Here is a 115,343-nt window from a genome sequence, read left to right on the forward strand (position 1 = left end):
GGGGTCGTGATCCTTGTCAACAAGTGGGATTTGATAGAAGACAAGGAAACCAATACCATGAAGGAATATGAAAAGAATATTCGTCGTGAAATGGAACCTTTTGTAGATGTACCAATCATTTTTATGTCGGTACTTACCAAACAACGCATCTTTAAAGCGATTGAAACTGCGGTAGATGTTTACAAGAACCGAAGCAAAAAGATCAAGACCAGTGAGTTGAATGATATCATGCTTCCTATTATTGAAGCGTATCCGCCGCCGGCCTATAAAGGAAAATATGTTAAGATTAAGTTTTGTATGCAGTTACCAACTCCGCAGCCGCAGTTTGCGTTTTTCTGTAACTTGCCACAATACGTAAAAGAGCCTTATCAACGTTTTCTTGAGAACAAACTGAGGAAAGAATTTGATTTTACAGGGGTTCCTGTTTCAGTTTATTTCAGAAAAAAATAACTTTCGGTTAAACTTAATTTAAAAGGAAGAGTCTAAACTATAGAATAGAACCAACTATTTTTATAGTTTTACCCAGCTCTCTAACTTAAGTTTAAATGAAATTTTACATTTTCCTCTATCTGTCATTTCTGACCTTTTCAGCAACTGCACAAAAATTTGAAATTACCGGTAAAATAGTGGATCAGGAGGAAGGTTTTCCTCTTGAATCTGCCACTGTTTTTGTGGAGCGGCTTTCAGACAGTACGCTGGTTTCCTATACCATTTCAGATCGTGAAGGTAATTTTACCATAGCAGGATCAGACAGTAGCGACTCCCTTCGACTGGCGGGAAGTTATGCGGGTTATACCCCCCTGAATCAAATTGTAGTTTTAAATCCGCGCACAAAAAATATTGGAGCCATAGAAATGGCTGTTGCAACCAATGAGCTGGATGAAGTGACAGTGGTTTCCAACAGGTCGCCGGTAACGGTCAAAACAGATACGCTGGAATTCAATGCTGCGTCTTTCAACACCCGCCAGGATGCAAACCTGGAAGACGTGATGAAGAAACTTCCCGGAGTGGAAGTAGATGCCCAGGGAAATATTACCGTCAACGGAAAACCGGTTTCCAGGATCCTGGTGAACGGAAAAGAATTCTTCGGAAATGATCCTAAAATTGCCACTAAAAACCTTCCGAAGGAGATCATTGATAAGATCCAGGTGGTGGATACCAAGACAAAAACAGAGGAATTTACCGGAAAAGCCGGAAATCCCGATGATAAAACCATCAACATAACCATTCAGGAAGATAAGAACCGCGGATATTTTGCCCGGGCAACAGCAGGGGGTGGTACCGACGAGCGCTATGAACTCAGCGGAATCGGCAATTACTTTAAAGACGAGTTGCGGGTGAGTGCCCTTGCAAGTTCCAATAATATCAACAGCTCCGGATTCAGTTTTGATGAGGTGTATGATATGATGGGCCGGGGTGGCGTGAGGCGAATGTCCTTTAACAGCAATGGCGGCTTCAGCATTAACGGGAACAGCTTCGGAACCGGGGGCGGAATCACCAAAAGTGAAACGGCAGGATTCAATTTCACCAATGAATGGGATGAAAAATACGAACTCAATGCTGATTATTTCTTCGGAAGAAATGATACCGAAACCAGATCTGTTGTAGAAAGAGAAACTTTTCTTCCGGAAGGAACTTTCTTTACAAATTCTGTTTCTTCAGGAAATATGGTAAATGACAGCCATAGGGCGAACGCCAATTTTGAAGTTGAGTTAGATACGCTAACAAGAATCTCAATTCGTCCTTCCCTTCAAATCAATGATGGATTTTCCCGCAGGACGAGAGATTCGGAAAGAACAGATCCCACAAATGTGGTGAATACTTCTACCCTCGACAATGAAGAGCTGCATAGCACAGATTTCAGCAACCATATAGATTTCATTAAAAAGTTTGGGAGCTGGGGAGCTTACTTGCAGGTAGATTTCAGGAACAGGAATAGTGAGCAGGAAAATCAGAATAATTTCTTTTCAGAAAGGTTATTTTATGAAGATGATGTTCTGCAAAGTTCAGATATTCGTAATCAGTTCATCGATGAAGCTAACGAGACAAATGAGTACACGCTTGGACTTACCCAACGGTCGGTGCTTAGGGACAAGCTGTTCCTCGATCTGTCATACGAATATCGTGCAGAAAATTCCAGCAATGAGCGAAATGTATATGATTTTAATGAAGAAACAGGCTCCTACACCAGCTTTAATGAAACTTTAAGCAATGCCTTCGAAATAAACAGTGTAAAGCATATTCCTAATGTGGGACTTAACTATGAAGGAACAAAGTGGCGGACATCCTTTAATGTGGGGCTTCTGAACACTTCTCTGGATAGCGAAAACTTCATTGCAGAAAATAACCTGAAAAAGGATTTTAACAATCTTTACCTGAGTTCCAATATACGATATGAGATCAAAAGAGGTTCCAGTCTTTATTTGTATTATAATACAGATACTAATATTCCTTCCATTAGGCAATTACAGCCGGTAGAGAATATTACAGATCCTTTGAACATCATTACAGGAAACCCCGATCTTGATCCAACTTTTTCCCACAGGGTGAATCTCGGCTACCACAATTTTGATTTTGCCACCCGCAGCGGACTGAGCACTTATGGTTCCTTCACGATTACACAAGACCAGGTGGTGCCTTTTACCGTTACCGAAGGTCTTTTAAGCAGAACCACCTATACCAACGTTGATGGCGGCATTGATGCCAATCTGGGAAGTTTTTACAATAAAAGATATAAGAAAGAGCAAACAGAATTCAGTTACCGATTGGGTGGTAATTTCGGTTACGGCAGGCAGGTAGGTTTTACAAACCTTCAGAAATTTAATGCCGATCGTTATAGCTTTCGGCCCAGTGTGAGACTTGGGTATAACTACAATGAGCTTGTAGAGTTTAATCCGCGGTACGAGCTTAGCTACGTACTTACTAATTATGACATCAACATGGGGCGGGAAGAGGAGTTTACCAACCACACTATTGGAATCGAGGCAACTACTTACTGGCCCGAAAATGTGGTTTTCGGAAATGATTTTTCCTATAATTACTTCGGAAATGTTGCCCCGGGGTTTGACCCTACCGCAATCTTATGGAACATGAGCCTGGGGTACCAGTTTCTCAATGATGATGCTACCCTGAAGATCAAAGTATATGACCTACTGAATGAGAACGTAAGTACTTCCAGAACTACAGGTCAGGATTTTGTCGAAGACCGGCAGGAATTGATCCTTGAACAATATTTCATGCTAAGCTTTACCTATAAGCTGAGTAAATTCGGCGGAAAAGATCCGAACAAAGGACGAGGTGGGGTGATCAGGATGTGAAGTTGATTTTTAGAGCGAGTGATGTTGTGACGAAGTGATGTAGTAAAGCTGTAATGAAGAGTTATTTCTCGCTAAGGGCTCAAAGTTTGGCGCAGAGATCGCAAAGAAAAGACCCCTGAAAAAATTCGAAAATTCCAAAACTGTAGAGATGGTTACCCCATTTACTGGCATGGATCTTTAATCAATACTAGTTGTCTGTACGATAGCTCTTTGCGTGCTTTGCATTTTTCTTATTTTTCTTTGCGTGAAATTTCTAGAGTCTCAATTAGACACTGAAAGAGGAGCTGACCATTCCAAACCAACTTTATTTTACTGCTCATTGAGCGCCGATCACTTCTGAAGAAGTAAATTCTGCTTTTCAATTGGAAAACAGTATTTACAGAATACCATTATGAAATAAAATTTTCGTCAGCTTTCTTTCTGCTCACTGACCACTGATCAATTAACATTAGACTGAAAACTGCCTACTAAAACACTTCCAACTAAAAAGATTACCAACCGCCGCCGGCGCCACCGCCTCCAAAGCCGCCTCCACCGAAGCCACCTCCAAAACCGCCGCCTCCACCGAAGCCGCCACCTCCGCCACCGAAACCACCGCCTCCGCCAAAGCCACCACGGCCAAGGCTGCTGAGTACAATTACGTCCAGTAGGGAGCCACCTCTTCGCAAACCACCTTTTCCGCCCCCACGTTTATTCCGGTTACTTAGAATAACCAGAAATACTATGAAGATGAGTGCTAAAAATATAAATCGGGGAGAAGCACCTGTGTTGTTAACCGGTCTTCCCGAACCTTCATAAGTGCCGTTCAACACCTGAAAGATAGCGGTTGTACCTTTGTCGAGTCCGTTGTAGTAGCTTCCGCTTCTAAACTCCGGAAGGATGATGTTTTCGGTAATATCTTTAGAAAGAGCATCGGTAAGGTAAGATTCGATCCCGTAGCCGGTAGTGATCCAGATCTTCCGGTCTTCTTCAGAAAGAAGAATGAAAATACCATTGTCTTCCCCTTCCTGTCCAATTCCCCATTCATCGGCCCATTCCGCAGAATAAGTTCCGATGTATTCCCCCTGCAGGGATTCTATGGTTGCAATTACAATCTGTGTGGAGGTAGTATCTGCGTAATTTATAAGTTTCCTTTCGAGATTTTGCTCCTCCGACTGGCTTAAGACGTCTGCTTCGTCATAAACGCTGGTCTGGTCGCCTGGCTTGGGTGGGATATCCCTTTGAGCATTTACTGAAAAAGCAAACAGGAGGAATAATACGCTTAGAAAATGTTTCAAATATTGCATTCCTACCTGGAGATTTTATCAGAAAGTTCATTTTTAACATCTTCGGTCCATGGAAAATGTTCCTGAAGTTGCTGTCCTGCTTTTAAGATCCCATCAATGAGGCCTTGTTTGAAATTGCCTTTTTTAAATTGATCGACTATAGCATCTTTGGTGCTTTCCCAAAAATCGTTTGGCACGACTTCATTGATGCCTTTGTCTCCGTAAATAATGAAATTCCGGTCTTCCACGGCAACATAGATCAATACTCCGTTTGATGCTTTGGTGTTGTCCATTTTTAGAAGGTGAAATACCTCCATGGCACGTTCCCAGATGTCTCCGTTGCTGGATTTCTCCAGGTGCACCCTTATCTCTCCCGAAGTCTTTTTTTCGGCAGTCCGTATGGCTTCCACCACTTCTTCTTCATCTTTCTTGCTCAGGAATTCCTCTACTTTCGCCATGACTTTTAGTTTTTAATTAAAATCGAAATCCACGTCAGGGGCATTCTCAGCTCCGGGATCTGCAGTATACCTTGGCATATCATCAAAGCCATACATGCCTGTGATAATGTTGTTCGGGAACTGTTTAATATAAATGTTGTAATTGTTTACAGATTCATTATACCGGTTTCTTTCCACATTGATCCTGTTTTCTGTTCCTTCCAATTGGGACTGGAGTTGCTGGAAATTCTGGGTAGCCCTTAATTCCGGATATCGTTCTACGGTAACCAGTAATCTGGAAAGGGAAGAAGACACCTGTTGTTGCGCTTCCTGAAATTGTTCCATTTGCGCTTCATTCAGGTTATCGGCATCTACATTGACAGAAGTAGCACGGGATCGTGCTTCAATTACATCAGAAAGGGTTTCTCGCTCAAAATCGGCAGCACCTCTTACCGTACTAACTAAATTAGGAATAAGGTCGTTTCTTCGCTGATATGCATTTTCCACCTGAGACCAGGCTGTTTTTGCATCTTCTTCTTTTTGTACAGCCGTATTATAAACTCCCGCGAACATCCAGTACGCTATGAGTACAATCGCACCAATTATTAATACAGGGATAAGCCACTTTTTCATAGTTATAGTTGATTTTTTAATTTGATCAATGTTGATTTTATTGTTTCCAGTTTCCTTATGATTTCAAAATTTGTGAGGGTTTTGTGTCCTTCTTCCTTCAGGTGGGTTTTAGCACCTTCTAAAGTGAAGCCTCTTTCCTTTACCAAATGATAAATGAGTTCAAGGTTTTTAATATCTTCAGGAGTGAATTTACGATTTCCCTTGGCATTTTTCTTTGGTTTAATAACGTCAAATTCCTTCTCCCAAAACCTGATAAGAGAAGTTTTGACGCCAAATGCATCGGCTACTTCTCCTATTCCGTAATATAATTTTTGGGGCAGATCTACGTGCATTAATCCAGAGATTGGTTTTCTTGTTGTGCCTGTTCAAGAATTTCATCAAACTCTGCAGGCGATAATTGTCCGTAATAGAAATTAAGAGGGTTGATTTTTTCTCCGTCTTTAAAAATTTCATAGTGTACGTGCGGTGCCTGCGATCTTCCGGTGCTCCCCACAAAACCAATCAGGTCCCCACGCCGTACTTTCTGACCTACTTTTACATTGTATTTGTAAAGATGACCATATAAACTGACATAGCCATAGCCATGATCAAGCCTTATGTGTTTTCCATATCCGCTGGATCGGTTATCAGCACGTTCCACTACTGCGTCTCCGGTAGCATATACCGGGGTTCCCTGGGGTGCAGTGAAATCCATTCCGTAGTGAAATTTTCTCACCTTGGTAAAGGGATCTGTTCTCCATCCATATCCCGAAGCCATTCTTTTTAAGTCTTCATTTTTTACCGGCATAATAGCGGGAATTGAAGCCAGGAGGTTTTCTTTATCTTCGGCAAGACTTGCTATTTCGTCTAGAGAGCGTGACTGCACTACGATCCTTTTTGTAAGGACGTCCAGTTTTTTATGACTGTCAATAATTAGTTTGGAATTTTCAAAGCCTTCCAGGTTTCTGTAGCGGTTAATCCCGCCAAAACCGGCCATTCGCTGTTCTTCCGGAATAGGGTTAGCTTCAAAATACAACCTGTAGATGTTGTTGTCGCGGTCTTCAACGTTGGCCAATACCTGTTGCGCCTGTTCCATTTTTCGGTTGAGCAGCCCGTACTGGAGTTTCATGTTCTCCAGTTCTCTTTTCAAGGCTTTTTCCTTGGGAGTTTCAATTTGTGGAATATTAAGGTAAACCACAAGAAGTAAGAACGCAGCAAGAAAAATCCCGAGGATAGTAACCAGGGCAAAACCTATTCGGCGGCCCTTTTTCCGCTCAATCTTTTTATAAGAAAGCGTCTCGCTATCGTAATAATATTTAACCTTCGACATAAGTTAAATTATGCTATTTTTGCTTATAATTTAATGTTGCAAAAATGGTGCAACAGTTAGATTGAGAAACGAACAAATATAAAAATTGTTTTCTCACCGTCATAATAATAATCTCAGACCTTTAATAAATACAGTGCATGAAGTCCAAGGATGTCAGAAATAATTTCCTCGAATTTTTTAAAAATAAATCCCATACCATAGTTTCATCTGCTCCTATGGTGATCAAGGATGATCCTACTCTTATGTTTACCAATGCGGGAATGAACCAGTTCAAGGAGTATTTTCTTGGGAACGGAACTCCTAAAAGTCCGCGTATTACAGATACCCAAAAATGCCTTAGAGTGAGCGGAAAACACAACGATCTTGAGGAAGTGGGTAAGGATACCTACCACCACACCATGTTCGAAATGCTGGGAAACTGGAGTTTTGGTGATTATTTTAAAAAGGAAGCCATTGCCTGGGCCTGGGAACTTTTGACAGAAGTTTACAAGATCGACAAGGATATTTTATACGTGACGGTTTTTGAAGGAAATGAAGCTGAAGGGATTCCTGTAGATCAGGAAGCATTGAACCTCTGGAAAGAAATAATTCCTGAAGACCGTATCATCTTCGGAAATAAAAAAGACAATTTCTGGGAAATGGGAGACCAGGGGCCTTGTGGTCCTTCTTCCGAAATTCATGTGGATATTCGTTCTGCTGAAGAAAAAGCAAAAGTATCGGGAAGAGAGCTGGTGAATCAGGATCATCCACTGGTAGTGGAAATCTGGAACCTGGTATTTATCCAGTTCAACCGTAAGGCTGATGGTTCGCTGGAAAAACTTCCGCAGCAGCACGTGGATACGGGAATGGGCTTTGAGCGACTGTGTATGGTATTACAGGATGTAAAATCCAATTATGATACAGATGTTTTTACTCCTCTTATCAAAGAGATTGAAAAAATTACCGGTACTACCTACGGAAATGACGAACAGGTAAATATTGCCGTTCGGGTAATTGCAGATCATATTAGAGCAGTGGCTTTTGCCATTGCCGACGGACAGCTGCCCGGAAATACGGGAGCGGGTTACGTAATAAGACGGATTCTTCGACGTGCCATTCGTTACGGGTTTACCTTCTTAAATCAGAAAGAGCCGTTTATCAGTAAACTGGTTGGATCCTTAACAGATCAAATGGGAGAAGCTTTCCCAGAATTGAAATCTCAGAGGAACCTTATTGAAAATGTAATAAGAGAAGAGGAAAACAGCTTTTTACGAACCCTGGATCAGGGATTGGTATTGCTGGACCAGATCGTAAAGGAAACCGAAGGGAAAACAGTTTCAGGAAAAAAAGCTTTTGAACTATATGACACCTATGGTTTTCCTATAGATCTTACAGCCCTTATTTTAGAGGAGCAGGGGTTGAACCTGGATGAAAAAGAATTCGAAAAAGAGCTTCAGAAGCAGAAAAATCGTTCCAGAAACGCTTCGAAAGTAACTTCAGGCGATTGGGAAATAGTTTCAGAAGTAGAAAACAAAGGCTTTATAGGCTATGATCATTTAGATGCTGAAGTAAAGATTACCCGTTACAGAAAGGTGGAATCCAAAAAAGAGGGAGAACTTTATCAGATCGTATTGGATCAGACGCCATTTTATCCTGAAGGCGGCGGGCAAATTGGTGACAAAGGCTTTTTACAAAGTCCCGACGGAGAAAAAGTCAGTGTTGTTGACACTCGAAAAGAAAATAACCTCATCATTCACCTGGTTAAAAAGCTGCCGAAAGATGTATCTGTGTTCTTTAAAGCGGTGGTGAATTCTACCGAAAGAACGAAAACAGCAGCCAATCACTCGGCCACACATTTGCTGCACCAGGGGTTGAGAAAGATTTTAGGGACACACGTAGAGCAAAAAGGTTCTATGGTGCAAACTGATTATTTGAGGTTTGATTTTTCCCATTTCAGCAAAGTTGCTTCCGAAGAGTTGAAGGAGGTGGAAGATTTTGTCAATGCACGTATTTCTGAAAATATTCCTTTGGTGGACAGGCGTGCAATTCCGTACCAGGAAGCGATCGAAAGCGGAGCCATTGCTTTGTTCGGGGAGAAATATGGAGACACTGTAAGAGCGGTTAACTTTGGAGAATCAACCGAGTTGTGTGGAGGAACGCATGTGGCAAACACCGGCGACATCTGGTATTTCAAAATAATTTCTGAAGGAGCTGTAGCCGCAGGAATCCGAAGGATCGAAGCGATCACTTCAGATGCTGCCAAAGCATATTTCACTGAACAGGCAGAAGCTTACCAGGAAGTAAAAGCTGTTCTGAAAAATGCCAAAGATCCTGTAAAGGCGATATCAAACCTGCAGGAAGAAAATAATGAGCTTAAGAAGCAGATCGAAGTCCTGTTAAGAGAAAAAGCAAAAAACCTGAAAGGCGATCTGAAAAATGAAATTCAGGAGATCAACGGAATTAACTTCCTTGCCAAAAAGGTAGATCTTGATGCCGGCGGAATTAGAGATCTTTCCTTTCAACTTGGAGATGAATTTGATAATTTATTCCTGCTTTTCGGAACAGAACAAAACGGAAAAGCTTTACTTTCCTGCTTCATTTCAAAAGATTTGGCGAAGGAAAAGGATCTTCACGCAGGAAAAGTGGTCAAAGACCTGGGAAAATATATCCAGGGCGGCGGCGGCGGACAACCATTTTACGCCACTGCGGGAGGTAGAAACCCCGAAGGTTTAAATGAAGCACTACAGAAAGCGATAGAATTTGTGAAATAAATTAATGCGTTATCCTGAATTTATTTCAGGAGCTTCTAATCTATAAAAACTAACCTTCCCCTTTGGGAAGAGGATCGAAGAGAAGGGGAAATGGAATTCCGTACCAAAATACCAATCAAAACACAAGAACCGGCAATAGGATATGATTCTCAAGTCCTTTTGCTGGGTTCCTGTTTTGTTGAAAATATCGGAAAAAGGCTGGAGTACCATAAATTCAGGACGCTCCAAAATCCATTCGGAATTTTATTTCATCCAGCTGCCATCAGTAATTTTCTTGAAAAGGTAAGATCTCGCTATGTTTTTTCTGAAAATGACATTTTTTTTCATAATGAGCGCTGGCATTCGTTTGATGCACATTCTGCTTTGAGCAATCCCGATAAAGATAAGATGCTTCAGGATTTGAATGCTGCTGTTGAGGAAACTTACTCATTTTTAAAGAGTGTTTCGCATATAATTATCACTCCCGGCACCGCCTGGGGCTATAAATTTTTGGAAACAGGCAAAACTGTAGCCAACTGTCATAAACTTCCGCAAAAGAAATTCTTTAAAGAACTTACGGAGGTCGAATCTGGTCTTAAATCCTGCGTGGAAGTCATTAAGACAATTAATCCAAAAGCCACTGTCATCTTTACGGTTTCCCCTGTACGTCATCTTAGAGACGGCTTCATGGAGAACCAGCAAAGCAAAGCGAGATTGATTACGGCTATTCACGAGCTTTTAAAAATTCCCGCTCCAGGGATTAGGAGAAGTTATTTCCCGTCGTATGAGATCATGATGGACGAGCTCCGTGATTACAGGTTTTATGCAGAAGATATGATCCACCCGAATTCAGTTGCCGTTGATTACATCTGGCAGCGATTTGTAGAGACCTGGATGTCTCCCGAAACGCAGAAGACTTCAGAAGAAGTGGAAAAAATTCAGAAGGGATTGGCTCATAAACCTTTTAATGAAGATTCCGAAGCACATCAGCAATTCAGGAGCAAGCTTCAGCAGAAAATTCAGGAACTACAGGTAAAATTTCCATACATAGAGTTCTAACAACTTATACCTTCAAAAAGGGCCTGTTATTTGTATATTGTAGGGTAAAACTTTTCTATGAGAAATTTTCTTATTGGTGCTTTATTGGTTCTTCTTGTAGTATTTGGTGTGAGGTATTGTGAAAACAGGGATAACGAGCGGGACCGCCTGGAAGCGAATACCGCGCTTATACAGGAACAAATAAAAAATGTTGGAAAACTGGTGGTAACCGAAGGGACTTTCTCTCAGGTCTATACCTATAATGATTCAAAAAAGTTTTATCTGGATGTGCTTTCTGCTAGGAAAAAGGCACTTATCGTGGTGAATGCGACTGCTACTGTAGCGTACGATTTCAGCAAACTTGAGGTGGAATTGGATGAGGAAAATAAAACGGTGATCATCAAACATATTCCGGAAGAAGAGATCTCAATAAATCCAGATATTAAATATTATGATGTCACCCAGGATTACCTGAATCAGTTCGATGCATCCGACTTCAACAAGATCAAGCAGCGCATCAATAAATCCATGCGTGAGAAAGTGGAAAACTCTACTTTAAAATCGAATGCAAAAAATCGGCTGATAAGTGAACTTCAGAAAATTTATATTCTCACCAATACCTTAGGCTGGACACTTCAGTATAATAACGAAGAATTTACGAATCCAGATGCTATGGAGGATTTAAAGTTATAAGGGTTTTCCGATAAAAATCCCAATGAGGAAATTCCAAATTCCAAATGTCCACGTAATGTTTTCTGGCATAGGTCGTAAAATCAAAAATCACGATTTGCCTGACTTCGTATTTCAAACCTCGTACCTCTAATTTTCTAATAAACTATCATCCCCGAATTTACAGTACTAATGCCCCCATCAATTAAGTGGGCCGCTTCGGGCCTTCGGGATTTTACATCTTCCAGGTGTTTTAGTACCTGCTGAGAAATTTTTTCATCCTTATCATAAATCAACTCATAGATCTCCACAGAAAGAAGCCAGTCTTTGGGATGGTGTTTCTGGAGGATTTCAAAAGCGGCTTCCAAAGAAAATTTTGTGCTTTTTCCTTTCCTGATATTTCTAACCGATTCGTACAAGGATTCCAGTTCCTCCCGTTCGGGCGTTTTCTTGCTTTTAATGGTAGTAGACGATGTTTTATGGGTGATGAGGTTAAAGGATTTTGCATCTGCAGGACCTGCAAATGCTGAAATCACTTCTTTTCCGATTGCCATATCATAATTTCCCCATTCAGGTTTAAACAGCGTTTGATCCTGATAAGTAACCGTACAATTCCGAAGACTAATCAGGATGATCTTTCCCTGGAGGTTTCGGGTACCGGTAATGATCTCGCCCGAAACAACTACGCCTCCTTCAAATTCAAATCGGATATTTTCCCCTTCATAGATGTCATATGCCCGCAAATCCCGCGGACTCATATCTTCTATTGCCAGGTTTATTCCTTTTAGTTTCCCCGCGGGGGAGCCAAAACCTTTGGGATGGTTTACAGTACCATGCCCCACCAGTTCCTTTTCCCTGTATGCAAGGGCTGTTTCTCCTGTGGTTTGAAAGTAAACAGGTTTCCCCTCATGCTCTATCACTTTTGAAAATGCACCTGAAATCTGAATTCCGGTGCTGAGTTCTATTGTTCCGAGGTTTTTGGAATGGATCAGTTTTTTCAATCCTTCAAGACCACCCACCCGGATGGCCATTTTATTCGCAAATTGTTCCAGTACCAGACTTAAATGAGCGAAATCTGGGGTTACATATAATTGCGGCTGAGGCCGGGTTATATCAAAATCCTGATTTGCAGCCTCTATGTTGTACGGCAGCTTTTTGACCTTATCGGTCATGCATAAGGCGCTTTCCCCGATTGAAGAAAGAAGTCCGGCGCCATAGATCTTCGGATCTTCAGGCGTTCCTATGAGTCCGTATTCAACCGTCCACCAGTGCAAATTCCTAATCTGGGCCATTTCACTTTGCTCTCGAACATCATTTTGCAGCTCGTCCACTTTTCTCTCTGCAGCAGCAATTTCAGATTCCGGAGTATCTTCCGCTTCTTTGATGATGGAGAGGTGTCTTATAGCTTCATAGATCTCATGATCTTTGGCGCTCGAAATTGCCTTACAGCCAATTTCCCCAAACCTTCGCAAATATTCTGCATATTCCGGATTTGCGATAATTGGAGCATGACCGGCTCCTTCATGAATAATATCGGGAGCGGGAGTGTATTCAATATGTTCCAGCTGCCGAATGTCACTGGCGATCACCAGTACATTAAACGCCTGGAATTCCATAAAAGCGGTAGGAGGGATGAATCCATCAACAGCTACGGCAGCCCATCCAATCCCTTTAAGGATTCTGTTCATCCCATACATATTTGGAATATAATCTATGGAAATACCAGTTTTTTTGAGTCCGTCCAGATAAGAAGAATGGGCAACTTTGCTTAAGTATTCCACATTCTTTCGCATAACGTACCTCCACACAGCCTGGTTAATGGCTGTGTAATCTTTGTAGTTCTGCGGTTTAATGAATTGTTTTAGATGCGCCGGAAGGCGTTCTATTATTTCATTTGATTCAATTTCCTTTTCCATAGAATATATATCTGTGCCGGGCTCTAAAGATACAAAATTAAGGATTTACGAAAACGTTATCTTATGCGCCGTTAAAAAGAAGAAAGCCACTACTTCAGTATATCGAATTAGTGGCTTTCATCAATTAGGGGGGATATTTTTATCTTCTTTCGGTTTGTGGAGGATATTTTTCCATAATCTCTCTCACAATTTCATTGATCCTTTCCTGCTTTTTATCCACTTTTTTAGCAAGGGCTGCGGTTCCCATTCCCTGCCAAACAAGTTCTTTATCTTCAGCATCAATTAGATCAATATACAGCGTTCCATCGGTGGTTGAATTTATGGTGTTTGGACCGGCTCCCCAGTACCACGGATGCCATCCCCAACCGTAACCATATCCGAAGTTATTGTTGTAAATATTAATATTTTCTTTCGTTTTGGTAAATATGCTCACCAGCAGATCTGGATTTTCCGATTTAGTGAAGCCGTTGGACATCATTTCAGATTCTATGGCGCGTAAGATCCTCTTTTTGTCAAGATCAGAAATTTCTGCCTTGTCTATTCCAGGCTTAAAGAAGGCAAAGCTCTGGTACTGGTCAAAATTCACCTCTCTGTCATAGTCGGTCGCAACCCTCACACTGTTACAAGAGGCGAAAACCAGCACGAACATGAGTAGTACGGGAGTAATTTTTAGAAATCTCATAATTAAGTTTTTTAAGTTCTACAATGACTTTAGTAGACTTTCTTCTACCATATTTGGAAGCGTAACTTTCAGCTGAGGTTCAGTTTCCATTGCTCTTTTAATTGCGAAAAGTGCCCCTTCATTCCGGGCCCAGGATCTTCTCGCAATTCCGTTGTTTACATCCCAGAATAACATAGAGTTAAGTCGTCTTTCTGCTTCTTTACTTCCATCAAGAACCATACCGAATCCTCCATTAATCACCTCTCCCCAACCAACTCCGCCGCCGTTATGAATACTCACCCATGTAGCACCTCTAAAGCTGTCGCCAATTACATTTTGTATAGCCATATCGGCCGTGAACCGGGAGCCGTCATAGATGTTTGAGGTTTCCCTGTAAGGAGAGTCGGTGCCCGAAACATCATGGTGATCCCTTCCCAAAATCACCGTTCCTATTTCTTCTTTTGCGATCGCATCATTAAAAGCTTTGGCAATTTCCATACGTCCCTGTGCATCTGCATATAAAATTCTGGCTTGTGACCCTACCACCAGTTTGTTCTCCTGTGCACCCTGGATCCACTGAATATTATCCTGCATTTGCTGCTGAATTTCCTGCGGAACGTTTTCCTGAAGTCGCTGTAGAACCTGAGTGGCAATTGCATCTGTCTTTGCAAGATCTTCTTTTTTTCCTGAAGCGCAAACCCAGCGGAAAGGTCCGAATCCGAAGTCAAAGCACATGGGGCCCATGATATCCTGCACATAACTTGGATAAGCAAAATCGATCCCTTCTTCGGCTGAAGAGGCTTCGATCATATGCCCTTCGGGATCACGGTGAATTTTTGCTCCGGCTCTAGAAGCTTCCAGTAAGAAGGCATTCCCGTAGTCGAAGAAGTAGGTGCCTTTTTTAGTATGGCTGTTAATGGCATCCGTCTGGCGACGCAGGCTTTCCTGTACTTTTTCTTTAAAAATTTCAGGTTCTTCAGCCATTAAGAGATTGGATTCTTCAAAAGAAAGCCCTGCAGGATAGTATCCTCCTGCCCACGGATTGTGCAGGGAAGTCTGGTCGCTTCCCAAATCAATTTGAATGTCTTCTTTCGCAAAATGTTCCCAAACATCTACCACATTTCCCTGGTACGCGATGGAAACAGATTCTTTTTGCTCCTTAGCTTTTCTCACTCTTTGGGAGAGTTCCTCAAGATCTTTTATCACCTCGTCTACCCAGCCCTGGGAATGCCTTGTCATAACCGCTTTTGGATTTACTTCTGCACAAACTGTAACACAGCCGGCAATATTTCCGGCTTTTGGCTGTGCACCGCTCATGCCTCCAAGTCCGGAGGTAACAAAAAGAGCGCCTTCATTGGGTTTTTGAGAAATTTTTCGGAGTGCATTGAGGACAGTGATCGTGGTGCCGTGAACAATTCCCTGAGGGCCTATGTACATATAGCTTCCTGCAGTCATTTGTCCGTATTGGGTAACGCCAAGGGCATTGAACTTTTCCCAGTCATCTGGTTTTGAGTAATTTGGGATCATCATTCCGTTGGTGACCACGACCCGGGGAGCGTCGGCATGCGAAGGGAATAAACCCAATGGATGTCCCGAGTTCATCACCAGCGTCTGCTCGTTATTCATTTCGGCAAGATATTTCATCACCAGGCGATACTGCGCCCAGTTTTGAAAAACGGCTCCGTTTCCGCCGTAGGTGATCAGTTCGTGCGGATGTTGGGCCACTTCTGGATCCAGGTTATTCTGAATCATTAGCATGATGGCTTTCGCCTGCTCGCTTTTACCCGGATATTCTTGAATGGGCCTGGCGTACATTTTATAATTTGGACGCAGGCGGTACATGTAAATCCTTCCGAAGGAATTCAGCTCTTCCAAAAACTCCGGAAGTAATGTTTCATGGTGTTTCTTGTCGAAATAGCGTAAGGCATTTCTCAATGCCAATTTTTTCTCTTCAGAAGAGAGGATATCTTTACGTTTTGGCGCATGGTTTACTTCTTGGTCAATCGGTTTTGGCGCAGGTAAATGGTTCGGGATACCTTCTAATATCTCATCGTTGAAGCTCATATCTTACTTTTTCTTCTGTTGATCTGTTTTTGTATTGTATCCGTATGGGCAGTGGCGGCAACCGCTTTGACAGCAGTAACCTCTTTTTAAGTGATACTGTTCTGTAAAGCAACGGTAGCCCTCGGGGGTAAGGTAATAATCCCCTTCTTCCATCGGAATTTTTTTCTTCGGAAAACTCATATCGCAAAAATAGCATTTCTTATATTGTTGCCATGTTCGTGGTGGTAAATAAATACATCCTTGCCAAGGGTTTCGACGGAATCGTGCTCTGGCCATTTATAGTTGTAAAACGGAAAGAACTTAAAGACGATCCTGTTTTTATGAATCACGAACGCATACATGTGAAGCAACAACAGGAGCTGTTGATCATTTTCTTTTTCCTGTGGTATGTCTTGGAGTATTTTGTACGTCTTATTAAATACAGAGATGCTTATAAAGCGTACAGTAAAATATGCTTTGAGAGAGAAGCCTATTCTCATGAAGATGATCCTGAATATATGGAACGACGTAGTTTCTGGAATTTTCTGAAGTTTTTATAAGATTAAGATTAGCTCTGCATGGAAAAGTGAGTCGGTATATAGTTTTCTCAGTCGCCGAAATGGCCTTTTCGAAAAGGAATTTTAAATATTCATGGATTCGTGGTAAAAGTTCAGGGTTAAAATGTGTAGGTATCAATAGTAAACCTACAAGGTTAAAAGAAACACTGCAGGTTTGGAAGGTAAGCTTTCCGTCCTCTGCGAACAACTTTGCAACTTTGCGTGAAATCGCAGACGAGTATGAAAGGGTTACAAGAGATTTCTCAGTCGCCGAAAAGATTCGAAGTAACAACCCAAAATTATTTGAGCATTCGTGGTGAAACCTTTCGGGTATGAAAGTTTTTTTTGAACCTTTGCATTTTATCCTTCAAAAATGGCGCTGGTTCAGGAAAAAATAGTTCCCAATCAATTTATTACAGAAGAAAATGGCGTATCGGTATACCTGAAACGGGAAGACCTGCTTCATCCTGAAGTTTCAGGAAATAAATTCAGGAAACTAAAATACAATATCCGGGAAGCCATTTCTCAAAAGCAGCATACTATCCTAACCTTTGGAGGTGCCTATTCCAATCACATTGCAGCAACCGCTGCTGCCGGAAGGTTGTACGGACTCAAAACCATCGGAGTAATCCGTGGGGAAGAGTTGGGGAAGGATATTCAGAAAACCCTTCAGGAGAATCTAACCTTGAAGTTTGCTGCTTCCTGCGGAATGGAGTTCGATTTTGTTTCCAGATCGGAATACCGGGAGAAAGATTCCGAGGAAATGATACAATGGCTTCAGAAGAAATTCGGATCGTTTTACCTTGTACCCGAAGGTGGTACAAATGCCCTGGCGATCAAAGGCTGTGAAGAGATCCTAAAGGATGCAGATAAAAATTTTGATATAGTTTGCTGCGCTGTGGGTACCGGCGGAACCATTTCGGGCATTATAAAATCTTCTACTGAAAATCAGAAAATTCTCGGTTTTCCTGCTCTAAAAGGAGATTTCCTGACTTCAGAAGTAAATAAACGGACAGAGAAAAATAATTGGAAACTTACAATAGATTATCATTTTGGCGGTTATGCTAAGGTAAATTCGGAATTGATCAACTTTATTAATAAATTCAGGCTCCAATATGGCATTGCTTTAGATCCTGTGTACACCGGAAAGATGATGTACGGAATTTTCGATCTTATAGAGAAAGGTCATTTTCCTGAAAATACTCGTATTTTAGCCGTTCATACAGGCGGGTTGCAGGGAATTTCCGGAATGAACCAAATGTTGAAAAAGAAAGGTTTACCTCAAATTGATGTGTAGCATGAAATTTAATTACAAATTACTTATTCTTTTGTTATTGCTGGCAACAGCCTCCTGTAACACTACCAAAAAGATTTTTGGCGGTAAGGATAAACAGAATAAGGAAAGGACAGTTCAAAGAAGAACAGATTCTGGTAGGAATGCAAATGAATCTACTCCTGCAGAAAGAGAACACAACGTACGGGAAAATCTCCCCAAATCTGCCTACACCGATAAAGTTGCTTATTACATTGATACCTATGCGCCCATTGCGCAGGAGGAAATGCAAATTTATAAGATTCCCGCAAGTATTACACTTGCACAGGGAATCCTGGAATCGGGTGCCGGAGTAGGGGAGCTGACCAGAAAAGCAAACAACCACTTCGGGATTAAATGTCACGGCTGGAAAGGCGGTCAGGTTTTTCACGATGATGACCGGTCACAGGAATGTTTCAGAAAATATAATGATGCCAAATATTCTTTCAGGGATCACTCGCTGTTTCTTACCGAAAGAAAAAGATATGCTGCCCTTTTTGAGCTGAGGCCAGACGATTACAAAGGCTGGGCAAAAGGCCTTAAAGCGGCAGGTTATGCAACAGACAGGGCGTACCCGGCAAAATTGATCAGCCTGATTGAAAGATACCAGCTTCACCGGTATGATGCAGAGGTATTGGGAAATGAGTTTATTGTTTATGAGGAAAAGGGAAGAACTTCAGAAAGGCATGTGGTTCAAAAAGGGGATACCCTATATTCTATCGCCAGGAAATACAACACAAGTGTAGAACAACTACAAAAGAATAACAATTTAACGGGGTCGACCATTTCTATAGGACAGACACTTTATGTCACCCCAATGTAAAATGAGATTTGATATATGAATTATAAAAGAAGCAGTGACCTTTTTAAGGCAGCAAAAAATGTAATTCCCGGTGGGGTAAATTCTCCTGTACGTGCTTTTAGTGCGGTAGGAGGTGATCCTGTTTTTATTAAAGAAGCAAAGGGAGCTTACTTATTTGATGAAGACGGAAATAAATATATTGACTACATAAATTCCTGGGGTCCGCTCATTTTAGGGCATGCTTTTCAGCCGGTGGTGGACGCGGTGATCGAAAAAGCTAAAAAGGGAACCTCCTTTGGGACGCCTACAGAAATCGAAACTACCATTGCCGAACTTGCGGTTTCCATGGTTCCGAATATTGATAAAATCAGGTTTGTGAATTCCGGAACCGAAGCCTGTATGAGTGCGGTGCGTCTTGCCCGCGGATTCACTTCCCGTGAAAAAGTGATCAAATTCGCCGGATGTTATCACGGGCATAGTGATTCATTTTTAATTCAGGCCGGGAGTGGAGCCATTACCTTTGGCACCCCGAATAGCCCGGGGGTAACCCAGGGAACGGCAAAAGATACTCTGCTGGCAACGTACAACAGCCTTGAAAGTGTAGAGGCTCTCCTGGATGCCAATAAAGAAGAAGTGGCTTGTATAATTCTGGAGCCTATTGCCGGAAATATGGGTTGTATTCCTCCAAAAGAAGGATTTCTGGAAGGGCTTCGGGAGCTTTGTGATAAGCACAATGTGTTACTGATCTTTGATGAAGTAATGACCGGTTTTCGGCAGGCAAAAGGTGGAGTTCAGGAACTAAAGAATATAAAAGCAGATATTGTTTGCTTCGGAAAAGTGATTGGTGGCGGACTCCCGGTAGGGGCTTTCGCAGCCCGAAACGAGATCATGGATTACCTGGCTCCAACGGGGCCGGTGTACCAGGCTGGAACCCTGAGCGGAAATCCTCTAGCCATGGCCGCCGGACTTGCAATGCTTTCCGAATTGAATAAGAAGTCCGAAATCTATAACAGCATTGCAGATAAAACGGAATTTCTGCATTTAGGAATAAGTAAAGTGCTGAACGAGAATAATGTTGCCCATACCATCAACAGGGAAGGCTCCATGATCTCTGTACATTTTTCTGAAGAGCCGGTGGTAGATTTTGAATCGGCTGCAAGGGCAAACAATGATACCTTCAAGAAATTCTTCCACGGAATGTTAGAAAACGGGGTTTATATAGCACCAAGCGCTTTCGAAACCTGGTTTATTAGTGATGCCTTAACTTACGAGGATCTGAACGAAACCATTTCCGCCGTAGACAGAGTGGCGAAGAAGCTGAAGTAGATATGAGATTTTAGATTTCAGATCTGAGATTTCAAAAAAGATAAAACTCTGCAGGTAAACCTGTGGAGTTTTTTTATGCTGGGGTTCTTTAAAACCTCATCGTCCAATCATCTTAGCTCGTTTCCCGGTCTGCTACGGTGATAGGGAGAGAAAGAAGCTTCTTTAAATTTCAGATATTAAATGTGCGGTTTGGCATTTTTACAGTCTACAATCTACAATCTACAATCTACAGTCTTGAGTCTAACGTCTAAAATCTAATATCTCACTTCTAACATCTCATATCTATTCACCCGTTCATTCCCAGCAATTCTTCTACATAAACCCTGGAATTCGAAAGTCTGGGAATTTTGTGCTGGCCTCCCAACTTGTTGTTTTTCTTCAGCCAGTCGTAAAATAATTTTTCCCTTGCCTGGTGAATTTTTGGTTTGTTGAGGGTCATGTTGTTGAAGCGCTTGGCTTCATAATCACTGTTGATGTTTTGAAGGGCCTTGTCAAAGGTTTCGGTAAAAAGGTTGAAATCCTGCGGCGGAGTCTTGAATTCAATGATCCATTCGTGTGCCCCTTTTTCTTTTCCTTCCATAAAAACAGGAGCAGCGGTATAATCCACAATTTCTGAACCTGTAATTTCAGAGGTTTTTTTCAGGGCTTCTTCTGCATTTTCGATGATGAGTTCTTCCCCAAAAACATTGATGTGGTGCTTGGTTCTTCCGGTAACTTTGATGCGGTAAGGTTTCAGGGATGTAAACCGAACGGTATCCCCAATTTTATAACGCCAAAGTCCGGCGTTGGTAGTGATAAGGATAGCGTAATTTTTTCCGGTTTCAACTTCAGCTAGCGGAATAATCTTTTCATTTTCTGTTCCGTACAAATCCATCGGAATGAATTCATAGAAAATTCCGTAGTCGAGCATTAACAACAATTCTTTGGAGTTGTTTTGGTCCTGAATAGCAAAAAAACCTTCCGAAGCATTATAAATTTCATAATACCTGAAGTTGTCGCGCGGCAATATCTTTCTATATTGTTCGGCATAGGGTGAGAAATTTACTCCCCCATGAAAATATACTTCCAGGTGTGGCCACACTTCAAAAAGACTTTCTTTACCCGAAGCTTCCAGTACATTATTGAGTAGCACCAGCATCCACGATGGTACTCCTGCAAGACTGGTCACTTTTTCTTTCATGCTTTCCTTCACGATGGCTGGCATTTTTACTTCCCAGTTGCTCATTAGGGAGACTTCATTTCCGGGGGTACTGCTGTATTCTGCCCAAAAAGGCATATTATCTATAAGAATAGCCGAAAGATCTCCATATTGGGTGCCGTTCTCACAGTAAAGTTCCTTGCTTCCTCCCAGGCGCAGACTTTTTCCGCTAAACATTTGAGATTCGGGATTATTATTGAGGTACATGCACAGCATATCTTTTCCGGCGGCATAATGACATTTTTCGAGAGAATCTTCACTCACCGGGATGAACTTGCTTTTAGCATTGGTAGTGCCACTCGATTTAGCAAACCACTTTATGGGCGTAGGCCAGAATATATTGCTTTCCCCTTTACGGCTGCGTTCAATATCTGCTTCATAATCTTCATACTGCCGCACAGGAACCCGTGCCGCAAAATCCTCATAGCTGGTGATGGAAGCAAAATCGTATTTTTTGCCAATTTCGGTATTTTTTGCTTTGGAAATTAATTTCTTCAGAAGTTCGAATTGGACCTCATGAGGGTATTTAATAAATAATTCCATTTGATGAATTCGCTTCTTAAGAAACCAGGAAGCTATGGAATGAGCTAATGGAATTGGCATTTTTTCTAGTATCTTTACGGCCGGATTTTTAGTCGCCGGCGCTTATTGGTTGGCTGGTTAAAAATAAAACTATTCTTGAAGCTTACAAAAATCGAAAGATATAAAAAATCCCCTGTTTATGAATTATGAAGGTGTCCTTACAAAGATGAAGACTGAATTGCAGGATACGGTACAGTATTATCTCATTTTTGAATCCGATTTCCTGAATATGAATCAGTTGCTGGGTAAAAAGATCTCGATCAACTTTTTACGTTTTCACTGCCTTGGATGCCATAAACAGAAAAAAATCTTTAGAAACGGAGTTTGTTATAACTGTCTCACCTCACTTCCGGAAATGGGAGACTGGGTAATGCGTCCCGAATTGAGCAAAGCTCATCTTGGCGAGCAGGATCGGGATCTTGAGTATGAGCAAAAAGCCCAGTTGCAGCCACACGTGGTTTACCTCGCTAATTCCAGCAATGTGAAAGTAGGGGTTACAAGGAAAAGTCAGATTCCCACCCGGTGGATTGACCAGGGGGCTCATGAAGCGATTGAAGTGGTGGAAGTGCCTAATCGTTATCTCGCCGGAATTACTGAAGTGGCTTTAAAGCAGCATGTCTCCGATAAAACCAACTGGCGGCAAATGCTCACCAATAACCTCAAAGACCTAAACCTGGAGGAAATAAAGGAAGAGTTGAAACAGTACATTCCGGAAGAAGCAAAAGAATATTACCTCGGAAATTCAAAGGAGCTGGAAATAGCTTTTCCGGTACTGGAATATCCTCAAAAAATAAAAAGCCTGACCCTGAAAAAGACTCCGTTTTATGAAGGAGTTCTCAAGGGAATCAAAGGGCAATACCTGATTTTTGATGACGGCATGGCTTTTAATGTGAGAAATCACGAAGGCTATGAAGTGGCTCTATCGGTGAAGTAGTGACCGTAAGAATAACCAACAAGGTCTTTTTTTGACCTTGTTGGATTTCACCAGTATTGCCAGGCGCAGCCCAAGCAATTTGTTTAGTCGGAGCGCCTCCTGTCTTAGTTTGCCGCGGTCGATGAAAAAGCTCCCTCGCAAAGACGATCAGCTATTGAGAGAGCAGTCTACTTTCCATTTTTCGGAGGTGAAGCCGATTCATCCGTTCATTGCGAGGCACAGCCGAAGCAATCTGCTAGTCCGGATTTACTTATTGTTGGTCGTATCCTGCTTCTTCTTCTGTCCTCCTAAAATTCCTCCCAGCACTTTTCGGGCAGCATCTTTAACTGCTTCCTGCTGATTCTGCTGATTGGTAGCGGTGGTGTCCCTTCTTTGTGTCTGATTAGTAGCAGTGGTATCTTTCGAAGACCGGTTTCCACCCAGAATGCCTCCTAAAATGTCTCTTCCTTTTTCCTGAAGATTTTCCTTTTGGCTGTCAATGATCTTTTGGGAAAGGTCATTTACTGCCTGCTGCATGTTCAGGTTGATACTTGGACTCTGGAAATTTCCACTGATTCCAACCGGTAAAGTCACCGTAGTATTTTCCAGTTCCTGAGAGCTTAATCTGGAAAGCGTATTCCCTACCTGACTTCCTAAATATTTAGCAGGAACCTGGAGGTTCACATTATAATCCATAGACATATCAAACCCGTGGCTTCCACCGGCAGTGGCATTGATCCCTTTGATGTTAAATTCAAATGGCTGCACTTCCACGCGTCCATTGGTGAAAGTAAGTTTGGTTTGCAGATCTTTTAGGTCGAGATTATTGAGGTCCACAAATGTTAAGCGTTGATCGAGGTTGGACAGTAACGGAGTCTGCTCCGGATTTACCCGGGCATCCAGGATTTCTGCCAGTGCATTTCCGGCGAGAGTTTGCAGCTGGGGCGTAAGATCCTGATTCAAATTTCCGCGCAGGTCGATCGCTGTAGTAAGTTTTCCTTCCAAAGCTCTCGCAATAGGGGCTAAATTCTGCAGTAATTCCATATCATTAAAAGCCTGAGTGATCCCTATGGAATTCAGGTTGAGGTCCATGTTAAACGTGGGAGGTGACTGGCGCGTAGAAACAGTTCCGTTCAGTGAAATATTTCCACCAAATATATCTGCGGTAACATTGTTTAAAGTGGCGGTTTCATCCTGAATTCCCAGATTTCCTTTTGCATTTTGAAGTACGAGGTTATCATATAAAACCCGGTTTGCTGTAAAATCCAGCTGCACATCCAGAAATGACGGAATTTTAATGGCTTCTCCGGTAGTTTCGGTGGTTTGCGGAGTGGTTGATTCTGCTTCTGTTTCTTCAGAAGTTGTTTCTGTTTCAGCAACCATAAAATCATTCACTGAAAAGGTATTGGAGTTTAGCTGAAATCTTCCCTTCAGGTTTTGATCTGTAAATAAATATCCCATCAGGTTATTGATGGTTCCTGAAAGTGCCATATCTGTCTCACCGGTAGTCGCATTAAGATTCTCCAGTTGTACTGTTCCAGGCTGGAAATTAAGGTTCGCAGTTGCCAATCTAATTTCGTTTGGAAATTCCGGAGAGGCATAACTGAAATCCCTGATCGTAGCCGTACCACTGCTCTTGACATTCTGGTACTGTTCATTTTCCACCGAATTCATATCAAAACTGGTAGTAACATCTGCAGTTACAATTCCATTTAGATCCTGCTCAAGTTCCAGTGGATACGCCTGATCCAGGTTTGCCAGGTTGATCGTTCCCTTTGCTGCAAGGTTTACGAGCATATTTTCGGTTAGATTACGAATGTTTCCGTTGGCACTAAAAACGTCCTGATCTATTCTAAAGTTCAGTCTGTTGATGTTGACGTAGGTATCTTCCGCTAAGCCGGTTTCATTTTTAATTTCCGTAGAAATTGTGATGTCTTCTACACTTTTCGGAAGGTCGGGATATTTAAAGGAGGCATTTTCCGAAGAAATATTGATATCCATTCTTGGGATATGTGTTTCATCCACAATTCCCTGGATCACCCCGTTTACTACAAAATCTCCGCTGGTTTGTACATCTTCGATGTTTTTGGAGTACTCTTCGGGAATAACGGCTAAAAAGTTTTTAAAGGACGAAGAAGGGGTTTTAAAGGAAAGATCAATTTCATTATTATCTTCATTCACCTGCACAAATCCGTCGAAAGTGAGCGGTAACTGATTAATTTTTGCTTCGTTTTCAAGAAAACTGAACCTCATATTTTCAAGATCCATTTCAAAATCGGCATCCAGTTCTATGCGATTCTGACTAAGGTAGTTGGTGCCGTCCATCGCAAAACTTACCAGAGCTGTGGAATATGTACTCAACTCAGATGTGGAAGCAGAGAAATCTCCGGTTCCTTCATGATTTAGATCTTCGACGATCAACTGCATTTTTGCTCCCTCATCAAGGTAAACAACCCTGGAATTATTGATCTCGTAATGTTGTACGTCAAACTGGAATCCGCTGCCGGTTTGCGTAGAATCTGCCAGCGGCGCATCGTTTTCAATAGCAATGTCATAGTTGGCATTGCCCAGAGAATCGAGTTTTATATTTAAATCTGTGTCATTGATGGTAAGGGCATCCACCTGCATGGGTTCATCACCGCTTTTGAAAAGTTCCCAGATCGACATTTGCAGCACAATTTCTTCACTTGAAGCCAGCGTATCCCCTTCAAAAGGAGCATTGTTGACCACCAGCAGTTGTTCGATTCCCAAAGTGGCATCGGGAAAGTTCCTGAACAGGCTCAAGCTAATATCATCAAAGGTGACCTGTGCGTTTACATTTTCATTGATGGTTTTTCGAACCATATCCTTGATTTGGCCTTTAAAAACAAAGGGGGCCAAAAACAGAAGAAGCAGGATCACTCCCAGTACAATTCCGGTTATTTTTAAAAACTTTTTCATATTTCGATTTTTTCAAAATTTAATTCTTCGCCTTTTTCAAGATTGAAGCGCTTTCTTAGCGCATACACGGCAGCATAAAGAAAAGGCGTATCTGTAATTGCTACCAGTACTTTAAATAAAAATCCGCTTAACAACAATCCACCGAAAAGCGACCATTCAATTTTATTAAAACTACACAAAAGCAGCAGTACAGTTGCGGTATCCACCAACTGCGATAGAAAGGTGGAAAAATTGTTTCGCAGCCATAAATGTTTTCCTTTTGTAAGTCTTTTCCAAAAGTGGAATAATTGTATGTCAATATACTGTGCCAAAAGGTATGCCATCATTGAAGCAAAGACAGCAATGGCGGTTGCGCCAAATACCGTCGTGAACAGGGAATCATCTACAGGAGACCAGGTGGTAGCAGGAACTTCGGCCGAAATATACACGATAAGAAGGGAAAAAAAGGAAGCAAAAATTCCTGTGGTGACCATTTGGTTGGCTTTTTTTCTTCCGTAGACTTCACTCACAATGTCAGTAATCAAAAAAGTTATGGGGTAGGGCAAGATTCCCACAGAAATTTCAAACGTATAAATTCCCAAGAAATCCCAGTAAAAGAATTTCTGAAAAATGAGGTTGGAAACCACCAGTGCGGTGATGAATAATCCCCCGAGCACAAAATAAATCCTGTCTGCAAATAATCTGTCTTTTAAGCTCAAATTTCAAACTCTTTCCCACAAAGTTAATAGTATATGAATTTGTTTTGTTTAATTTGCCGGGAAATTACCTGAGCACCACCTTAAAAATTTCATAAATCTCTTGAATCCGCCTAGATTAGTACATATAGCCCTGGGAAGCAATCGGGGCGACCGCTTAGATTATCTCCAGAAAGCCATTTTTGAAATTCAGTATAATATCGGGGAAATCACCGCAATATCTTCTGTTTATGAAAATCCCGCGTGGGGTTTTGAGGGAAGTGCTTTTTTAAATGCCTGTGCGGCTGTGAATAGTAGGTTTTCTGCGGAAGAAATTCTTTACAAATTACTTAAAATAGAGACTTCTTTAGGACGGGAGCGAACTCTGGGTAAAGGTTACCAAAACAGAACGATCGATCTGGACATCATTCTTTTTGAAGAAGAGATCATTGCTTCTGAAAAGCTGGTGGTTCCACACCCACAGATGGAAAACCGGAAATTTGTGTTACTGCCACTCGCTGAAATTGCCCCGGAAGCTAAACATCCTGTCAAAAAGCAGAAAATAAAAGAAGTTTTAACTGCTTCTGAAGATGCTTCGGAGATTTCAAAAATATCAACAGGATTAAAAAAGCCGGAAAGTTTTAGCTTTTCAGGATATAATTACATTGCAGTCGAAGGAAATATTGGTGCCGGAAAAACCAGTTTTACCACCATGGTCTCGCAGGATTTCAATGCAAAATTGATCCTGGAGCGGTTCAAAGACAATCCTTTTCTTCCGAAGTTTTATGAAGACCAGGCACGCTATGCTTTTTCGCTGGAAATGTCATTTTTGGCAGATCGTTATCAGCAGCTGTCAGATGATTTGGCGCAGTACGATTTGTTCAAGGATTTTGTGATTTCAGATTATGATGTTTTCAAGTCGCTTATCTTCGCAAAGATCACGCTTCAGGAAGATGAATATTCGCTGTACCACAAGCTGTTTAACCTGATGTATAAGGAGCTCGTAAAGCCCGATCTGTACATTTATCTCTACCAAAACACAGATCGCCTGCTCGAAAACATCAAAAAACGAGGCCGCGATTATGAACAAAACATCAAGCAGGATTACCTCGCCGAGATCAATAAAAGCTACCTAACGTTCATTAAATCCCAGCCCAACCTAAACGTGAAGATCATCGATATTTCTGAACTGGATTTTGTAAATGAGAGAAAGGATTATTTGAAGTTGTTACGCGAGATAAAAGCCCCCTAACCCCCGAAGGGGGAATATAAGCTGCAGTCTTTTGTATATTGTACTGGTTTTACAACTTACATTATACAAATTACAATATACTTTTTATTCCATCTCACATCTCACGTCTCAGATCTAAAATCTCACATCTTCGAAAACACATCCCACAAAACCACTCCGGCGCTAACTGAAATATTGAGAGAATGTTTGCTGCCGAGCTGCGGGATTTCCAGGACTCCGTCGCTCGCAGAAACTATTTTTTGTTGCACGCCTTTCACTTCGTTTCCAAAGATGAGGGCATAAGTGATTTCTTTTTCAGGCTGGAAATCGTTTAGCATGGTGGCATTTTCTGCCTGCTCTACCGAGAAAGTTTTTACTCCGTCTGCTTTCAGTTTTTCTACTACTTCCAGTGCATTTTCCACATATTCCCAGTTGACCGTTTCTGTAGCTCCCAAGGCAGTTTTCTGAATATCTTTATGAGGTGGCGTAGCGGTGATTCCACAGAGATAGATCTTTTGAATGAGAAACGCATCTGAGGTACGGAAAATGGATCCGATATTGTTCAGACTGCGTACATTGTCTAAAATGACGATAATCGGAGTTTTTTTTGCTTCTTTAAATTCTGAAACAGATTTGCGGTCGAGTTCGCTGTTCTTGAGCTTTCGGTTTTCCATAGCCGCAAAAATAGGAATATTAATAGATATTTTGTTCCGGAGAAAAGGTAATGGCGGTGCAAGACTGTTCTTTTTCAGCAGTAAGTCGGTTTTCAAGAAAGGGATTTTATAACTTAGTTTCCTGAACTATTTTATAACGATTAAGATGAAAAAATATCGCCCGGTCTTTCTGCTTTCCCTGATTTTAAGTACTTCCGGAATTTCTGCACAAGAGATGACTCTTCCTCTATGGCCCAACGGAATCCCGAACAGCAAAGAATCCGATGAAAAAGAGGTTTCAGAGACGGGTGATATCAACTGGATAAGGAATGTTCAGGATCCTGACATTGCTGTTTTTCTGCCCACCATGCAAAGTGCTACCGGGCAGGCTGTGGTCATTTGCCCCGGTGGCGGCTACGGCGGACTCGCATACGACTGGGAAGGAACGGACATTGCGAAATGGCTGAATTCCAAAGGTATCGCAGGGATCGTGCTGAAGTATAGGTTACCGAATTCTGAATCGGTTGAAGTAAGCTATAAAGCTCCGCTTCAGGATGTGCAGCGGGCGATGAGACTGGTGCGGGCAAATGCCGAAAAATGGAACGTCCATCAAAATAGCGTCGGAATTATGGGTTTTTCCGCCGGCGGACATCTGGCTTCTACTTTGGGAACTCATTTTGATCATGAAGATGTTTTCAAAAAAGATGCTATAGATTCCTTAAGTGCAAGACCTGATTTTATGGCTTTGGTGTATCCTGTGATCACCATGAACAGTGAATTTACCCACCAGGGCTCCAGGAATTCTTTGCTGGGAGAAAATCCTTCCAAAGAATTAGTGAAAGAATTCTCCAATGAGTTGCAGGTACAAAACAACATGCCGCCCACCTTTATCATCCATGCTACAGATGATGATGCAGTGCCCGTGGAGAATGCTCTGCTGTTCTACAAAGCTTTAAAAGATCAAAATATTAAAGCAGAAATGCACATTTATCCTGAAGGAGGCCACGGATTTTCACTTGGCCTCGGCAAAGGATACCTGGAAACCTGGCCCGACAGATTGCATGATTGGCTGAAAAAGATGAATGAGAGTCAGGGTGAGCCATCGAAGAATTAATCTCAACCAAAGTATATCCTCGCACTTAATATCCGTGCATTCGCGGCTTTTGAATTAAAACTAAAAGAAGTATCAAATTGAAGCACTTCGCAATCCATGCCACTGGACATTCAGAAAATAATCGGTTTGAACAACAACTTTTAAACGGAAATGCGGTGCCAGCACTTTCTGATCTAAAAGGGAAGGAGGGCGTTGTATTTTCTGAAGCAGTGCTTGAAAAATTTTTGGAAGAGGATTACCGTCACGGTTATTCCAAATTAAATGCTGAAAAAGATCGTTCTATCCGGACATTCTCAAGCGGGGAGAAACGTAAAGCTTTATTAATTTACCTTTTAAACCAGAAACCAGATTTTCTTATCCTTGACAATCCCTTTGATTGCCTTGACAGGGAATCGGTAAAAATGTTGAAAAGGAGATTTGAGGAGATTTCAGAAAAGGTGCTGATTGTTCAGCTGTTAAAAAGAACCGAAGATCTGCTTCCGTTCGTGGCAGAAGTATTCCTGTCGGAAGAACAAAAATTTATAGCCGTAGATGATTTTCTGAAGCTTCAGAAGAAAAATCAGCAGGATCAGGATCTTTTTACAGAAATTCCGCCGGCACCAGGGGAGTATGTTGATATTCCGGAAATGCTGGTGGAAATGAAGAATGTTTCTGTTAGCTACAATGAAAAACCGATCTTAAAAAACATCAACTGGAGCATTAAAAAAGGGGAATTCTGGGAACTTTCGGGACCTAACGGCTCTGGCAAAACTACGCTGCTGGATATGATCTACGGCGATAATCCCAAGGCGTACGGAGTAGACCTCTTTCTATTCGGCAACCGAAAAGGCAGTGGAGAAAGCGTGTGGGATATAAAAAAGAAGATCGGTTATTTCTCACCTGCCATTACAGAACTGTTTAAAGGAACTCATACCATTGAACAAATGCTGATTTCTGGTCTGGTAGATAGTGTAGGGTTGTATCAGAAACCTTCAGATAAACAGCTTTTTCTGGCTCAAAAATGGCTAAAAACTCTCGGACTTCTGGAGAAGAAAAATAAGATTTTCAGGTCTGTTCCCCTTCTGCAGCAAAGAATGATTTTAATTGCCAGGGCGATGATAAAACACCCACCCCTGCTCATTTTAGATGAACCTTCGACTTCCTTGGATGAAAAATCGGCTTTAACTTTGACAAACCTGATCAACATTTTTTCAGAAGAAAGCGAGACAGCAATTCTGTATGTTTCCCATCGTCGGGAAAAAGGGCTGAATCCGCAGTTTGTGTTGGAGTTAACGCCTTCAGCAGAAGGTTCGACCGCAAAAGTTATCAAAAACTAAATGTTTTCAGAAGATAAATCCGTTTCTTTTCCGCAGTATATCAGGATTTTTGAGTGTATTGAACTGTGGATAAATGCCGGCGTAAAATTTCAAACCGAAGGCAGGAATAAGTATTTTAGCAGGGAATAAAAATCCCATTTCCGTGTCAGCAAAAGCAGAGAAGAAAGTTACTCCATTAATGAAGCAGTACAATGCCATCAAGAAGAGATATCCTGATGCCTTGCTGTTGTTTAGAGTGGGCGATTTTTACGAAACTTTTGGGGAAGATGCCGTTAGAACGGCGCGAATCCTCAACATTGTGTTGACCAAAAGGGGCAATGGCAGCGAGAATGAAACCGCTTTGGCTGGATTCCCACACCATTCCCTCAACACGTATCTGCCAAAATTGGTGAAGGCAGGAGAGCGGGTGGCGATCTGCGATCAATTGGAAGACCCTAAAATGACGAAAAAAATTGTCAAAAGAGGGGTGACCGAACTGGTAACGCCCGGAGTTGCTTTGAGTGATGAGGTGTTGCAGAGTAAATCCAATAATTTCCTGTGTGCCATTCACTTCGGAAAAAGGGAGAACGGAATCTCTTTTCTGGATGTTTCCACCGGGGAATTCCTTACAGCGCAGGGAACTTCAGAATATTTAGACAAATTACTTCAGAATTTCAATCCCAGCGAGGTGCTCGTTCCGAAGAATAGGAAAAAAGATTTCCTGAAAGTTTTTGGGGAAGAATATCATACCTTTTATCTGGAAGACTGGGTTTACAAGCAGGATTACGCTTATGAAACCCTCAATTCCCACTTCAATACGAAATCTCTGAAAGGCTTCGGAATTGAAGACCTGGAGGAAGGGATTGTGGCTTCGGGGGCGGTGCTGTATTATCTGGGAGAAACCCAGCATCACAAGCTGCAGCACATCACCGGAATAAACAGGATTGCTGAAGATGAATACGTGTGGATGGATCGTTTCACCATCAGGAACCTGGAATTATATCATTCTACTGCTGCCAATGCAGTGACCCTGCTGGAGGTCATAGACAAAACAACTACCCCGATGGGTGGGCGCATGCTGAAACGTTGGCTGGCACTGCCTTTAAAGAATATCGAGAAGATCAGAAAGCGGCACCAGGTGGTAGAATACCTTATCAATAATCCTGTAGATCATCAGAAGATTCAGCATCACATCAAGCAAATCAGTGATCTTGAGCGACTAATTTCCAAAGTAGCCACTGGAAAGGTGAATCCGCGGGAAATCGTGCAGCTAAAGAATTCTTTGGAAGCCGTGGTGCCGGTGAAAGCTTTGGCGTCAAATTCTCAAGATGAAGCTTTAAAAGTACTTGGCGATAATTTGCAGGGCTGTGATATGCTGAGAAACAAGATCAAAGAAACTCTTTTTGAAGATGCACCCGTGAATATCCTGAAGGGAAATTCGGTTGCCAAAGGTTTTTCTGAAGAGTTGGATGAATTGCGGGATATCGCATTTTCAGGAAAAGATTACCTGAACGCGATGTTGAAAAGGGAGACCGAAGCCACCGGAATTACCTCCCTGAAAATTGCCAGCAATAATGTTTTTGGATATTACATTGAAGTCCGGAATTCCCATAAAGATAAGGTTCCGGAAGACTGGATCCGTAAGCAAACCCTGGTGAATGCCGAACGCTATATCACACAGGAACTAAAAGAGTACGAAGCTAAAATCCTCGGGGCCGAAGAGAAAATTTTACAGTTAGAGCAGCAAATATTTCAGAAGCTGGTGATCTGGATCGGCGATTACATTCAGCCGGTACAGCAAAATGCCCAGCTAATAGGTCAGTTGGATTGCCTTTGTTCTTTTGCCCAGCATGCAATTTTCGAAAACTATTGCAAGCCTGAAATAGAGGAAGGTTTTGAGCTGCAAATCAGGAACGGGCGCCATCCAGTGATCGAAAAACAACTTCCGCCGGGAGAGCCTTACGTAACCAATGATATTTTCCTTGATCGTGAGGAGCAGCAAATCATCATGATCACAGGGCCGAATATGAGTGGTAAATCGGCTATTTTACGGCAGACGGCACTTATAGTGTTGTTGGCACAGATGGGAAGTTTTGTTCCGGCAGATGAGGTGAAAATCGGAATGGTAGATAAAATCTTTACAAGGGTTGGGGCCAGTGATAATATTTCGATGGGGGAATCAACTTTTATGGTAGAGATGAACGAAACTGCGAGCATCCTGAACAATTTATCTGTAAGAAGCCTGGTGCTCCTGGATGAGATTGGCCGTGGAACCAGCACCTATGACGGAATTTCCATTGCCTGGGCGATCACCGAATATCTTCACGAGCATCCCGCAAAGGCAAAGACACTTTTCGCCACCCATTATCACGAGCTCAACGATATGAGCGAAACCTTTAACCGGATCAAGAATTACAATGTATCGGTAAAAGAGCTGAAGGATAACGTCCTGTTCCTTCGGAAGCTGATTCCCGGCGGAAGCGAACACAGCTTCGGAATCCACGTAGCGAAAATGGCCGGAATGCCACAGCAGGTGCTGCACAGGGCAAACAAAATCCTGAAAAAACTGGAGCAATCCCACGGAATGCAGGATAATGGAGCCGTTTTGAGGAAATCGGCTGAAGAAGAGATGCAGCTAAGCTTTTTTAATCTGGATGATCCTATTCTTGAAGATATCAAAGAGGAGATTTTACATATAGATATCGACACCCTCACTCCGGTAGAAGCTTTAATGAAGCTCAACGAGATCAAGCGAATGCTGGTGGGGAAGAGTCTGAAGGCGAAAGCGTAATTTCAGTAGGCAATCTTTAGTGCTCAGTTTTCAGTAAAATGATTCAGGAAATAAATGTAAATAATAAGGATTGATAAAGTCCGAATAAAGATAGTTGAAATACAGCAGGTTAGGGATGGAAAACCTGAAGCGCCTGATTACGGGTTAAATTTCTCCGGAAAAATCATTTTATTTTTCCAAAAAGTCTTTGAGATTATAAGATTTATACTAAATTTGCATCCGCAATTAGCAGTTGCGAAAGCACGTTTAGCTGTGTAAGTTCATTTACAAATCGCGAAAATAGCTCAGTTGGTAGAGCGCCACCTTGCCAAGGTGGAGGTCGCGGGTTCGAATCCCGTTTTTCGCTCATTATAAACCTTCCACGCTCGGATGGTGGAATTGGTAGACACGTTGGACTTAAAATCCAATGGGAAGAAATTCCCGTGCGGGTTCAAGTCCCGCTCCGAGTACTTTAAACCCTGTTAATCACCTGATTTACAGGGTTTTTTGGTTTTTAAAAAGAGGTTTTCCCGACCTTTTCCCGACATTATAAAAATTCCTACTTATTTATTTTTATTACAATTTTTTGGTGGATTTTGACATCTCCTTCATCAAAAAAAGAAATTGAGGAAAAAGAGATTAATAGTGAATCAAATTCTAAAATCAATTCAATTCTTTCTTTTCGTTATCTTTAATTAGTTAAGAAAGACAGCATGTTTTGGAGCGTTTCGCAGTTTTCACTCTTCAGATAAGGGCAAAGCTTCTAGGACTTTACAATTACGTGCTTCGCGAAGCAGATTCACAATTGGGCCAGATCTTCTTCACCTGAAGGCCATTGCGCTACCCAATGCTCAGGCGAATGCTGTTTTCAAAGCTTTCTCCGTGACATACCTGGATGGAACTTTTCAAAGCTTTCAATCACTAATTCTACTGGAACCAATCTCCTCAAGGAGTCGCCTGATATGGAAGGATCTTTCCCCTAAAAGATATAAACAGGTAAACCGTCAAACTTTACTGGAGTTCTTAAGCCAGCTGATGATCGGGTTCGAAAACCTGGAGAATCACCAGATAAAAGAACTGGTAGATCATTATTTCATCCTCAGAAATTCAGAAGGCAACATCCAAACCTTATCCACTAAGAACATCTCCGACTGGCGCATGAACAAAGCTGCTTACCTAAAGGAGATCTCCAGGATTTTTCAACAGCATTTATAAGGTAATTACGATTAGATTACCTGTTACTATATTGATGGACAGGGATTTTAGTTGGTCATTTGTATCTATAACCAAAGGAACAACACCAGGTGTTGCCTTTTTAAAATTAGAGATCATGGATGATTTAAACCTAAAAGACCGGTTGATCCGCATGGAACAATTGCTCACAGCAAACAAGAAAGTACTTACCCTGGAGGAAGCCTGCCGGTATACCGGCATATCAAGGGCCTATATGTACAAGCTTACTTCATCAGAAAGAATACCCCATTCCAAACCCGGTGGCAAGATGATCTATTTCGACAGGAAGAAACTTAATTCCTGGCTCCTTAGAAACCCAAAACCTTAGTGCTATGAACGGCTATGAATTTTCCAGGACATGGTTTGATTTCAGCTTTGTCAACCCCGGCAAAGTGAAGCCGGTTCATACTGCTGTTTATTTTTTTGCCATAGAACGCTGCAACAGGCTTGGATGGAAAGAGGAATTTGGTTTTCCAACCGATCTGGCAATGGAAGCTTTGGGGATAAAAAATTACAAAACCTATATCGGGACGCTACAGGATCTGGAAGAATGGGGTTTTATCAAGTGGATCCAGAAAAGCAGGAACCAGTACACTGCCAATGTCATTGCTTTGGTAAAAAACACCGAAGCACCACCCAAAGCATTGGATAAAGCATTGTCGGGGCACTGTACAAAGCAAGTCCGGAGCATTGCGAGTATAGATAAACAATTAAACTATAAACAAATAAACCATAAACTATTAAACCAGGAATTTTTTTTAAAAAAGCCATTGCTAAAAACAAAAAGATCTGAAGTGCCAAAAGATCAGCTAAGCTTTTATGATTGGGCTTTTAAATTTCAGGAGCTATTTCTGAAAAACTTAAAAAACAAAGGCGCGCCAACAAAAAAAATAGAAATGGCAGGCCTTAAGGAGTGTCTGGAACCGATTAGACTAATGATCGAAAAAGACGGGGTTTCAGAGAACCAGTTACAGCTTGCCTATGATTTGCTGAATGGCCCCGATGAGTTCTGGAAAGGGATTATCCTGGACACCGATAAACTTCGGCAAAAGATAGGGCAACTGATCGCACAGGGGAAAAAACCCATGAAAACAGAAAACATGGACCTCAGGGTCCGGCAAAAAATAAAAAACTATGATTAAGTCAGCTTCTGAAATCCTATCACCGGTAATTTCCCCGCCGGCAAAGGTTGCAAACAACAACCGGAAAGAAATAAGCAAACAGTTTTTCTGGAGATTGTTCCAAAAGACAGCACCTGGTTTTAAGATCAAAAAAGAAAACGAAGCGGTTATCTTTACCATCTTCCGCTACTTTTTACTCCAGCCGGATTTCAATGCTTATGGAACCATAAAAAATAAGGCAAGCCTTGATAAAGGTTTGTTGGTGTATGGAGACTATGGCGTTGGGAAATCCACCTTGTTCGATGTTATCCATGAAGTTGGAAAGGTGATCTTAAAGCAAAAGGGAAATACCCAACTCTGGTTCCCCCGAATTTCAACAGTTCATCTGCTAACCCTGTTTTACCAATCACAAAAAGACAACACCAGCAATTTTAAACTGGAAAGCTACTACCGGGGCAAATTGTACCTGGATGATCTGGGAATAGAGGATAAAGCCTATAACCGGGAAGAAATCATCGGGAAATTGCTTTTTGAAAGGCATCGCAGGAAATTAAAAACCTATGTGACTACCAATGAAAATCCATCGGCTATTGCTGCCAGGTATGGAAATCACATAGGAGACCGGTTGCCGGAGATGTTCAATATCATCAAATGGGAAGGGGAAAGCTGGCGAGAATGATTCGAACTTAAAAGTCCTCACCACATTTCCCACGCCTTCGCAAAAGCTGCGTCTTAGGGAAAAGAGGTTCGTCCGAACAGCGGATGTAGAAGTAAGCCAGAATAGAAATCATAATTCGGAAATGCAGCAAAATTGAACTTAGAACAGATATTCAAATAAACCTGGTATAGAAGGCTTGGCTTACCTCCACGCCGACTTTGTTAAGGATTATTTTAACATAAGCAATGGTTAAATATATGGTTTTCATATAGTTACCCTTTATTTTTTTTGGCTCAATACTAACAAATGATGTTAAAATTAATGTGAGTTCACCGTAAGTTCACTGTTAATTTGTGAGTTTATCGTGAGCTTGTTTTTTGTATTTTTAATTCACCGATGCTCCTTAGTTCGTATTGGTAGTTTGACTTTCGTATCCTTTATAGTTGTTTCATTTAAACAACAAAAGCTATGCGTACCAGTCAAACCTTTTCAATTTCTTTTTTCATTCGCAAAAAGAAAAAACAACCAGAACTCGCCCTCCTTTATGCCTGAGTAACCGTTAACAGCAAATCCTTAGAAATTAGCCTAAAGAGGACTATACCTGTAAGCAGGTGGAGCCAATCGGCCGGAAAAATGTTGGGCAATGGTGCGGAAAGTTACCAGATCAACAAAAAGCTGGATGAAACCAGGACTTTGCTATACAAGGCATATGATGATCTTCTAAAACAAGATCAGGTCATTACTGCTCATCTTATCAAAAACTGGTACTTAGGAACCGATCAGCAGCATCATACTTTACTCTACCTTTCAAGCTATTATGATGAAAAAATGTCCGGTGTTTTGAAGTATGGGACCATGAAAAATTACAGGACTACAGAAAATTACCTGAAGGAGTACCTGAAAAAGCAGCACCGTACTTCAGATATCTATTTAAAGCAGATTGACTACCAGTTTACCTTAGGCTTTGAAAGTTACCTTCGTTCACTGTCTAGGCTTCAAAATAACGGTGTCATGAAGCACATGGAGCGGTTTAAGAAGCTGATGCGACTGGCGGAACATCTAAACTGGATAGAAAAGAACCCCACCGTAAGATTTAAGCTTCGCTTTGAACAGGTGGATATGGTATATCTATCCAAACCGGAACTTGAAAAGGTCAAAAGCGCAGTATTTGAAAAAGATGTTTTAAATATTAACCGCGATATATTCGTTTTCGCCTGCTATACTGGCCTTCCCTATGCCGATGCCAGAGCCTTAAGTACAAATCATCTTCAAATTGGAAAAGATGGCAAGAAATGGATCTATACCCGCAGGAGCAAAACCAATACTGCCGTTCGTATTCCTTTACTGGAAGAAGCTGAAAGGATTTTAGATAGTTTTAAAGATCATCCCAAAATTGACGGTACAGAAAAGCTGTTGCCGGTTTACTCCAACCAAAAAACAAATCAGTACTTAAAGGAAATAGCCAAAAAGGCAAAGATCAGGAAGGAGCTTAAGTTTCACGCTGCCAGGCACACTTTTGCCACCACAGTAATTCTGGCCAATAGGATGCCTATAGAAACGGTTTCAAAGCTGCTGGGTCACACAAAACTATCTACGACCCAAATTTATGCCCGGGTGATTGATTCTAAAATAGCCAATGATTTTGATAATTTGAGGTTGAAGTTGAACGGTTTAAAATAGAAATGGTGGCATGGTTATTTGCCTCTCCCATTATACCAGTAAATTCAGTACTTCTTTATTTTTTCTTTCTCTAGGTAACCGAATAGGTGACTTTAGAATGATATTCTAAATATAAAAAACATTAATCTAATAAGATTAAATTTTATTAGTATCCAATCAGTTTATCTAAATATTAGGAATTGTCAAATTCTTGTACTGTGATCTCGTAATTAATTGCCAGATGTTAGGAGGTAAAAAATTTCTTATAAGCACCTTCTTTTTCACCCTGTAAGGGCAAAGGGTGACGTAGTACTACAAATAGTTGCCGTATTTAGAATGCTATTAGGAAAGGAATATCTTTATAGGGAAATCTTAATTTTAATCGGGAACTAATTTATTCCAGACTGTCAAGGTTATTAAGCTTCTTAAAACAAGAAAATGTTTTTTATATTAATTGATTTAGGAAAAATAGTTAGCAATAATAACATTACCCCTTTTGTGTCCAGTCTCAATGTATTTATGTGCATCACCAAGTTTCTCCAATGTAAACTGCCGATCGACAACTGTTTTGAGCTTTCCTTCCTTATAAATGTCAAGAACGTTAATAAGAAGTACGCGTAGTTTGTCATTACCTTTCGTTCCTGTAGCCTGAAAAATGGCTTTTTTCTTCCTAGTTAATGAAGTCTTCAGCATATCAATCAGAAGGGACATCTTTAGAACAGGAGATAAGTAAATCCCTTTTTCCGAAAGAATTTTCCGGCATTTTTTAAAGGAGCTTTTCCCTACTGTATCATAGACATAGTCGAATTTCTGTCCAGATTTCGTAAAGTCTTTTTTTCGGTAGTCCATAAGCTCGTCTGCCCCAAGAGATTTCACCAGTTCAAAATTTCTGGAACTGCATACCGCCGTTACATGACTGCCGAAGTATTTGGCGATTTGGACTGCCGAGGTACCCAATGCGCCAGAAGCTCCATTGATTAGTACCCTCTCACCGGGTTGAACTTCGGCTATCTCTTTAAGGAAATTATAAGAAGTAAGATGACCATCACCAAAGCTGGCCGCTTCATTGAAGTCCATATTCTCGGGCATTAGCAGGACAACTCCATTTCCAGAGACCGTTAGGTATTCGGCATTTGCACTAAATCCTAAAGTGGTTTCTCCAAAGACCCTATCCCCCACTTTCAGGCTATTGACTTTGGTACCCACCTCCTCAACTATTCCGGCAAATCCTGTACCGGGAATAGGATGTTTGGGTTTCTTAAAGCCAAGAAAGAGCCGACCTATATAGGGTTTTCCTGTACGCATCATCGTATCGGCAGTTGTAGCCGATGATGTTTTCACCTTTACTAATACTTCATTGGGACTAGGGGTTGGAATTTCCACCTCTTTAAGCTGAAGCACATCCGGGGAACCATATCCCATAGCCAGCATTGCTTTCATTTTTTTATTCTTCATAATTTCTCATTTATTATCATTTCGACAGATTTTATCAAGAAAAGGGACAACTATGATGTGCTCTCAGCGGAATTTACAATTCTTTCAGTTTCTTTCTCGTTTTTGAAATTCCATTTGAGTCCAAATAACGGTCCTAAAAATCCTATTCTCCTAATTAGGAATTCATAAATGAGATAACATCCTATTCCTGTAAATATAACTATAGCTACAAATTTTAATAAAACCGGTATCTCCAGGGGCAAGATCATCATGGCTCCTGCGTAGAGGACAAACATGTGAATGATATAAACAGGATAGGCAGCCCTACTCAAATAAGCCAAAATTGTGCTCGGTCTATTCAAATATTTGTATCCCAATCCAAAAAGTCCGAAAATCCAACAATTGGATTCTATTGCGACTAAAAAACCAATGGATGGTACTTCCATTAAGCGGAAGGTATACAGAACAGCTGCCAGGGCAATGTAAAGCCATCTCCATTTTAAAACCGTTACCCAAAAGGCTTTCCCACTATATACGAAGATAAATCCAAAAAAGAAGGCCAGGAGTCCAATAAAGAAGCCATGCCATGTTTCCGCGTACAATTCAAAGATTTGTGGTTTAGTTATAACAATTTCAAGTACAAAGAAGACGGAAAGTGCTAGAGGACCGATAGGATTTCCCATGAAGAGGGATAAGCCTTTTGCAAATCTGCTTTCCGTTATTCTCTTCAGGTAAATGAATAGCGGCAACAGTATCAATACATACGCAACAATGTTTCCTAAGAACCATAAATGTCCCTGATGCGCATAATAACCTAACGGAAGGTTATAATACTTCTGAAAAATGAGAAAATGTAAGGGGGTTATTGCGATGATCCCGAAGAGGAACGGCAGCAGGATTCGTTTACTACGCTCTAGCAGCAGTTCTTTCCAGTTGCGTTTTTGGATGGCAAAATAAACGCCCATTCCCGAAACGTAGAACAGCAAAGGAATGCGCCATACATTTAGCATGCTCATTGGTTTCCACAAACCTTCCACTGCTTCATCACTCCTTATGAAACCCATTAACATGGCCCATGGCTGGAAGACAATGGCAATGTGATAAATTAGAAGCAATCCTATTGCGATTACCCGCAGCCAGTCAATATCGTATCTTCTTTGTGTTTTCATCGTTATTCTGGATTAATAATTTTACTGCAACATCATTGCAATGACAGGACGATTCTTTTTAAGCTCTTCCATATCGAGGTGCAATCCTAATGGTGACAGCTGCTGCTGCATCATTTCGTAGATCGGCTTGACCTCTGAAAATGAACCCGCTACAGTTTCCCTTGGTGTCGCACCAAAATTGTTTCGAAGGGTCCTATCGGCTTTGGCATCTATTAGCATTTGTACAATCTCTATTCGGCCAAAGAAGGCGGCAGTATGAAGGGGAGTAGATCCGTCATTATTTTTGATGGAAAGATCTGCGCCCGCATCTATTAATTCCTTAGCAATTTGCGTCTTACCGAATACTGCTGCGGAATTTAATGGTGTAGAACCGCTAAACTGGTCTTTTGTATTGATATCAGTTCCGGCTTCAATATGTTGCTTTATCACCTCAAGGTTATCAGACATTGCAGCAGTGTGAATGTCCATTTCAGGTTTCTCGATCACAGCCTGATCATTGGATCTTTTACTGTTCTGACTGCAAGCAGGAAATAGAACGGCAACCATAATTAGGCTCATAAGTACTCTTAGAGAATTAGCTTTAAGTGTTTTCATAATTTTAAATTTTTGGTTTTTTAATTATTAATTTTGCTTAATACAAAGATGAATTAAGGAAGGATGCAGGACATAAAAACCATGTTGCCAAAACCATAAAATTTCGATCAGGCATAAAAATTATGACGCAGGGATATAATTTATGATGCAACATCATACCTTAACAAGCTTTTATGTAATATTTTAGTAAGAAGATCTTTAAGGAATTTTCCCTAATTTCATCAGGTCAATGAATGCAATGATAGATAGTAAATCAGACAGGGGAGATTTTCTCAGTAAGGCAACCGCAGTAATTGTGGAACAATCTTCAAACGATCAATTCGGGGTTTCTGAACTGGCCGAAGTATTGAGTATGAGCCGTTCCAACCTGCTGAGAAAAATTAAAAAGGCCACCGGTCTTTCAGCAAGTCAGTTCATCCGGCAGGTACGACTGGAAATAGCAATGGATATGCTGAAGGAAACTTCTATTAGTGTTTCAGAGATTTCCTATAAAGTGGGTTTTGGTAGTTCATCTTATTTCATCAAATGTTTCAGGGAGCACTATGGATATTCCCCCGGTGAAGTTGGTAGTCAGGAAGTGGAAAATACGGAGCCTAAAAAACAAGAGCCGGAGGCCTTGGAGATTTCCGATGAAGAGCCAACCCGAAAGATACCAACCCGGGCTTTGATAATCACATTGTCCATACTGGGAATTCTAATTGTGTCTTTCCTTGTTTTTTATAAACAAGCTCCACCGAAGGTAAGTGATGCTCTACCAGAGAAGTCGATAGCGGTTTTACCATTCAAGAATGAAAGCAGTGATTCTTCAAACCTGTATTTTGTAAATGGCCTAATGGAATCTACACTAAATAACCTGCAGAAGATCAGAGACCTGCGGGTGATCAGTCGGTCATCAGTAGAAAAATACAGGAACACCACCAAGTCAATTCCGGAAATAGCCGAAGAACTTAATGTAAGCTATCTTGTTGAAGGCAGTGGACAGAAAGTAGGAGACCAGGTTTTGTTAAATATCCAGCTGATAGATGCTTCTGGTGACCGGCATCTTTGGTCCGCACAATACAATCGCGAAGTAGTGGATATTTTTGCAATTCAGAATGAGGTGGCTACTAAAATTGTGAACTCTGTAAAACCGATAGTCACTCCCGCCGAACTAAGGCAAATTCAGAAAAAACCAACTGAAAACCTGTTGGCGTATGATTATTATCTTCAGGCACTGGATCATTTTTATTACAGGACCAAAGAAGGATTGGAAAAGTCCATTCCTTTATTTGAAAAGGCGATTAAAGAAGATCCTCAGTTCGCCCTGGCTTACGCCAACGTTGCAATAGCTTATTACTTTCTCGATATCTATCAGGCAGAAAAACAATATACCGACAAAATCAATAACTATGCTGACAAGGCGCTGCTTTATGATTCCAGGTTGCCGGAAAGCCTCCTTGCCAAGGCGTTTTATTATATGCATACAAATGAGTACCGTCTGGCTCTTCCTCATCTTGAGAAAGCCCTTGAATACAATCCCAACTCATCTGCAGTGATACAGACGCTTGCCGATCTGTACTCCCAGTACATCCCCAATACCTCAAAGTACCTGGAGTATGCTCTTAAAGGTATACAGCTTGATATTGCCGCCAACGATTCTATACAGAAGAGCTATATTTATCTGCACCTTAGCAATGCACTGGCACAGACGGGATTTGTGGATGAAGCACTAAAATATATCAACAAATCTATAGAGCACCACCCGGAGAATGAGTATTCGCCTTACTTGAAAGCATACATTTTATACGCAAAGGACCGCGATATCGAGCGCACAAAAGAGCTGTTGGTGAGGGAGTGGCAGAAGGATACGACCCGCCTGGACATCCTGCAGGAAGTGGCGAAATTATATTATTTCCAGCAAGATTATGAAACCGCCTTTTTTTACTACGACAAGTTTGTCAAAGGGAAGCAAAGATACGGTCTGGATATTTACCCTCATGAAAATGCCAAGATCGGAATTGTCTATCAAAAGATGGGGCTTGAGAAAGAGGCGGAAGATCTTTTCAAAACCTATAGTGATTATTGCGAAGGGGATCAATCGATCTACAAAAGTGCCAGTATGGCTGTGAAGTATGTACATGAAGGGAAAAATGACCTAGCAATGGAGCAATTAAAAGTCTTTGCAACTCAGGATAATGTCCAATACTGGATTGTGCTGTTTATGGAAATGGACCCTATCCTTGCCCCACTTAAAAGTCATCCGGACTTCGACAAGACCATGCAGAAGATCGAGGAACGATTCTGGAAAGGACATAACCAGCTAAGGGCATCACTTGAGGAAGAAGGAGTGATATAATCAGGAGAACCATTAACTGGTAACTTTGTAGTTCTTTAGGTCAGCTAAGAGTCTTCTCTGTTCCTTACTATCTTTACAATCCTGTTATATACAATTTCCGCTAAATTCCAGTCATATCCATTAAAGTTGGTTGTATTGTTAAACTGAATAATGATGGTGTCCATCTTTTTGTGATATTTTGCAATACTTTGATATCCAGGAAGAAGACCTGTATGTTCGTATTCGTAAAGAGAAGAATAGATTTCCTGTTCCCCATCATTAAAAACAGAACCATCGTTTAACGCCCTCAGAAATATACCCACATCCTCTGCTGTAGACAGCATTAAGCCTGTGTCTTCATATTTAAAATCTTCATCAGTGCCCACATAATATCCACTCATGACATCTTCAATATCTATTTCACTAAGCGAGCCGAAAGTATTTTTGAGCCCAAGAGGGTCCAAGATTTCCTCTTTGATATATTGCTGGTGGGGATATCCCAGCGTTTTATCGATGAGGTCCTCAATCAACATATAATTCGTATTTGAATAGCCATAATCTTCACCTGGTTCAAAGTCAGCTGGCAGATCTAGAGCATAATCAAGTGTTTCTTGCCTGCTTTTTGGAGGCTTTACCCAGAAGTCAGGATGGTCTACAAAGTTGGGAATGCCGCTGCGATGCTGCACCATCATTCTTAATGTGATTCTGTCTGAATATTCAATTCTGTCAGCAAGTTCCGGAAAGTAGTCAGCGAGTGTATTATCCAAAGAAAGACACCCCTCTTTTACTAGTTTTGTCGTAGCAACAGCGATGTAGAGCTTGGTAATACTGGCAATTTTGAATAAAGCTTGCGGATAGGCAGGTATTTCGTTTTCCCGGTCATGCCAACCAGCGGCATAGAACTCCGGTGGCTTCCCGGCCTGGTCTACATAAACGATCATTCCATCAAACCCAAGATCGATTCCTTCATCTAATTGCTCCTGAACCGTGTCTGGTAATGGCATAATCCACGCCTTTACCAAGATCCATGGAACGAAATACAAGGAGCCTATGCTTGCAATAATAAATCCTATTCGGAGAAATCGTTTTACTTTGTTTTCTTTCATGATTTTAAACCGTAAATATTATTGTTGATTTTCACAATTATTTCAAGCCAAGGTCAAAAAACAAATTACTTATCATCGAGCACATCAATTTCTTTGATGATACCATGGCCTACATTTTTTAATTGTCCGTATTGCAAAACCATAGCGTCTAATTGAAAGGCGGCCAGACTAATGACATTTCTATAGGGTGCAGATGCTGTATATTCCTCAAAGACCTGGTAATATTCAGATTGGGGTGTGGCTCTTATTTTGAGGGAATCCTGTGGCAAAAAAGCAGAAGCGAGAATTAAGGATGTATCGAATTGGGTAGAAAGATAGGTCTCCTGATTTACGACATATTCGTTATAGCTCTTCTCATTTTCTGCAATGTCCTCTATTATGCTATGGTAGTTGGTCAAGAGGGAATCAAGGGAGGTATTGTTGATCTTTCCAAAATAAACTGAATTCTTTAAGGCTTCATACCCGCCGGTATTGGGTTTGAAATAGAAATCTGCAAAGGCGACCCCGCAAGACATAAAGAGAAACAGGTCCTCATCTTCAGTTTTATCCAGAATTCGTACTCGAGCCTTTTTACATTGTGTGGCTATTTGTGTTCTATATTTTGTTAATGTGTCCAGAATGCGCAGATCCTCCAAGGTGTGGACCTTTATTTTTCCTAAATAATCTTTTAAGATTTGGTCATCTTTTCTAACCTGGTTCCAGTTGTTGATTTGCAGGGCAATCAAAATTCCGATTACAACAAGTACTATTTCTCCAATAGCATACATGAAATACTTGTTGAACTTACTCTCGGTAAGTAATTTTTGGCGAATCTTTCTAAAGAACTTCATCATTAAAAATTTATAGTAACAATTATTGGGTATTTCAGAAGACTAACAGTTATTCTCAGGAAGCATAATCATTCTGCTTACCGGAGAAATGGACCTGTACCTTTTTATCTAAAGGTTGATCTTTGTAAACCTGTATATTTTAATAAATGTGTAAATGATTCAGCTTTTCATCCATTCCGGCAAACCACTAAATTTTCAAAAGTTGCAAAGGAAAAGATATTTAATTACATTAATTATAGCCTTTCATTACTTTCTTACATTCTGGATCAGTTCTAAAATTCCATCTATATCTTGCATTAGCGGATAATAGTGTGCTTTTTCTGTTGCATAACTGGTAAGGATAAACATCAGAATGTTATTCTCAAATTCTGTCGATTTTAATAAGCCCAAGTTACTTACATCATTTCTGGACTTTGGAAGATCAAGATCGTCATAAACTCCCGCTTGCTTAAAAATTGTACTCAGGCTGCTCTCATTTTTTCGAAACATATCAAGAACCTTTTCTCTTTGAATTGCTAATTCTTCTTCCTGTCTTGAAATATCTTCCAGAGTAGCGGTCCAGTTTGTCAGCTGTTTTCGCAATTCAGTATTTGAAAGATTTTTCAAATTACCAGAGTTAATCATTTCTAACAGGAGGGAATTGTTTGGATTAAAAGCAACATCTGAAGAAAATGTATTGTACAACAGTGTGGAAAATACTATTTCAACGGGCAATTCATTCGCGGTGGTATATCTGAGTATTTCCTTAGCTCCAATGTAGTTGGCCTGATTGACTGCGATCAATTCTGTCAACTTCAATTTACTCGTCTGGAATTCTTCCCTCAGCCCTGTCAGATAAATTTGTTCATTTTTTTCATTTATTCGATCCTGGTTTCTGTTATTGATGGCGAGGGCAATTAATATTCCAATTACAACTAAGGTAATTTCTCCCAAGGCATACCCGAGATACTTGCTGAATTTGTTCTTGTAGAGGAATCTTTTTCTAATATTTCTGAAAAACTTCATTTGGAAATATTTGAATCTCGTTTCTATAGTTATCTAAAATTCTTTAAAAAAATAGAGCTTCGGATTGATCAGAATAGTTAATAAATTTAGTTAATTTTTCTAAGACCCGAAACCTTTTTTAGTGTTGAACCTCGGTACTTAAGAATCTGATGAAATGTACTACTTATAATTATCGCATCTTTTTTAAAAATTCTTAAACAAACAAAAATTACTATATGCGACAGAATAATTTGATAAAGGAAAAAAATTAAACTCCACCAACCACCAAGAGTATTTTCAGTTGAGGAAATTAAGAGTTGATCACCCGAAGGTCCCTGGGAAAAGGTGGTGATTGTCACCAATAGGCAAGTAGAGCGATCGGGTTAGGGCAAATGCAAAGGCAATTCCTCCTACTCCTGTAATTAATAAGGTGTAAATCATTTGCGGGATATCTCCAAAAACATCATATGAAAACCAATGAAAAACACCAAAGACAATAGAGGACAGGGAGATGCCTCTAAGCTTACGAGATATTTCATTGCCAAAACAAGTAATGCTCCGCGAAAGAGCAATTCCTCATAAAAGTACTGACCTTAATGTCCACCATGCACTACTTAGGAACTCCGGAAGTGTATATGAATTATTAATACGAACTTCTGCATTTAGTGCCATAATTAACATAACATAATAAATCACAGCGAAAAAGGCTAAAGAAAAAAGCCAGTTATAAATTCCAGACTGCAAATCCTTTTCAATTTTGGAAGAGTTAAAAGGACAATTCTTGGGGTAGGTGCACCACCCGTTCTTTTATTGGTGGCTTTTGCCTTTTTAGCGCAATCTCCGAATTTTCCAGAAACCAGCTTTGAATTGGCTGTCTAAAAATATTATAAAACCTTTTAAACCAGGTGTATAGTGGTAAATTAAAATAAATTGATTTAAATTAAATGTAATTCAAGATCCCGCTCCGAGTACATAAACCCTCTTTATCTTATTGATTTAGAGGGTTTTTTGGTTTTTGTTGTTATAGTTTTATTTTTAATTCTAGAATTTGACCAAGTATCTTTAATGATTTCAGTTAACAATGAATATCATTCCATTCCTTTTTTACTCTGCTTTTAAAAATTTCTTATCTTGTTTGCAGACGAAGATGATATGAAAACTGCTGCTTCTTTTCTGCTTTTGTTGCTGCTGACTATAGGTGCCTTAGCGCAAAGTCCATATCCAGGAATTGAGAAAAAACCTGTCCCGTTAGGAGTTTCCAGTAAGTTGCCGGGAGCAGTAAATCTGTCCTATTTCCCGGGGGAAGGGCAGAACCACTATATTATTACTTACCATAACCTTGATTCGCCACAATATTACGAACCTGAAACTATTTCTCTTTACGGAGATGAACAAGATCTGGAAGAGTTTTATAGGTTTCTGAAGAAGGGTTTTACCTCCCAGGAAAGCCGGATTAAAAATATTGGTAATGGCGAAAAGATAATGGTAGATTATGCCTATTCCTCAATTCGCATAGCGGTGCTGCGTAAAAACGGATTGAACAGTTTATTCTTTCTATCCCAAAAACAATTAGATAGGTTATTCAGCAAAAATTAATTTTTTCTTTACAGGTTAGCGGGACACCCCTAATATCCTGAAATTCAAAAATTAGATCTTCTTTTTTCAAAGAAATTGTACTTCAGCTTGGGAATTGATGCTTAATTTTTTTTTCAGAGTATGGTTTTCTGTAGTTCAGGAGTTATTTTTTATTAAGAACTTTTCTTGATTATCCTTTTACTGGAAATTATATATTCTTTAGTAATCAGTATCTTTAAAGTCTCTTCTCATTCTTATAGTCTGGAACTTAATCATTTCCCGGGAAACATTTCTCCAGTTTGGAACTGAACGTGTAGCAGATTCTATAGAATGATCAATAGCATCTTCGGGATTGTCAAAATAACCTTTTCCATTGCAGGAAGTACAGGTCTCTTCATATACATTTATAGTAGCAGGTCCCATTCCAAAACCCGAGCAAACTTCGCATTTAACTTTATTCATAACCATCAGATTTATAACAATATACATGTCAAATATAAATGAAAAATATTAATGGATGGCGAATAAAATTGTTAAGGGTTAACTTGTAGCATAAAGTGGTGAAGTAAGTACTGATGTATGTGTAAGTAAATTATTATTAAAACGATAAAATACTCCGGTCACAAAACCTGATCAAAGTAATTTCAGGAGTTATAGGATTTTCCTTCTTTCTCTTCACCTTTTTCAATTTTTTCATCTGCCCATTCTTTTTCTTCGCTGTCTGCTTCTTCAGGTTCATCCTGCAGATGTTGCTTCCGGGGTTCATAATTCAGCTTAACATACATAGGGAAGTGATCTGATCCTATACTTTTCAGTCTTTTGATCTCTACAAGACAAAAATCTTCGGTGTGAAAAATATGGTCAAGAGGCCATCTAAAGAAAGAGTAGCCTGTGTGATAGGTGTTATAAAATCCGCGACCAATCCTTGGATCGAGCAATCCGCTAATGCGTTGGAAGAGTCTCGTGGTTCTTGACCAGGCAACATCATTAAGATCTCCAAATACCAGAACAGGTTCTTCTTTAGGTTTAATTTCCCTTCCAATCAAAAGTAGTTCTGCATCACGGTTGGTTGATGTGCTATCTTCGGTTGGGCTTGGCGGTTTTGGATGTAAACAGTGGATATGAACCTTTTCTCCGCTTCTTAATCGGGTATATCCATGTATTGAAGGGATCTCATCTGAAATAAGATATTTTACCTCAATCTCTTCTAACTCTAATTTAGAATACAGGTGCATTCCGTAGAGATTGTCCTGCGGAATCTTCACTGTAAAAGGATAATCCTCTTCAAGTTCAGATATGGCATCCTCCCATTTTTTATCTGTTTCCAGGGTGAGAACAATATCAGGTTGTTTTTTGTGGACTCTGGCGATTAACTTTGAATAGTTGTCGTTGGTAGTGAGAACGTTGCTAACAAGGATTGAAATGTGGCTAGTCTGGCTACTTCCTTTGTACTTCAGCACCTGTTTTTTAGCGAGAATGGTATATGGGTATATTTTTATAGCTTGATATACAAAACTGGCGAACAAGAGGGATACCAGCACTACCTGCCAGGTTTCTTCAAAGGTGTAGTAAAATAAAGAAAACGCAAGAACCAGGATAATCAGGAAGCATATTTGCAACCTTGGAAAATCAAACCCTCTAACCCACCATTGATCAAATTTAGTAAGAGATGCCAGTGTGGGGATGAGCATTAACACACTGCAAATTAAAAGAACAATTTCGGGGATAGTCATAAAATAGCTTCGGAGTATTTTTATCGAATTTACCTTAAAAAATAACAAAAAGCCAAAAGATTTTTCATTTTTCCGTTAACTGTAAAAATCCTAAAAAAAGGAGGAAATAGCGATCTGTACATTTAGTTGCCTGGTTTTAATTCCCGTAGTAATTTATATAATTTAACAACAGATGTAGATAATAAGGAAAAGGTTACAAAAAGGTTGTTTTAAAAGCACTTTTTTTTGTCAACCTAATCTAAATCCAGAATGACGATTTTAGAGCTTTTCAGACAGCCTTTAAACAAGAATTTTAGATGTTTTTCTAGTAACAAGGTCGGCGGCGTCTTTCATTTAATCCGGGGCCTCCAATTTTAAATATGATACTCACAACTACCTGATGAAGTCTGGAATCATCAAAAGTTGCTTCATTGACTCCATACTCAGCATTCAAGATATCAAGCCCCTGAACTTCTTCAGAAGAGAGGTTGTGTTCGTAACGTACGTCAATTCCAAATCTTCCATATTCCACTTTGGCTCCTATCTGTGCATTGATGGGCGAATCCTGAACTACAATTGGATCTAAAAATTCTTCTCCTTCTAAGGTGGAGGATAGAACATTGGAATAAACCGGACCCGCATATATATCCAACGGACCAAAAATATTATAACCTACCAATAAGGGCACTGTAACTGTTTCTACAGAATAAGTAGCGGGCTGGTTGGGAAATTCAAAAGTGCTTTCCAGAGAGGTATAAACCACTTCCGGGCGTACGAAAAAATTTCCGAAATTTATTTGTCCAAAAGCACCACCATGAAAACCGATCTCTCCATTGGCTTCAAAAGTTTCATCAGAAAATCTTGCCTGAGTTCCTGTTATTTGTCCGCCCATGGTGTAATTTATTCCTCCTTTGAGACCATAACTTATTTCCTGGGAAAGACTTAAAGAAGTAACTCCAAAAATTAAAAATAGAGATAATATATATTGTTTCATAAGATGTGTGTCTGTACTGGGTTACAAATAAAAAAGATTTTTTCGGTTATCTCAACTAATTTATAAAGTTATAACGTTCTAAGCAGGAAATAATTTTAATGCAAAGTAAAATCTCGCTAATGGGTTAAAAAAAAGCTACTTCGAAGAGTAGCTTTTAATGGTATACGGTAATTTTATTGAACGTCATCCGCTTCATTTATCTCCTCGTTGATCTCTCTTTCCACTTTCTCAGCACCTTTTTCAAGTTCTTCAGCTGCCTTTTCAGTGTTTCTTTCAATGTCTTCACCGGCAGCTTCCAGAGCGTCTTCTGCTTTTCGTTCTGTTGATTCCCTGCAAGACGTAAGAGACATAGTTAAGCCTATAGCAAACACAAATACAAGTAATTTTTTCATAGGATTAAAAATAAGAGGTTAATAAAAGAGGCTGTCTAAAAAGGAGTTTTTTGTCAACCTTTCCCAAAGAATCGGGAGTTTCAGAATGACGTTTTAAAAACTTTTTAGACAGCCTTAATTAAAAATTGTAATGAGGAAGACTAGATATCGTCAGTTCCTTCAACTTCAGCTTCTACTTCTTCAGCTCCGGCTTCGATTTCGTTGCCAACTTCTTCAGCACCTTCTTCGATTTCTTGTCCTGCTTCTTCGAATTCAGCTTCTACATCGTCAACGTTAGTTTCGTTGTTTTCAGTAGTTTCTCTACAAGAATAGATAGACAATGTAAATACGGCAGCTAATAATACTAGTGATAATTTTTTCATGTTCATTATGTTTGATTAGTAGGACAAATTTAAACTAATTTTTAAATAAGCAAAGGCGAGCCATTATAAAATGGGGTTAAGATAGATAAACAGGCATTATTTTTCTTTAACTGCGGGGTCAGGAATGCTTCAGAAGGTATTCAGAAATAATCCTGGTGGCACCCGTATGGGAATTTATAAAGTGGCCGGAAATCATTCCGGTTTTTCCTCTGAAATCTTTGTCATCAATTAACTTTTGAAGAATGGTGGCAAGTTCTTCTTTATTTGCTACAGCAAACAATCCCGCGAGTTTCTGAAGTTGAATAGCTTCCGGAAACTTTTCAAAATTTCCTCCAATAATAATTGGTAATCCAAAAGTGGCAGGTTCAAGAATATTATGTAAGCCCGTATTACCGGCGGCGCCACCAACATATGCAATGTCTGCGTAGCTGTAGATTTTGGTGAGCAAACCAATAATGTCAATGATGAAAACCTGGAATGTGGCAAGATTTTTTTTTTCTTTTTCTGAAAAAAGTACAGATTTCTTTTTCAGGAGGTGCTGTAACCGCTGAATTTTTCCAGGTTTTAAAGTATGTGGAGCGATGACAAACTTTACTTCTTCTGAAGCATTATTGATAAAATCGATCAGCAGGCCTTCGTCTTCGGGCCAGGTGCTGCCTGCCACCACACACAGTTTTCCGTTTTGGAATTCTTCAATAAAATCTAGGTGATTATCTTGTTCAATTTGATGTGAAACTCTATCAAATCTGGTGTCTCCACTTAAAGTAACGTTGGAAAAGCCGATCGAACATAAAAGGTGGACAGACTTTTCATTTTGGACAAAGAAATGTTCAAAAGTCTGCAGATAGGAGCGCATCCAGCTTCCGTAGGTTTTGAAAAATACCTGATCTTCCCTGAAGCCTCCTGAAACAAGAAGTGTCCTGATTTTCCTTTTTTTCAATTCCTGAAGATAATTCGGCCAGAATTCATATTTGATAAAAAGTGCCCATTCAGGATTCACACGATCTAAGAATCGCTTTACATTGGAAGCTGTATCGATGGGTAGGTAGACGGTAACATCTCCCAAAGATTTATTTTTCTTTACTTCATAACCCGAGGGAGAAAAAAAGGTAATCACGATCTTTTTCTCCGGAAACTGTTTTTTTACAATCTCAATTACCGGTACCGCCTGTTCGTATTCTCCCAGGGATGCGGCATGGAACCAAATAGTTTTATCATTAGGCGATAATTCATGTTCAAGCTTTGAGAAGACATCTTTTCTTCCGCTAACAAAGAGCTTCATTTTTTCGCTAAACAATCCACTTGTCGGAAGTAGTTTTTCAGCAGCGTTCACTAATATATTATAAAGAAAATGCACTATCAGGATTTTGACTGCTAAATTAAAAAAATAGGATTGGCGAAAGGGTCTATATTTCGTATTTTCGTAAACCTATAATATAAGCATATGAATAAGATACAAATGGTTGACTTAAAAGGTCAGTATGAAAAAATAAAAGATCAGGTTAATTCGTCAATTCTGGAAGTTGTAGACTCTACTGCTTTCATAAATGGTCCCGAAGTTCATCAATTTCAGAAAGAACTGGAGGAGTACCTGGATGTAAAACATGTGATTCCCTGTGCAAACGGAACAGATGCCTTACAGATCGCCATGATGGGACTGGGCCTGAAACCCGGAGATGAAGTTATTACAGCTGATTTTACGTTTGCTGCTACAGTGGAAGTAATAGCATTACTTCAGTTAACTCCTGTCCTGGTAGATGTGGAGCCGGATACTTTTAATATTGATCCTGAGGCTATAAAAAAAGCCATCACACCAAGAACAAAAGCCATTGTTCCGGTGCACCTTTTCGGGCAGGCGGCAAATATGGATGCCATCATGGAAATAGCCGAAGAGCACAATCTTTATGTAATTGAAGACAATGCCCAGGCTATAGGTGCAAATTATCATTTTAAAGATGGTAAGAAGAAAAAGGCAGGAGCCATTGGTCATGTGGCTTCAACCTCCTTCTTTCCTTCAAAGAATTTAGGTTGTTACGGAGACGGGGGAGCGATCTTTACCAATGATGATGACCTCGCACATACCATTCGCGGAATTGTGAACCACGGAATGTATGAACGATACCATCACGATGTGGTTGGGGTAAATTCACGTCTCGACAGTATTCAGGCGGCGGTGTTAAGAGCCAAATTGCCAAATCTGGATACTTATAACGAGGCAAGGCAAATGGCTGCTAAAAAATATTCCGAAGCATTTAAAGGGCAGGATAATATTGAAATACCTTACACGGTAGGGAGTGATGATACGCATGTGTATCATCAATACACCCTAAAGATAATGAACGGAAAAAGAGATGCATTGGTGAAGCACCTCAATGAAAAGGAAATTCCCTGCGGAGTCTATTACCCAATCCCTTTGCATAGCCAAAAGGCATATAAAGATGAGCGATACATGGAAGAGGACTTTACAGTTACCAATCAGCTGGTGAAAGAGGTGATTTCACTTCCCATGCATACAGAGCTGGATGAGGAGCAGATCAATTTTATCACGAAAGAAGTTATTGAATTTGTGAATAGCTAAGCAGCAGATTTAAATTTTAGTTATAAAAAAAGCCGGCAAGAAATTCTCTTGCCGGCTTTTAAATAATGATTCGTTTCTAAATTTCTGCTGAAGAAACTTGTGCTGTACGATCTATTTTTTTAACCAGTCCCTGAAGAACTTTTCCGGGGCCGATTTCCACAAATTCCGTAGCTCCGTCTTTGATCATATTCTGTACACTTTGTGTCCATTTTACAGGAGCAGTTAGCTGAAACATTAAATTTTCCTTGATCGCTGCAGGGTCTGTAACCGCAAAAGTACTTACGTTCTGATAAATCGGGCACTTCGGATTTTTAAATTCTGTTTCTTTTATAGCGGCTGCAAGTTCTTCTCTTGCAGGTTCCATTAAAGGAGAATGGAAAGCACCTCCAACCGGAAGGATCATCGCCCGGCGGGCTCCTAATTCTTTCAGCTCTTCACAAGCTTTTTCTACTGCCAGTTGATCTCCTGAGATCACCAGTTGTCCGGGACAATTATAATTGGCCGCAACTACAATACCTTTCGTCTGCGCACAAATAGATTCTACAAGATGGTCTTCCAGTCCTAAAACTGCTGCCATAGTAGATTCTTCCAGTTCACATGCTTTCTGCATAGCTGTGGCTCGTTTGGATACCAGTTTTAGTCCGTCCTCAAATTCCAGGACGCCGTTAGCCACAAGGGCAGAAATTTCTCCCAGGGAGTGACCGGCTACCATGTCGGGATCAAAAGAATCACCCATTACTTTGCTAAGAATCACAGAATGTAAAAAAACTGCAGGCTGAGTCACTTTTGTTTGCTTTAGATCTTCTGCAGTTCCTGCGAACATAACATCTGTAATAGAGAATCCAAGAATGTCATTTGCTTTCTCAAAAAGGTCTTTTGCCTGGGCAGATTTTTCGTATAGATCTTTACCCATCCCGCTGAACTGTGCTCCCTGTCCGGGAAAAATAAATGCTTTCATATGTGAAGATTTTATTTGGCAAAAATAGAAAAATAAAAAAGACCTCATGTTATCCACTCATGAGGTCTTTCGATAAGCTTTTTCTTTTATAGCTTTAATTTTCCTTTTCTGCCTACGTCCTGATCATTTCCTGTGATAGCTGCAGCTCCCATCTTTAACAAGGTTACATATTTGTTGCCTTTCGTATCCCAGTAATAAGCTTCTGAAGGGGTGAACTTTATGGCCGTTAATTGAGGATCATTTACACCATCAAACCAGCTGTCACTGGTTTTTTCATAAAGATCTTCCAATACATCTTTTTCAGTAACAATTTCTCCGGTACCGTAAACACTCAGAAATTCCATGTCCGATGGTTTACTGTACAGCAACTGTATGGCCCCGGTTCTTTCAATATTTTGATTGTGCTCACTACTTCGAAGGCTGAGGAACCAGATATTACCCGCCTCATCTACTTTTTTGGTGGCCATAGGAATGGCATCAAGGGGTTTTTGTTCAAAACCTGTTACCATCATGGCTATTTTAATATCTTCTGCAAGAGATTTCATTTTCTCTTTAGCTTCCGGCTTATTATGATTTTCTGTACTCATAGTTTTCTTTTTAAATTTAACTACTTAAATATAAGTGGATTCTAAGGCTTTTTGCGCTAAAGAACTGCTAAAAGAAAACCGGTTGTGTTAAGTTACTTACGAAAAATTGTTAAGAATGCTTTTTACGCGTGAAAGATAGCTGCTGCCAAAAATATTCAGGTGCACCAGTAGATAATACAACTGCCATAGCGGAATGCGCTTCTGAAACCCTGGTTCAAGTGGAAATATTTCCTGGTAACTTCTGAAAATTTCTTCGGAAAAGCCTCCGAAAAGCTTCATCATGGCAAGATCCATTTCGCGTGGGCCGTAGGAAACAGCAGGATCAATAAGGCAGGGCCTACCTTCGGAATTTACCAGGTAATTCCCGCTCCATAAATCTCCGTGTATCAACGCCGGACTCTCTTCCGGAATTTCAGCGGCGATATTTTTAAAGATCGTATCTAAATCTGAAAATGAGAACCCTCTTTCTGAAGCCATTTTAATTTGTGGCTCAATCCGTTGATGAATGTAAAAATCGGAAGCAGAAGTTTCTTTTCCGTTATACTGCGGTAAACTTCCAATGTAATTGGAGGAATGAAATCCGAAATCCGGGGCAGAGATTTTGTGTAAAGCGGCAAGATCTTCTGCAAATAACCGGGGGAACTCCGCCAACGGTTTCCCTTCAGGTTTATGTTCCAGCAGGAGATAGGATGTGAAATCTATTGTTCCACAGGAAAAAGCTTCAGGTACGTCTATGGTATTACTGTTCCTTAGAGCTTCCAGACCCTCTTTTTCGGCTTCGAACATGCTGGGGAATTCAGAAGCTTTGTTCAGTTTGATCACTCTTTCTCCCGAAGTGGTTTTCAGAAGATAAACAGTATTAATACTTCCTCCCGAAAGGGAAGAAAAGTTGCTAACCTTGAAACCTTCTGCGGCTTCTAATTGATCTATTATTTTTTGAAGATCATTTGGCACGTTCATAAGTTAAGTAAGTGAAAGCATACGCATGACGTTCATCTTTTTCATGAAATTCTGAAGAGACCAGTCTCCATTTATCAGGATCTATTTCCGGAAAATAAGTGTCTGCCTCAAAAGTTCCATGCACCCGGGTAAGCTCTATCTTGTCTGCTTTTTCCATGGAAAGTTTGTAGATCTCGCCTCCACCAATCACAAAGGGTTGTGGGTCTACCTGTGCGATCTGCAGCGCTTTTTCCAGCGAATGAACCACAATGGCCCCGTCTGGCTCATAATCTTTTTGTCTTGTTATAATAATATGGGTGCGGTTGGGAAGCGGTTGTGGAAAAGATTCAAAAGTTTTTCTTCCCATGATGATATGATGGCCGGTGGTGAGCTGCTTAAAACGTTTAAAATCGTCGGGCAGGTGCCATACTAAATCCTTGTCCTTTCCCAATTCATTATTTTCTGCCGCAGCGGCAATCAAAGTAACTTCAGGCATAACTTAAGAGTTTACTGGCTTATCTGGGTCTATTGGATCATTGCCGCCTGGGTTAGTATATGGTTTGGGTTGTGGATTGGTTTCCGGGATAGTCCTCCTGGTTTCTGGATCTGGCAACGGGTGATCTTTTTCTACTTTTCGTTCCAGTTCTTCGATCCTTTTCCGTTGTTTGGCAACCAGTCGATCAATTTGACTGTTTTCCCAGTCTTTACCTAAAAATCTGTTGGTAACAAAGACATTATAAACGTGAAGGAGTAAAATCACTGCCCAAATAATAATGGCCCAAACGAACCAGTCGAGTCCGAAAGGCTGAATATCCTGTCCATATTCCAGGAAAGCATTGAGAATGATGAAAATAACCGAGCCAATTAAAAAGAAAATAAAGTGCTGAATAAGCCTTCTCTTCTGTTTTGCACGTTCCTGTGCTTTTTCGATCATTTCCCGTTGCTCCGGGTCTATGGAAGATTTATTCTTTTTAAAAGCCATAATAAAGCAGTATTTTAGATGTATTGATTCAAATTTATTGATTTTACTTCGGAATCTTATCTGCTTATGAAAAATTTTAAAAAACAATTTCCGCTCTTAAAGCAATATACTTATTTAAATACAGCAGCTTCAGGACTTCTTTCTGAAGATCTCCTGGAATTTCGGCAGGATCATGATCTGGATTTTTTGATCTCTGGAAGCATCCTTAAAGAAAACCAGGGAGCATTATTGAGCGATGTGCGGAAGGCGGTAGGGAAGTTTTTCCATTGTCCGCCAAACCAAATAGCCCTCACGTCTAATTTTTCCTACGGATTCAATGTTCTATTGGAAGGCGTGGAGCCGGGAAAAAAGTTCCTGCTGCTGGAAAATGACTATCCGTCGATTAATCACGCAGTGGAAGCGCGGGATTTTAAAACCTGCTATGCGAAAATTGATGAAAACCTCGAGGAAAATATTGCTGAAGTGGTTAAAAGGGAAAAACCCGATCTTTTTGCGTTTAGCCTGGTGCAGTGGATCAACGGAATCAAAATAGATCTGGATTTCCTGAAGAACCTCAAGCAGGATCATCCAGAAATGCTCATTATAGCCGATGGCACCCAATACTGCGGAACCGAAGAATTTAAATTCGACGCTTCCGGAATTGATGTGCTGGGAAGCAGCACCTACAAATGGATGAATGCCGGTTATGGAAATGCTTTTTTCCTGTTCAAGGAGTCGGTGGCAGGCAGGATCCATCCCAAATATGCCGGCTTCGGATCTCTCCAGGGAAAATATAAAGCTGAGGAAGGAATTTTTATCGGCAGGTTTGAGCCGGGACATCTGGATACGTTTAACTTCGGAAGTTTACTCACTGCAATAAACTTAATTAAGAAAATTGGGCTCAAGGAGATAGAAAGAGCCGTAAAAACCATATCTGCTGAAGCAAGAGAAGCATTTGAAAAAGAGAATTTACTGGAGCCTGAAGTTTCCAAAAGAAAGGATCATTCTTCGCTGTTCAATATCAAAGGGGACGATGCCCTTTTTCAGCATTTACGAAACAACAATATCATCTGTTCCCAACGTGGCACCGGAATTCGGGTGAGTTTCCATTACTTCAATACTTCCGAGGATTTAAATACTCTTATAAAGGCAATAAATTCTTTTAAAAAATAAGAAAGGCTGTAGAAAATGAATTTTCCGCAGCCTTTCAAATCATGATCTGGAAAATCACAATAGAAAAACACCTTTTTCTGCATAGCTTTCTCGCAGGCTTTCTGGCCAGATGCTTACCTGTACTTCTCCTATATGTTTCTTTTTAAGCAGGAACATACAAAGTCTTGACTGGCCAATTCCGCCGCCAATACTTTGAGGAAGTTCTCCTGCAAGTAATTTTGTGTGGTAGTAGAGTTTAGCTCTTTCTTCCTGCCCGGTAAGTTGCAATTGTCTTTGGAGTGTTTCTGTATCTACACGAATTCCCATGGACGATAGTTCGAAAGCCTGTTCTAAAACGTGGTTCCAAACGATGAGGTCTCCGTTCAATCCTGAGTGTCCTTTTTCACTTTGGGTGGTCCAGTCATCATAATCGGGAGCACGGCCATCGTGGGCTTCTCCATTGGATAATTTTCCGCCAATGCCAATCAAAAAGATAGCACCATGTTCTTTGGCGGCAGCATTTTCACGCTCTTTCGGACTCAAATCTGGATATTTTTGGAGCAGGTCTTCGGTATGGATGAAGCTAATCTCTTCGGGCAGAACAATATATTTTTCGGGATATTTTTCAGAAACAGCTTTCTCGGTGGTGGTTATTGCGCTGTAGATTTTCGTGACTGTTTGTTTCAGAAAATCCAGCTGTCGTTCTTCTTCTGTCATACATAATTCCCAGTCCCATTGGTCTACATAGATCGAATGGATAGGAGTGAAGTCTTCATCGGGTCGCAGAGCTCTCATATCGGTGAGAATTCCGGTGCCGGGGGTAATTCCGTATTCTTTTAGTCGGATTCTTTTCCATTTAGCTAAAGATTGTACTACTTCTGCAGGTTGATCATCTAAACCTTTAACCGGAAATTTCACTGCACGTTCAATTCCGTTGAGGTCGTCATTGATGCCGGTGCCTTTCAGGACGATCATAGGTGCCGAAATTTTTGTAAGGTTAAGTTCTTTGCTGAGTTGCTGTTCGAAGGTTGATTTTACGGCAGAAATAGTTTCTTCTGTATGGAACTTTTCTGCAAGGATTTCCTGAGTTTGTAAAGTTTTCATTGTTGTATGTTTTAAAGTTTAATTGATTCAAAAAATTTAACAAAAAAAAAGCCTGCGCTAGAATAAGGCAGGCAAAAATGCATAGGGGCCTTATCCACGGGTGGCGGACTATTATTATTGATATTATTATTTAAGTTTTTCATAGGTGCAAAAAAAAAGCCTTTCCGGTGTTGGAAAGGCTTTACTATTGTTGGTTTGATCTTAATTTACAATAATGGCCTTCCGCAACCTGAATTATTCAGATTGTTATTGAAGTTATTATTATTGTTGTTTAAAATCACTTTGTTTCTTTTATCTGAGGATAAAACTACTTCTTTTTGCCAGAATAAAAAATTTATTCTTCAATTTTTACTCCTTTCCAGAATGCAACATGGTCTTTTATTTCCTTTGCGGCATCTTTAGGATGGTGATAAAACCAGGCTGCATCTGGGTTCTTATCTTCTCCTACCTGAATATGAAAATAAGAGGCTCTTCCTTTCCAGGGGCAGGCGGTGTGGGTATCACTTAACTGGAAAAATTTATCATGGATGGATTCCGGAGGAAAATAATGGTTGTTTTCCACGACTTTGGTATTGTTGCTTTCTGCTAAAACTTCTCCATTCCAAACTGCTTTCATAATCTTACTTTTTTCTGAATATATAATTTTTGAAGTACCTGTCTTTATCTGTAAAGCTTCCGGTGATCTTCATTCCCGCCTGCTGTGCCAGCCAGTTAACGGAAGCTGAATCGTACTTCTGGGAAATTTCTGTATGAATACTTTCCCATGCCTCGAATTTCACTTCTAAATTTAAGGATTTTATATGAACTGACTGCTCTTTGGTGCTAACCAAATAACTTTTAGTGGTGCCCGACTCGGGATTGTACACCGGCCAGTGAATAAAACTCTCCTCTTCAAAATCCCCATCCAGTTCTCTATTGATCCTTGTGAGCAGGTTTTTGTTGAAAGCCTCTGTCACTCCCGAAGCATCATTGTAGGCGTCTAATATTTTTTTCGGATGTTTTTTCTGATCCAGGCCTATAAAAAACAGATCCTCCGGACCCATGGCAGCAGTGATTTTCTTCAGAAAATTAACAGCCTGCTCCGGTAATAAATTACCGAGGTTGGAACCCAGGAACATGATCACTTTTTTCCGGCTTCTGTATTCCTCCAGTCGTTCCAGGACTTCTGCGTAAGTACCCTGTTGAGGTGCCGTTTCCAGTTCGGGAAGTTCCTTTTCTAAGCTGGAGGTGAGCTGTTGCAACACGTTATTGCTTATATCCACCGGTACATAGGTGAAGCTATACTGTTCCTGCTGTAAATATCTTAAAAGGATTTTCGTCTTTTTACCGTCACCTGCGCCCAGTTCTATAAGGTCAAAACCTTCCTGTGCAGAAAAAGCTTCCGAAATTTCCTTTTTATGATTATCCAGGATCTCAAATTCAAGGTTGGTTAAATAATATTCCGGAAGATCCATGATGTCCTGAAAAAGTTCATCTCCCTTCTTGTCATAAAAAAATTTTGAACTTAAGGTTTTTGGGGTGGAAGTTAATCCTTCCAGCACATCGGTAGCAAACGGGTTTTTTGCAGGGGTCTTTGTTGTTTTATTCATAGGAGTCTTTCCGTAATAGCCACTATTCTTCCATTCTTTCACAAAAACCGTTTCCAGGGATACTAACCTGGAGAACAGAGCAAAAAAAAGGAAACAAGGTTGTTTCCTTCAAATTTACAATATTTCTAATGCTCTTCAGGTTAAAACATTGCTAACACGGCTCAAACCTACAAGACCAATCCAGACTAGGGAATGGAAACCACAATGGGGAGCAGGTAAGTGGTATTTCTACCTGTGCCATCTTTCATGGCAGGAATAAGGTCGGGTAAAGATTCAACTGCCTTTATCCCACGCTTGTTGATATCTTCATTAGAGCCCTCTGCAATGACATTCCCTATTTTCCCAGTATCATTAATTATAAATCTTAGCGTTGTTTTATGGTATCCCTGGTTCAGGTCCGAAAGGTCGAAACTTCTGTTCACCATGGTAGTGATCTTGTTTGCGGTACATTCCCGGCTGCTGCCATTTTTACACTCGGGATAATGAGCAAAAGAATCTAAGTCTTCATATGGCAAGATGGAATCAACTTGAGAAATTGACATACTTCCGAAGTTTAGTTTCAAAGGCACATCCAGGATCACGTTGGCTGCTTTCCCTTCATGTTCTCCGGGAGTGAATTGAGGCAATCCTCTAAGTATCTCAACGCATTCTTTCCTGATCTCTTCTGAAGCTCCCACGGCAGTGGCCCAGGCGACCTTTCCTTCATCATCTATAATGAGTTTAAGGTTCATGAGGAGCGGTTCCTTTCTGTCATCGGGCGTTGTTTTATTCCAGTGTACCTTCTGAAGAATCTCACCTGTAATCGCATCAATGGTACAATTTATCTCACTGGTTTTACAGTTTTTGTGGACAGGAGGTTGATCTACTGCTGCAATCGGAATGAAGGAGCCGGCAGATTTTTCCTGAGACTGCACCAGAAAAGGAAAGAGAAAAAGGAAAAGCAGGAGAGAAGCTCTTTTCATGGCAAAAAAATTAAAAGGTGAAAGGGGTGGTATATTTAACCGATATTGGTTTACCTGCCCTTTCTCCGGGTTTCATTTTCGGGATGAGGGAAATAATTCTTTTGGCTTCTTCGTTAAGTGCCTGTTTTGGCCCTTCCACCTTAAGAATATCCACTTTTCCTTCTTCATTTATGTTGAAAGAGACCACTGCTTTACCCCGAATGTAGTTGCCACTGGCATCTTTCGGAAATTTGTAATGTTGTTTCATGTGAGCAACAAGCTGCTGGTTGAAACATTCCTTTTTTTCCTTCTCTGTGCCTTCACAACCAATCCATACCGGAGCGATTTCACGACTTGAGATGGTGTTCCCATTTACGGTTACGCCTTGCTGTGCGAATGAAGGTGCCGTCGTTAAGAGCAGGATAAGGATAAACAGTGTCTTTTTCATGTTAGTTTTTACTGCACGGCAGTTGTTAGAAATTAAAAGGTACGGTAAATGTACGGGAATCTGGCTCCCCTTGTAGAGTTCCGGGTTTCATCTTCGGAATTTTATTCAGCATCTCACGTGCAGCCTGATTAACTTCCGGTTCTGGGCCTTCTACTGAATTTACCACAACTTTTCCTTCTTCATTGATATCGAAAGAAACTGTTACTTTTCCACGTACGTACTCATTATTGTCGTTCATGGGATATTCATAGTTGTTGCGTACATGTTCAGAAAGTTTCTGGTTGAAACAAGCTTTCTGGTCTTCTGCATTTTCACATCCCGGCCACACCGGAGTTGTTTGTTCCTGAGCGTTCGACACTCCCATTCCGCCAATTACAAAAAATGTAATTAAAAGGATCTTTTTCATGATAGTAATAAAATTTTAAATTAGTAATTATTAGACTGCAACCTTGCCTTTTATGGCCGGATGCGGATTATAATTCTCTAATTTAAAATCTTCAAACGTAAATTCAAAAATATCTTTGACTTTGGGATTAAGTTTCATGGTGGGTAATTCCCGGAAATCCCTTGACAGCTGCAGGTTTACCTGCTCCAGGTGGTTGTTGTAAATATGTGCATCTCCAAAAGTGTGGATAAAATCACCAGCCTCATACCCACAAACCTGCGCGATCATCATTGTGAGCAATGCGTAGGAAGCAATATTAAAAGGTACGCCCAGGAAAATATCTGCACTCCGTTGATAGAGCTGGCAGGATAATTTTCCATCTGCCACGTAAAATTGAAAAAAGGCATGGCATGGCGGTAAGGCGGCTTTTCCGTTTGCTACATTTTCTGAAAAAGACTTAGAAGTATCGGGAAGAACAGAAGGATTCCAGGCAGTGACCAGCATTCTGCGGCTATTGGGATTGATCTTTAGGGTTTCGATCACTTCTTTGATCTGGTCTATGTCCTCACTGTTCCAGTTGCGCCATTGGTGACCATAAACCGGTCCCAGGTCACCCTTTTCATCAGCCCATTCATTCCAGATGCGTACACCGTTATCCTGAAGGTATTTGATGTTTGTATCTCCGTTTAAAAACCACAGGAGTTCATAAATAATAGATTTCAGGTGAAGCTTTTTTGTCGTCACCATGGGGAAACCTTCACTTAAGTCAAATCGCATTTGGTAGCCAAAAACACTTTTTGTGCCGGTGCCTGTGCGGTCTCCTTTTTCATTTCCGTTTTCGAGTACGTGCTTTATAAGTTCGTGGTATTGTTTCATCTTCTTTTCTTTCTAAATCTTTAAAAGGGAGGTGTATTGCTAAAAAATATCCGCAGTATAGCCTGTTTTTCAGGCTTCACGAATTTATATCCATATCTGCTAAAATAGAAAAAACCGGCACTACAGGAGTGCCGGTTTTAAAGTTTTTATCTATCAAAAATTGTTATTGAAAAATCCCCTGATAGTATGTAGGGTAAAGCCATTTATAAGTGGCTTTTTTCTAACCCCGTACTTCCAGTTTTCTGTTTATCCAATGATCATCCCCGCAATGGTAGCCGAAAGCAGCGAAGCGATCGTTCCTCCAAGCACCGCTTTCATTCCGAATTCCGATAAAGTTTTTCGCTGGCCCGGTGCAAGGGAACCAATTCCACCAATTTGTATCCCAATGGATGCGAAATTTGCGAATCCGCAGAGCATATAAGTTGCCATAATAACCGATTTCTGGTAATTGAAACTGAGAATATTTGCCGGATTCTTCAGATCTGCGAGTTGTACATAGCCTACAAATTCACTGGCGGCAAGTTTAATCCCAAGAAGTTGTCCCATGAGCATCATATCTTCCGTAGCAACTCCTATTAGCCACATTAACGGAGCAAAAACAATTCCGAGTATAGATTCCAGGGAAAGTCCGGCATAAGGCGTATTGGCCGCAAGTACTGCATTTAAGGTAGTAATATCACCAACCCAGCCAAGAACGTGGTTGATCATGGCAATAAAAGCAATAAACACCAACAGCATTGCGGCAACGTTAGCGGCGAGTTTCAAGCCTTCTGTGGTTCCGTTGGCAATGGCGTCAAGGAAGTTGGATCCGATATTTTCTGAAGAAACCTCAATGTTGGGATCTACTTTTTCCTGCTGGGGATACAGTATTTTCGATACGACAATGGCTCCGGGAGCAGCCATAACCGAAGCTGCTAACAGGTGTTCTGCAAATTGTAATCTCAGCTCGGGATCGTCACCTCCTAAAAATCCGATGTACGCGGCCAGGACTCCTCCTGCAACGGTAGCCATACCACCAACCATCACCAAAAGGATTTCAGATCTTGTCATTCTTTCCAGGTAAGCCTTGATCATTAAAGGCGCTTCTGTCTGGCCAAGGAAAATGTTTCCCGCCACACTTAAACTTTCGGGGCCGGATATTCCCAGTAATTTAGTGAGCACCCACGCCATTCCCTTAACGATGATCTGGATCACGCCAAGATAAAACAGTACAGAGGTCAAGGCCGAAAAGAATATAATAGTGGGCAACACCTGAAAAAGAAATATGAATCCGAAGCTGTCAACGTCCATCATTCCGCCCAGGAGGAATTCACTTCCCTCGGCGGTGAAATCAAGAATAAGTACAAAGATCTTTCCTATGAATTCAAAAATATTCTGAATAAAATCTACTTTAAGAACCCCAACAGCCAGAAGAAGCTGAGCGGTAATTCCCACGCCAATGGTTTTCCAGTTAATCGCTCTCCGGTTACTGCTGAAAATGAATGCAATAAGAATAAGAGAAACCATTCCAAGGGCTCCACGCCAAATGCTCTGGAAGGAGATGCCCTGGTTTGGGATAAGAGTTTTTTCGGTATCTGCCGGGATTATTTCCTGAATGGTCTGGGGTCTCTCCGTAAAATTATAGAAACGGTTGTTTCCGGAAAGAATAAGAGTAGAATCTGTTAATTCGGTTACCCTGAAATTCTGTACGCTGTCCTGCGGAGTGTCGTAAAAGAAAACCAATACGTCATTTTGATAGACATAACTCCCCGAGGCACTGTCCATATTCTCGCCTTCAAGAGAATATTCAAAACTTCCGTTATCCAGGATAAGGAAATCATTTTCTGTATTAATATCAAATAGGGCCAGGTCTGTGCTGTCTTTTACAGATTCTGGTGTCCAGTTTTTAGAAATTGTTTGGGCAAAAGTGGAGGAAATTCCGAAGAAGATCAGAAATAGGCAACACCAAATTTTATTCATGAAAGAGGGAATTATTTTCGTTTTGAGATTTCATCTCTTATGCGCGCCGCTTTTTCGTAATCTTCGCTTTTCACGGCTTTGTCAAGCATACTGTTAAGTTCGCTTAGGGATAATTTTTTATAATCGGTGTCGGATGATTTGATCTCAATTTCATCAGAAAAAAGTTCATCTGCAATGATGCTTTCTTTTTCCTGTTCCTCTTCTTCATTTTTCATGTCGCCCTTCAGGTAAATACCTGCCTTGTCAAGAATGTTTTTATAGGTGAAAATAGGTGCGTTGAACCGCAGTGCCAGGGCAATGGCATCACTGGTTCGGGCATCGATGATCTCTTCTATCTTGTCCCTTTCGCAAATAAGACTTGAATAAAATACCCCGTCCACAAGTTTATGAATGATCACTTGTTTGACCACGATCTCAAAGCGGTCAGAAAAGTTTTTAAAAAGGTCGTGGGTAAGGGGGCGCGGCGGCCGAATCTCTTTTTCCAGAGCAATAGCAATAGATTGTGCTTCAAAAGCACCTATTACAATGGGTAATTTTCGCTCACCGTCTACCTCACTCAAAATAAGAGCATAGGCTCCATTCTGGGTTTGGCTATAAGATATTCCTTTAATGTTAAGGCGCACTAAACTCATACTGCAATAATAATAAAAAGCTGTCCAAATAGGGCGATAAACCTAATTTAGACAGCCCTTTAAATCGGGTCGCAATTTAAAAAAATTATGCGTTATTAGCTTTAAATTCTTTTAATTTTTCGGTTAGCTTCGGTACGATTTCAAAGGCATCGCCCACAACTCCGTATTCCGCCGCCTTAAAGAAAGGGGCTTCAGGATCATTATTGATTACTACTTTTGTTTTGGAAGCGTTGATTCCTGCCAGGTGTTGGATCGCTCCTGAAATTCCCACGGCAATGTATAAGTTTGCTGCCACAGGCTTACCTGTCTGGCCTACGTGTTCACTGTGAGGCCTCCACCCCATGTCACTCACAGGTTTGGAACATGCTGTCGCCGCACCTAAAGTTTCAGCAAGATCCTCGATCATTCCCCAGTTTTCCGGCCCTTTAAGACCACGACCACCAGAAACAACAATCTCTGCATCTGCAATAGTTACTTTGTCGGCTGCTTTATCAACAGAAACTACATTCACTTTAAAATCTTCGGAAGCTAAAGAAGGACTGAATTCTTCTTCTGAAAGCTCCACAGGATTTTCTTTTAATCCGAAAGCATTTTTAGAAAGTCCCACGATTTTCACATCTGTAGAAATCTGGGTGATACTAAATGCTTTATTTGTAAAAGCTGTTCTTTTTACCTGAAGCGGATCTGTATTGGCAGGCAATTCTACTACGTTGGAAGCATAACCTGCACCCAAATGAACTGCAAGAAGCGGGGCCAGATATTTGTCATTGGCAGTTTGCCCAAGCACAACCACTTTTGCGCCTTCCTTTTCCGTTGCCTGTTTCAAAGCATCGGCATAAGCTTCAGCATTGAATTTCGACAGCTTGTCGTTATCGATTTTTAAAACTTTATTTACGCCATACTGCGCAAGTTCTGAAGTGTCTTTTGCATTAAAAGACACAGCGGTTACGGTAGTGCCCATCATGTCTGCAACACCTTTGGCGTAAGAAGCAACTTCAAAAGCTGTCTTCTTGAATTTTCCTTCTTCTGATTCTGTATATACTAAAACTGACATCTCTATATTTTTTTTAGTCATTCCCGTGAAGACGGGAATCCATTTATATTTTTTATTTTTCTAATAACTTTGGAAATCTCTCGCTTGAATTTCAATGCTTCAATTTCCCAATTCCAAAGAAATCACCCTGGAATTTCGTCATTTTTTAATTTAGTTATTAAATAACCTTGGCTTCGTTGTGAAGCAGGTTGATCAACTCGTCAAGATTATCGGAATCAATCATTTTGATGTTTCCTTTAGGAGCCGGTTTTTCAAATTTCACAGCTTCAGTTTCTGGATTTGTTTCTACAGGCTGTATCACGTTAAGAGGCTTTTTACGTGCCTGCATGATCCCTCTCATGTTTGGGATACGAAGGTCGCTTTCCTGAACAATACCTTTTTGTCCTCCAATCACTAAAGGAAGGCTGGCTTTTAAAGTTTCCTTTCCTCCATCGATTTCGCGAATGACAGTAGCTTCATTTCCTTCTACTTCCAAATTAATACAGGTGTTTACGAAATTAGCGCCTATAAGAGCTGCAATCATTCCGGGAACCATTCCTCCATTATAGTCAATAGATTCACGGCCTGCAATTACAAGATCATAATTTCCATCCTGTACCACTTTGGCCAATTGTTTCGCTACATAGATCCCATCTGTTGCGGGAGTGTCAACCCTTATTGCAGTGTCGGCCCCAATAGCAAGTGCTTTTCTTAAAGTAGGTTCGGTTTCGGGTCCTCCCACGTTAACCACATCTACTGTGGCGCCTTGTTTTTCCTTAAACCACATTGCCCTTGTAAGACCAAATTCATCATTCGGATTTATGACGAACTGTACTCCGTTTGTATCGAATTTTGTGTCTCCTTCAGAAAAATTAATTTTCGAAGTAGTGTCGGGAACGTGGCTAATGCACACTAATATTTTCATATAATTGAATTTTTTTGGTAAAACTTAAAATAATTGATTACGAAGATACATAATTTCAGATGAAATTTGCTATGCATGCATAAGAAATTTTTTATTCAGAAGTAGTCGTTTATCCTTAATTGAATTACTATTTTTGTCATTAATTTCACAAAATCATATACTCATAATGAAGACTATCCAATTTAGGGAAGCAATAGCCCAGGCGATGAGCGAAGAAATGCGCAGGGATGAAACCATTTATTTAATGGGAGAAGAGGTTGCTGAATATAATGGTGCTTATAAAGCTTCTAAAGGAATGCTGGACGAATTTGGTCCGGACCGTGTAATTGACACACCTATTTCTGAACTGGGTTTCTCGGGGATTGGAGTTGGTAGTGCCATGAATGGTAATCGTCCTATAATTGAATTCATGACGTTCAATTTCTCACTTGTGGGAATTGATCAGATAATAAATAACGCAGCCAAAATGCGCCAAATGAGTGGCGGCCAGTTCAATATTCCTATTGTTTTTCGTGGGCCAACTGCATCTGCTGGTCAGTTGGGTGCAACACACTCTCAGGCATTTGAAAGCTGGTATGCAAATACTCCGGGACTCAAAGTAATTGTTCCTTCAAACCCATACGATGCAAAAGGACTTTTAAAAGCTGCCATTCGTGATGACGATCCTGTGATTTTCATGGAAAGTGAGCAAATGTATGGTGATAAAGGAGAAGTGCCAGAAGAAGAATACGTGCTGCCTATCGGGAAAGCTGATATTAAAAGAGAAGGTACAGATGTTACTATTGTTTCCTTCGGAAAGATCATTAAAGAAGCATACAAGGCTGCAGATGAACTTGAAAAAGATGGAATCTCCTGTGAGATCATTGATTTACGAACCATACGACCAATGGATCATGAGACCATTCTGGAATCTGTAAAGAAAACAAACCGTTTGGTGATTCTTGAAGAAGCATGGCCTTTTGGAAACGTGGCTACAGAGATCACTTACCAGGTTCAGGAAAAAGCATTTGATTTCCTTGATGCTCCAATAATAAAAATTAATACGGCCGATACTCCTGCACCATATTCTCCAGTACTATTGAAGGAATGGTTGCCAAATCATGAAGATGTGGTGAAAGCTGTTAAAAAGGTAATGTATAAATAAGCGGTACTAAAGAAATAAGGTACAGGCTTTAAATCATATTATTTTTCCTAGAAAACCCTTCCGGATAGGAGGGGTTTTTTATTGGCATATGCTAAAACTGTCTTAAACTACCCCTGACTCTTTGATTTTCACCGCCCATAGCACCAATTTAATTTTTAAGAATGTGTATATTTGCCGCCCTTAATTCTGAATAAAATTTTCTAAATAGATAAAAATGACTAAGACTTTTGATGTATTAATTGAGATTCCGAAAGGAAGCAGAAATAAATATGAATACGATTTTGAGTTAAAAAAAGTAAGATATGACAGGATGATCTTTTCTTCTATGATGTATCCTGCAGATTATGGATTTATTCCCGAAACACTTGCTTTAGACGGCGATCCTCTGGATGTGCTTGTACTGGTAACAGAGCCTACTTTTCCTGGTTGTGTAATGGAGGTAAAGCCAATTGGAGTATTCCACATGGCCGATGAGAAAGGGCCTGATGAAAAGGTGATATGTGTGCCAATTTCAGATCCAATCTGGAACAAGCATAATGATCTAAAAGATGTGAACGGTCATCTTATCAAAGAGATTGAGCATTTCTTCCAGGTATATAAAGATCTTGAACAAAAGAAAGTAGATGTTGAAGGTTGGGGTGATGTACAGGAAGCCAATACCATTATAGAGCAGTGTATTGAGCGTTACAAAAATGATAACGGAAAAAAAGGGAATTTCGGAATTCAGTAAATTCCTTTGTAAATAAGGTGTGAAAGCAGCAATTTCTTAATTGCTGCTTTTTTTTTGCTTTTTTACTAAAACACCTTTTTATAACCTTCTGCAGTTAATATGAGTGTCAAAAAATAAATGGATTTCAAAAGGTCTTAAACCTTTCATAAACCACTCTGTAAAATCTGGAAATAATCGGTTATCATAAACTAAATCAGTATCTTGTAAGGTCTTCTTACTTTGTGAAGAACACGTATAACTATAAAAAAGAAAAACTATGAACATTACATTATTACAGGCCGAAAAAATCATTTCTGCGGCAAAGGAAAAAGCAAAAGATCTCAATACAAAAATGAATATAGCGGTAGTAGATGCAGGAGCAAATTTAATTTCATTTCAACGAATGGACGGCGCCTGGTTAGGTTCTATTGACATTGCCATCAAAAAAGCAAAAACAGCTCGATATTTCGATATGAATTCGGGTGAAATAGGAAACCTTTCGCAGCCCGGAGGTCCGTTGTTTAATATCGAGCATTCCAACAACGGATTGATTACTTTTCCCGGAGGTATTCCAATAACCAACGGAGCAGGAGAAATACTTGGTGCTGTAGGAGTAAGCGGAAGCACAGTAGATAATGATCATGCAGTGGCACAGGCCGGGGCAGATGCCATCAAGGGAATTTAAGTAATTCATTTTTCGCTGTAATGGAATGCAGCTTTAGGAACAGGACGGCCTGAGGGTTAATTCATTTCGGGAAGTCAGAATTCATTTTACTACAGTTTTGAACAATATAAGTGCACGGAAAGATGGTTCCGTGCACTTTTTTTGTTTTATGCTGCTCCAAATGCTAAATAAAAAAAAGGATGGATGTAGTTCTATCTGGTTAATTTCAATTCAAATCTGATTTTTAATAAAAAATATCCTAAGAACCAAATATGATCAATGTCACCTTTTGTTGATGAAATTCTCATGATTTAGGTTTATTATTGTTAAATAGTTAATATATGAAGTTGTTCGGAATGCATCAATTAAATATTTTGTATTATCGACTCTTTTCCTAACTTTAGCGAACTAACAATTTAACAAAAAATTATGGAATCATTGATGATATGGATGCCTGCAGTCCTCGCTGTATTGGGGCTCATCTTTATGTGGGTAAAACGCTCATGGGTTTTAAAGCAGGATGCCGGAAGTGGAAAAATGGGAGATATTGCCTCTCATATTTATGAAGGCGCTTTGGCGTTCTTGAATGCCGAATATAAATTACTCACTTTTTTTGTAATAGGAGCGAGTATTGCCCTGGCAGCTATTTCCTTTATTGTTCCTACCACTCATATTTTAATAGTTGTAGCCTTTATCTTCGGTGCGGTTTTTTCAGCTTTTGCGGGGAATATCGGAATGAAGATCGCTACCCAAACCAACGTTCGTACCACCCAGGCTGCGAGAACCAGTCTGCCTAAAGCTTTAAAGGTTTCTTTTGGCGGTGGCACAGTAATGGGTCTTGGTGTTGCCGGACTGGCTGTACTTGGTTTAACCGGATTCTTTATCATCTTCTTCCACTATTTTATGGGCGGCGAGTGGACCAATGTTCATCAGATGACAATTGTTCTTGAAACTCTTGCAGGCTTCTCTTTGGGAGCCGAATCTATTGCGCTTTTTGCCCGTGTGGGAGGAGGTATTTATACCAAAGCTGCCGATGTTGGAGCCGACCTGGTAGGGAAAGTAGAAGCGGGGATCCCGGAAGACGATCCGCGGAACCCTGCTACAATTGCAGATAATGTAGGAGATAACGTGGGTGATGTTGCCGGGATGGGAGCAGATCTCTTCGGGAGTTATGTAGCCACTGTTTTAGCAGCCATGGTGCTGGGTAATTACGTGATCAATGATATGGGCGGAAATATTGTTTCTGAAGGTTTCGGCGGAATTGGTCCGGTGTTGCTTCCAATGGCTATCGCCGGAGTTGGAATCATTATTTCCATTATCGGAACCCTGCTGGTTAGTATCAAAAACAACGATGCCAAAGAAGCTGAAGTACAGGCGGCATTAAATAAAGGAAACTGGGCCTCTATTATTTTAGTGGCAATTTCATCTTTATTACTGGTAAGATGGATGCTTCCTGAAACCATGCAAATGGAATTCTTCGGGGAAGGCATACAGCAAATATCTTCCTGGAGGGTATTCTATGCTACTTTAGTAGGTTTAGTGGTCGGAGGAGTGATCTCTGCTGTTACCGAACATTATACGGGACTAGGAAGAGGGCCGGTGCTTTCCATCGTACAGAAATCAAGTACGGGAGCCGGAACAAACATTATCGCGGGACTAGCAACCGGGATGATCTCCACATTTTCTTCTGTTTTATTGTTCGCAGTTGCCATCTGGGCTTCTTATGCGTTCGCAGGATTTTACGGGGTTGCACTGGCAGCATCGGCAATGATGGCCACCACAGCCATGCAACTTGCCATTGATGCTTTTGGACCTATAGCCGATAATGCCGGTGGTATCGCCGAAATGAGTGAACTGCCTCCCGAAGTAAGGGAGCGTACAGATATCCTGGATTCTGTTGGAAATACTACTGCGGCTACCGGAAAAGGTTTCGCCATTGCTTCCGCAGCTTTAACTTCTTTAGCGCTTTTTGCTGCTTACGTAACTTTCACAGGCATTGATGGGATCAATATTTTTAAAGCCCCGGTATTGGCAATGTTATTCATTGGGGGAATGGTGCCGGTGGTATTCTCTGCACTGGCAATGAATTCCGTTGGAAAAGCCGCTATGGAAATGGTATACGAGGTAAGACGACAGTTTCGGGAGATTCCCGGGATCATGGAAGGCACAGGAAAGCCGGAATACGATAAATGTGTGGAGATCTCTACCAAAGCCGCGCTTCGGGAAATGTTACTTCCGGGATTGCTAACGATTGGTTTCCCAATTGTAATTGTACTTGTGCCAATGGTCTTTGGTTATGAAAACAGGCTGATTGCAGAAATGCTTGGTGGATATATGGCCGGAGTAACCGTGAGTGGTGTACTGTGGGCTATTTTCCAGAACAATGCGGGTGGAGCATGGGACAACGCTAAGAAATCCTTTGAAGCCGGAGTAATGATCAATGGTGAAATGACCTACAAGGGATCTGATGCTCATAAAGCAGCAGTGACCGGGGACACGGTAGGAGATCCGTTTAAAGATACTTCAGGCCCGTCTATGAACATCCTAATCAAGCTCACCTGTTTGATCGGACTCGTAATTGCACCTATTCTAGGCCAGGATATGACTATTGCCGAAACTCCCGATATTGATGAGGTAACCATTAATACTGAAATTGAAACAGAACCTGTAGGCGTAATTACTTCAGAAGTAGATGAAGTAGAAAAAGAAAGAATAATCACTTCTGAAGCTTCAGTAGAACCTCTAACTATTTCCGAAGAAAAAGTAGCCCTTGCTGAAATTTCTTCCGAAGTTAAACAGGTAAAAATGGAATAAACAATAGAAATCAGCATTTTGGAAGTGCTAAAATAGTTTTAAAATCCCGGTCTTGCTGCCGGGATTTTTTTTATTCCTTGTACCTTAGAGATCAAGCCAAAAAGCGGCGGCTAACCAATCACTATGGCAAATATTTTCAGGAAATTAATTATAAGTATTACAGCTAAACAAAATGTAAGAATTGCAGCATATCGCAGCTACGGGACCAGAGACCACCTGTACCAGCTTGGAAGAGCGCTGGATGATGACAATCTCAAAATGGAGGAGGATCAGGGGTTTCGCAGAACGCTCGTTAACACTTACAAGCAATTTGATACAGATGAAATTGTAGGGGCAGAGGTCGCCCTGCAGCTGCCAAACGGAGCTGTGCTCACCACTACTACTAATAAGGAGGGGTATTTCTTGTTTGATAAAACTACTTCCATTAATTTAGAGAAATATGCCAATGAAGAAGGCTGGGTGCCACTTTCGGCCTCATTTATAGGGGAAGTGCCTAACAGCATTATTTCCTCCAATAATAAATTTGAAGCAGAGCTTCTTATTCCGCCGGTTACAGCAAAGTTGGGAGTGATTAGTGACATAGACGACACGATTCTGGAAACCGGGGTTACCTCTTTTCTAAAATGGAGGGTGCTGCATAACTCATTGTTTAAAGATGCTCATAAGCGTATTTCTCTGGAAGGCTCTCCGGAATTCTATACCAGGTTGCATAAAGGAAAGGGAGGAAAGGAACAAAACCCAATGTTCTACCTTAGTAACAGTCCGTGGAATCTGTACCAGTATCTGCTTTTGTTCCTGGAGCTGAATGAATTTCCGAAAGGTCCTATTTTGTTACGGGATTTCCGGACTCCCTTCGATAAAACTTTAAAGCCTGAAAAACCCCACAAACAAAAAGAGATTGTCAACATCCTGAAGACCTATCCTCATCTCAATTTTATCCTGATAGGAGACAGTGGGGAACACGATCCACGTATCTACACCGATATTGCCGTGCAATATCCTGACAGGATCTTGGCCATATACCTGAGAAGTGTGAAACACAAAAAAAGGATGCAGCGGGTAGAAAGTATCGTGGATGATTTTAAAACAGTTCCGGTGATATCTGTAGAAACCTCCAAAGAAGCTGAAGAACACGCCAGGGAGCATGGATTTATTTCCTGAAATTTCATGGCTGTGACGCTGAGCCGTCCTCTTGGGCAGATTAGTCGAAGCGCTTATGAAAACGAGAAAATCCTCACTCCTCCAGCACTTCGACTATTCCGTCTGCTACCGCATCCGGGCTCAGTGTGACATTGTGGAAACGAGAAAAATTTGTTTTGTCTCGTCAGTACAGAGGGAAAAAATCGATTTTCATTTTCCGTTGTATTTCGTACTTCTAACCTTTTGATTACGGCTGTCACGCTGAGCCGCCCATTTTGGCGATTAGTCCAAGCGCTTATGAAAACGAAAAAATCCTCACTCCTCCAGCACTTCGACTATTCCGTCTGCTACCGCATCCGGGCTCAGTGTGACATTGTCGGCACGAGATGGGTTTTTAGGTCTGTGAAATTTATTGTTTTGTCTCGTCCATAAATAGAGAAAATATCCAATTTTTTAATTTCGTCCTTCTAACTTTTTACTCATGATTGTCACGCTGAGCCTGCCCTTTTTTAGGGCAGATTAGTCGAAGCGCTTATGAAAACGAAATAATCCCGACTCCCCCAGCACTTCGACTATTTCGTCTGCTACCGCATCCGGCTCAGTGGGACATTGTCAGCACGAGATGGGTTTTTAGGTCCGTAAAATTTATTGTTTTTTCGTACTTCTAACCTTTTACTCACGATTGTCACGCTGAGCCTGCCTTTTTTTTAGGGCAGATTAGTCGAAGCACTTATGAAAACGAGATAATCCTGACTCCTCCAGCACTCCGACTATTCCGTCTGCTACCGCATCCGGATTTAATGGGACATTGTGGAATCGAGAAAAAGTGGAATTTGTAATTTCCCCACCTCTGGAGGGGTTTCCGAAGGACGGGGTGGGTTTTCACAGCTCAATCACTAAAATTCTTCAGGCAGTTTTTCTGATTTCATTAATTCCTTCGGGTAAAAGGCACAAAACGAACTGGAAACAAATTCTTCGTATTTATTTTCCCATCCTTTCTTTTTTCAACCAGCTGAAGTTGCTGCGTCGAGGAAATCGGTCCCACGGGAATGATCATTTTACCACCTGTTTTTAATTGTTCTATCAGTTTCGGAGGGATATTTTCGGGAGCTGCGGTTACTATAATAGCATCAAATGGAGCATGCTCTTCCCAGCCGTGGTAACCGTCACCAATTCTGAAATGAATATTCTCGTATCCCATTTCATTCAATTTGTTTCTGGCATTTTCAGCGAGATCTTCCACCGTTTCGATGGTATAGACTTTATCAACAATCTCTGCCAGCACCGCCGCCTGATAACCTGAACCTGTTCCTATTTCCAGCACTTTCATATCCGGATTTGGTTCTATGGCCTGGGTCATATAGGCAACCATAAAAGGCTGGGAAATGGTTTGGCCGTTCCCGATTGGCAGGGGACGATCTTCATAAGCATGTTCTCTCATGGCCTCCGGAACCATTTTGTGACGTTCTACATTCCGCATGGCCTCCAAAGTAGCTTTATCTGAAATTCCTCGTGAAGCCAGATACTGACTCACCATTTGTTGCCGTTTTTGTTGGTATTTATCCTGATCTGTGGAGGGATAGAAAAAGAGCAGAATAAAACTCAAAATGAAGATGGATGTTTTCATGAGTTCTCTCTTTTATAATTGTAATTAAGATAAGAAAAAAAAGGCAATTGGATTTTTAGATGAGCGATCTGAGAAGTGAGATGGAATGTGAATTCCTTTTCGTCAATTAGTGGGTAAAATAATTAAGTTTCAATCCTTTCTTTTCGTCCCTTGTATTTGGTACTTCTAACCTTTTACTCACGATTGTCACGCTGAGCCGCCCATTTGGGCGATTAGTCGAAGCGCTCAGTGGGACATCGTCGGTACGAGAAAAAGAGTTGTTTTGTGTTTGTAGCTTCCTCTTCTCCGGAGTGGAGGCGTAGGACGAGATGGGTTTTAGTTTATAGGTCGAGAATTATCCGATAAGATTATCTAAAATCTCATATCTCACATCTAAAATCTACTGAAAAAGCCCGTTTAATTCCCCGTCGATTCTGGTAATGATATTTCCGAGGTCTTCAGGATTGTCCACGAAGTTGATGTTGTCAACATCAATAATGACCAAATTTCCTTTGTCGTAATTATGCACCCAGGCTTCGTATCTTTCGTTCAACCGACTTAAATAATCGATGGAAATAGAGTTTTCATATTCTCTTCCGCGTTTGTGGATCTGGGCCACTAGGTTAGGAATACTGCTGCGTAGGTAAATCAAGAGATCGGGGCCAGCCACCACTCTTTCCATGAGTTCAAAAAGAGAGCTGTAGTTTTCAAAATCCCGATTGGTCATCAGGCCCATGGCGTGCAGGTTGGGAGCGAAAATATGCGCATCTTCATAAATGGTACGATCCTGAATAACAGATTTTCCACTTTCCCTAATATCCATGATCTGCCGGAAACGACTGTTCAGGAAATAGATCTGAAGATTAAAAGACCAGCGTTCCATTTTGTTGTAGAAATCTTCCAGATATGGATTTTCAAGTACATCTTCATACTGGGCTTCCCAATCAAAATGTTTAGCTAGTAATTTCGTGAGTGTGGTCTTACCCGCACCAATATTTCCTGCAATAGCGACGTGCATATGTGTTGATCTTTTGGCTGTTAAATCTGGAGTGTGTGAAAAACTTCACGGCTGTAAATATAATGGAATTAACATCTGAAATAAAACAGTTTCAGGTAATTTATGGAATTTCAGAAGTATGCGTTCACAGCTGGAAATTCTTTTGCTTCAAAAGAAAACACGTAAAGGATTTACCGTAATCCCTGAAAAACCTCAAAAATTTCGCAATTGCACTTCGTATACATCCAGAAACAGTCTATGGCATCGGTGATCATGTGAAAAGCGAGTCCGATGGCGACCAGGCGCAGGGTATAGTTTTTCAGGAAAATCGCTCCCAGAAAATACAGCGGGATCACATATTCAGAATGTAACAGATGAAATCCTATGCTGCACCGGTTTTCTGCGAAAACTGGATTGGCGAGAAGGTGATCAATATCTACCGCCATGGTTCCGAGCAGGATCAGCCAGTTGCGTTTCCAATGCTTTTTATCATACCAGTAAGCAATGGCTCCAATGAAGATAAAGTGTAAAAAGTAATGGACAAGCGTTTGTAGCATGAGCAAGGGTTGGGTGGTATAAAAATAGGAAATCTGAGGTATGACGCTATTAATTTATGATGGATTTTTCTATAACGTTATGCTGAATTCATTTCAGCATCTTTATGTAAGGCGCTCGCCTGCTGTTTTGCACTCCAATTCAAATGGACCCTGAAACAGTCTACACTCAGGGTGACGGTACGAATGCCACCTTTACCCGCAAATCCCTGTCGTGCTCGTCCAACCCTGACGGATTGGCTTTCTCAAACACCAGAACTCCCTCCTTAAAATCCGGATTCTCAAACTCCAGCGTAGCCTCAAACGGAACCCAGTCCTCCGTCATCCAGGAATCCTGAGCCTCAGCCGGAACAACAGCTAGCTCATTTCCGTTTTCATCCAGCAACCTGATTGCAAAGGAAGCTTCAAAGTACCAAGTTCCCCGCGCCCGACCTTCAATTTTTAATGGCGAAGAAATAATCTCTCCCGGCCGCAGCTGATACACTTCAATAGTATCTTTAATCGCCGCCGGTTTATTACTGACTTCTGTTGTACCCTCCTCAATTTCTATATTTTCTTCAGGTGTTTTTGTCTGCTGATTATTCTCGTTCTTGCAGGAAAACAGAAGCGTTGAAAGAATTATGATAACAAGAGCATTTTTCATGTCAATGATTTTACCTGAAGTTAAAAAATTGTAATTTACTGGAAAATAGGATTTCCTTTCCGCAGGTTTGGGAAATGAAAAAGCCGAAACTTTCCAGTCCCGGTCTTTCAAAATTAAATTATCAAATGAGAGAAGCGAATTCTCGCAACTCACTATATACCATTTTTACACTATACAATATACAGTCTTACAAATGAGCGCAGCGAATTCAAAATCTAAAATCCAACAGCGCAGCGGTCTCAAATCTAATGCGCCATACACCCGTAATGCGTCGCACCCTTTTCATGCCAATCAAAAGAAGCATTGTACCGATTGTTCTCCCAGTAAAAATCCCCTCTTTCTTTCGGATTGTTGCCTATCTCATTCATCGTTTCAGCATCATAAAGTCTTCCGTTTACCATGGTATAAATAATCGTGTTGGTATTGCGGATGTCTTCTAACGGATTCTCCTCTAGAACCAACAAATCAGCTAATTTTCCTTCTTCGAGAGAACCGATCTCGCTGCCCATTCCGATGTATTCGGCGGAGTTGATGGTTGCGGTTTTTAACGCTTCCATATTGCTCATTCCACCCATCTGGATCAGCCATAGTTCCCAGTGTGCACCGAGTCCCTGTAATTGTCCGTGGGCACCCATGTTCACTTTTACCCCAAGATCTGAAAGTTCTTTGGCAGTTTCAGAAACCAGAATCGGCCCCTGCTCGTATTCTTCTTCCGGAAGTTTCGTGCGATGCCTGGAACGGGAATCGATAATGCTACGCGGAGTGAAATTCAGCAGGCGTTCATTTTCCCATACATTCGTTTTGTCGTAGAAATAGTATTCTCCGTTGATTCCGCCGTAATTCACGATCAGGGTAGGGGTATAGCCGGTATTGCTGTTGCCCCACAGGGTTTTTACGTCATTATAAACAGGTGCCACAGGAATATTGTGTTCAATCCCGGTGTGACCGTCCACGATCATGTTCATATTGTGGAAAAAGGTACTTCCGCCTTCCGGAACCACATTGATATCAAGCTCTTTCGCTGCCTGCATCACCTGCTGGCGCTGCTCCCGTCGTGGCTGATTGTAACTTTTCACTGATGTAGCTCCAAAGGCTTTGGTTCTTCTTAAAGCAGATCTCGCATCTTCAAGGCTGTTGATCTCAGCTTTGAAAGCCCCTTCGGCACCGTATAAAATGATACCGGTGGAGTAGAGGCGAGGCCCTACCATTTCGCCGCTTTTGATGAGTTCTGCCATTCCGAATACTGTTTCACTAAGAGCCGATGGATCGTGCGCAGTGGTCACCCCAAAAGCAAGGTTAGCGTAGAACGGCCAGTGCTGTTTCGGGGTCAATCCGTAGCGGAAAGCGCCAATATGTGCGTGTGCATCTACCATTCCGGGCATGATCGTCTTTCCGGAAATATCATACACCTTCGCGTTGTTCGGAATGTTTACTTCGGAAGATTTCCCAATCTGTACAATTTTGTTGCCTTCAATAACAATGCTTCCGTTTTCGATCACTTCGTCGCCGTTCATCGTGATGATACGTGCGTTGGTAAAAGCGATCTGTCCCGAAGGAACATCGGTTTTCACCTGAAGTCCGATTCTCGTCCCTTCTTCTGTGATTGGCGGAATCGAATCTGCCGAATTCTCTAAAAAGGTAAATCTTTCAGAAATTTTGTTGGTGAAATATTCATCACCCAGCGTCCAGTGCACATTCTGGCTGTTGTTGCTCCAGTGCAGGTTGATTCCCGCATCTTTAGCAAGCTGACTCACCGGAACTGTTTTGCTGTTCGGGTCCAGTTGCACAGGCTGTCCGGTCATTACCAGCGGCGCCACGTATGCTTTGTGAAGATTAGAAAAAGCAACCCATTTATTGTCCGGACTCGGCACCAATCGGCCACCGTACTTGGATTCAATGTGCGTACGCTCGTCGTGTCCGTTCAAATCCACACTTTTCAGCCGTTTGGTAAGGCTCCCCATGAGGTAACCACCCGTCTGATAAAGAATGCGGTCATTGTTCGTGTTGAACATGGCAAATTCCCCTTCATTGTGGATCTTTCGGATATTTTCTCCGGAACCGTCCATCAGGTAAATTCCCGAATTCTTGCTGAACGTCCGGCCCAGGTCTGAGTTTCCGTCTTCTTTGTTGAAAACGATCATTTTTCCGTCGCCGGAAAATTCAGGGTTCCTGAAAATACCTTTTTCAGTTGTTAATTTTTTGGAATTCCTTCCGTTAAGTCGCACTGTTCTTACAGCACCCATATTTTCATCGCTCCAGGTCACATACACAATGCTTCTTCCATCGGGGGAAAAGCTCGGTTCAAATTCGAATTCCGTAGCATCCGTGATACGTTCAGGAGTACCATTTGGAAGGCTCTTTTTCCACAGGTAACCAACCGCGTTAAATACCAGCGTGTTTCCATCGGGCGAAGTAACTGCATGACGAAGCACCTTCGGATTAAATTCTTCGGAAAAAACCGGATGGTCAACCGAATGTGTTTCTGCAATTTTGATCGTGGTATTCACCTGAAAAGGAATTTCTGAAGCTTCGGTGCTTTCAATATTCACCCGTCTGATTTTCCCTTCGGCCCAGAAAACTAGTTCTTCATTGTTCGGCATCCAGCTAAAACCTGGATACACCCCAAAGATCGCCCAGGCTTCCTGCTGATCTTTGCTTAGCTGATCGTACACCGGCCATTCCTCGCCGGTTTCCAGGTCGTGGATATATAAAACCGATTTTGTACGAATGCGTTTTACAAAAGCCAGTTTTGTCCCGTCAGGCGAAACCTGTGGGCGTGCAGCGCCACCGGGACCGCCGGTCACACGGTCAATCTCGCCGGTTTGTAGGTCATAACGTTGGATCACGTAGATCTGGTTGTTGGGATCTTTGTTGTACTGAAAAGCTCCCCCGGGATACACATCTTCACTGTAGTAAAGGTAACGCCCATCGGGAGAAGTGCTGGGCTCGTTTACGTCCTGCTGATCGTTCTTACGCTCGGTCAACTGGATTCCCGCTTCTCCTGCACCAAGGTGGTACTGCCACATCTCACCGGCACCCAGAGAGCGACCGGAAGTAAAGTGTTTACGGGCAATGATGGAGTTCCCGTCGGCGGTCCATACCCCGTTGTTCAACAGCCTGAAATTTTCTTTGGAAAGCTGCTTCGCATTGTTCCCGTCTGCATCCATGATCCAGATGTTGTCGCCGCCACCGGCATCGCTGGTGTAGGAGATTCTGCGGCCGTCGGGGCTAAACCTTGGCTGCACATCATATGCCATTCCGTTAGTAAGCGCCGTGGCATTCCCTCCGGAAATAGACATGATGTAAATATCCCCTAAAAGGTCGAATACGACCTGCGACCCATCGGGACTTACATCCAGGTTCATCCACGTACCTTCATCGGTATTTAATTCGACTTCTTTGATGTTCCAGTCATCGGTATAGGGATCGTTCACATCCCATTTTTTATCGTCTTTCTTTTCTTCTTCCTGCGCGAAAGCTACAGAAGAGGACATTACTAAGAGTAATGCCAGCAGGTGTTTTCTAATCATAAATAGTAAGGGTTGTTTTAAGATGGCTAAATATAAGGAAGATTTTGGTTTTTCATTAGCCTGTGCAAGGAAAGGTATCTTCCAATTACCTGGTCAATAAAGGTAGAAATCGGCCGCGAAAAGCAGGTTTTTCAACAGGAAAAAAATCTTTGTTTTTTTTCATTTCCGCCTTCATTTTTTTTCTCAACATATGGAGAAATAATATACATTAGATCCATCGCTGCACACGACTTTCTACCCTACAAAAAGCCGGTTGAGCTGCTAAGTAACAACCCGTTTTCCTGATGATCTTATAGCTCTCCTGTTGTTTTTGCAGCTCCGGGATTAAAAAGAAAACATTGCCTGAAAGAGTCCCAGAATTATTAGGTGTGGGTTTTCTATACCTTTTTCTGAATGACAGGCCGGGCGATTTAATTTTAAAGTCGATGAAAAAGATTGGTTTAAGTGTGATCCTGATGTTCCTGATTTCCCTTCAGGGGCTTGCTCAAAAGGATATGGAGATTCTATGGAACTCTAGGGAAGTAGGAAAGAATCTGCTCACCGGGGAATCTGTTATGGCGAAGGAATATACCTTCCCCGAAAGGATCCATGACTTTCAGGTAGATACCGTTAATGATCACATCACCATTCAATTGAGAGGTTTGAGCAAGAACGGAAAATGGCTTGATAACAAAGGAAAAGTGGTGCGCTATGATCCTGAAGAAAAGAAGGTGCTCTGGTCAAAAAAGATCGCATATCAGTTGGAGAACCTGGAACAAACCGGCGGAGTTACCCTTCATTCCACAGGAAAGAAAAGTTATTCCCTGGACAATGCGACAGGGAAGGAACTGTGGGAAGTAAAAAACTCCCTGATCTTTGCCGATGCTGTGGACAAAATCGGGATCGGATATAAAATTCAGCCTTTAAAAGCCAAAGAAAATACACTTGAGGGTATCGACCTCAGGAATGGGCAGCCTCTGTGGCAGAGAGAGATCAGCCGGGAGTACGGCTGGAATGAAATAACCTATTTGAATGACTCTACTTTATTGATAGGTGCTTCCGGACTTCATACGGTAAATATTTTTGATGGTACGGGCTGGGATTACAATACAGTCACCGGAAAGAAGGATTATACCGCTTCGGCAGTGGGCACGGGATTGGGAATTGCGGCCGGGCTGTTAACCGGCACCTATATGGTTTCCACCGGTCACAACCTGGTTAGTGATGTGGTTTCCAACATGCTTGTGGACAGTGCCAGTATCTATTTCGCTTCCAGGAAAGACCTGGTGAGGCTAAACAGGCAGGGGGACGTCTTGTGGAAAAAGAGCCTTCCCGATGAGCTGACCAGTAAATCCATGATCTTTAAGTCGGGTGATGATCTGGTCATGGTCAACCAGGGCTATGCTTTTATGGGATATCGTCAACTGGATTTTGGCACGCCTTTTATCGCCTCCTTTGATATTAAAACGGGAGATCAAAATTATTTAAAAGAAGTAACGGCCGAAAAAAAGGAGATGATAGCGGCCGTTAATCTAAAAGATGGGGAACTTCTGCTGTTATTTAAAGATCATGTTTCCCGGTTTTCAGTGGAGGACGGGCAACTACTTCAGGATAAAAAATTCAATGCCGAAGCAGTTGGCGAACTGAAGTATTTTGTGGGGGAGCAGGTGTTTGTTCAGAAGGACAACCTCTTTCATAGTCTGCAGAATTCAGATCCTGCCAAACATTATCTCTATACCGGCACCGGAAAGATCCTGATACTCGATTCAAACTTTGAGCTTGTTGAAACAATGGATACTGAAGCTAAAGCCATTTACATCAACTATTTCAACCGCGATGGGAAGCGGTTCCTTGCTAAGGAGAATAAGACTTTTGTGATCGATTCCGAAGGTGAAAATTTAGCTGAATTCTCCGCTTCGCGCAATGCTGTTTTCCTCAACGGAAAATTTTATGATGCTCAGGATAACAGCTTTTTAGAGATCGAGCTGGAGAATTTGTTCAACAAACCTCTTCAATAATTCTTTTCATTGATATGCTCATGGTGAAAAAGACTCTGGTAGTAATCCTGTTCATTTTTGCTTCACTCCAGGTGCAGGCACAGTTTATAAAGGAAAAAGCAATAGATGTTTCTATAGGTTCGGGTTTGAGTTCGCCTTATGGCGAGTACGACATTATGGGTTCAGGATTTTACACACAGGGAGAATTTGTGCTCAGCCTTAACAATTGGATAGATATTAGACCGTATGCCGGACTCATATTGACCAAACCCGGCGGGGATGATACCGAAAATAAGGAGGCAGGTTATAAATCAACTGCAAACGCATTTCTTTTCGGCGGAAAAACCCGGCTCACTATACCAATTCCGTGGGTGGCACCTTATTTCGAAATTGGAGTAGGTGCCTCCATTGGATCTTTTGAAACCTTTACACCCGATACGGATTTAGAAGAAAGTGGTTTTATTTACCATACTCCAATATCCCTGGGACTGGAGTTAGGGCCCATGCATAATTTTAACCTCGAGTTTACTTATTATTACCATGATAGCGTACAGCAGACTGCAGGTGCAGTTGCATTTGGGGTTTCAATTCCGGTAGGTAATGATTAATGAATTCCATTGACTGCGAAAACCTATGGTAACTAAACAAATCCTGATTCTCATCCTTTTACTCTCTTCCACAAAAACCTTCGCTTGCGAATGTGTCAATGTTGTCGATAATAGTTTCCTCGGAAAGACCAAAAGCTTTGATTTTATAGTAAAGGGAGAAATAGATCAGGTAGCTCCTGAATCTGTTACCATGACGGTTGAGGAAGTGTATAAAGGCTCAATAAAAGAAAATACCATTCAGCTCCTCAGGGGTGGCCCGGATTGTATGCATTCGCTGGATTTTAAACCCGGAGATAAACTTATCATCGGGCTGGTCAATGCTTATTATGAGCAGTACCCCAATGCGTACATGGTGCCCGGTTGTATAACCTCTGTGATTTATGTGAAAGGCCAAAAAGCTTATACCCCTGAACTTCAACCTCACATGTTCAAAAAACCAAAAATAACCATGTTTGAATCCACGATAAGATTGGAAGTTTTGGAGAGGATGATAAGGCGGAAAGTAGGATCCTGAAGCTCTTTACAGTCGCAAAAAATAACGTTCAGTTAGTTGAGAATAATAAATAGTCAAAATAATACAATGAGAAAAATAGTTTATCTGTTATTGGCTTTATTTTTAGCGAGTTGTGCAGGAACCGTTCAAACCGCCAGATATGAAAGTGAGGCCAATCCGGAATTAAGGAAAGCCTATATAGTTTCAACAGAAAATTCTGAATACATAAAATTCAAGTTCGGAAAAATAACCCCATTCGGATATCTTACACCTGTCGATGATCCCGCTGAAAAGAGCGAGGTTATTGGAAATACTGACACCATTATTAAGCAGGAACTGGAAAGGCACGGCATTCTGGCAGCCATCGGAAAAAGGGGAGATATGCCCGAAGATTTTGATTTCATTGTACAATACAATGACACCTGGAGGTGGGATTTTAAAATGATCCTGGATCGGCTCGAGATTGCTTTTGTATCCCCCGATGGGGAGAAGTTGTTAGCGAAATCCACCTTCAACATTTATAAGAACAAGGAACTACATAATTTCCCCACCCCCGAAAAAGAGGTTCCAAAAATGATTAGGGAGTTGTTGAAGAAGTAAAGCCTGCTTCTTCTTTTCTTCTTCCTGTTCAAAAACTTCCCGCTGAAAATTTATTTTTGCAGGAAATTAAGTTATTTTTAACGAATCTCTACACCTTTATATTGGCGGCTGGTATTTCTTCTAAAGTGGCAACGAAGAACAGCTATTTAGAAAGGCCAGAAATTTTTTTTGTTTATTTATAAAAACAGGTAATGATAAAGGATGGATGAGATTTATCCAAAGGAGCGGAAGAAATTAAAATCCTTCTATTTATGGGCTCTGGTAATTATTACTAATCTGTAGATTTTTTTTTGAAATTATAGTATAGAAATTAGACAACATTCATGAAAAACTTCGGTAAAACTATAAAGATCTTTCTGGTGGATGGAGAACCAAATGGCAGGATGACCTGTGAATTATCTAACTGGACGGGCAAAGCCTTGAAGATTCCAAGGAAGAAGATTAAAGAGTCTTCAGACCGGCCTGAGTTAGAAAATACCGGCATCTATATTCTTTTTGGGAAATCTGACAAATCTGAAAATAAAGAACTTGCATACATAGGTGAAGCTGAGGGGATTTATAAAAGATTGAATCAACATTTATCTGCAAAGGATTTTTGGAACGAAGCTCTTGTGTTTGTGAGCAAAGATGAGAACCTAAACAAAGCCCACATCAAATACTTGGAGAGCAGATTACATGAAATTGCAGTAAAGGTAAACCGTTACGATCTTGAAAATGGCATTATTCCTCCCAAATCATCAATTTCTGAATCTGATCAGGCAGAGATGGAAGAGTATCTTGAAAACATAAAGTTGCTGGTAAATGCCCTCGGTTATAAAATATTTGAACAGCTTAGAAAGGTTCAAACATTTGAAGAGGAGGTAAGAAATACTTTTTACATCAATTCAGCAAGAGGAGCTAACGCAAAAGGTCAATTTACAAACGAAGGTTTTGTCGTTTTAAAAGATTCAGAAATTGCAAATTCACCCACCAATTCTTTTCCTCAGAACTGGAAAAATTTCAGACAAAGTCTGATTGATGACAAAATAATTTTTCAGACTAACAATCAGTTGGTGTTCAGGGAGGATTATTTGTTTTCCAGTCCTTCAGCTGCAGCTGCTGTTGTAATGGGAAGAAGTGCCAACGGTCTCACCGAATGGAAATCGAAAGATGGACGTATTTTGAAAGCTGTTGAATCTAATAGCTAATATTAGGTGTGAAATTGTGAAGACGCCAATAAAACCGGCGAATTCGAAAAGGAAGATCTTTAACATTATTTATACCCCGACTTTGATTCAGAAGAGTGGGGAATTATTTTCAAACCTGGAAAAGCTCTTCTGAATATCTAGCGTCATTTCGAGTGTTTTTTCCTGATCGGGAGTGAAAGGAAAAATGTATCGAGAAAGGTTCTCGATACATCCCAATTCTCGTCCAGGCTCAAATTGTGCCACTCGAACTGACGGATCGATTACAAATTTCTATGTCTCCTCCATTTGAATATTTTCGTAAGCCTGGACTTTTTTGTTTCTTTTTTTGCGATGAAAAAAAGAAAAGGTATTGTTGTGCAACTACTCATTCGAAAGCTTATAAAATTAAAATGTAACACAACAACTACTTAGCCGTCATATTCATAAAGCCAATCCTTAAAAACATTTTATGAACAGAGCAATTGCAGTATTATTTATCTTATTTTCAACACTAACTTATTCTCAACAAAACATATCTGAACGAATAGATATTACGTTTACAATCTCTCCCAATGGGCATATCATCATCCCTGCAAAAGTCAACGGAGTCGAAGGAAATTTTGTCTTCGATACAGGCGCCGGACTCCATCTTCTCACTCAGGATTTCGCCGACAAAGTAAAGGATCTCGAAGAAACCCACCATTTCCATACCGGACACCGGGCAACAGGTGAGGAAATAACATCTGACTTATGGAATTCAGAAACCTTAGAAATTGGGAGTTTTACTATAGAGGAAGAAATGTTTGCAGTTTATGATTTCGACTTTTCGTTAGACGGATTAATATCCCTTACTCCTTTTAGCGATAAACAAATCACCATTGATTTTGAGAATAAACTGTTGAGCATAGAATCTGAAAAATCCCTGCAAGAACGAATCTCAAATGCAGATTTTGAAATGCCAATTAAAATTTCAAACGACAAAGAAATTACCATAGGTATTGCCACAGAAGTTCAACTGAACAACGATCTCTCATTACTGGTGAACCTGGACAGTGGTGCGGGATTTGACGTTTACAGGTTTAATTCAAGGTATCTTGAAACTCTAGATATAGATTCTACTACAGTTGAAAGTGAGTACAGAAATAGCTATTTCAAACCCGAAGAAGGCAATACTTTTTATTTTACAAGCGTAGCCGCGATGAGCGATGAAAATAAAAATGTTTCAGTAAAGGATTTTAATGTCTCTTTTATCGACGGTCTTATGTATGAAGGCATCATGGGCATCAATTGGATTGGGGAAAAGATCACCATTGATATTCCCAATAAAAGATTAATCGTTCAGGAATAAAATTCAGGAAATCACCCAGATTATTTCTACATCGACTTTGGGTTAGAAGGTCTACTGCTCCTCCTCCAGTTCTTTAATCCGCTTTTGAATTTTCACAAGGTTATAGCTTATAAAAATCCCTCCTACCAGTAAGGGCGAATAAAGTGCCCAGCCCCAGAGAATGAAAAATACTGCAAACAGATAGCATATGAATGCAAAGGCCGTAGCCCCAATGAGGATATTGCGGGATTTCTTTGCTTTCTGAAGTTGTCCAGGTGTCATTATTCAAAATTTTCCGCAAAAATACATTTTTCTGTACCGGGAGCATACTGTCCTACTTTGAAATTAAGCCTGAATATATTTAGACTTTCGACTGGTGGGCTCGTCTCCCTCTCCTAAGAAATTACCTTTCAAAATAACATTTTTCACTACCTTTAGGAGAATTAGGTTTCATTCCGAAAAAATCATTAGCAATGAAGAAATTATTTTTAACCTCCGCAATTTTGTTGTCAGTTTGACTTGTAAAGACAGTAATCCACAAGAAAACCCAACAATTCAAAAACAGGAAGGTCAGTCAGAATCCTTATCTGACTATGAAAAGGTAAAAGCCACTCTTGATGAATTGTTTCTATACAAGGTACAATTAAAAAACGAAGAAATATCGGAGGAAAAACATGCTGCTCTTACATATCCAATAGGGCAGAAGCTAACATTTCATAAAGAAGCTTTAAATGAGGAGGACAGGCAGAAATTGAAAGAATATGGTTTTAAAAGATACGAAGAAGTATATCCTGAAGAGGAGCGAAAAGTAGTGGAGCTAACCGTAAAGTAAAACGCGCTGATAAATATTCTGTTCCGGCTTATTGCAATTATTAGCGACATCAGGAATTGATCGATTGAAAACTATTCAGATTTGCGAAGAATCTATTTCCGAAGCATCTGTTCATATAAATATCGTATACTGCAGGGTGAATGCTTTTAAAGATTCCAAAGTAAACCAATGTTTCAATGGAACAGCCTTTAACTTAGCAGGTCGCGACTCCGCTCCTGACAAGGTTATATGGGAATTAGTTTCTGAAATAAATTCAGAATGGCGTTTCAACAAATTCAGCTTTACTTAAGCAGAATCATAAATCGACAGGGGGGATTAGAAAAAATGTATCGAGAAAGGTTCTCGATATACCCCAATTCTCGCCCGGGCTCAAATTGTACCACTCGAACTTACGGATCGATGTGTCAGGAATTGGAGCTATCCCGGGGAATGAGACACCTCAACTCCGTTAGGGCAGACATTAACTAAACATCTGGTTCTTCTTCCGAAAATTCACTTTTTAAGAATACACTAAACGTGGAGCCTTCGCCGGGAGTACTTTCCAGCTTGATCCTGCCGCCATTGGTTTCTATCATCTTTTTGGCGATATAAAGGCCCATGCCTGTTCCTTTGACGTCTTCCCTTATTCTGGAAGATTTTACAAAAACCTTGTTTTGATGTTCCTTTGCTATTCCGGGGCCATTGTCCTTGACGCACAAAATGACAAAATTCCTCACTTTTACGGTGGTGATCTCAATCCTGGTCGCCTTGTTAGGATCCCTGTATTTGATGGCGTTGTGCACCAGATTATAGAAAATACTTCTTAAATTATTCTTTGGAAAGATAATTTCTGAAGCATTGAAGTTCTTTACAATTTCAATTTTATGTAGCCTTATCTCAGTTTTTAAAGCCGTAAGTACATCGCCGCATATTTCCTGAATATTCAGTCGTTGCTCGGGAGATTCTTCCTTGCCGATCTTCTCATTATCTGAAGTGAAATCGTCTACCATCGCGGCCAGGCTTTTGGAAGCCTGTTTCAGGCTACCAATCCATTTCTCGAACTGCAGGGAATCATTCTTTTTATGGGCCTGCGCCAGTGCATCTGCCAGTAAAGTAATGGCCGAAATGGGCTGCCTTATATCATGTGACAGGGCAAACATTAGGGTTTCATGCTGAGAATTAAGTTTTTCCAGTTCTTTTAGTGCGTGCAAACGCCTGGTAATATCCACAAAGGTGATGATGACGCCATTGGTAATGTTTTGCTCGTGCTCAATGTAAGGTATAATGTTCATTTCAAACCATTTGCCATCTGTAGTCTGCACCTCCTTTTCCAGGATGGTATTCGTAGCGATGACTTCTTTAATATTCTCCACAAACGTAGGGTAGCGAATGTTGTCCTTCACGTCGTGAATACTGCGGCCCACATGGTCATAAGACAAAGAAAACTGTTTCATGGCAGGCGGAGTGAAGATCCTTAAGATAAGATCTGCATCCACAAAGAGTTGCGGAATGATGGTATTGGAAAAGTAATTAGCAAGATCAAAATTCAATTTTCGTAGTTGGCGGGCATCGTTTCGAGGTATTTCAGACATAAATTAAAATCAGCATTTTAAAAAAAAGCAAGATGTAAAGAACGGGATTAATACCTTTAAAAAGGTGCAAAAACATACAAACTTTAAGAAATTTTTTTTATGGAATCCATGGGAATACTACCTCTGCGGAAGTAGAAAACTACTACATCTTTACTTCTGAAACAAAAAAATGGCCCGTTTCCGGGCCACCTTCCATAAACAAACAAAACTCAATCTAAAATTCTAAGTATTTTGGTGAAGATCAAAACGGTCAAGGTTCATCACCTTGTTCCATGCTTTCACGAAATCCTTCACAAATTTTTCCTGGGAATCCACGCATCCATAAACTTCAGAAATGGCTCTCAGTTCAGAATTTGATCCAAAAATGAGGTCAACCCTTGTTCCTGTCCATTTTACTTCTCCGGTATTGCGGTCGCTTCCTTCAAATACATTCTGCTCATCTGAAGTTGCTTTCCAGGTAGTGGTCATATCCAGCAGGTTCACAAAGAAATCGTTGGTAAGCTGCCCCGGACGTTTGGTCCATACTCCGTGCTGCGATCCGTCAAAGTTGGCGTTAAGCACGCGCATTCCTCCCACCAAAGCAGTCATTTCGGGTGCAGTAAGAGTTAAAAGCTGTGAACGGTCCACCAGCAGTTCTTCAGCTGAAGCCGACAGGCTGTTGTGTTTCTTTATATAATTTCTGAAACCATCTCCAATCGGCTCTAGCGGATCGAACATTTCGGCATCTGTCATTTCTTCTGTAGCATCTGTACGTCCCGGAGTGAATGGTACCCCTATGTCAAATCCTGCATCTTTAGCGGCTTTTCTCACGGCTACACAACCTCCCAGCACGATAAGATCTGCAAGGGAAACCTTTTTATTTCCGGATTGTGAGTTATTGAATTCTTCCTGAATTTCTTCCAGTTTGTTCAATACCTGCTGCAATTGTGCCGGATTGTTCACTTCCCAGTTTTTTTGTGGCGCCAGGCGAATTCTTGCTCCGTTGGCTCCTCCACGTTTATCTGAATTCCTGAATGTTACTGCAGATCCCCACGCGGTAGTAACCAGCTGAGGTACCGAAAGTCCGGAATTCAGGATCATTTTCTTTAAGGCTTCAATGTCCTTATCGTCGATCAACTCATAATCACGTTTCGGAAGTGGATCCTGCCACAACAATTCTTCAGAAGGTACTTCCGGGCCAAGGTATCTTTCGATAGGGCCCATGTCACGGTGTGTTAATTTATACCATGCCCTGGAGAAAGCTTCTGCAAATTCTTCCGGATTCTCGTGGAAGTGTTTGGAGATCTTCCCGTAAGCAGGATCTTCTTTTAATGCAATATCTGAAGTCAGCATAAACGGCTGATGTTTCTTTTCGGGATCATGGGCATCAGGAATAGTTCCTGCTCCCGCGCCGTCTTTTGGTCTCCATTGGAAAGCACCACCCGGTCCTTTGTGACATTCCCATTCAAATCCAAACAGGTTGTCAAAAAATCCGTTACTCCATTTAGTGGGCGTGCTGGTCCATGCCCCTTCAAGTCCGCTGGTAATGGTATCCCCGGCATTTCCGGTTCCATGGGAGTTTTTCCATCCAAGTCCCATTTCTTCGATAGCCGCACCTGCAGGTTCTGCACCTACATGTTCGTTGGCATCGGCAGCACCGTGGGTTTTTCCGAAGGTATGACCACCGGCAATAAGAGCAACAGTTTCATAGTCGTTCATCGCCATACGTCCAAAGGTTTCGCGAATGTCCTTTGCAGAACCAAGAGGATCGGGATTTCCGTTAGGTCCTTCAGGATTTACATAGATAAGCCCCATGTGAGAAGCCCCCAGAGGTTGCTCCAGGTTGTTTTCATCTGCATAGCGTTCATGGTTTCCCAGCCATTCCCCTTCAGATCCCCAGTAGATATCTTCTTCAGATTCCCAGATGTCTTCTCGACCACCACCAAATCCGAATGGTTTTAGGCCCATAGATTCCAGGGCCACATTTCCGGTAAGGATCATAAGATCGGCCCAGGAGATCTTTCTTCCGTATTTCTGTTTGATAGGCCATAGCAGTAAACGTGCCTTGTCAAGGTTAGCGTTATCGGGCCAGCTGTTAAGGGGTGCGAAACGCTGTGAACCAGAACTTGCCCCGCCACGGCCATCACCTATACGGTAAGTACCCGCGCTGTGCCAGGCCATACGAATGAATAATCCGCCGTAGTGCCCGTAATCTGCCGGCCACCAGTCCTGGGAGTCGGTCATTAATTTATGAAGATCTTTCTTTACTGCAGCAAGATCCAGTTTCTTAAATTCTTCGGCATAATTAAAATCCTCGCCCATTGGGTCGGACAGGTTGGAGTGTTGTCGCAGAATGGTTAAATTCAGCATATTTGGCCACCAGTCGCGGTTGGAAGTTCCGCTACCGGCTGTTTTGTCTAGAGCGCCGCCTAAAAAAGGGCATCTTTCTGAATCGTTTACTTCCCAGGCTTTATGAGTTCCGGGTGAATTGCGATGTTCGTTTTTTTCCATTGTGGAGAGTTTTAAAAAGTTAACAAAGTAAAAATACTATAATGTTTTCTTATGGTTTTAAAATTACCATATCTTTTAGCTATGGTAATTAAGCAAAACCTATGACAGGTATAAAAAAAGCGGAATTCTGCGGAATGCAGCAGTAGTCAATAATGTGTTTTTGGCAGAATAAAATCGGGCTCTAAATGACCTCCCGTTCCCCTGAATACCGACACTCCCTAAATATAAAAATTTTCTGTTAAAAAGCCTGTTTTAGAAACCATAAGCTTTTGAAAATCTTTGATTTGCTAAAGATGAAATAACCGAAATTTAAAAGGATGAAAAGTATAATTTCTGGTAAAACATGGAAATTTGTAAAGAATTCTGCTGGTTATCCTGAAAAGATTATTGTAGTTTTAACAAATCCCCTACTATGGCCGGTTTTCCATGCCGGCTGCTTATTAGTATATTTATGAGAATTATAATGTCTTGTTTTAAAAAAGGGGTGGTGGTGCTATTTGGTTTTTCTGCGTTTGGGCAGTCAAACTTGCAGGAACATGAAATTCACTCTTATGTGCAGGCGCAAACAGAAGAAATTTTTGACAGTCTTGTAGCCATCCGCAGGGATTTTCACGTTTATCCTGAAGTTTCTGAACAGGAAAAAAGAACTTCTGAAAAAATAACGGAGTATTTAACTGCGCTTGGTCTCGAAGTAAAGACCGGGATTGGCGGATATGGAGTGGTTGGGATCCTGAAGGGGGAAAGACCCGGAAAAAGTATCGCCTGGCGTGCAGACATTGATGCCATGCCTTCCAATATTCCCGATGTGGTGGCTTTTGAATCTAAAAATGAGGGAGTCCGGCATATTTGCGGCCACGATGTGCATACTGCCATAGGACTGGGAATAGCCAATGTATTGTCAGGGCAAAAGGATTCGCTGAAAGGAAATGTTTATTTCGTTTTTCAACCTTCTGAAGAAAACTACAAAGGAGCCAAAGCAATGATTGACGACGGACTTTTTCAGAAAATATCTGCAGATGAGATCTACGGATTGCACATTTCACCTTTTCCGGTGGGAAGCATTGCAACAAAAGCCGGAAATATTTATGCCCACACAAATAGGGTAGAGGTGGTGTATCAAAAATCCGGTAATGAGGATTCCTTGATTAATTACACTAAAAAGCTCATATCGGGCCTTCAAAATGTTCCGGCGGATAGCGAATTTTGGAATCCGGCAAATCTGGGAGATCCCGAAATTGGAATTGAAAATCCAAATACGGTATTTAAAGATTTTCTGGCGGTAAAGGAAAACTTTGAGATTGACCAGACCAACGATCAATTGGTTATAAAAGCCTATTTACATTCCGATGACAAAAAACCACTGGATACATTTCTGACAGTGTTACGAAAAACATTAACGGATTCAGAATATTCAGAAAATTTGATTTCTGCAGATTATTCTTATGAAAAAGCAGTGGTGGTCAATGATAAAGATCTAACCGAAAAAACGGTAAACAGCATAAAAGAAATTTACGGGGAGAAAAGTGTGATTCCGCTTTATGGTGTGGTAACCGCAGACCGCGGAGATGATTTTGCGTATTTTCAGAAAGAAATCCCTGGTGTGTATTTTTTTCTGGGAGGTGCAAATTACGAGACAGGAATGATACCTATGCCTCATTCGCCCGATTTTGCAGTAGATGAAGAAAGCATCAAAGTGGGCGTAAACTATTTTTCGTCGATGATCATTGAAAGACTCAAAGCTGAATAGTTAAATGCTGAGAATCATTTTAAGGCTGGAAAAGCGATAATGAACTTAGAAATGTAAAACCATAAAAAATAAAATGTTGAGCAAAATAAATCTTTTACTACTTATAAGCCTGCTGCTGGCCATTGTGGCCACCGGCTGGTTTTATCACCAGATGAATAACCGTGTGGGAGATATTTCGTTTAATAAAGAGCTGGATGATCCTGATTTTAGCCTTTGCAGTAACGAATATGTTTTGCAGGAGTATAATTCTTACGGAGTAGATTACAATGGCGGGGAAAGAGCGATCAAAAAGCAAATTCTGGAAGAATTGCAGCATGAAAATATCCATTTTGACCGGTCGGGCTTAATCACCTTTCGGTTTGTAGTGAATTGCAAAGGAGAGACCGGCCTTTTCAGGGCAAAATCGGTAAATGACGATCTGGAGGAAACAGCATTTGATCCGGAGAAAATAGAAAAGCTGCAAGCAGCCATTGCGAAACTTGACCAGTGGGAGCCGGGGGAAGGGGAAGACGAAAAGCTGAATAGCTATGCCCAGGTTCACTTCAAAATTGAAAACGGAAAAATCACCGATATTTTTTAAATCCTATGAAAAAGTTCTTCAAAGTATTAAAAGTGATTGTGACAGTGCTGCTGTTCAGCTACTCCCTGTGTTTTATCCTGCTGATGTTTGTAATGCCTAAGGAAGAAAGATTCAGTTTTGCCGGAAATATGCAGGGAATGCATCTCTCTCAAACCATGTTTAATTTTCTCACCTGGCAGCATCCCGATTATGCTGCTGCCTATTTTGAACAGTCGGTCGCCTTGAACAAGCGTGGGAAATACGCGGAAGGTTTCCGGTTGCTGGACAAGGCTGTGGAGCTGGATCCTAAAGCGCATCTTGGGTATCGCGGTTATATGAAACTCCGGTTTCTAAGAGATTACGATAATGCTTTGGCGGATTTCAACCGACTGGACCAGCTTACGCCCAACTTTGTGGATGCGCCCTGGGGTGAAGATATAGATTTTCTTAGAGGGGAAGCTTACTTCGGAAAAGCTGATTTCCGGAATGCAATTTCTGCTTTCAGCCGAAGCCTGGAAAACCTGGGAGAAGACTGGGCCGATGTACAGACGTTCGTGTACCTGGGGCTTTCTGAATATGAATTGGGCAAATATGAAAAAGCCATTGCAGAATTCCACCGAGCTTTGGAACAGGCAGGAGCTACTCCCGAAGCGCATCTGGGTCTGGCAAAAGCATATCAACAACGCGATAATTTTAAAAAGGCTGAAGAGCACGTTTTAAAGGCTGAAGAAAATTTGAATTACAAACGTGACGACGCCTACAAGGAATTTCTAAACGAAATTTATCTTCAGGATATTCTGGAGGTGAAAGAGGAGCTATCCAGACTGTAAAATATGATAGCTTCTTGTGAATCGGTTCAAAATCAAAATGACCATCTATGAAAAAAGCACTTCCATTTTTGTTTATGCTGTTGATCACCATCCCGGCGGCAGCGCAAACCTCTAAAGAATCCGATGAAGAACTTCTGAAAAATCTTATTGTAGATTCTTTTCAGGAAATTTTTTCCAATCTTAATCCGGGGACCCTTGGAACCTATTACACCGAAGATTTCCTGCTGCTGGAAAACGGGGAAGTCTGGGATATTGAAATGATTAAAAATTATATGAACAGGGCAGCACAGCAAAAGAATCAGCCTGAAAGAATCAATTCTTTTGAGTTTGTCGAGATTAAAATTGAAGGAAACATGGCCTGGATCGCCTATCACAACAAAGCCAGTTTTGAAAAAGATGGGGAAGTGGTAGGTGAGATGAACTGGCTGGAAAGCGCCACCGCCATTAAAACCGAAGAAGGCTGGAAGCTTCAGATGCTGCATTCCACGGTGGTGGAGAAGGAATGATAATTTTTGCGATAAATGGACCCTGAACTTCCGAAACTTCGGGATAGGGTGACGATTCTGATCATTAAAAGAGCGTCATGTTGGATTTATTTCAGCATCTTTGAATTAATCTTGCATATTATGAATAACAACAAACCCGAAGTCTGGCTGCGGGGTAGTTTGGCGAAGATTCCCGCCTTACTGCAACCTGCGGCACACGCATTGCTGCAGGCGAAGGAAGATGTGGAAAAATACACAACAGATTTTCCGGAGCAATTGCTTTGGGAGAAACCGGCGGGAAGGGCTTCCGTGGGATTTCATATGCAGCATCTCACTGGCGTGCTGGACAGAATGTTGACGTATGCAGCGGGAAAACCACTTTCTGAAACACAGTTTGAGTACCTGAAAAATGAAGGAAATCCTGAAACACATTCGAGTGTAAAATCATTAACGGAGCCTTTTAAATCCAAAATGGAAGAAGCTCTAAAGGTTATTGAAAATACACCCGAAGCCACATTAACAGAAAAAAGAACGGTGGGCAGAAAAAAACTTCCATCCACCGTCATAGGGCTCCTCTTCCATGCCGCCGAACACAGTCATCGGCACGTGGGTCAACTCCTCGTAACGGTGAGTGTGCTGAAGGAGGGAAACAGGTTTTAATTATAAAATTTCTGCAGCATTTTCAGCAGATCTAAAACGGCAAATTCTGAAGATCCACATTCCCGCCCGAAATAATAATTCCGACTTTCTTTCCGCGGAATTTTTCTTTTTCTCTTAAAACTCCGGCAAGGGCTACTGCACTGGAGGGTTCTGCAATTATCTTCATTCGTTCCCAGATCAATCGTAGTGCAGCGATGATTTCCTCTTCCTCCACCCGAATAATCTCCGAAACATGTTCCTTAATGATAGGGAAATTCTTGTCGCCTAATTGAGTTCTTAATCCGTCGGCTATGGTGTTGGCGCTCTCGTTGGTTTCAATGTTGCCGCTCTGGAGGGAACGGTAAGCGTCATCGGCTTCAAAGGGTTCGACTCCTAGGGTTTTGCATTTTTCTGAAATCAAGGAAACCGCCAATGCCGACCCGGCAATGAGTCCGCCGCCGCCCACCGGGGTCACTACATAATCCAGATCGGGATAATCCTGTAACAGCTCAAGGGCTGCAGTGCCCTGTCCGTAGATCACCTCCAGGTCATTCGAGGGATGTACAAAAGTAGCTCCGGTTTCTTCAATGATCTTTTTCGCTGCTTTTTCCCGGGCCGCAAGATTGGGAGCACACTGGGTGATCTTTCCGCCATAACCTTTTACGGCATCTTTCTTTACCTGCGGAGCAGAGGAGGGCATGACGATGTAGGCAGGAACACCAATATTTCTTGCCGCCAGTGAGACCGCCTGTGCAAAATTTCCGGAGGAATGTGTTACCACCCCTTTTTGTCGTTTTTCTTCTGAAAGTAGTAAAATGGCACTGGCCGCTCCTCTCATCTTAAAGGCCCCCATTTTCTGAAAGTTCTCACATTTAAAGAAAAGCTCTGCTCCCGAAATCTCATTCAGAAGTTTTGAAGTTAACACTGGTGTACGGTGAATGTAAGGCTGAATTCGTTGCAGTACTTCTTTTAGATCTGGATGTGAGCTCATAACAAAAGATTTTTAAAGCCGAAGATAAAACATTGATAAGATTATTATACAAATTCTGAGTTCTCTCTCAAATCTTTTCCACGCAAAGGACCGCAAAGATTAAAAGAGCAAAGTACCGCAAAGTTTTAAGTTTAAATTGGTTCCAAAGGAGCGTCACGCTCCGGAAATGCTCAGGAAATTCCAATTTTTAAACCCCAAATCCCAATTCAGTAAAAAAATATTAACTAAGACCAATCTACAATCTACAGTCTACCGTCTCAAGTCTAAAATCTCACATCTAATAATTAATACCCCTTTTCCTTATCCACTACTTTCTGCAGCTCTTCTTTGTTTTTCATTCGTTCATAATTTTCCAGTATTTGTGAGACGACCGATGAAGGTTTGGTCACACTTGCAATGTGCGGAGTAACCTGGATTTTTGGATGTTTCCAAAACGGGTGCTTTTCCGGCAGTGGTTCTTTCCGGAACACATCCAGTGCGGCACCCGAAAGGTGCCCGCTATCTATCATCTCGATCAGGTCATTCTCCACCAGGTGGTTTCCGCGGGCAACATTGATCAGAAATGCATTCTCAGGAAGTTTTTTGAAGAGATCTTTATTCAGGATATTTTCGGTATCGGGGGTTAATGGTAAAAGACAAATTAGAATATCACTTTCTGCCAGAAAAGGATCCAGTTCTTCCTGCCCGGCATAGATCTTTATATTCTCAAGATCCTTTTTCGAATTTGCCCAGCCGCTCACAGAAAATCCGTTTTCGGTTAGTTTTTTACTAACCGTGCTGCCGAGTTCCCCTATGCCCATGATGCCGATCTTTACCTCGTCGATTCGTTGATAGGTTTTTGGTTTCCATTCTTGTTGCTGTTCCAAATGATGGTGCAGGGATAGATTCCGAAGTTTATTTAGCACAAGTGCGAGCACAAATTCTGCCATGTCTTTGGCCAGCTGTTCGTCCACGATGCGGATGACTTTCACATTTTCCGGTAATTCAGGATCCTGCATAATATGATCTACTCCCGCTCCCATGGAGGCAATGACTTTTATATTCGGAAATTCTTTAAATACTCCCTGCGGATGATTCCATACCAGGGCATATTCCACTTCATTTTTATTACTGATATCCGGATAAACTTCCACCTCAATCTTTTTTTGATGCTCATTGAGGGTTTTTATCCAGGCATCGGGATTCCTGTCACTAATTATTGCTATAGACATTCACTTCTTTTTAATTTTAATTTACAAATGCGCTGTAACCGGTAATCGCCCGACCTACGATCAAGGAATTGATCTCTTTGGTGCCTTCGTAGCTGTAGATGGCTTCGGCATCGGCTACGAAACGCGCCACATCATACTCCAGTAGGATCCCATTACCGCCCAATACTTCCCGTGCCCGGCTTACCACATCACGGGTGCGCATGCTACAGAATACTTTTGCTAGAGAGGCATGTTCATCTTTAAGGATATCCTGATCCTGCAATTCTGAAAGTCTGAAAACCATCGTCTGCATGGCCGTTAAGTTGGAAAGCATTTCCACCAGGTGATTCTGGATCAACTGGTAGGATGCGATAGGCCGACCAAACTGCTCCCGTTTTTTAGTATATTTTAAAGCACTTTCATAGGCGCCACGGGCACATCCTACCGCCTGCCATGCCACTCCGGCGCGGGTCATTCTCAGTACTTTTGCGGTATCTTTAAATGAATTGGCATTTTGAAGTCGGTCGCTTTCCGGAACTTTACAGTCGGTCAATGTGATGAGGGCATTTTGCACAATCCGGAGCGCCATTTTATCTTCCATTTTTTCGGCTTTAAAGCCGGGATTACCTTTTCGTACGAGGAAACCTTTTACCTGGTTGGTGTCTTCATCTCTTGCCCAGATGATGATCACATCGGCAAAAGTGGCATTGCCAATCCATTTTTTCTGTCCGTTGATCACCCAGTTCTCTCCATCGAATTTACAGGTAGTTTCCATACCCCCGGCCACGCCCGATCCTACATTAGGTTCGGTAAGTCCAAAGGCTCCGATCTTTTCCAGTTTCTGCATTTTTGGCAGCCATTCCTGCTTTTGTTCCTCACTTCCGCAGAGATAGATGGAACCCATTGCGAGCCCACTGTGGACGCCAAAAAATGTGGAAATGGATACATCTACCCGGGCAATTTCCTGGGCGATGATCCCTTCCATGAGAAATGAAAGGTTTGGGCAGCCGTAGCCTTCATAAGGGACACCGGTAATATTGAGTTTGGCAAATTTCTCCACGATCTCAAAAGGAAATTTAGCCCTGTTCCAGTGATCGTTTACCAGGGGTCGTACCTCGTCTTCCATGAAATTACGCACCTTAAGCTGAAGTTCGCGTTGTTCTTCGGTCAGCTTCAGGTCCAGGTTGTAAAAATCACCGTCTATGGGAGGAAGGTCGCTTTGACCTTTTTTCCGTTTTGTTTTCAGCATTTTCATGAGCCCCTGTAATTGCCGTTCATCCAGAGATCCCAGGGCCTTCATTGCTTCAGTCAGATCAATTTGTTTCTGTATTTTTGCCAGTTGATCAAGATCAACACCTTTTAAAAGGTTGATGGTATTTTTTACTTTTCCGAAGAGAGACATAGGATTTTCTTTTGAATTTTATTAAAATTAGGGATTTTAAAATAACTTCCTGTTAAGGATATTAGAAGAAAACCACCCGATGCTGACAGCAGTAGATAAAATGATAAAACATGGATTTTTTTTAATGCTCTTTTGTTTTCTCAAAAAAGGACCTTTTTCTTGGAAAATAATCAGAACCTCAGTAAGTTAGATTTAAAAAAGTATGCAAAACATTTCCAGTAGCTCCAAATTTGCTCTAAACAAAGCCTGTGCAGAATTGAACAAAATATTGTTCATCTTCTTTTTTTGTTTGTTGTTTCTCCTGCCATCATCCTCGCAAGCACAGTTAATAGAACCAAACAGTGAAGCTCTTGAGTCTACGGGAGATGTCATTCTTGTTGCCTTACCAGCTACTGCCGCTCTTACTACCTTAATTCTTGAGGACAGGCAGGGATCATGGCAGTTTACCAAAGGCTTTCTAGTAAATGCAGGAGTTACGCTGGCTCTAAAATACGGAGTGAACAAGCGACGGCCTTTTAATAGTGGGGGACAGGCTTTTCCCTCGGGGCATACTTCCATTACCATGCAGGCAGCGTCATTTATCCATTTGAGGTATGGCTGGGAATATGGAATACCAGCGTATATGTTGGCGGGGCTTACGGCTTATAGCAGGATCAATGCGACCAGGCATGACGGCTGGGATGTACTTGCGGGCACCGTAGCCGGGATTGGAAGCAGCTTTTTATTCACAACACCTTACCAGCGGGAGCATATGGCGTTGACCTTTACCAGCTCTGAAGAGGAATTTATGGTTGGATTTATCTATAAGTTCTAGAAGGTCTATTCAGTAAACCCCTTTTTCTTCTGAAATTTTTGCAAATCTGAAAAAGCTTCTTGTTTTAAATTATTTTGTTCAGAAAAAGATGATTCTGATTCAATTTTATAGATAATCCTAAAGGTTCTGAAGTTATTTTTTAAATTGTAAAGTATTATAATTTCATGTTTCCAATTCTGTTAGCCATTAGGACGCTTTTTATGAAGTGTTGAAAATGTTTTAATCTGAAATTGTTTTAAACCAAAGTGATTCGACAACTCGATTACTAAGATATAAGGAGGAGTGATATAAAAGCTGTTCTCGAGGAAAACTTTTATTACCGGAAATAAAATTTAAAAGCAAAAACAATGAGCGAATATAGTTCCCGAAGAACATGGTGGCAACAGAATATGAAATGGTTTGTTCCGCTGGCCGGAGTGTTTATCCTGATCATAGGATTTTTTACCTTCACTATGTTTGGTGATCATTTCAACAATTTCGCACAGGCTTATGCCGAAGATGACCTGGTAGAAAATGCGGTTCAAAAAGCCGGAGAAGATCCGCGGGTAAGGGAGGTAGTAGGAGAAATAATGCCTGTGGATAAGATGGCTGTTCTAAATGGAGAAGTGCGTTATTCTGAAGATAATAATGCGGTAGAGATGACCATTAAGATCAACGGAACCAAAACAAGTGCAATGATGGATGTTGCCGCAGAGAGGGCTGGTGAACAATGGAAGTATCACAAGATCGATGTACGGATCAAGAATCCACCTGAAAAAAAGCAAACGATCCGGGTGTTGGCAGTATCAGAGTAATTTTGCTGCGAAAGACCACAGTGGTTTCAGAAAATAAGATCCTATGAAAAAATATATAGCCATCCTAAGAGGGATCAATGTCGGTGGAAAACGAAAGATCCTGATAAAGGATCTAAAGTTGCTGTTTGAACGTATGGGATTTTCCGAAGTTACCACGTACATTCAGAGTGGAAATGTGATTTTCTGCAGTAATAAAGAGCAGGAAAACTCTATCCTGGAGGAGGAATTGCAGGAGGCTATTTTTGAGACCTATGGATTTGAGGTGCCGGTAATTATAAGGACCCCGGAAGAGCTGAATAAAGCCATCTCTCAAAACCCTTTTTACCAGAAAGAGAATATAGATATCAAAAGGCTGCATCTCACTTTTCTTCGGGTTACCCCGGCAACCGAAGCCCTTGTGAAAACAGCCCGGGATGATCATTCCCCTGATGAATTCTTAGTTACGGGAAACCATGTTTTTATTTATTGTGCCGGGAAATATCACCAGTCAAAGCTTTCCAATAAATTCTTTGAGAGCAAACTAAAAATAGCAGCCACTACCCGTAACTGGAAGACCGTGCTGAAACTTCAGGAACTATCCTAAGATTAAATCAGTAGTGTTGTCTTCGGTTTCTAACAAAGTAATAATTCTTCCTGTTTTTTGCGTTTCGTGTATTTGTATCTGCAACTCGAATACTCCTCATTTCAGATTTAAAACTCATTATAGAGGACTAATTTTAAGAACCTTACCCTAAAGTTTAGTAAAAATTTATAGGGTTGTTTCTCCTTCAGGCAGATTGATAATTTTAATTTTATAGAAAAGGCCATTGTCAGTTGATGTAGAAAGTTTCGTTTGAAGCTATTTTTCAGAAGGAATCATATTCTGGCGGTCACAATCAATTTAAAAAAAGTAAATGATGAGAAACGAAGAAGGACAAATGAAAGATCCCCGGGACAAACATGAGCAGCCTCCATATCCTGAGCAGGAACAGCAGGTGCCTGGCAGCGAAAAAGAAATGAATCCAAAAGTGGATCATGGGGAAGAAACTTATAAAGGATCTGGGAAACTGGAAGGCAGGAATGCTATTATTACGGGAGGTGATTCTGGTATAGGAAGGGCTGTGGCCATAGCCTTTGCACGTGAGGGTGCCAACGTTTTGATCTCTTATCTCAAGGAACATGAAGATGCCGACAAAACAGCACAGTATGTGCGGGATGCAGGAAAGAAAGCTGTGCTTTTGGCAGGCGATGTGAGTGATGAAAACCATTGTAAAAAGATTGTGCAGCGGGCAGTGGAAGAATTTGGTCACATAGATATCCTGGTAAATAATGCCGCTTTTCAAATGGCACGAGAATCGTTACAGGATGTGTCTACCGAGGAATGGGATTACACTTTTAAAACCAATATTTACTCCATGTTCTGGTTGTGCAAAGCTGCAGAACCACACTTGAAGCCGGGAAGTACCATCGTGAATACTACTTCCATTAACGCTTATAAACCACATCCACAGTTGCTGGCTTACGCAGCGACAAAAGGAGCGATCCAGAATTTCACGGCTAATCTTGGGCAAAGCCTTGCAGGAAAAGGAATTAGGGTGAATTGTGTAGCTCCGGGACCCATCTGGACTCCGTTGATCCCATCCACCATGCCACAGGATCAGGTTAAATCTTTCGGAAAAGACACTCCTATTGGCAGGGCAGGCCAACCGGCAGAGCTTGCACCCATTTATGTGCTGCTAGCTTCTGAAGATTCCAGTTATATGACCGGCTCTACCGTGCAGGCTACAGGAGGAAGACCCACTATTTAAAATCGGCAGAAATGAAGAATGACAAGAACTATAATCACGGAAGAAGAAAATTTATAAAAGGAGTGGGACTTGCTACCGGGGGAGCTGCGTTAAGTTCCCCGCTTTTTTCTTTTATGTCGGCAGCAGCCGGAGACATTGGTAATCCCGCTAAAAAATTAGGGATTGCGCTGGTGGGATTAGGCCGTTACAGTACCAACCAGCTGGCACCGGCATTACAGGAAACAGAAAATTGTTATCTGGCAGGGATCGTTACCGGTTCTCCTGCCAAGGCAGAGGCATGGAAACAGCAGTATGATCTACCTGAAAAAAATATCTACAATTATAATAATTTTGATGAGATAGCCAGTAATGAGGATATCGACATAGTATACGTTGTACTGCCCATAGCCATGCATGCAGAATTTACCATACGTGCGGCCGAAGCTAAGAAACACGTGATCTGTGAGAAACCTATGGCCACCACTGCAGAGGAGGCGCAGCGAATGGTAGATGCCTGTAATACCAATGGAGTAAAACTTGCCATAGGGTACCGCCTCCATTTTGAACCTTTCAACAAACGGGTTATGGAACTGGGGCAGAATGAGATCTTCGGAAAAGTGCAAAGTATTAAAGCTGCAGACAGCAGTGATATGACCAGCGGCAGCCTTGATGTTTGGCGACTCGACAAAGAACGTGCAGGCGGCGGACCATTAATGGACCTGGGAATTTATTGTGTACAGGGAGCTGTCTACACAATGGGAAAACCACCTGTTGCAGTTAAAGCTAAATTTGGGGAGGTAACACATCCTGCTTATTTCCGGGATGTGGAACAATCGGTGAAATGGGAAATGGAATTTGAAGATGGGGTCGTTGCCGAATGCGAAACCAGTTATGCCGATCCCGAAGAGAAGAAGCTGCTGTACGGGGAGGCAGAAAACGGCTGGTGGAAACTTGATCCCGCGTATTCCTATGAAGGAAAAAAAGGGGAAACCAGCGAAGGGAAAATGGATTTTCCGAATGTTTACGAGCAGGTAAACCAAATGGATAGTCAGGCAGAAAGTTTCCGGAATAATCAGGAATCGATCGTGCCGGGCGAAATGGGCGTTCGGGATATGAAGATTCTCATGGCGATCTATGAGTCTGCTGAAAATGGTGGTAAAAGGGTGGAAATTCAGTATTAACTTCATTCTCTTCAGATCTTTAGTTGCAAACAAGAAGAGGCATTTATAAAAATAGTGTTAACTATTAAATTGTTAATTGTCAAACATTTAGCATGATGTATGTGGTGTAAAGATTCTGTCATTGTAACTTTAAAAGAATCATTTTACGAACTTTAAAAACTCAGAATATGGCAGCGAAAGATCAGGACAAGAAGGAAGAGTCTAAAAAGAAGAAATCTAGATCCGGAAAGAAAAAAGATAGCACTAAAGCGAAGAAATCTAAAGAGGTAAAGGAGCCTGCAGGTTCGAATGTTCAGCAGAATGAGGGGAATCAAGAAGGACATTCCTGGGGATCTCAGAAACCGCCCATTTCTGGCCCCGGAAGCCGTACGGTGCGGGTGAACAAAACCCAAAGCCGGGATGTACATTCAGAAGATTCTAAAAGTAGTTTTCTTACTTCTCTTAAAGTTAATAAAAACAAACTCCTCGGAATTGCAGGAGTAGTGGCCGGTGGAGCCCTGCTTTATACGGGAGCTAAAAAAGGAATATCCTTTTCGAAAAAAGGAGGTGAGATTGAACTCCATACGAAGCAAACAATCAAGAGGTCACGGAAAGAGCTTTATGCTTATTGGAAAAAATTGGAAAACCTCCCGAATTTCATGAGTCACATTCGGGAAATTGAAGAAATTGATGACCGAAGATCCAAATGGACAGCGGCAATTCCAGGGGGACTGGGAACGATAGAATGGGAAGCAGTCATCGAACAGGACCATGAAGATGAATATATTTCCTGGAGGTCAATCGCAGATGCCGATATCGAAAATTCTGGGGAGGTACAGTTTAAAGATGCACCCGCGGGAAAAGGTACTATTGTGGAAACTACAATTTTTTATCGCCCACCCGCAGGAAAAGTAGGGGATTACGCTGCAAAAATGCTGAACCCGGCTTTTGAGAAAACCGTTAAAAAGGACCTGAAGCAGTTCAAAAAACACATGGAAGAAGGAGGTGAGGAAAAGAGAAAGAGTAAACCGGCAGGAAAGATATTATACTAGAATACTATAATTTGTTGCATAAAGTCAGGAAATGAAAGAGGCTGAATTCTTTGTTGGGGATTCAGCCTCTTTTCTGTTTTTTGTTTTCCTTTTGGAGAAAGAATCTAAATTCCGAAAGCTTCCTTTACCCGGTCAACATAATCCAGTTTTTCCCAGGTGAATAATTCCACTTCTTTTTTTACTCTTCCATTATAAGGACTTTCAAAAATTTTGGTAACGGTTCTTGATTCTTTTCCCATATGCCCGTATGCTGCTGTTTCACGGTAAATAGGGTTTCTTAACTTAAGGCGTTTTTCAATGGCAGCAGGTCGCATATCAAAAATCTCGCCTACTTTCTTTGCAATTTCTCCGTCTTTCATGTCGACTTTAGAAGTTCCATAGGTCTCTACTGCAATAGAAGTTGGTTCCACGACGCCAATAGCGTAAGATACCTGTACCAGTACCTCGTCGGCTATTCCTGCAGCCACCAGGTTTTTAGCCACATGTCGTGAAGCATAAGCCGCAGATCTGTCTACTTTGCTTGGATCTTTTCCTGAAAATGCCCCACCCCCGTGTGCACCTTTTCCGCCGTATGTGTCTACAATAATTTTCCTTCCTGTAAGTCCGGTATCGCCGTGTGGACCACCAATTACAAACTTTCCGGTGGGATTGATATGATATTTTATTTCGTCGTTGAATAATTTTTGTACATATTCGGGAAGTTGTTCTTTCACCCTTGGAATAAGGATTTCCAGGATATCTTTTTTAATTTTGTTGAGCATCCTGTTGTCATCCTCATCAAATTCATCGTGCTGGGTGGACACAACTATTGCTACAATTCGCTGCGGAATATTGTCATCGTTGTATTCTATGGTTACCTGACTTTTAGAGTCTGGTCTTAGATAAGTAATATCTATATCTTCCCTTCTTAGTTTTGCAAGTTCTATCAGGATCTTATGGGAAATATCCAGTGCCAGCGGCATGTAGTTTTCGGTTTCATTAGTGGCATATCCAAACATCATTCCCTGGTCACCTGCGCCCTGTTCCTTATCCTCACGATCCACACCCTGAAAAATTTCCTGGGATTGCTCATGGATCAAAGAAATAACTCCGCAGGAATCCCCGCTAAACTTGTAGGCGCCTTTGGTGTAGCCGATATCATTAATAACTTCACGGGCGATATTCTGGACATCAAGATAAGTGTCACTTCTCACTTCCCCCGCAAGCACAACCTGTCCTGTAGTAACAAGGGTCTCACAAGCTACTTTCGATTTTTCATCAAAGGCAAGGAAATTATCTAAAAGAGTATCACTAATCTGGTCTGCAATTTTATCCGGGTGGCCCTCAGAAACACTCTCTGAAGTAAATAAATAAGCCATGCTTCTTGTTTTAAATTAAATTTCAGAATGGAAATTTTTGACGTGAAGCGCTAGAGGAGTTTTCACTGCTTTAGCATTTTTTAAGGGTTGCAATCAGTCAAATCATTCCCTGTAATAAATCAGGAGCAAATGTATAAAAATTACATTAAACCCTCCCTGCGGTTTAACTTCTTTTTCTCACTTAAATGGGAAAATCAGGAGTTGCAAGGGACACAAAAATTATAGTTTTCGATAGCCCTGATTTTTGGGCTGTTTCTGAAGAGAAAAAAACCTGAAAATAAAAAAAGCTTTTCCGAAGCTGTGATACTTCAGAAAAGCTTTTTTTAAGAGTTTAACCGAAAATGTTTAGTCAAAATTTTCGATAGTATTTTCTGCATCAGAGGTTGGGATGAAAATCTGGATCCCCAGGTTTAATCCTAACGAATTCTGGTAGTCTGTACTACCGGCACCAACAAGTCCGTTGTATTTTACACTGGCTTCCAGCGCTACTGATTCATTTAGAAACAGCGAATAACCGGGGCCAAATCCAAAAGCGAATCCGTTAGTGGTTTCTCCGTTAACCACATTGCTCCCCGCAATACCGGCCTGTGTTTCAAGGAAGAACTGCCCTGCAGGAACATCTCCTTCCAGATCAACATCCCCCGGACTTACATAAAATCTACTCAGGGCCTGTACACCATAAATAAATTCTTCAGAAGAGATTCCTTCTACTTCTGCAGATTTAAAATAACCAAGATTTACAACAGCACCAAGAAGAAAATTATCGGTTAGAAAATATCCCACTTTTGGACTAATTCCCACATTCCAGCCTGCACCATCATTAAGTCCAAATTCAAGACCTAACAATCCGCTTCCATTTGTATTTGTAATGCCGCTACCTATGTCTGTACCCAACATAATGTTGCCTTCCTCAATTTGAGCATTGGAAGTTCCAATTACTCCCAGCATTAAAAATGACGTTAAAAATAAAATTTTTCTCATAACACTAATTTTTAGATGATCCCTGAACTTTCAGGGAATAAATTTTTGGTAAAAGTAATTACTAGAGATTTTCCTGAAATAGATTTTAATAGTATTTAATATTACTTTCACGTATTGTGTTAAACGGAAGAGCCTATGGTATAACTGAGTTCAACATCTTAACAAATAGTATTTTACGATTCCTGAAAACCTCTTTTTAATGGGGGAATGAACCCTGGATTTCAAAAAAGTTTAAAATAAATTTGGTTTATAAAATTTTCTGTCGTTAACTTTGCTTCAGCCAAAACAAAGAAATGAACCAGGTAATTTGTAATATGATGCGTATGATGTGGAAAGCCTCCGCAGCGCGCTATATTGCATGATCCTGAAAAGATAAAATTGCAAAAAGCCGCTGCCACCGCAGCGGCTTTTTTTGTTTATAATTTTAGTCATTTCCGCGAAGGCGGAAATCAAAATAGAAATGTTCATTTCCGCAGCTTGTGCTGAAATTGTTTCCGTAAAGGCGGAAATCCGGAGAGAATATTAATAACGGTCACGGCGAGCGGAGTGGAGACGTCAAATAAAGAATAAAAATGATTACAACAACAGCAATAGGAATTATGATGTGTGGAATGATGAGCATGTGTATGTGTATGATGATGCGCACACCGCAACCCTATTGCCAGAAAATCAGGATTTAGTTTAGTTTTATAAAGTTCAATTCTAAAAATCCCTTTGGCAATACAGTCAGAGGGATTTTTTTTGATCTAAACTTTACAACCTAATTACCGAAAGACCACAGAAACAAAAATAAACCACAACCTTTTAAACTTAAATTATGAGCAGTCAAAAATTCGCAACAAACGCATTACACGCAGGACATGATGTAGCCGCTAACGGAGGAACAAGAGCAGTTCCTATTTACCAGTCTACTTCTTACGTGTTCAAAAATTCAGATCATGCTGCCAATCTTTTTTCACTGGCAGAACCGGGATATATCTACACCCGCATCAATAACCCTACAAACGATGTGCTGGAGCAACGGCTTGCAGCCCTTGAAGGAGGGATTGCTGCTGTGGTAACAGCTTCGGGTACTGCTGCTACCAACACCGCTTTATTAACTTTACTTAAACAAGGCGATCATATTGTAGCTTCCAGCAGCCTCTATGGCGGGACCTACAACTTACTAAGTGTGACTTTACCACGTTTTGGCATCACCACTACTTTTGTAGATCCTTCAGATCCTGAGAATTTTCAAAAAGCCGCTAAAGAGAATACCCGTGTTTTCTTTATTGAATCGCTGGGGAATCCAAAGCTTGATGTACTGGATATTGAAGGCATTTCAAAATATGCCAAAGAACATAAAGTACCCTTATTTGTAGATAATACAGTGGCAACTTCTGCACTGGTAAAACCCATAGAGCACGGGGCAGATATTGTTATTCATTCCCTTACCAAATACGTGAACGGAAACGGAACTGCACTGGGTGGAGCCATTATTGATGCCGGAAAATTTAATTGGGCCAACGGGAAATTTCCCGAATTCACCGAACCTTCTCCGGGCTACCACGGATTAGTTTACCATGATGCTTTGGAAGAAGCAGCTTTTATTGCAAAAGTACGGGTGGAAGGCCTTCGGGATCATGGGGCGGCTTTGAGTCCGTTTAATGCTTTCCAGATTATACAGGGACTGGAGACTCTGGAGATCAGGATCAAAAAACATAGTGAAAATGCGCTGGAACTGGCAAAGTGGCTTGAAGAACAACCTGAAGTGAAATGGGTGAATTATCCGGGGCTGGAAAGCAGTAAGTATTACGAGCTCGCGAAGAAATACCTGCATAACGGGCAAAGCGGAGTCCTCACCTTTGGGGTGGAAGGCGGATTTGAATCGGCTAAAGTGGTGGCCGATGAAACAAAGGTCTTCTCTCTCCTGGCAAATATAGGAGATACAAAATCCCTCATCATCCATCCTGCAAGTACCACCCATCAGCAATTGAGCGATGAACAGCAGGAATCAACCGGAGTGACTAAAGATCTTATCAGGCTTTCTGTAGGATTGGAGGACATTGATGATCTCAAAAATGATTTAAAAGAAGCATTTTCAAAAATCGCTAAAAAAGTACTTGATTAATTTAGTTAGTGTTGGTTGTGTGTAGCAACGGGAAGGTTGATGCCAGCTTCCTTCCTGTTGCTTTAATTAAGAAAAAAAAGAAAATATGCTTCAGGAAATAATTATCCCCGAGTTCAGGAATTCTGCCGGTACGGTTCAAAAAATCGCATTAACCTATCAGGTTTTTGGGCAGCCACTGGGAACGGCTCCCATAGTTTTGGTGAATCATTCCCTTACCGGAAATTCCCAGATTACAGGAGAGCAGGGATGGTGGAACAGTATTGTGGGACCTAAAAAATGTCTTGACACAGAGATTTTCAGCATAATCTGTTTTAATATTCCGGGAAATGGATACGATGATAAAAAGGAGCATCTTATTCATAACTACAGGGAATTTACTTTGCAGGACATAGCTAGAACTTTCCAGACAGGACTCAAAGAATTAGGAATAACAAAGCTTTTTGCTGCGGTAGGCGGTTCTATTGGTGGCGCATTGGTTTGGGAACTGGCAGCCTTGCAACCCGATCTTATTGAAAACCTGGTACCGATCGCGACCGATTATAAAGCGACCGATTGGGTGCTGGCACATTGCAAAGTTCAGGATCAGATTTTGAATAATTCTGTGACACCTGTGCAGGATGCCCGGCAACATGCCATGACTTTTTACCGTACGCCGCAATCCTTTACTCAGAAATTCCGGCGCACCAAAAATGAAGTGAGCCTGGAATTCAATATTCACAGCTGGTTGTCGCATCACGGCGAGAAACTGGAAAAGAGGTTTCAGCTGGCGTCTTATAAGTTGATGAACCATTTGTTAACTACCATAGATATAAGCGGCGGCACCGGAAATTACCTGGATACCGCCGCAAAAATTGAGGGGAATATACATATTGTAACCATAGATTCCGACTGGTTTTTTCTCGCAGAGGAGAACTGGGAGACCTATGTGGAGCTTTCGCTCATCAAGAATAATATTAGCATAAATGAAATAAAATCAATTCACGGGCACGATGCTTTTTTAATTGAAAACAGGCAGTTGTCCAGGTTCTTAAAACCAATATTTCAACAGGAAAAACTTAAAAATGAAGAAAATAAATATCGTACTCTTTGGAACGGGTAACGTTGGAAGTACTGTAATAAACCAGGTATTGGCAGCGAGGGAAAAGTTGCAGCAGGAGGAGAATCTGGAGCTGAACATCCCGGTAATCGCAAATTCCACCACAGCTTTTTTTGTGAAGCAAACTGTGAATCGGTCGTGGGAAACCAACTTTTCAGCATCCGGTTTTCCTTATAAGATTTCAGATGTGATTGATTACGTAACACAACAGGGATATGAAAATCTGGTAGCGATAGACGCAACGGCCAGTGAATCCTTTGTAGATCATTACAAATTGTTGATAGAGCAGGGTTTTCATGTGGTGGCAGCAAATAAAGTGGCAAATACGCTGTCTTCTGAATTTTATGAAGATCTTAGAAAGTCGCTCCGAAAAAACGGGAAGTTTTTCTATTATGAAACGAATGTTGGTGCAGGATTGCCCATCATTCAGACGTTGCATGGGCTGTATCAGGCAGGGGAGGAGATCACCAGGGTACGCGGAGTCTTTTCAGGATCTTTGAGTTACATTTTCAATACTTTTTCTGAAGAAAGTAAGTCTTTTTCAGAAGTACTGACAGAAGCAGAGAAAAAGGGTTTGACCGAACCCGATCCAAGGGTAGATCTTTCCGGAAAAGATGTAGGTCGAAAATTACTGATCCTTGCCCGGGAGCTGAAACTTAAAAAAGAGCTTTCAGAAATTAATATTCAAGATCTCGTCCCGAAGCATTTAAACGGTAAAAGTTCACTGAAAAATTTTCAACTGAAAAAACACGAACTCGACGGAGATCTTGAAAAGCTTAAAGCTGATTTAGAAGAGGATGAGGTGATACGACATGTTGGGGAACTGGAAATCGCCACCGGAAACCTGGAGGTGAAACTGGTGAAAGAGAAAAGAACTTCTGCTTTTGGCAGCCTTAAAAATGCCGACTCCTCCTTTGAAATTTATACAGAAAGTTATGGTGAGCAGCCTTTGGTAATACAGGGGGCTGGCGCAGGAGCTGCGGTTACTGCACGGGGAGTGGTTGCAGATATTTTAAGGCTTTCAGAAAGATTAAATTAATTTGGTTAAGGGAATAGAAAAAGGCGAATTCAAATCTTTTATTATAAATTAGGCAACTTATAAATACCAATAACAACCACTATGCATATTGAAACTGAAGCAATAAGAACTCAAATGGAACGATCACAGTACTCGGAGCATTCATCTCCGGTGTATCTTACTTCCAGTTATGTTTTTGATGATGCCGAGGAGATGAGGGCTTCCTTTTCCGAAGAGAAAGAACGGAACATTTACAGCAGATTTTCCAATCCCAATACTTCTGAATTTATTGAGAAGATAGCGGTGATGGAAGGTGCAGAGGCAGGTTATGCTTTTGCTACAGGAATGTCGGCTGTATTTTCAACACTGGCGGCACTGCTCAACAGTGGGGATCATATTGTATCTGCCAGATCTATTTTCGGGTCCACGCATAGTCTGTTTACAAAGTATTTACCAAAATGGAATATCACGCACAGTTATTTCAGCGTAAATGAACCTGAAAAAATAGAAGAACTGATCAAACCCGAAACCAAAGTGATTTTTGCTGAAACCCCTACTAATCCGGGAGTGGATATTCTGGATCTTGAACACCTGGGGAAGATTGCAAAGAACCATAACATCCTTCTGATCATTGACAACTGCTTTGCAACGCCATATCTACAGAATCCGATTAAATACGGAGCAGATCTGGTGATCCATTCGGCTACAAAATTGATTGACGGGCAGGGCCGGGTGCTGGGTGGAGTAACCGTGGGAAGTTCAGAATTGATTAGGGAGATCTATTTATTTTCCAGAAATACAGGTCCGGCGTTGTCTCCGTTTAATGCGTGGATCCTTTCAAAGAGCCTGGAGACGCTTCCGGTGAGGCTTGACAGGCACTGCGAAAATGCTTTAAAGGTGGCTGAATTCCTGGAGCAGGAAACAAATGCTGAGAATGTGAAATATCCTTTTTTGAGATCTCATCCGCAGTATGAAATTGCAAAAAAGCAAATGAAAGCAGGCGGGAATATTATTTCGTTTGAAATAAAAGGAGGTGTTGAAGCCGGAAGGAAATTTATTGATGGTGTGCAGCTTTGTTCCAGGTCTGCCAATCTTGGAGACACCCGTACTATTGTTACGCATCCAGCTTCGACCACACATAGCAAACTAAAAGAGGAAGAGCGATTGGAAGCCGGCATCAAACCGGGATTAATAAGAATTTCAGTAGGTCTGGAACATGTGGAGGATATCATCAATGACCTTAAGCAGGCATTGAATACCTAAATCCTGGTCCTTTGTTTTTGTTTCTTGGTTTGTTCCTGAATTCTTGCAGCGAAGCGGTCCTTGTTATGAGAGGGCAGTTATGATTTATTAATTATCTTCGCTCTATGCTTTCAAAAAAGACCAAATACGGAATCAAAGCCCTGGCTTACATTGCAAAAAAGCCGGAAAGAAAACCGGTTCAAACTGCCGAAATTGCAAAGAGTGAGAATATTTCCCAGAAGTTCCTGGAGAGTATCCTGCTCCTTTTAAGAAAATCGGGGTATCTGGGATCAAAGAAAGGAAAAGGTGGCGGATATTATTTGATCAAGGAACCTAAAGATATCCAGATGACCAACGTAATAAGGGTGCTGGAAGGTCCTATTGCAATGTTGCCTTGTGTAAGCCTCAATTATTATGAAAAATGTGAGGATTGCCCCGATGAAGAGAGCTGTTCTGTCCACACTTTGATGATACAGGTGCGTGACAGCACATTGAAAGTGCTGGGAGACAACACACTTGCAGATATTGCAATGAAAGAAGAGTCTTAAGAGAATAAAATGTTAAATATTATAATTTAAGCTCCTGAATAGGAACTTTTACAAGAATGAAACTTACTTTTGTTATAAAACCTAGTTACCCGATAGGATAATAGAATTA

The 115,343-nt window shown here is 41.1% G+C and carries 105 protein-coding genes, 2 tRNA genes and 1 pseudogene (1 of these 108 only partly in view); 54 read left to right on the top strand and 54 right to left on the bottom strand.

Features of this window, described 5'->3' with window-relative positions:
- Both der and IE056_RS02025 read left to right on the top strand, forming a co-directional pair.
- Positions 1-450, top strand: partial view of a ribosome biogenesis GTPase Der gene (der, locus tag IE056_RS02020; protein ID WP_189602946.1) — the final stretch only. It extends 858 nt beyond the left edge of the window; 450 of the gene's 1,308 nt are visible here — the last part of the coding sequence; the start codon falls outside the window, past its left edge; the stop codon is at positions 448-450.
- Between the two features lie 95 nt (positions 451-545).
- The gene (locus IE056_RS02025; protein WP_189602947.1) at positions 546-3,317 is read left to right on the top strand and encodes an outer membrane beta-barrel protein; all 2,772 of its coding nucleotides are present in this window, start codon (positions 546-548) and stop codon (positions 3,315-3,317) included.
- A gap of 491 nt (positions 3,318-3,808) precedes the next feature.
- Here IE056_RS02025 and IE056_RS02030 read toward each other — a convergent pair whose 3' ends face one another.
- Genes IE056_RS02030 through IE056_RS02050 form a run of 5 tightly spaced genes read right to left on the bottom strand, consistent with a single transcriptional unit; the run spans position 3,809 to position 6,961 of the window.
- Positions 3,809-4,603, bottom strand: coding sequence for a TPM domain-containing protein (locus tag IE056_RS02030; RefSeq protein WP_189602948.1), 795 nt, complete (start codon positions 4,601-4,603; stop codon positions 3,809-3,811).
- Between the two features lie 2 nt (positions 4,604-4,605).
- The gene (locus IE056_RS02035) at positions 4,606-5,040 is read right to left on the bottom strand and encodes a TPM domain-containing protein (RefSeq protein WP_189602949.1); all 435 of its coding nucleotides are present in this window, start codon (positions 5,038-5,040) and stop codon (positions 4,606-4,608) included.
- Between the two features lie 12 nt (positions 5,041-5,052).
- Positions 5,053-5,652, bottom strand: a complete 600-nt coding sequence (locus tag IE056_RS02040) for a LemA family protein (RefSeq protein WP_189602950.1) — start codon at positions 5,650-5,652, stop codon at positions 5,053-5,055.
- A 2-nt stretch (positions 5,653-5,654) separates the two neighbouring features.
- Positions 5,655-5,984 (bottom strand): MerR family transcriptional regulator, encoded by a 330-nt coding sequence (locus IE056_RS02045; protein WP_189602951.1) that lies wholly within the window; start codon positions 5,982-5,984, stop codon positions 5,655-5,657.
- Entirely contained in the window at positions 5,984-6,961 is a 978-nt protein-coding gene (locus IE056_RS02050) for a M23 family metallopeptidase (protein WP_189602952.1), read from the bottom strand. Before IE056_RS02050 ends, IE056_RS02045 begins: the two co-directional genes overlap by 1 nt.
- Before the next feature lie 137 nt (positions 6,962-7,098).
- On the opposite strand from IE056_RS02050, the gene alaS reads away from it, so the two are divergent.
- The 3 genes from alaS to IE056_RS02065 all read left to right on the top strand — a co-directional run bounded on the left by alaS (position 7,099) and on the right by IE056_RS02065 (position 11,421).
- The gene (gene alaS, locus IE056_RS02055) at positions 7,099-9,711 is read left to right on the top strand and encodes an alanine--tRNA ligase (protein WP_189602953.1); all 2,613 of its coding nucleotides are present in this window, start codon (positions 7,099-7,101) and stop codon (positions 9,709-9,711) included.
- A 90-nt stretch (positions 9,712-9,801) separates the two neighbouring features.
- A complete protein-coding gene (locus tag IE056_RS02060; RefSeq protein WP_189602954.1) occupies positions 9,802-10,749 on the top strand; it encodes a GSCFA domain-containing protein in 948 nt (315 codons plus the stop codon).
- Positions 10,750-10,806: 57 nt separating this feature from the next.
- Positions 10,807-11,421, top strand: a complete 615-nt coding sequence (locus IE056_RS02065; protein WP_189602955.1) for a DUF4230 domain-containing protein — start codon at positions 10,807-10,809, stop codon at positions 11,419-11,421.
- 134 nt (positions 11,422-11,555) lie between these two features.
- Here the strand turns inward: IE056_RS02065 and IE056_RS02070 are convergent, their stop codons facing one another.
- The 4 genes from IE056_RS02070 to IE056_RS02085 all read right to left on the bottom strand — a co-directional run bounded on the left by IE056_RS02070 (position 11,556) and on the right by IE056_RS02085 (position 16,218).
- Positions 11,556-13,313, bottom strand: coding sequence for an aromatic amino acid hydroxylase (locus tag IE056_RS02070; protein WP_189602956.1), 1,758 nt, complete (start codon positions 13,311-13,313; stop codon positions 11,556-11,558).
- A 139-nt stretch (positions 13,314-13,452) separates the two neighbouring features.
- On the bottom strand, positions 13,453-13,995 hold the full coding sequence (locus IE056_RS02075; protein ID WP_189602957.1) for a DUF4136 domain-containing protein: 543 nt from the start codon (positions 13,993-13,995) through the stop codon (positions 13,453-13,455).
- Between the two features lie 18 nt (positions 13,996-14,013).
- On the bottom strand, positions 14,014-16,038 hold the full coding sequence (gene hutU, locus IE056_RS02080) for a urocanate hydratase (RefSeq protein WP_189602958.1): 2,025 nt from the start codon (positions 16,036-16,038) through the stop codon (positions 14,014-14,016).
- 3 nt (positions 16,039-16,041) lie between these two features.
- Positions 16,042-16,218: a C1orf53 family protein gene (locus tag IE056_RS02085; protein WP_189602959.1), complete on the bottom strand. Its 177-nt coding sequence runs from the start codon at positions 16,216-16,218 to the stop codon at positions 16,042-16,044.
- Positions 16,219-16,250: 32 nt separating this feature from the next.
- Here IE056_RS02085 and IE056_RS02090 point away from each other — a divergent pair, with 32 nt between their 5' ends.
- The 4 genes from IE056_RS02090 (at position 16,251) to hemL (ending at position 20,014) form a co-directional block, all read left to right on the top strand.
- Entirely contained in the window at positions 16,251-16,577 is a 327-nt protein-coding gene (locus tag IE056_RS02090; protein ID WP_189602960.1) for a hypothetical protein, read from the top strand.
- Positions 16,578-16,947: 370 nt separating this feature from the next.
- Complete coding sequence (locus IE056_RS02095) at positions 16,948-17,871, top strand: 1-aminocyclopropane-1-carboxylate deaminase/D-cysteine desulfhydrase (protein ID WP_189602961.1); 924 nt, start codon at positions 16,948-16,950, stop codon at positions 17,869-17,871.
- 1 nt (position 17,872) lies between these two features.
- Positions 17,873-18,709 carry a glucosaminidase domain-containing protein gene (locus tag IE056_RS02100; RefSeq protein ID WP_189602962.1) on the top strand — a complete coding sequence of 279 codons (837 nt, stop codon included), beginning with the start codon at positions 17,873-17,875 and terminating at the stop codon, positions 18,707-18,709.
- 15 nt (positions 18,710-18,724) lie between these two features.
- Entirely contained in the window at positions 18,725-20,014 is a 1,290-nt protein-coding gene (gene hemL / locus IE056_RS02105) for a glutamate-1-semialdehyde 2,1-aminomutase (protein WP_189602963.1), read from the top strand.
- Positions 20,015-20,300: 286 nt separating this feature from the next.
- Here the strand turns inward: hemL and IE056_RS02110 are convergent, their stop codons facing one another.
- Positions 20,301-21,815, bottom strand: a complete 1,515-nt coding sequence (locus IE056_RS02110; protein ID WP_189602964.1) for a GH3 auxin-responsive promoter family protein — start codon at positions 21,813-21,815, stop codon at positions 20,301-20,303.
- A gap of 118 nt (positions 21,816-21,933) precedes the next feature.
- Between IE056_RS02110 and IE056_RS02115 the strand changes: the two genes are divergently transcribed.
- The gene (locus IE056_RS02115; RefSeq protein ID WP_189602965.1) at positions 21,934-22,728 is read left to right on the top strand and encodes a DUF2797 domain-containing protein; all 795 of its coding nucleotides are present in this window, start codon (positions 21,934-21,936) and stop codon (positions 22,726-22,728) included.
- 246 nt (positions 22,729-22,974) lie between these two features.
- On the opposite strand, the gene IE056_RS02120 is transcribed toward IE056_RS02115, so the two are convergent.
- Both IE056_RS02120 and IE056_RS02125 read right to left on the bottom strand, forming a co-directional pair.
- Positions 22,975-25,647, bottom strand: a complete 2,673-nt coding sequence (locus IE056_RS02120; RefSeq protein ID WP_189602966.1) for an AsmA family protein — start codon at positions 25,645-25,647, stop codon at positions 22,975-22,977.
- The gene (locus IE056_RS02125; protein WP_189602967.1) at positions 25,644-26,345 is read right to left on the bottom strand and encodes a queuosine precursor transporter; all 702 of its coding nucleotides are present in this window, start codon (positions 26,343-26,345) and stop codon (positions 25,644-25,646) included. The genes IE056_RS02120 and IE056_RS02125 overlap by 4 nt, the downstream gene beginning before the upstream one ends.
- Positions 26,346-26,445: 100 nt before the next feature.
- Between IE056_RS02125 and folK the strand changes: the two genes are divergently transcribed.
- Positions 26,446-27,573: a 2-amino-4-hydroxy-6-hydroxymethyldihydropteridine diphosphokinase gene (gene folK / locus IE056_RS02130; RefSeq protein WP_189602968.1), complete on the top strand. Its 1,128-nt coding sequence runs from the start codon at positions 26,446-26,448 to the stop codon at positions 27,571-27,573.
- Between the two features lie 122 nt (positions 27,574-27,695).
- Here folK and IE056_RS02135 read toward each other — a convergent pair whose 3' ends face one another.
- On the bottom strand, positions 27,696-28,226 hold the full coding sequence (locus tag IE056_RS02135; protein WP_189603401.1) for an RNA methyltransferase: 531 nt from the start codon (positions 28,224-28,226) through the stop codon (positions 27,696-27,698).
- 145 nt (positions 28,227-28,371) lie between these two features.
- On the opposite strand from IE056_RS02135, the gene IE056_RS02140 reads away from it, so the two are divergent.
- The 11 genes and pseudogenes from IE056_RS02140 to IE056_RS02185 all read left to right on the top strand — a co-directional run bounded on the left by IE056_RS02140 (position 28,372) and on the right by IE056_RS02185 (position 38,076).
- A complete protein-coding gene (locus IE056_RS02140) occupies positions 28,372-29,319 on the top strand; it encodes an alpha/beta hydrolase (protein ID WP_189602969.1) in 948 nt (315 codons plus the stop codon).
- A 77-nt stretch (positions 29,320-29,396) separates the two neighbouring features.
- Positions 29,397-30,635: an ATP-binding cassette domain-containing protein gene (locus IE056_RS02145; RefSeq protein ID WP_189602970.1), complete on the top strand. Its 1,239-nt coding sequence runs from the start codon at positions 29,397-29,399 to the stop codon at positions 30,633-30,635.
- 178 nt (positions 30,636-30,813) lie between these two features.
- A complete protein-coding gene (mutS, locus tag IE056_RS02150) occupies positions 30,814-33,405 on the top strand; it encodes a DNA mismatch repair protein MutS (protein WP_189603402.1) in 2,592 nt (863 codons plus the stop codon).
- A gap of 273 nt (positions 33,406-33,678) precedes the next feature.
- Positions 33,679-33,751 (top strand) — tRNA-Gly (locus IE056_RS02155).
- Positions 33,752-33,768: 17 nt separating this feature from the next.
- Positions 33,769-33,854: transfer RNA gene (locus IE056_RS02160), tRNA-Leu, on the top strand.
- 412 nt (positions 33,855-34,266) lie between these two features.
- Positions 34,267-34,599, top strand: coding sequence for a hypothetical protein (locus tag IE056_RS02165; protein WP_189602971.1), 333 nt, complete (start codon positions 34,267-34,269; stop codon positions 34,597-34,599).
- Between the two features lie 115 nt (positions 34,600-34,714).
- A complete protein-coding gene (locus tag IE056_RS02170; RefSeq protein WP_189602972.1) occupies positions 34,715-34,945 on the top strand; it encodes a helix-turn-helix domain-containing protein in 231 nt (76 codons plus the stop codon).
- A gap of 4 nt (positions 34,946-34,949) precedes the next feature.
- Entirely contained in the window at positions 34,950-35,759 is an 810-nt protein-coding gene (locus IE056_RS02175) for a phage replication protein O (RefSeq protein ID WP_189602973.1), read from the top strand.
- A complete protein-coding gene (locus IE056_RS02180; RefSeq protein ID WP_189602974.1) occupies positions 35,752-36,417 on the top strand; it encodes a P-loop NTPase family protein in 666 nt (221 codons plus the stop codon). The genes IE056_RS02175 and IE056_RS02180 overlap by 8 nt, the downstream gene beginning before the upstream one ends.
- A gap of 543 nt (positions 36,418-36,960) precedes the next feature.
- Positions 36,961-37,143, top strand: a pseudogene (locus IE056_RS18735) (site-specific integrase); the annotation flags it as partial.
- Positions 37,144-37,149: 6 nt separating this feature from the next.
- A complete protein-coding gene (locus IE056_RS02185; RefSeq protein WP_373297277.1) occupies positions 37,150-38,076 on the top strand; it encodes a site-specific integrase in 927 nt (308 codons plus the stop codon).
- 438 nt (positions 38,077-38,514) lie between these two features.
- On the opposite strand, the gene IE056_RS02190 is transcribed toward IE056_RS02185, so the two are convergent.
- From IE056_RS02190 to IE056_RS02200, 3 genes are read right to left on the bottom strand one after another with little or no spacing between them, the layout of a single operon-like run.
- Positions 38,515-39,510: an NAD(P)-dependent alcohol dehydrogenase gene (locus IE056_RS02190; RefSeq protein ID WP_229793625.1), complete on the bottom strand. Its 996-nt coding sequence runs from the start codon at positions 39,508-39,510 to the stop codon at positions 38,515-38,517.
- A gap of 50 nt (positions 39,511-39,560) precedes the next feature.
- The gene (locus IE056_RS02195) at positions 39,561-40,658 is read right to left on the bottom strand and encodes an acyltransferase family protein (protein WP_189602975.1); all 1,098 of its coding nucleotides are present in this window, start codon (positions 40,656-40,658) and stop codon (positions 39,561-39,563) included.
- Between the two features lie 21 nt (positions 40,659-40,679).
- On the bottom strand, positions 40,680-41,252 hold the full coding sequence (locus tag IE056_RS02200; RefSeq protein WP_189602976.1) for an ankyrin repeat domain-containing protein: 573 nt from the start codon (positions 41,250-41,252) through the stop codon (positions 40,680-40,682).
- A 238-nt stretch (positions 41,253-41,490) separates the two neighbouring features.
- Here IE056_RS02200 and IE056_RS02205 point away from each other — a divergent pair, with 238 nt between their 5' ends.
- Positions 41,491-43,587 (top strand): helix-turn-helix domain-containing protein, encoded by a 2,097-nt coding sequence (locus IE056_RS02205; RefSeq protein ID WP_189602977.1) that lies wholly within the window; start codon positions 41,491-41,493, stop codon positions 43,585-43,587.
- A gap of 44 nt (positions 43,588-43,631) precedes the next feature.
- Here IE056_RS02205 and IE056_RS02210 read toward each other — a convergent pair whose 3' ends face one another.
- The 3 genes from IE056_RS02210 to IE056_RS02220 all read right to left on the bottom strand — a co-directional run bounded on the left by IE056_RS02210 (position 43,632) and on the right by IE056_RS02220 (position 46,507).
- Positions 43,632-44,672, bottom strand: coding sequence for a serine hydrolase domain-containing protein (locus IE056_RS02210; protein WP_189602978.1), 1,041 nt, complete (start codon positions 44,670-44,672; stop codon positions 43,632-43,634).
- A gap of 65 nt (positions 44,673-44,737) precedes the next feature.
- Positions 44,738-45,502 (bottom strand): DUF6090 family protein, encoded by a 765-nt coding sequence (locus IE056_RS02215; RefSeq protein WP_189603414.1) that lies wholly within the window; start codon positions 45,500-45,502, stop codon positions 44,738-44,740.
- A 246-nt stretch (positions 45,503-45,748) separates the two neighbouring features.
- Positions 45,749-46,507, bottom strand: a complete 759-nt coding sequence (locus IE056_RS02220) for a DUF6090 family protein (protein ID WP_189602979.1) — start codon at positions 46,505-46,507, stop codon at positions 45,749-45,751.
- A 1,110-nt stretch (positions 46,508-47,617) separates the two neighbouring features.
- Between IE056_RS02220 and IE056_RS02225 the strand changes: the two genes are divergently transcribed.
- A complete protein-coding gene (locus IE056_RS02225; RefSeq protein WP_189602980.1) occupies positions 47,618-48,082 on the top strand; it encodes a hypothetical protein in 465 nt (154 codons plus the stop codon).
- Positions 48,083-48,280: 198 nt separating this feature from the next.
- On the opposite strand, the gene IE056_RS02230 is transcribed toward IE056_RS02225, so the two are convergent.
- The 6 genes from IE056_RS02230 to IE056_RS02255 all read right to left on the bottom strand — a co-directional run bounded on the left by IE056_RS02230 (position 48,281) and on the right by IE056_RS02255 (position 52,803).
- Positions 48,281-48,523, bottom strand: a complete 243-nt coding sequence (locus IE056_RS02230; protein WP_189602981.1) for a hypothetical protein — start codon at positions 48,521-48,523, stop codon at positions 48,281-48,283.
- 182 nt (positions 48,524-48,705) lie between these two features.
- A complete protein-coding gene (locus IE056_RS02235; RefSeq protein WP_189602982.1) occupies positions 48,706-49,794 on the bottom strand; it encodes an endonuclease/exonuclease/phosphatase family protein in 1,089 nt (362 codons plus the stop codon).
- A gap of 304 nt (positions 49,795-50,098) precedes the next feature.
- Positions 50,099-50,767, bottom strand: coding sequence for an outer membrane beta-barrel protein (locus IE056_RS02240; protein ID WP_189602983.1), 669 nt, complete (start codon positions 50,765-50,767; stop codon positions 50,099-50,101).
- 173 nt (positions 50,768-50,940) lie between these two features.
- Positions 50,941-51,159 (bottom strand): hypothetical protein, encoded by a 219-nt coding sequence (locus IE056_RS02245; protein WP_189602984.1) that lies wholly within the window; start codon positions 51,157-51,159, stop codon positions 50,941-50,943.
- A 140-nt stretch (positions 51,160-51,299) separates the two neighbouring features.
- Positions 51,300-51,521: a hypothetical protein gene (locus IE056_RS02250; protein ID WP_189602985.1), complete on the bottom strand. Its 222-nt coding sequence runs from the start codon at positions 51,519-51,521 to the stop codon at positions 51,300-51,302.
- Positions 51,522-51,639: 118 nt separating this feature from the next.
- On the bottom strand, positions 51,640-52,803 hold the full coding sequence (locus tag IE056_RS02255) for a 3-deoxy-D-manno-octulosonic acid transferase (RefSeq protein ID WP_189602986.1): 1,164 nt from the start codon (positions 52,801-52,803) through the stop codon (positions 51,640-51,642).
- A 162-nt stretch (positions 52,804-52,965) separates the two neighbouring features.
- On the opposite strand from IE056_RS02255, the gene IE056_RS02260 reads away from it, so the two are divergent.
- Positions 52,966-54,099 carry a DegT/DnrJ/EryC1/StrS family aminotransferase gene (locus IE056_RS02260; RefSeq protein ID WP_189602987.1) on the top strand — a complete coding sequence of 378 codons (1,134 nt, stop codon included), beginning with the start codon at positions 52,966-52,968 and terminating at the stop codon, positions 54,097-54,099.
- Positions 54,100-54,175: 76 nt separating this feature from the next.
- Here the strand turns inward: IE056_RS02260 and fabD are convergent, their stop codons facing one another.
- From fabD to IE056_RS18385, 5 genes are all read right to left on the bottom strand, one after another.
- Complete coding sequence (gene fabD, locus IE056_RS02265) at positions 54,176-55,057, bottom strand: ACP S-malonyltransferase (protein WP_189602988.1); 882 nt, start codon at positions 55,055-55,057, stop codon at positions 54,176-54,178.
- Positions 55,058-55,143: 86 nt separating this feature from the next.
- Positions 55,144-55,644, bottom strand: a complete 501-nt coding sequence (locus tag IE056_RS02270) for a pyridoxamine 5'-phosphate oxidase family protein (RefSeq protein WP_189602989.1) — start codon at positions 55,642-55,644, stop codon at positions 55,144-55,146.
- A gap of 96 nt (positions 55,645-55,740) precedes the next feature.
- The gene (locus tag IE056_RS02275) at positions 55,741-56,604 is read right to left on the bottom strand and encodes a fructosamine kinase family protein (protein WP_189602990.1); all 864 of its coding nucleotides are present in this window, start codon (positions 56,602-56,604) and stop codon (positions 55,741-55,743) included.
- Positions 56,588-57,079 (bottom strand): dihydrofolate reductase, encoded by a 492-nt coding sequence (locus IE056_RS18380; protein ID WP_229793626.1) that lies wholly within the window; start codon positions 57,077-57,079, stop codon positions 56,588-56,590. Before IE056_RS18380 ends, IE056_RS02275 begins: the two co-directional genes overlap by 17 nt.
- Before the next feature lie 3 nt (positions 57,080-57,082).
- The gene (locus IE056_RS18385; protein WP_229793627.1) at positions 57,083-57,565 is read right to left on the bottom strand and encodes a 2TM domain-containing protein; all 483 of its coding nucleotides are present in this window, start codon (positions 57,563-57,565) and stop codon (positions 57,083-57,085) included.
- A 66-nt stretch (positions 57,566-57,631) separates the two neighbouring features.
- Between IE056_RS18385 and IE056_RS02285 the strand changes: the two genes are divergently transcribed.
- The gene (locus tag IE056_RS02285; RefSeq protein WP_189602991.1) at positions 57,632-58,717 is read left to right on the top strand and encodes an aminotransferase class V-fold PLP-dependent enzyme; all 1,086 of its coding nucleotides are present in this window, start codon (positions 57,632-57,634) and stop codon (positions 58,715-58,717) included.
- Positions 58,718-58,771: 54 nt separating this feature from the next.
- Here IE056_RS02285 and asnA read toward each other — a convergent pair whose 3' ends face one another.
- The 11 genes from asnA to IE056_RS02340 form a co-directional block, all read right to left on the bottom strand.
- Entirely contained in the window at positions 58,772-59,800 is a 1,029-nt protein-coding gene (gene asnA, locus IE056_RS02290; RefSeq protein ID WP_189602992.1) for an aspartate--ammonia ligase, read from the bottom strand.
- A gap of 334 nt (positions 59,801-60,134) precedes the next feature.
- Complete coding sequence (locus IE056_RS02295; RefSeq protein ID WP_189602993.1) at positions 60,135-60,416, bottom strand: DUF427 domain-containing protein; 282 nt, start codon at positions 60,414-60,416, stop codon at positions 60,135-60,137.
- Positions 60,417-60,420: 4 nt separating this feature from the next.
- Entirely contained in the window at positions 60,421-61,431 is a 1,011-nt protein-coding gene (gene egtD / locus IE056_RS02300) for an L-histidine N(alpha)-methyltransferase (RefSeq protein ID WP_308427586.1), read from the bottom strand.
- 143 nt (positions 61,432-61,574) lie between these two features.
- Positions 61,575-62,351, bottom strand: a complete 777-nt coding sequence (locus IE056_RS02305) for an energy transducer TonB (protein ID WP_189602994.1) — start codon at positions 62,349-62,351, stop codon at positions 61,575-61,577.
- A 10-nt stretch (positions 62,352-62,361) separates the two neighbouring features.
- Positions 62,362-62,778: an energy transducer TonB gene (locus IE056_RS02310; RefSeq protein ID WP_189602995.1), complete on the bottom strand. Its 417-nt coding sequence runs from the start codon at positions 62,776-62,778 to the stop codon at positions 62,362-62,364.
- A gap of 25 nt (positions 62,779-62,803) precedes the next feature.
- On the bottom strand, positions 62,804-63,184 hold the full coding sequence (locus IE056_RS02315; protein WP_189602996.1) for a TonB family protein: 381 nt from the start codon (positions 63,182-63,184) through the stop codon (positions 62,804-62,806).
- A gap of 30 nt (positions 63,185-63,214) precedes the next feature.
- Positions 63,215-64,039, bottom strand: a complete 825-nt coding sequence (locus tag IE056_RS02320) for a thymidylate synthase (protein ID WP_189602997.1) — start codon at positions 64,037-64,039, stop codon at positions 63,215-63,217.
- Between the two features lie 246 nt (positions 64,040-64,285).
- Positions 64,286-65,998 (bottom strand): NupC/NupG family nucleoside CNT transporter, encoded by a 1,713-nt coding sequence (locus tag IE056_RS02325; RefSeq protein WP_189602998.1) that lies wholly within the window; start codon positions 65,996-65,998, stop codon positions 64,286-64,288.
- An 11-nt stretch (positions 65,999-66,009) separates the two neighbouring features.
- Complete coding sequence (locus IE056_RS02330; RefSeq protein WP_189602999.1) at positions 66,010-66,630, bottom strand: bifunctional nuclease family protein; 621 nt, start codon at positions 66,628-66,630, stop codon at positions 66,010-66,012.
- Between the two features lie 85 nt (positions 66,631-66,715).
- Positions 66,716-67,684 carry an electron transfer flavoprotein subunit alpha/FixB family protein gene (locus IE056_RS02335; protein WP_189603000.1) on the bottom strand — a complete coding sequence of 323 codons (969 nt, stop codon included), beginning with the start codon at positions 67,682-67,684 and terminating at the stop codon, positions 66,716-66,718.
- Between the two features lie 157 nt (positions 67,685-67,841).
- Positions 67,842-68,588 (bottom strand): electron transfer flavoprotein subunit beta/FixA family protein, encoded by a 747-nt coding sequence (locus IE056_RS02340; protein WP_189603001.1) that lies wholly within the window; start codon positions 68,586-68,588, stop codon positions 67,842-67,844.
- Positions 68,589-68,754: 166 nt separating this feature from the next.
- Between IE056_RS02340 and IE056_RS02345 the strand changes: the two genes are divergently transcribed.
- The 5 genes from IE056_RS02345 to IE056_RS02365 all read left to right on the top strand — a co-directional run bounded on the left by IE056_RS02345 (position 68,755) and on the right by IE056_RS02365 (position 75,080).
- Entirely contained in the window at positions 68,755-69,732 is a 978-nt protein-coding gene (locus IE056_RS02345; RefSeq protein WP_189603002.1) for a pyruvate dehydrogenase complex E1 component subunit beta, read from the top strand.
- 214 nt (positions 69,733-69,946) lie between these two features.
- On the top strand, positions 69,947-70,462 hold the full coding sequence (locus tag IE056_RS02350) for an inorganic diphosphatase (RefSeq protein WP_189603003.1): 516 nt from the start codon (positions 69,947-69,949) through the stop codon (positions 70,460-70,462).
- A gap of 256 nt (positions 70,463-70,718) precedes the next feature.
- Positions 70,719-71,126, top strand: coding sequence for a GlcG/HbpS family heme-binding protein (locus IE056_RS02355; RefSeq protein ID WP_189603004.1), 408 nt, complete (start codon positions 70,719-70,721; stop codon positions 71,124-71,126).
- A gap of 408 nt (positions 71,127-71,534) precedes the next feature.
- Positions 71,535-73,919, top strand: a complete 2,385-nt coding sequence (locus IE056_RS02360) for a sodium-translocating pyrophosphatase (RefSeq protein WP_189603005.1) — start codon at positions 71,535-71,537, stop codon at positions 73,917-73,919.
- A 123-nt stretch (positions 73,920-74,042) separates the two neighbouring features.
- On the top strand, positions 74,043-75,080 hold the full coding sequence (locus IE056_RS02365; protein ID WP_189603006.1) for an App1 family protein phosphatidate phosphatase: 1,038 nt from the start codon (positions 74,043-74,045) through the stop codon (positions 75,078-75,080).
- 907 nt (positions 75,081-75,987) lie between these two features.
- On the opposite strand, the gene IE056_RS02370 is transcribed toward IE056_RS02365, so the two are convergent.
- The 5 genes from IE056_RS02370 to IE056_RS02390 all read right to left on the bottom strand — a co-directional run bounded on the left by IE056_RS02370 (position 75,988) and on the right by IE056_RS02390 (position 82,389).
- Positions 75,988-76,686 carry a protein-L-isoaspartate(D-aspartate) O-methyltransferase gene (locus IE056_RS02370; RefSeq protein ID WP_189603007.1) on the bottom strand — a complete coding sequence of 233 codons (699 nt, stop codon included), beginning with the start codon at positions 76,684-76,686 and terminating at the stop codon, positions 75,988-75,990.
- 379 nt (positions 76,687-77,065) lie between these two features.
- Entirely contained in the window at positions 77,066-77,683 is a 618-nt protein-coding gene (locus IE056_RS02375; RefSeq protein ID WP_189603008.1) for a deoxynucleoside kinase, read from the bottom strand.
- A gap of 170 nt (positions 77,684-77,853) precedes the next feature.
- Positions 77,854-78,219 carry a DUF6122 family protein gene (locus IE056_RS02380; RefSeq protein ID WP_189603009.1) on the bottom strand — a complete coding sequence of 122 codons (366 nt, stop codon included), beginning with the start codon at positions 78,217-78,219 and terminating at the stop codon, positions 77,854-77,856.
- Positions 78,220-78,385: 166 nt separating this feature from the next.
- The gene (locus tag IE056_RS02385; RefSeq protein WP_189603010.1) at positions 78,386-78,859 is read right to left on the bottom strand and encodes a Gmad2 immunoglobulin-like domain-containing protein; all 474 of its coding nucleotides are present in this window, start codon (positions 78,857-78,859) and stop codon (positions 78,386-78,388) included.
- A gap of 245 nt (positions 78,860-79,104) precedes the next feature.
- Positions 79,105-82,389, bottom strand: a complete 3,285-nt coding sequence (locus IE056_RS02390) for an amidohydrolase family protein (protein WP_189603011.1) — start codon at positions 82,387-82,389, stop codon at positions 79,105-79,107.
- 425 nt (positions 82,390-82,814) lie between these two features.
- Here IE056_RS02390 and IE056_RS02395 point away from each other — a divergent pair, with 425 nt between their 5' ends.
- The 6 genes from IE056_RS02395 to IE056_RS02420 all read left to right on the top strand — a co-directional run bounded on the left by IE056_RS02395 (position 82,815) and on the right by IE056_RS02420 (position 88,580).
- Positions 82,815-84,386, top strand: coding sequence for an outer membrane protein assembly factor BamB family protein (locus tag IE056_RS02395; protein ID WP_189603012.1), 1,572 nt, complete (start codon positions 82,815-82,817; stop codon positions 84,384-84,386).
- A gap of 20 nt (positions 84,387-84,406) precedes the next feature.
- The gene (locus IE056_RS02400) at positions 84,407-84,973 is read left to right on the top strand and encodes a hypothetical protein (RefSeq protein WP_229793628.1); all 567 of its coding nucleotides are present in this window, start codon (positions 84,407-84,409) and stop codon (positions 84,971-84,973) included.
- A 25-nt stretch (positions 84,974-84,998) separates the two neighbouring features.
- Positions 84,999-85,487 (top strand): hypothetical protein, encoded by a 489-nt coding sequence (locus IE056_RS02405; RefSeq protein ID WP_189603013.1) that lies wholly within the window; start codon positions 84,999-85,001, stop codon positions 85,485-85,487.
- 66 nt (positions 85,488-85,553) lie between these two features.
- A complete protein-coding gene (locus tag IE056_RS02410) occupies positions 85,554-86,066 on the top strand; it encodes a hypothetical protein (RefSeq protein WP_189603014.1) in 513 nt (170 codons plus the stop codon).
- Between the two features lie 323 nt (positions 86,067-86,389).
- Positions 86,390-87,253, top strand: coding sequence for a GIY-YIG nuclease family protein (locus IE056_RS02415; RefSeq protein ID WP_189603015.1), 864 nt, complete (start codon positions 86,390-86,392; stop codon positions 87,251-87,253).
- Between the two features lie 448 nt (positions 87,254-87,701).
- A complete protein-coding gene (locus IE056_RS02420; protein WP_189603016.1) occupies positions 87,702-88,580 on the top strand; it encodes a retropepsin-like aspartic protease in 879 nt (292 codons plus the stop codon).
- A gap of 51 nt (positions 88,581-88,631) precedes the next feature.
- On the opposite strand, the gene IE056_RS02425 is transcribed toward IE056_RS02420, so the two are convergent.
- Complete coding sequence (locus IE056_RS02425) at positions 88,632-88,841, bottom strand: hypothetical protein (RefSeq protein ID WP_189603017.1); 210 nt, start codon at positions 88,839-88,841, stop codon at positions 88,632-88,634.
- Between the two features lie 232 nt (positions 88,842-89,073).
- Here IE056_RS02425 and IE056_RS02430 point away from each other — a divergent pair, with 232 nt between their 5' ends.
- Positions 89,074-89,391 (top strand): hypothetical protein, encoded by a 318-nt coding sequence (locus IE056_RS02430; RefSeq protein WP_189603018.1) that lies wholly within the window; start codon positions 89,074-89,076, stop codon positions 89,389-89,391.
- Between the two features lie 464 nt (positions 89,392-89,855).
- Here IE056_RS02430 and IE056_RS02435 read toward each other — a convergent pair whose 3' ends face one another.
- Positions 89,856-90,962 carry a sensor histidine kinase gene (locus IE056_RS02435; RefSeq protein WP_189603019.1) on the bottom strand — a complete coding sequence of 369 codons (1,107 nt, stop codon included), beginning with the start codon at positions 90,960-90,962 and terminating at the stop codon, positions 89,856-89,858.
- Positions 90,963-91,184: 222 nt separating this feature from the next.
- Positions 91,185-93,452, bottom strand: a complete 2,268-nt coding sequence (gene katG / locus IE056_RS02440) for a catalase/peroxidase HPI (protein ID WP_189603020.1) — start codon at positions 93,450-93,452, stop codon at positions 91,185-91,187.
- A 451-nt stretch (positions 93,453-93,903) separates the two neighbouring features.
- On the opposite strand from katG, the gene IE056_RS02445 reads away from it, so the two are divergent.
- The 5 genes from IE056_RS02445 (at position 93,904) to IE056_RS02465 (ending at position 97,733) form a co-directional block, all read left to right on the top strand.
- Positions 93,904-95,199, top strand: a complete 1,296-nt coding sequence (locus tag IE056_RS02445) for a M20 metallopeptidase family protein (protein WP_189603021.1) — start codon at positions 93,904-93,906, stop codon at positions 95,197-95,199.
- Positions 95,200-95,275: 76 nt separating this feature from the next.
- Entirely contained in the window at positions 95,276-95,779 is a 504-nt protein-coding gene (locus tag IE056_RS02450) for a hypothetical protein (protein WP_189603022.1), read from the top strand.
- 5 nt (positions 95,780-95,784) lie between these two features.
- The gene (locus IE056_RS02455) at positions 95,785-96,588 is read left to right on the top strand and encodes a tetratricopeptide repeat protein (RefSeq protein ID WP_189603023.1); all 804 of its coding nucleotides are present in this window, start codon (positions 95,785-95,787) and stop codon (positions 96,586-96,588) included.
- A gap of 47 nt (positions 96,589-96,635) precedes the next feature.
- Complete coding sequence (locus tag IE056_RS02460) at positions 96,636-97,094, top strand: nuclear transport factor 2 family protein (protein WP_189603024.1); 459 nt, start codon at positions 96,636-96,638, stop codon at positions 97,092-97,094.
- A gap of 120 nt (positions 97,095-97,214) precedes the next feature.
- Positions 97,215-97,733: a DinB family protein gene (locus tag IE056_RS02465; RefSeq protein ID WP_189603025.1), complete on the top strand. Its 519-nt coding sequence runs from the start codon at positions 97,215-97,217 to the stop codon at positions 97,731-97,733.
- Positions 97,734-97,764: 31 nt separating this feature from the next.
- On the opposite strand, the gene IE056_RS02470 is transcribed toward IE056_RS02465, so the two are convergent.
- From IE056_RS02470 to IE056_RS02480, 3 genes are all read right to left on the bottom strand, one after another.
- Positions 97,765-98,703, bottom strand: coding sequence for a pyridoxal-phosphate dependent enzyme (locus tag IE056_RS02470; protein WP_189603026.1), 939 nt, complete (start codon positions 98,701-98,703; stop codon positions 97,765-97,767).
- Between the two features lie 284 nt (positions 98,704-98,987).
- Entirely contained in the window at positions 98,988-99,914 is a 927-nt protein-coding gene (locus IE056_RS02475; RefSeq protein WP_189603027.1) for a 2-hydroxyacid dehydrogenase, read from the bottom strand.
- A gap of 16 nt (positions 99,915-99,930) precedes the next feature.
- Positions 99,931-101,295, bottom strand: a complete 1,365-nt coding sequence (locus tag IE056_RS02480) for an acyl-CoA dehydrogenase family protein (RefSeq protein ID WP_189603028.1) — start codon at positions 101,293-101,295, stop codon at positions 99,931-99,933.
- Positions 101,296-101,497: 202 nt separating this feature from the next.
- On the opposite strand from IE056_RS02480, the gene IE056_RS02485 reads away from it, so the two are divergent.
- From IE056_RS02485 to IE056_RS02510, 6 genes are all read left to right on the top strand, one after another.
- Entirely contained in the window at positions 101,498-102,109 is a 612-nt protein-coding gene (locus tag IE056_RS02485; RefSeq protein WP_189603029.1) for a phosphatase PAP2 family protein, read from the top strand.
- Positions 102,110-102,456: 347 nt separating this feature from the next.
- Positions 102,457-102,903 (top strand): cytochrome c oxidase assembly factor Coa1 family protein, encoded by a 447-nt coding sequence (locus IE056_RS02490; protein WP_189603030.1) that lies wholly within the window; start codon positions 102,457-102,459, stop codon positions 102,901-102,903.
- A gap of 43 nt (positions 102,904-102,946) precedes the next feature.
- Positions 102,947-103,486 (top strand): DUF1697 domain-containing protein, encoded by a 540-nt coding sequence (locus tag IE056_RS02495; protein ID WP_189603031.1) that lies wholly within the window; start codon positions 102,947-102,949, stop codon positions 103,484-103,486.
- A 313-nt stretch (positions 103,487-103,799) separates the two neighbouring features.
- Positions 103,800-104,690: an SDR family oxidoreductase gene (locus IE056_RS02500; RefSeq protein WP_189603032.1), complete on the top strand. Its 891-nt coding sequence runs from the start codon at positions 103,800-103,802 to the stop codon at positions 104,688-104,690.
- Between the two features lie 11 nt (positions 104,691-104,701).
- A complete protein-coding gene (locus IE056_RS02505) occupies positions 104,702-105,850 on the top strand; it encodes a Gfo/Idh/MocA family protein (protein ID WP_189603033.1) in 1,149 nt (382 codons plus the stop codon).
- 167 nt (positions 105,851-106,017) lie between these two features.
- Positions 106,018-106,881 (top strand): SRPBCC family protein, encoded by an 864-nt coding sequence (locus tag IE056_RS02510; protein WP_189603034.1) that lies wholly within the window; start codon positions 106,018-106,020, stop codon positions 106,879-106,881.
- A 104-nt stretch (positions 106,882-106,985) separates the two neighbouring features.
- Here the strand turns inward: IE056_RS02510 and metK are convergent, their stop codons facing one another.
- Positions 106,986-108,239, bottom strand: a complete 1,254-nt coding sequence (gene metK, locus IE056_RS02515; protein ID WP_189603035.1) for a methionine adenosyltransferase — start codon at positions 108,237-108,239, stop codon at positions 106,986-106,988.
- 345 nt (positions 108,240-108,584) lie between these two features.
- Positions 108,585-109,220, bottom strand: coding sequence for a hypothetical protein (locus tag IE056_RS02520; RefSeq protein WP_189603036.1), 636 nt, complete (start codon positions 109,218-109,220; stop codon positions 108,585-108,587).
- A gap of 817 nt (positions 109,221-110,037) precedes the next feature.
- Here IE056_RS02520 and IE056_RS02525 point away from each other — a divergent pair.
- The 5 genes from IE056_RS02525 (at position 110,038) to IE056_RS02545 (ending at position 115,234) form a co-directional block, all read left to right on the top strand.
- Positions 110,038-111,330: an O-acetylhomoserine aminocarboxypropyltransferase/cysteine synthase family protein gene (locus tag IE056_RS02525; RefSeq protein WP_189603037.1), complete on the top strand. Its 1,293-nt coding sequence runs from the start codon at positions 110,038-110,040 to the stop codon at positions 111,328-111,330.
- Positions 111,331-111,415: 85 nt separating this feature from the next.
- A complete protein-coding gene (locus IE056_RS02530; RefSeq protein ID WP_189603038.1) occupies positions 111,416-112,429 on the top strand; it encodes an alpha/beta fold hydrolase in 1,014 nt (337 codons plus the stop codon).
- Complete coding sequence (locus tag IE056_RS02535; protein ID WP_189603039.1) at positions 112,392-113,465, top strand: homoserine dehydrogenase family protein; 1,074 nt, start codon at positions 112,392-112,394, stop codon at positions 113,463-113,465. The genes IE056_RS02530 and IE056_RS02535 overlap by 38 nt, the downstream gene beginning before the upstream one ends.
- Positions 113,466-113,546: 81 nt before the next feature.
- Positions 113,547-114,707, top strand: coding sequence for a trans-sulfuration enzyme family protein (locus IE056_RS02540; RefSeq protein WP_189603040.1), 1,161 nt, complete (start codon positions 113,547-113,549; stop codon positions 114,705-114,707).
- Between the two features lie 104 nt (positions 114,708-114,811).
- Entirely contained in the window at positions 114,812-115,234 is a 423-nt protein-coding gene (locus tag IE056_RS02545; protein WP_189603041.1) for an RrF2 family transcriptional regulator, read from the top strand.
- Positions 115,235-115,343 lie beyond the last annotated feature (109 nt).

Source organism: Salinimicrobium marinum (genome assembly GCF_014651535.1).
GTDB lineage: Bacteria > Bacteroidota > Bacteroidia > Flavobacteriales > Flavobacteriaceae > Salinimicrobium > Salinimicrobium marinum.

Bases quoted from the DNA above. Each gene is read 5' to 3' on its own strand.
- IE056_RS02025 (WP_189602947.1), top strand. From the start codon at position 546: ATGAAATTTTACATTTTCCTCTATCTGTCATTTCTGACCTTTTCAGCA.
- IE056_RS02030 (WP_189602948.1), bottom strand. From the start codon at position 4,603: ATGCAATATTTGAAACATTTTCTAAGCGTATTATTCCTCCTGTTTGCT.
- IE056_RS02035 (WP_189602949.1), bottom strand. From the start codon at position 5,040: ATGGCGAAAGTAGAGGAATTCCTGAGCAAGAAAGATGAAGAAGAAGTG.
- IE056_RS02040 (WP_189602950.1), bottom strand. From the start codon at position 5,652: ATGAAAAAGTGGCTTATCCCTGTATTAATAATTGGTGCGATTGTACTC.
- IE056_RS02045 (WP_189602951.1), bottom strand. From the start codon at position 5,984: ATGCACGTAGATCTGCCCCAAAAATTATATTACGGAATAGGAGAAGTA.
- IE056_RS02050 (WP_189602952.1), bottom strand. From the start codon at position 6,961: ATGTCGAAGGTTAAATATTATTACGATAGCGAGACGCTTTCTTATAAA.
- alaS (WP_189602953.1), top strand. From the start codon at position 7,099: ATGAAGTCCAAGGATGTCAGAAATAATTTCCTCGAATTTTTTAAAAAT.
- IE056_RS02060 (WP_189602954.1), top strand. From the start codon at position 9,802: ATGGAATTCCGTACCAAAATACCAATCAAAACACAAGAACCGGCAATA.
- IE056_RS02065 (WP_189602955.1), top strand. From the start codon at position 10,807: ATGAGAAATTTTCTTATTGGTGCTTTATTGGTTCTTCTTGTAGTATTT.
- IE056_RS02070 (WP_189602956.1), bottom strand. From the start codon at position 13,313: ATGGAAAAGGAAATTGAATCAAATGAAATAATAGAACGCCTTCCGGCG.
- IE056_RS02075 (WP_189602957.1), bottom strand. From the start codon at position 13,995: ATGAGATTTCTAAAAATTACTCCCGTACTACTCATGTTCGTGCTGGTT.
- hutU (WP_189602958.1), bottom strand. From the start codon at position 16,038: ATGAGCTTCAACGATGAGATATTAGAAGGTATCCCGAACCATTTACCT.
- IE056_RS02085 (WP_189602959.1), bottom strand. From the start codon at position 16,218: ATGAGTTTTCCGAAGAAAAAAATTCCGATGGAAGAAGGGGATTATTAC.
- IE056_RS02090 (WP_189602960.1), top strand. From the start codon at position 16,251: ATGTTCGTGGTGGTAAATAAATACATCCTTGCCAAGGGTTTCGACGGA.
- IE056_RS02095 (WP_189602961.1), top strand. From the start codon at position 16,948: ATGGCGCTGGTTCAGGAAAAAATAGTTCCCAATCAATTTATTACAGAA.
- IE056_RS02100 (WP_189602962.1), top strand. From the start codon at position 17,873: ATGAAATTTAATTACAAATTACTTATTCTTTTGTTATTGCTGGCAACA.
- hemL (WP_189602963.1), top strand. From the start codon at position 18,725: ATGAATTATAAAAGAAGCAGTGACCTTTTTAAGGCAGCAAAAAATGTA.
- IE056_RS02110 (WP_189602964.1), bottom strand. From the start codon at position 21,815: ATGCCAATTCCATTAGCTCATTCCATAGCTTCCTGGTTTCTTAAGAAG.
- IE056_RS02115 (WP_189602965.1), top strand. From the start codon at position 21,934: ATGAATTATGAAGGTGTCCTTACAAAGATGAAGACTGAATTGCAGGAT.
- IE056_RS02120 (WP_189602966.1), bottom strand. From the start codon at position 25,647: ATGAAAAAGTTTTTAAAAATAACCGGAATTGTACTGGGAGTGATCCTG.
- IE056_RS02135 (WP_189603401.1), bottom strand. From the start codon at position 28,226: ATGGAAAACCGAAAGCTCAAGAACAGCGAACTCGACCGCAAATCTGTT.
- IE056_RS02140 (WP_189602969.1), top strand. From the start codon at position 28,372: ATGAAAAAATATCGCCCGGTCTTTCTGCTTTCCCTGATTTTAAGTACT.
- mutS (WP_189603402.1), top strand. From the start codon at position 30,814: ATGAAGCAGTACAATGCCATCAAGAAGAGATATCCTGATGCCTTGCTG.
- IE056_RS02170 (WP_189602972.1), top strand. From the start codon at position 34,715: ATGGATGATTTAAACCTAAAAGACCGGTTGATCCGCATGGAACAATTG.
- IE056_RS02175 (WP_189602973.1), top strand. From the start codon at position 34,950: ATGAACGGCTATGAATTTTCCAGGACATGGTTTGATTTCAGCTTTGTC.
- IE056_RS02180 (WP_189602974.1), top strand. From the start codon at position 35,752: ATGATTAAGTCAGCTTCTGAAATCCTATCACCGGTAATTTCCCCGCCG.
- IE056_RS02190 (WP_229793625.1), bottom strand. From the start codon at position 39,510: ATGAAGAATAAAAAAATGAAAGCAATGCTGGCTATGGGATATGGTTCC.
- IE056_RS02195 (WP_189602975.1), bottom strand. From the start codon at position 40,658: ATGAAAACACAAAGAAGATACGATATTGACTGGCTGCGGGTAATCGCA.
- IE056_RS02200 (WP_189602976.1), bottom strand. From the start codon at position 41,252: ATGAAAACACTTAAAGCTAATTCTCTAAGAGTACTTATGAGCCTAATT.
- IE056_RS02205 (WP_189602977.1), top strand. From the start codon at position 41,491: ATGATAGATAGTAAATCAGACAGGGGAGATTTTCTCAGTAAGGCAACC.
- IE056_RS02210 (WP_189602978.1), bottom strand. From the start codon at position 44,672: ATGAAAGAAAACAAAGTAAAACGATTTCTCCGAATAGGATTTATTATT.
- IE056_RS02215 (WP_189603414.1), bottom strand. From the start codon at position 45,502: ATGAAGTTCTTTAGAAAGATTCGCCAAAAATTACTTACCGAGAGTAAG.
- IE056_RS02220 (WP_189602979.1), bottom strand. From the start codon at position 46,507: ATGAAGTTTTTCAGAAATATTAGAAAAAGATTCCTCTACAAGAACAAA.
- IE056_RS02230 (WP_189602981.1), bottom strand. From the start codon at position 48,523: ATGAATAAAGTTAAATGCGAAGTTTGCTCGGGTTTTGGAATGGGACCT.
- IE056_RS02235 (WP_189602982.1), bottom strand. From the start codon at position 49,794: ATGACTATCCCCGAAATTGTTCTTTTAATTTGCAGTGTGTTAATGCTC.
- IE056_RS02240 (WP_189602983.1), bottom strand. From the start codon at position 50,767: ATGAAACAATATATATTATCTCTATTTTTAATTTTTGGAGTTACTTCT.
- IE056_RS02245 (WP_189602984.1), bottom strand. From the start codon at position 51,159: ATGAAAAAATTACTTGTATTTGTGTTTGCTATAGGCTTAACTATGTCT.
- IE056_RS02250 (WP_189602985.1), bottom strand. From the start codon at position 51,521: ATGAAAAAATTATCACTAGTATTATTAGCTGCCGTATTTACATTGTCT.
- IE056_RS02255 (WP_189602986.1), bottom strand. From the start codon at position 52,803: ATGAAGCTCTTTGTTAGCGGAAGAAAAGATGTCTTCTCAAAGCTTGAA.
- IE056_RS02260 (WP_189602987.1), top strand. From the start codon at position 52,966: ATGAATAAGATACAAATGGTTGACTTAAAAGGTCAGTATGAAAAAATA.
- fabD (WP_189602988.1), bottom strand. From the start codon at position 55,057: ATGAAAGCATTTATTTTTCCCGGACAGGGAGCACAGTTCAGCGGGATG.
- IE056_RS02270 (WP_189602989.1), bottom strand. From the start codon at position 55,644: ATGAGTACAGAAAATCATAATAAGCCGGAAGCTAAAGAGAAAATGAAA.
- IE056_RS02275 (WP_189602990.1), bottom strand. From the start codon at position 56,604: ATGAACGTGCCAAATGATCTTCAAAAAATAATAGATCAATTAGAAGCC.
- IE056_RS18380 (WP_229793626.1), bottom strand. From the start codon at position 57,079: ATGCCTGAAGTTACTTTGATTGCCGCTGCGGCAGAAAATAATGAATTG.
- IE056_RS18385 (WP_229793627.1), bottom strand. From the start codon at position 57,565: ATGGCTTTTAAAAAGAATAAATCTTCCATAGACCCGGAGCAACGGGAA.
- IE056_RS02285 (WP_189602991.1), top strand. From the start codon at position 57,632: ATGAAAAATTTTAAAAAACAATTTCCGCTCTTAAAGCAATATACTTAT.
- asnA (WP_189602992.1), bottom strand. From the start codon at position 59,800: ATGAAAACTTTACAAACTCAGGAAATCCTTGCAGAAAAGTTCCATACA.
- IE056_RS02295 (WP_189602993.1), bottom strand. From the start codon at position 60,416: ATGAAAGCAGTTTGGAATGGAGAAGTTTTAGCAGAAAGCAACAATACC.
- IE056_RS02305 (WP_189602994.1), bottom strand. From the start codon at position 62,351: ATGAAAAGAGCTTCTCTCCTGCTTTTCCTTTTTCTCTTTCCTTTTCTG.
- IE056_RS02310 (WP_189602995.1), bottom strand. From the start codon at position 62,778: ATGAAAAAGACACTGTTTATCCTTATCCTGCTCTTAACGACGGCACCT.
- IE056_RS02315 (WP_189602996.1), bottom strand. From the start codon at position 63,184: ATGAAAAAGATCCTTTTAATTACATTTTTTGTAATTGGCGGAATGGGA.
- IE056_RS02320 (WP_189602997.1), bottom strand. From the start codon at position 64,039: ATGAAACAATACCACGAACTTATAAAGCACGTACTCGAAAACGGAAAT.
- IE056_RS02325 (WP_189602998.1), bottom strand. From the start codon at position 65,998: ATGAATAAAATTTGGTGTTGCCTATTTCTGATCTTCTTCGGAATTTCC.
- IE056_RS02330 (WP_189602999.1), bottom strand. From the start codon at position 66,630: ATGAGTTTAGTGCGCCTTAACATTAAAGGAATATCTTATAGCCAAACC.
- IE056_RS02335 (WP_189603000.1), bottom strand. From the start codon at position 67,684: ATGTCAGTTTTAGTATATACAGAATCAGAAGAAGGAAAATTCAAGAAG.
- IE056_RS02340 (WP_189603001.1), bottom strand. From the start codon at position 68,588: ATGAAAATATTAGTGTGCATTAGCCACGTTCCCGACACTACTTCGAAA.
- IE056_RS02345 (WP_189603002.1), top strand. From the start codon at position 68,755: ATGAAGACTATCCAATTTAGGGAAGCAATAGCCCAGGCGATGAGCGAA.
- IE056_RS02350 (WP_189603003.1), top strand. From the start codon at position 69,947: ATGACTAAGACTTTTGATGTATTAATTGAGATTCCGAAAGGAAGCAGA.
- IE056_RS02355 (WP_189603004.1), top strand. From the start codon at position 70,719: ATGAACATTACATTATTACAGGCCGAAAAAATCATTTCTGCGGCAAAG.
- IE056_RS02360 (WP_189603005.1), top strand. From the start codon at position 71,535: ATGGAATCATTGATGATATGGATGCCTGCAGTCCTCGCTGTATTGGGG.
- IE056_RS02365 (WP_189603006.1), top strand. From the start codon at position 74,043: ATGGCAAATATTTTCAGGAAATTAATTATAAGTATTACAGCTAAACAA.
- IE056_RS02370 (WP_189603007.1), bottom strand. From the start codon at position 76,686: ATGAAAACATCCATCTTCATTTTGAGTTTTATTCTGCTCTTTTTCTAT.
- IE056_RS02375 (WP_189603008.1), bottom strand. From the start codon at position 77,683: ATGCACGTCGCTATTGCAGGAAATATTGGTGCGGGTAAGACCACACTC.
- IE056_RS02380 (WP_189603009.1), bottom strand. From the start codon at position 78,219: ATGCTACAAACGCTTGTCCATTACTTTTTACACTTTATCTTCATTGGA.
- IE056_RS02385 (WP_189603010.1), bottom strand. From the start codon at position 78,859: ATGAAAAATGCTCTTGTTATCATAATTCTTTCAACGCTTCTGTTTTCC.
- IE056_RS02390 (WP_189603011.1), bottom strand. From the start codon at position 82,389: ATGATTAGAAAACACCTGCTGGCATTACTCTTAGTAATGTCCTCTTCT.
- IE056_RS02395 (WP_189603012.1), top strand. From the start codon at position 82,815: ATGAAAAAGATTGGTTTAAGTGTGATCCTGATGTTCCTGATTTCCCTT.
- IE056_RS02400 (WP_229793628.1), top strand. From the start codon at position 84,407: ATGGTGAAAAAGACTCTGGTAGTAATCCTGTTCATTTTTGCTTCACTC.
- IE056_RS02405 (WP_189603013.1), top strand. From the start codon at position 84,999: ATGGTAACTAAACAAATCCTGATTCTCATCCTTTTACTCTCTTCCACA.
- IE056_RS02410 (WP_189603014.1), top strand. From the start codon at position 85,554: ATGAGAAAAATAGTTTATCTGTTATTGGCTTTATTTTTAGCGAGTTGT.
- IE056_RS02415 (WP_189603015.1), top strand. From the start codon at position 86,390: ATGAAAAACTTCGGTAAAACTATAAAGATCTTTCTGGTGGATGGAGAA.
- IE056_RS02420 (WP_189603016.1), top strand. From the start codon at position 87,702: ATGAACAGAGCAATTGCAGTATTATTTATCTTATTTTCAACACTAACT.
- IE056_RS02425 (WP_189603017.1), bottom strand. From the start codon at position 88,841: ATGACACCTGGACAACTTCAGAAAGCAAAGAAATCCCGCAATATCCTC.
- IE056_RS02435 (WP_189603019.1), bottom strand. From the start codon at position 90,962: ATGTCTGAAATACCTCGAAACGATGCCCGCCAACTACGAAAATTGAAT.
- katG (WP_189603020.1), bottom strand. From the start codon at position 93,452: ATGGAAAAAAACGAACATCGCAATTCACCCGGAACTCATAAAGCCTGG.
- IE056_RS02445 (WP_189603021.1), top strand. From the start codon at position 93,904: ATGAGAATTATAATGTCTTGTTTTAAAAAAGGGGTGGTGGTGCTATTT.
- IE056_RS02455 (WP_189603023.1), top strand. From the start codon at position 95,785: ATGAAAAAGTTCTTCAAAGTATTAAAAGTGATTGTGACAGTGCTGCTG.
- IE056_RS02460 (WP_189603024.1), top strand. From the start codon at position 96,636: ATGAAAAAAGCACTTCCATTTTTGTTTATGCTGTTGATCACCATCCCG.
- IE056_RS02465 (WP_189603025.1), top strand. From the start codon at position 97,215: ATGAATAACAACAAACCCGAAGTCTGGCTGCGGGGTAGTTTGGCGAAG.
- IE056_RS02470 (WP_189603026.1), bottom strand. From the start codon at position 98,703: ATGAGCTCACATCCAGATCTAAAAGAAGTACTGCAACGAATTCAGCCT.
- IE056_RS02475 (WP_189603027.1), bottom strand. From the start codon at position 99,914: ATGTCTATAGCAATAATTAGTGACAGGAATCCCGATGCCTGGATAAAA.
- IE056_RS02480 (WP_189603028.1), bottom strand. From the start codon at position 101,295: ATGTCTCTCTTCGGAAAAGTAAAAAATACCATCAACCTTTTAAAAGGT.
- IE056_RS02485 (WP_189603029.1), top strand. From the start codon at position 101,498: ATGCAAAACATTTCCAGTAGCTCCAAATTTGCTCTAAACAAAGCCTGT.
- IE056_RS02490 (WP_189603030.1), top strand. From the start codon at position 102,457: ATGAGCGAATATAGTTCCCGAAGAACATGGTGGCAACAGAATATGAAA.
- IE056_RS02495 (WP_189603031.1), top strand. From the start codon at position 102,947: ATGAAAAAATATATAGCCATCCTAAGAGGGATCAATGTCGGTGGAAAA.
- IE056_RS02500 (WP_189603032.1), top strand. From the start codon at position 103,800: ATGAGAAACGAAGAAGGACAAATGAAAGATCCCCGGGACAAACATGAG.
- IE056_RS02505 (WP_189603033.1), top strand. From the start codon at position 104,702: ATGAAGAATGACAAGAACTATAATCACGGAAGAAGAAAATTTATAAAA.
- IE056_RS02510 (WP_189603034.1), top strand. From the start codon at position 106,018: ATGGCAGCGAAAGATCAGGACAAGAAGGAAGAGTCTAAAAAGAAGAAA.
- metK (WP_189603035.1), bottom strand. From the start codon at position 108,239: ATGGCTTATTTATTTACTTCAGAGAGTGTTTCTGAGGGCCACCCGGAT.
- IE056_RS02520 (WP_189603036.1), bottom strand. From the start codon at position 109,220: ATGAGAAAAATTTTATTTTTAACGTCATTTTTAATGCTGGGAGTAATT.
- IE056_RS02525 (WP_189603037.1), top strand. From the start codon at position 110,038: ATGAGCAGTCAAAAATTCGCAACAAACGCATTACACGCAGGACATGAT.
- IE056_RS02530 (WP_189603038.1), top strand. From the start codon at position 111,416: ATGCTTCAGGAAATAATTATCCCCGAGTTCAGGAATTCTGCCGGTACG.
- IE056_RS02535 (WP_189603039.1), top strand. From the start codon at position 112,392: ATGAAGAAAATAAATATCGTACTCTTTGGAACGGGTAACGTTGGAAGT.
- IE056_RS02540 (WP_189603040.1), top strand. From the start codon at position 113,547: ATGCATATTGAAACTGAAGCAATAAGAACTCAAATGGAACGATCACAG.
- IE056_RS02545 (WP_189603041.1), top strand. From the start codon at position 114,812: ATGCTTTCAAAAAAGACCAAATACGGAATCAAAGCCCTGGCTTACATT.